Annotated in this window: 95 protein-coding genes, 1 tRNA gene and 1 pseudogene; 59 read left to right on the top strand and 38 right to left on the bottom strand. The window is 61.8% G+C overall.

The features are described from left to right. Positions 1-96: 96 nt before the first annotated feature. The 4 genes and pseudogenes from N6L27_RS07945 to N6L27_RS07930 all read left to right on the top strand — a co-directional run bounded on the left by N6L27_RS07945 (position 97) and on the right by N6L27_RS07930 (position 2,020). A pseudogene (locus N6L27_RS07945) lies at positions 97-713 on the top strand (tyrosine-type recombinase/integrase). Between the two features lie 428 nt (positions 714-1,141). Next, on the top strand, positions 1,142-1,348 hold the full coding sequence (locus N6L27_RS07940) for a cold-shock protein (RefSeq protein ID WP_129371830.1): 207 nt from the start codon (positions 1,142-1,144) through the stop codon (positions 1,346-1,348). Between the two features lie 142 nt (positions 1,349-1,490). Next, positions 1,491-1,721 (top strand): DUF982 domain-containing protein, encoded by a 231-nt coding sequence (locus N6L27_RS07935; protein WP_271906697.1) that lies wholly within the window; start codon positions 1,491-1,493, stop codon positions 1,719-1,721. A 122-nt stretch (positions 1,722-1,843) separates the two neighbouring features. Beyond that, positions 1,844-2,020, top strand: a complete 177-nt coding sequence (locus tag N6L27_RS07930; protein WP_222482530.1) for a hypothetical protein — start codon at positions 1,844-1,846, stop codon at positions 2,018-2,020. A 458-nt stretch (positions 2,021-2,478) separates the two neighbouring features. On the opposite strand, the gene N6L27_RS07925 is transcribed toward N6L27_RS07930, so the two are convergent. The 7 genes from N6L27_RS07925 to N6L27_RS07895 form a co-directional block, all read right to left on the bottom strand. Beyond that, complete coding sequence (locus N6L27_RS07925; protein ID WP_271906696.1) at positions 2,479-3,282, bottom strand: hypothetical protein; 804 nt, start codon at positions 3,280-3,282, stop codon at positions 2,479-2,481. 154 nt (positions 3,283-3,436) lie between these two features. Beyond that, positions 3,437-4,558 carry an alanine/ornithine racemase family PLP-dependent enzyme gene (locus N6L27_RS07920; protein WP_271906695.1) on the bottom strand — a complete coding sequence of 374 codons (1,122 nt, stop codon included), beginning with the start codon at positions 4,556-4,558 and terminating at the stop codon, positions 3,437-3,439. Further along, a complete protein-coding gene (locus N6L27_RS07915) occupies positions 4,555-5,535 on the bottom strand; it encodes a DUF1611 domain-containing protein (RefSeq protein WP_271906694.1) in 981 nt (326 codons plus the stop codon). The genes N6L27_RS07920 and N6L27_RS07915 overlap by 4 nt, the downstream gene beginning before the upstream one ends. 311 nt (positions 5,536-5,846) lie before the next feature. Beyond that, positions 5,847-6,653 (bottom strand): hypothetical protein, encoded by an 807-nt coding sequence (locus tag N6L27_RS07910; RefSeq protein ID WP_271906693.1) that lies wholly within the window; start codon positions 6,651-6,653, stop codon positions 5,847-5,849. A 37-nt stretch (positions 6,654-6,690) separates the two neighbouring features. Then, positions 6,691-7,044 (bottom strand): hypothetical protein, encoded by a 354-nt coding sequence (locus N6L27_RS07905; RefSeq protein WP_271906692.1) that lies wholly within the window; start codon positions 7,042-7,044, stop codon positions 6,691-6,693. A 33-nt stretch (positions 7,045-7,077) separates the two neighbouring features. After that, complete coding sequence (locus tag N6L27_RS07900) at positions 7,078-7,356, bottom strand: hypothetical protein (protein ID WP_271906691.1); 279 nt, start codon at positions 7,354-7,356, stop codon at positions 7,078-7,080. A 766-nt stretch (positions 7,357-8,122) separates the two neighbouring features. Then, complete coding sequence (locus N6L27_RS07895; RefSeq protein WP_271906690.1) at positions 8,123-8,857, bottom strand: Crp/Fnr family transcriptional regulator; 735 nt, start codon at positions 8,855-8,857, stop codon at positions 8,123-8,125. A 153-nt stretch (positions 8,858-9,010) separates the two neighbouring features. Between N6L27_RS07895 and N6L27_RS07890 the strand changes: the two genes are divergently transcribed. After that, positions 9,011-9,247: a hypothetical protein gene (locus tag N6L27_RS07890; protein WP_271906689.1), complete on the top strand. Its 237-nt coding sequence runs from the start codon at positions 9,011-9,013 to the stop codon at positions 9,245-9,247. Positions 9,248-9,785: 538 nt separating this feature from the next. On the opposite strand, the gene N6L27_RS07885 is transcribed toward N6L27_RS07890, so the two are convergent. From N6L27_RS07885 to qhpG, 10 genes are all read right to left on the bottom strand, one after another. Beyond that, complete coding sequence (locus N6L27_RS07885) at positions 9,786-10,148, bottom strand: hypothetical protein (RefSeq protein WP_271906688.1); 363 nt, start codon at positions 10,146-10,148, stop codon at positions 9,786-9,788. Positions 10,149-10,298: 150 nt separating this feature from the next. Further along, complete coding sequence (locus tag N6L27_RS07880) at positions 10,299-11,702, bottom strand: aldehyde dehydrogenase family protein (RefSeq protein ID WP_271906687.1); 1,404 nt, start codon at positions 11,700-11,702, stop codon at positions 10,299-10,301. Positions 11,703-11,717: 15 nt separating this feature from the next. Then, positions 11,718-12,710, bottom strand: coding sequence for a helix-turn-helix domain-containing protein (locus tag N6L27_RS07875; RefSeq protein ID WP_271906686.1), 993 nt, complete (start codon positions 12,708-12,710; stop codon positions 11,718-11,720). Next, on the bottom strand, positions 12,707-13,363 hold the full coding sequence (locus tag N6L27_RS07870; RefSeq protein WP_271906685.1) for a hypothetical protein: 657 nt from the start codon (positions 13,361-13,363) through the stop codon (positions 12,707-12,709). The genes N6L27_RS07875 and N6L27_RS07870 overlap by 4 nt, the downstream gene beginning before the upstream one ends. After that, the gene (locus N6L27_RS07865) at positions 13,360-15,099 is read right to left on the bottom strand and encodes an ABC transporter ATP-binding protein (protein ID WP_271906684.1); all 1,740 of its coding nucleotides are present in this window, start codon (positions 15,097-15,099) and stop codon (positions 13,360-13,362) included. The genes N6L27_RS07870 and N6L27_RS07865 overlap by 4 nt, the downstream gene beginning before the upstream one ends. After that, positions 15,096-16,175 carry a quinohemoprotein amine dehydrogenase subunit beta gene (gene peaD, locus N6L27_RS07860; RefSeq protein WP_271906683.1) on the bottom strand — a complete coding sequence of 360 codons (1,080 nt, stop codon included), beginning with the start codon at positions 16,173-16,175 and terminating at the stop codon, positions 15,096-15,098. The genes N6L27_RS07865 and peaD overlap by 4 nt, the downstream gene beginning before the upstream one ends. A gap of 13 nt (positions 16,176-16,188) precedes the next feature. Then, positions 16,189-16,512 (bottom strand): quinohemoprotein amine dehydrogenase subunit gamma, encoded by a 324-nt coding sequence (gene qhpC / locus N6L27_RS07855; protein ID WP_271906682.1) that lies wholly within the window; start codon positions 16,510-16,512, stop codon positions 16,189-16,191. Further along, the gene (peaB, locus tag N6L27_RS07850) at positions 16,509-17,933 is read right to left on the bottom strand and encodes a quinohemoprotein amine dehydrogenase maturation protein (RefSeq protein WP_271906681.1); all 1,425 of its coding nucleotides are present in this window, start codon (positions 17,931-17,933) and stop codon (positions 16,509-16,511) included. The genes qhpC and peaB overlap by 4 nt, the downstream gene beginning before the upstream one ends. 16 nt (positions 17,934-17,949) lie before the next feature. Beyond that, entirely contained in the window at positions 17,950-19,473 is a 1,524-nt protein-coding gene (gene peaA, locus N6L27_RS07845; RefSeq protein ID WP_271906680.1) for a quinohemoprotein amine dehydrogenase subunit alpha, read from the bottom strand. Next, complete coding sequence (gene qhpG / locus N6L27_RS07840; protein ID WP_271906679.1) at positions 19,449-20,807, bottom strand: flavin-dependent monooxygenase QhpG; 1,359 nt, start codon at positions 20,805-20,807, stop codon at positions 19,449-19,451. The genes peaA and qhpG overlap by 25 nt, the downstream gene beginning before the upstream one ends. A 31-nt stretch (positions 20,808-20,838) precedes the next feature. Here qhpG and qhpR point away from each other — a divergent pair, with 31 nt between their 5' ends. Next, positions 20,839-21,978, top strand: a complete 1,140-nt coding sequence (gene qhpR, locus N6L27_RS07835; RefSeq protein ID WP_271906678.1) for an AraC-like transcriptional regulator QhpR — start codon at positions 20,839-20,841, stop codon at positions 21,976-21,978. Positions 21,979-22,243: 265 nt separating this feature from the next. Here qhpR and N6L27_RS07830 read toward each other — a convergent pair whose 3' ends face one another. After that, positions 22,244-22,993 (bottom strand): hypothetical protein, encoded by a 750-nt coding sequence (locus N6L27_RS07830; RefSeq protein ID WP_271906677.1) that lies wholly within the window; start codon positions 22,991-22,993, stop codon positions 22,244-22,246. An 85-nt stretch (positions 22,994-23,078) separates the two neighbouring features. Between N6L27_RS07830 and N6L27_RS07825 the strand changes: the two genes are divergently transcribed. Together N6L27_RS07825 and N6L27_RS07820 are read left to right on the top strand one after the other, a co-directional pair. After that, positions 23,079-23,621 carry a MarR family winged helix-turn-helix transcriptional regulator gene (locus N6L27_RS07825; RefSeq protein ID WP_271906676.1) on the top strand — a complete coding sequence of 181 codons (543 nt, stop codon included), beginning with the start codon at positions 23,079-23,081 and terminating at the stop codon, positions 23,619-23,621. Further along, positions 23,622-24,314, top strand: coding sequence for an MOSC domain-containing protein (locus N6L27_RS07820; protein WP_271906675.1), 693 nt, complete (start codon positions 23,622-23,624; stop codon positions 24,312-24,314). It abuts the gene before it with no gap. Positions 24,315-24,477: 163 nt separating this feature from the next. Here the strand turns inward: N6L27_RS07820 and N6L27_RS07815 are convergent, their stop codons facing one another. After that, positions 24,478-26,886 carry a YbcC family protein gene (locus N6L27_RS07815; RefSeq protein WP_271906674.1) on the bottom strand — a complete coding sequence of 803 codons (2,409 nt, stop codon included), beginning with the start codon at positions 26,884-26,886 and terminating at the stop codon, positions 24,478-24,480. Positions 26,887-26,900: 14 nt separating this feature from the next. Continuing rightward, positions 26,901-28,451, bottom strand: a complete 1,551-nt coding sequence (locus N6L27_RS07810; RefSeq protein WP_271906673.1) for a proton-conducting transporter transmembrane domain-containing protein — start codon at positions 28,449-28,451, stop codon at positions 26,901-26,903. 111 nt (positions 28,452-28,562) lie between these two features. Here N6L27_RS07810 and N6L27_RS07805 point away from each other — a divergent pair, with 111 nt between their 5' ends. The 6 genes from N6L27_RS07805 to rplP all read left to right on the top strand — a co-directional run bounded on the left by N6L27_RS07805 (position 28,563) and on the right by rplP (position 32,410). After that, complete coding sequence (locus N6L27_RS07805; RefSeq protein ID WP_271906672.1) at positions 28,563-29,453, top strand: LysR family transcriptional regulator; 891 nt, start codon at positions 28,563-28,565, stop codon at positions 29,451-29,453. Between the two features lie 312 nt (positions 29,454-29,765). Beyond that, positions 29,766-30,608, top strand: coding sequence for a 50S ribosomal protein L2 (gene rplB, locus N6L27_RS07800; RefSeq protein ID WP_271906671.1), 843 nt, complete (start codon positions 29,766-29,768; stop codon positions 30,606-30,608). A 3-nt stretch (positions 30,609-30,611) separates the two neighbouring features. Beyond that, positions 30,612-30,890 (top strand): 30S ribosomal protein S19, encoded by a 279-nt coding sequence (gene rpsS / locus N6L27_RS07795; protein ID WP_008554066.1) that lies wholly within the window; start codon positions 30,612-30,614, stop codon positions 30,888-30,890. Between the two features lie 3 nt (positions 30,891-30,893). Then, on the top strand, positions 30,894-31,274 hold the full coding sequence (gene rplV, locus N6L27_RS07790) for a 50S ribosomal protein L22 (protein ID WP_008557868.1): 381 nt from the start codon (positions 30,894-30,896) through the stop codon (positions 31,272-31,274). Then, on the top strand, positions 31,274-31,984 hold the full coding sequence (rpsC, locus tag N6L27_RS07785) for a 30S ribosomal protein S3 (RefSeq protein WP_019297987.1): 711 nt from the start codon (positions 31,274-31,276) through the stop codon (positions 31,982-31,984). Before rplV ends, rpsC begins: the two co-directional genes overlap by 1 nt. Before the next feature lie 12 nt (positions 31,985-31,996). Further along, positions 31,997-32,410, top strand: coding sequence for a 50S ribosomal protein L16 (rplP, locus tag N6L27_RS07780; protein WP_019297988.1), 414 nt, complete (start codon positions 31,997-31,999; stop codon positions 32,408-32,410). Positions 32,411-32,489: 79 nt separating this feature from the next. On the opposite strand, the gene N6L27_RS07775 is transcribed toward rplP, so the two are convergent. Then, the gene (locus N6L27_RS07775) at positions 32,490-33,290 is read right to left on the bottom strand and encodes a DUF2145 domain-containing protein (protein WP_271906670.1); all 801 of its coding nucleotides are present in this window, start codon (positions 33,288-33,290) and stop codon (positions 32,490-32,492) included. Then, the gene (locus N6L27_RS07770; RefSeq protein ID WP_271906669.1) at positions 33,287-33,586 is read right to left on the bottom strand and encodes a hypothetical protein; all 300 of its coding nucleotides are present in this window, start codon (positions 33,584-33,586) and stop codon (positions 33,287-33,289) included. Before N6L27_RS07770 ends, N6L27_RS07775 begins: the two co-directional genes overlap by 4 nt. Positions 33,587-33,986: 400 nt before the next feature. On the opposite strand from N6L27_RS07770, the gene N6L27_RS07765 reads away from it, so the two are divergent. The 17 genes from N6L27_RS07765 (at position 33,987) to N6L27_RS07685 (ending at position 42,699) form a co-directional block, all read left to right on the top strand. Continuing rightward, positions 33,987-34,607 (top strand): 2OG-Fe(II) oxygenase family protein, encoded by a 621-nt coding sequence (locus N6L27_RS07765; protein ID WP_271906667.1) that lies wholly within the window; start codon positions 33,987-33,989, stop codon positions 34,605-34,607. 42 nt (positions 34,608-34,649) lie between these two features. Further along, positions 34,650-35,012: a hypothetical protein gene (locus tag N6L27_RS07760; RefSeq protein ID WP_271906665.1), complete on the top strand. Its 363-nt coding sequence runs from the start codon at positions 34,650-34,652 to the stop codon at positions 35,010-35,012. A gap of 50 nt (positions 35,013-35,062) precedes the next feature. Beyond that, positions 35,063-36,106 carry a succinylglutamate desuccinylase/aspartoacylase family protein gene (locus N6L27_RS07755; RefSeq protein ID WP_271906664.1) on the top strand — a complete coding sequence of 348 codons (1,044 nt, stop codon included), beginning with the start codon at positions 35,063-35,065 and terminating at the stop codon, positions 36,104-36,106. A gap of 212 nt (positions 36,107-36,318) precedes the next feature. Then, on the top strand, positions 36,319-36,519 hold the full coding sequence (gene rpmC, locus N6L27_RS07750; protein WP_019297994.1) for a 50S ribosomal protein L29: 201 nt from the start codon (positions 36,319-36,321) through the stop codon (positions 36,517-36,519). A gap of 11 nt (positions 36,520-36,530) precedes the next feature. Then, complete coding sequence (gene rpsQ, locus N6L27_RS07745) at positions 36,531-36,761, top strand: 30S ribosomal protein S17 (RefSeq protein ID WP_005621877.1); 231 nt, start codon at positions 36,531-36,533, stop codon at positions 36,759-36,761. A gap of 99 nt (positions 36,762-36,860) precedes the next feature. Then, on the top strand, positions 36,861-37,229 hold the full coding sequence (gene rplN / locus N6L27_RS07740; protein ID WP_005621870.1) for a 50S ribosomal protein L14: 369 nt from the start codon (positions 36,861-36,863) through the stop codon (positions 37,227-37,229). 2 nt (positions 37,230-37,231) lie between these two features. Next, positions 37,232-37,537, top strand: a complete 306-nt coding sequence (gene rplX, locus N6L27_RS07735) for a 50S ribosomal protein L24 (RefSeq protein ID WP_019297995.1) — start codon at positions 37,232-37,234, stop codon at positions 37,535-37,537. Further along, positions 37,537-38,100 (top strand): 50S ribosomal protein L5, encoded by a 564-nt coding sequence (gene rplE, locus N6L27_RS07730; RefSeq protein ID WP_039152141.1) that lies wholly within the window; start codon positions 37,537-37,539, stop codon positions 38,098-38,100. Before rplX ends, rplE begins: the two co-directional genes overlap by 1 nt. Before the next feature lie 20 nt (positions 38,101-38,120). After that, positions 38,121-38,426 carry a 30S ribosomal protein S14 gene (gene rpsN / locus N6L27_RS07725; protein ID WP_019297997.1) on the top strand — a complete coding sequence of 102 codons (306 nt, stop codon included), beginning with the start codon at positions 38,121-38,123 and terminating at the stop codon, positions 38,424-38,426. A gap of 13 nt (positions 38,427-38,439) precedes the next feature. After that, positions 38,440-38,832 (top strand): 30S ribosomal protein S8, encoded by a 393-nt coding sequence (gene rpsH / locus N6L27_RS07720; protein ID WP_019297998.1) that lies wholly within the window; start codon positions 38,440-38,442, stop codon positions 38,830-38,832. Between the two features lie 12 nt (positions 38,833-38,844). Continuing rightward, complete coding sequence (gene rplF / locus N6L27_RS07715) at positions 38,845-39,378, top strand: 50S ribosomal protein L6 (RefSeq protein WP_039191295.1); 534 nt, start codon at positions 38,845-38,847, stop codon at positions 39,376-39,378. Positions 39,379-39,389: 11 nt separating this feature from the next. After that, complete coding sequence (gene rplR / locus N6L27_RS07710) at positions 39,390-39,749, top strand: 50S ribosomal protein L18 (protein ID WP_039183852.1); 360 nt, start codon at positions 39,390-39,392, stop codon at positions 39,747-39,749. Between the two features lie 132 nt (positions 39,750-39,881). Further along, positions 39,882-40,451: a 30S ribosomal protein S5 gene (rpsE, locus tag N6L27_RS07705; RefSeq protein ID WP_039174353.1), complete on the top strand. Its 570-nt coding sequence runs from the start codon at positions 39,882-39,884 to the stop codon at positions 40,449-40,451. 13 nt (positions 40,452-40,464) lie between these two features. Continuing rightward, on the top strand, positions 40,465-40,653 hold the full coding sequence (gene rpmD / locus N6L27_RS07700) for a 50S ribosomal protein L30 (RefSeq protein ID WP_019298002.1): 189 nt from the start codon (positions 40,465-40,467) through the stop codon (positions 40,651-40,653). Between the two features lie 164 nt (positions 40,654-40,817). Further along, positions 40,818-41,738, top strand: coding sequence for a hypothetical protein (locus N6L27_RS07695; RefSeq protein WP_271906663.1), 921 nt, complete (start codon positions 40,818-40,820; stop codon positions 41,736-41,738). Between the two features lie 265 nt (positions 41,739-42,003). Beyond that, a complete protein-coding gene (locus N6L27_RS07690) occupies positions 42,004-42,216 on the top strand; it encodes a DUF1127 domain-containing protein (RefSeq protein ID WP_019298005.1) in 213 nt (70 codons plus the stop codon). A gap of 267 nt (positions 42,217-42,483) precedes the next feature. After that, positions 42,484-42,699: a DUF1127 domain-containing protein gene (locus N6L27_RS07685; protein WP_039183849.1), complete on the top strand. Its 216-nt coding sequence runs from the start codon at positions 42,484-42,486 to the stop codon at positions 42,697-42,699. A 583-nt stretch (positions 42,700-43,282) separates the two neighbouring features. On the opposite strand, the gene N6L27_RS07680 is transcribed toward N6L27_RS07685, so the two are convergent. Then, on the bottom strand, positions 43,283-43,723 hold the full coding sequence (locus N6L27_RS07680; RefSeq protein ID WP_271906662.1) for a hypothetical protein: 441 nt from the start codon (positions 43,721-43,723) through the stop codon (positions 43,283-43,285). Between the two features lie 201 nt (positions 43,724-43,924). Between N6L27_RS07680 and rplO the strand changes: the two genes are divergently transcribed. The 3 genes from rplO (at position 43,925) to N6L27_RS07665 (ending at position 46,515) form a co-directional block, all read left to right on the top strand. Further along, positions 43,925-44,395, top strand: a complete 471-nt coding sequence (rplO, locus tag N6L27_RS07675) for a 50S ribosomal protein L15 (RefSeq protein WP_019298008.1) — start codon at positions 43,925-43,927, stop codon at positions 44,393-44,395. A 111-nt stretch (positions 44,396-44,506) separates the two neighbouring features. Then, the gene (gene secY, locus N6L27_RS07670; RefSeq protein WP_019298009.1) at positions 44,507-45,871 is read left to right on the top strand and encodes a preprotein translocase subunit SecY; all 1,365 of its coding nucleotides are present in this window, start codon (positions 44,507-44,509) and stop codon (positions 45,869-45,871) included. Then, on the top strand, positions 45,868-46,515 hold the full coding sequence (locus N6L27_RS07665) for an adenylate kinase (protein ID WP_271906659.1): 648 nt from the start codon (positions 45,868-45,870) through the stop codon (positions 46,513-46,515). The genes secY and N6L27_RS07665 overlap by 4 nt, the downstream gene beginning before the upstream one ends. 36 nt (positions 46,516-46,551) lie before the next feature. On the opposite strand, the gene N6L27_RS07660 is transcribed toward N6L27_RS07665, so the two are convergent. After that, the gene (locus N6L27_RS07660) at positions 46,552-46,962 is read right to left on the bottom strand and encodes a BLUF domain-containing protein (protein ID WP_271906657.1); all 411 of its coding nucleotides are present in this window, start codon (positions 46,960-46,962) and stop codon (positions 46,552-46,554) included. 298 nt (positions 46,963-47,260) lie between these two features. On the opposite strand from N6L27_RS07660, the gene rpsM reads away from it, so the two are divergent. The 16 genes from rpsM (at position 47,261) to N6L27_RS07580 (ending at position 64,281) form a co-directional block, all read left to right on the top strand. Beyond that, positions 47,261-47,629 carry a 30S ribosomal protein S13 gene (gene rpsM / locus N6L27_RS07655; protein ID WP_019298012.1) on the top strand — a complete coding sequence of 123 codons (369 nt, stop codon included), beginning with the start codon at positions 47,261-47,263 and terminating at the stop codon, positions 47,627-47,629. A 14-nt stretch (positions 47,630-47,643) separates the two neighbouring features. After that, the gene (gene rpsK / locus N6L27_RS07650; RefSeq protein ID WP_271906653.1) at positions 47,644-48,033 is read left to right on the top strand and encodes a 30S ribosomal protein S11; all 390 of its coding nucleotides are present in this window, start codon (positions 47,644-47,646) and stop codon (positions 48,031-48,033) included. A gap of 113 nt (positions 48,034-48,146) precedes the next feature. Beyond that, complete coding sequence (locus N6L27_RS07645) at positions 48,147-49,163, top strand: DNA-directed RNA polymerase subunit alpha (RefSeq protein WP_260017158.1); 1,017 nt, start codon at positions 48,147-48,149, stop codon at positions 49,161-49,163. Positions 49,164-49,298: 135 nt separating this feature from the next. Further along, the gene (rplQ, locus tag N6L27_RS07640; RefSeq protein ID WP_019298015.1) at positions 49,299-49,727 is read left to right on the top strand and encodes a 50S ribosomal protein L17; all 429 of its coding nucleotides are present in this window, start codon (positions 49,299-49,301) and stop codon (positions 49,725-49,727) included. A 170-nt stretch (positions 49,728-49,897) separates the two neighbouring features. Then, complete coding sequence (locus N6L27_RS07635; RefSeq protein WP_271906650.1) at positions 49,898-52,318, top strand: CHASE3 domain-containing protein; 2,421 nt, start codon at positions 49,898-49,900, stop codon at positions 52,316-52,318. A 302-nt stretch (positions 52,319-52,620) separates the two neighbouring features. Continuing rightward, the gene (locus N6L27_RS07630) at positions 52,621-53,700 is read left to right on the top strand and encodes a 3-deoxy-7-phosphoheptulonate synthase (RefSeq protein WP_271906648.1); all 1,080 of its coding nucleotides are present in this window, start codon (positions 52,621-52,623) and stop codon (positions 53,698-53,700) included. Positions 53,701-53,896: 196 nt separating this feature from the next. Beyond that, the gene (locus N6L27_RS07625; protein ID WP_271906647.1) at positions 53,897-55,303 is read left to right on the top strand and encodes a trypsin-like peptidase domain-containing protein; all 1,407 of its coding nucleotides are present in this window, start codon (positions 53,897-53,899) and stop codon (positions 55,301-55,303) included. Continuing rightward, positions 55,303-56,625 carry a replication-associated recombination protein A gene (locus N6L27_RS07620; RefSeq protein WP_271906645.1) on the top strand — a complete coding sequence of 441 codons (1,323 nt, stop codon included), beginning with the start codon at positions 55,303-55,305 and terminating at the stop codon, positions 56,623-56,625. The genes N6L27_RS07625 and N6L27_RS07620 overlap by 1 nt, the downstream gene beginning before the upstream one ends. 145 nt (positions 56,626-56,770) lie before the next feature. Continuing rightward, a complete protein-coding gene (gene crcB / locus N6L27_RS07615; protein ID WP_271906644.1) occupies positions 56,771-57,151 on the top strand; it encodes a fluoride efflux transporter CrcB in 381 nt (126 codons plus the stop codon). Next, positions 57,148-58,194, top strand: coding sequence for an RluA family pseudouridine synthase (locus tag N6L27_RS07610; RefSeq protein ID WP_271906642.1), 1,047 nt, complete (start codon positions 57,148-57,150; stop codon positions 58,192-58,194). The genes crcB and N6L27_RS07610 overlap by 4 nt, the downstream gene beginning before the upstream one ends. Beyond that, on the top strand, positions 58,191-58,859 hold the full coding sequence (locus N6L27_RS07605; protein ID WP_271906641.1) for an HAD family hydrolase: 669 nt from the start codon (positions 58,191-58,193) through the stop codon (positions 58,857-58,859). The genes N6L27_RS07610 and N6L27_RS07605 overlap by 4 nt, the downstream gene beginning before the upstream one ends. A gap of 3 nt (positions 58,860-58,862) precedes the next feature. Next, on the top strand, positions 58,863-59,567 hold the full coding sequence (locus tag N6L27_RS07600) for an ATP12 family chaperone protein (protein WP_271906639.1): 705 nt from the start codon (positions 58,863-58,865) through the stop codon (positions 59,565-59,567). A 231-nt stretch (positions 59,568-59,798) separates the two neighbouring features. Next, entirely contained in the window at positions 59,799-60,815 is a 1,017-nt protein-coding gene (locus tag N6L27_RS07595) for an amino acid ABC transporter substrate-binding protein (protein WP_039183987.1), read from the top strand. 127 nt (positions 60,816-60,942) lie between these two features. Beyond that, entirely contained in the window at positions 60,943-62,175 is a 1,233-nt protein-coding gene (locus tag N6L27_RS07590) for an amino acid ABC transporter permease (RefSeq protein WP_271906636.1), read from the top strand. 3 nt (positions 62,176-62,178) lie between these two features. Beyond that, positions 62,179-63,477 (top strand): amino acid ABC transporter permease, encoded by a 1,299-nt coding sequence (locus N6L27_RS07585; RefSeq protein WP_271906635.1) that lies wholly within the window; start codon positions 62,179-62,181, stop codon positions 63,475-63,477. Positions 63,478-63,489: 12 nt separating this feature from the next. Then, complete coding sequence (locus N6L27_RS07580) at positions 63,490-64,281, top strand: amino acid ABC transporter ATP-binding protein (RefSeq protein WP_039173494.1); 792 nt, start codon at positions 63,490-63,492, stop codon at positions 64,279-64,281. A gap of 67 nt (positions 64,282-64,348) precedes the next feature. On the opposite strand, the gene N6L27_RS07575 is transcribed toward N6L27_RS07580, so the two are convergent. From N6L27_RS07575 to N6L27_RS07565, 3 genes are all read right to left on the bottom strand, one after another. Next, positions 64,349-64,801, bottom strand: coding sequence for a DUF411 domain-containing protein (locus N6L27_RS07575; protein WP_271906632.1), 453 nt, complete (start codon positions 64,799-64,801; stop codon positions 64,349-64,351). Positions 64,802-64,902: 101 nt separating this feature from the next. After that, positions 64,903-65,400: a SixA phosphatase family protein gene (locus N6L27_RS07570; RefSeq protein ID WP_271906630.1), complete on the bottom strand. Its 498-nt coding sequence runs from the start codon at positions 65,398-65,400 to the stop codon at positions 64,903-64,905. Continuing rightward, on the bottom strand, positions 65,397-66,098 hold the full coding sequence (locus tag N6L27_RS07565) for a ferredoxin (RefSeq protein ID WP_271906629.1): 702 nt from the start codon (positions 66,096-66,098) through the stop codon (positions 65,397-65,399). The genes N6L27_RS07570 and N6L27_RS07565 overlap by 4 nt, the downstream gene beginning before the upstream one ends. Positions 66,099-66,334: 236 nt before the next feature. Between N6L27_RS07565 and N6L27_RS07560 the strand changes: the two genes are divergently transcribed. Continuing rightward, on the top strand, positions 66,335-66,667 hold the full coding sequence (locus N6L27_RS07560) for a GYD domain-containing protein (RefSeq protein ID WP_271906628.1): 333 nt from the start codon (positions 66,335-66,337) through the stop codon (positions 66,665-66,667). A gap of 105 nt (positions 66,668-66,772) precedes the next feature. Here N6L27_RS07560 and argB read toward each other — a convergent pair whose 3' ends face one another. After that, positions 66,773-67,633: an acetylglutamate kinase gene (gene argB, locus N6L27_RS07555; protein WP_271906626.1), complete on the bottom strand. Its 861-nt coding sequence runs from the start codon at positions 67,631-67,633 to the stop codon at positions 66,773-66,775. A gap of 134 nt (positions 67,634-67,767) precedes the next feature. On the opposite strand from argB, the gene N6L27_RS07550 reads away from it, so the two are divergent. Further along, positions 67,768-68,496: an SDR family NAD(P)-dependent oxidoreductase gene (locus N6L27_RS07550; RefSeq protein WP_039183817.1), complete on the top strand. Its 729-nt coding sequence runs from the start codon at positions 67,768-67,770 to the stop codon at positions 68,494-68,496. A gap of 138 nt (positions 68,497-68,634) precedes the next feature. On the opposite strand, the gene N6L27_RS07545 is transcribed toward N6L27_RS07550, so the two are convergent. The 10 genes from N6L27_RS07545 to rpmH all read right to left on the bottom strand — a co-directional run bounded on the left by N6L27_RS07545 (position 68,635) and on the right by rpmH (position 77,237). After that, complete coding sequence (locus N6L27_RS07545; protein ID WP_271906623.1) at positions 68,635-70,032, bottom strand: PepSY-associated TM helix domain-containing protein; 1,398 nt, start codon at positions 70,030-70,032, stop codon at positions 68,635-68,637. A gap of 70 nt (positions 70,033-70,102) precedes the next feature. Beyond that, positions 70,103-70,468 carry a DUF2946 family protein gene (locus N6L27_RS07540; RefSeq protein WP_271906621.1) on the bottom strand — a complete coding sequence of 122 codons (366 nt, stop codon included), beginning with the start codon at positions 70,466-70,468 and terminating at the stop codon, positions 70,103-70,105. Positions 70,469-70,473: 5 nt separating this feature from the next. Beyond that, a complete protein-coding gene (gene yihA / locus N6L27_RS07535) occupies positions 70,474-71,121 on the bottom strand; it encodes a ribosome biogenesis GTP-binding protein YihA/YsxC (RefSeq protein ID WP_271906619.1) in 648 nt (215 codons plus the stop codon). Beyond that, positions 71,121-71,873, bottom strand: coding sequence for an MOSC domain-containing protein (locus tag N6L27_RS07530; protein WP_271906616.1), 753 nt, complete (start codon positions 71,871-71,873; stop codon positions 71,121-71,123). Before N6L27_RS07530 ends, yihA begins: the two co-directional genes overlap by 1 nt. Continuing rightward, positions 71,870-73,678 carry a membrane protein insertase YidC gene (gene yidC, locus N6L27_RS07525; RefSeq protein WP_271906614.1) on the bottom strand — a complete coding sequence of 603 codons (1,809 nt, stop codon included), beginning with the start codon at positions 73,676-73,678 and terminating at the stop codon, positions 71,870-71,872. Before yidC ends, N6L27_RS07530 begins: the two co-directional genes overlap by 4 nt. A gap of 133 nt (positions 73,679-73,811) precedes the next feature. After that, the gene (locus tag N6L27_RS07520; RefSeq protein ID WP_271906613.1) at positions 73,812-75,356 is read right to left on the bottom strand and encodes a putative bifunctional diguanylate cyclase/phosphodiesterase; all 1,545 of its coding nucleotides are present in this window, start codon (positions 75,354-75,356) and stop codon (positions 73,812-73,814) included. Positions 75,357-75,422: 66 nt separating this feature from the next. Beyond that, on the bottom strand, positions 75,423-76,310 hold the full coding sequence (gene ttcA, locus N6L27_RS07515; RefSeq protein ID WP_271906612.1) for a tRNA 2-thiocytidine(32) synthetase TtcA: 888 nt from the start codon (positions 76,308-76,310) through the stop codon (positions 75,423-75,425). 56 nt (positions 76,311-76,366) lie between these two features. After that, a complete protein-coding gene (yidD, locus tag N6L27_RS07510; protein ID WP_271906610.1) occupies positions 76,367-76,597 on the bottom strand; it encodes a membrane protein insertion efficiency factor YidD in 231 nt (76 codons plus the stop codon). A 56-nt stretch (positions 76,598-76,653) separates the two neighbouring features. Continuing rightward, positions 76,654-77,079 carry a ribonuclease P protein component gene (gene rnpA, locus N6L27_RS07505; protein WP_271906609.1) on the bottom strand — a complete coding sequence of 142 codons (426 nt, stop codon included), beginning with the start codon at positions 77,077-77,079 and terminating at the stop codon, positions 76,654-76,656. Between the two features lie 23 nt (positions 77,080-77,102). Continuing rightward, the gene (gene rpmH / locus N6L27_RS07500) at positions 77,103-77,237 is read right to left on the bottom strand and encodes a 50S ribosomal protein L34 (RefSeq protein WP_008554144.1); all 135 of its coding nucleotides are present in this window, start codon (positions 77,235-77,237) and stop codon (positions 77,103-77,105) included. Positions 77,238-77,611: 374 nt separating this feature from the next. Between rpmH and N6L27_RS07495 the strand changes: the two genes are divergently transcribed. From N6L27_RS07495 to N6L27_RS07465, 7 genes are all read left to right on the top strand, one after another. Beyond that, positions 77,612-78,373, top strand: coding sequence for a TVP38/TMEM64 family protein (locus N6L27_RS07495; protein WP_271906706.1), 762 nt, complete (start codon positions 77,612-77,614; stop codon positions 78,371-78,373). Between the two features lie 2 nt (positions 78,374-78,375). Further along, positions 78,376-79,794, top strand: a complete 1,419-nt coding sequence (locus N6L27_RS07490; RefSeq protein WP_271906608.1) for a dihydrolipoyl dehydrogenase family protein — start codon at positions 78,376-78,378, stop codon at positions 79,792-79,794. 15 nt (positions 79,795-79,809) lie between these two features. Continuing rightward, positions 79,810-81,195 (top strand): sensor histidine kinase, encoded by a 1,386-nt coding sequence (locus N6L27_RS07485; protein ID WP_271906607.1) that lies wholly within the window; start codon positions 79,810-79,812, stop codon positions 81,193-81,195. Between the two features lie 98 nt (positions 81,196-81,293). Then, a tRNA-Arg gene (locus tag N6L27_RS07480) sits at positions 81,294-81,370 on the top strand. A 440-nt stretch (positions 81,371-81,810) separates the two neighbouring features. Further along, positions 81,811-82,617: a DUF2927 domain-containing protein gene (locus tag N6L27_RS07475; protein WP_271906605.1), complete on the top strand. Its 807-nt coding sequence runs from the start codon at positions 81,811-81,813 to the stop codon at positions 82,615-82,617. A gap of 34 nt (positions 82,618-82,651) precedes the next feature. After that, positions 82,652-84,274, top strand: a complete 1,623-nt coding sequence (locus N6L27_RS07470) for a hypothetical protein (RefSeq protein WP_271906604.1) — start codon at positions 82,652-82,654, stop codon at positions 84,272-84,274. 167 nt (positions 84,275-84,441) lie between these two features. Beyond that, on the top strand, positions 84,442-84,832 hold a 391-nt coding region (locus N6L27_RS07465), incomplete at its 3' end, for a calcium-binding protein (RefSeq protein WP_271906603.1).

The following is an 84,832-nucleotide window of genomic DNA, read 5'->3' as shown; positions in this document are numbered from 1 at the left end:
CTTGGCCTTGAACTCAGGCGAATGGTTCTTCCGTTTCGACATCTCTGATCTCCTCTGCGTCGAAGATCAACAGACAGCAAATTGTAGCTTACGTCAGTGTCCGATTTTCGGGGAGTAGCTCACTGGAACAAGGGCCGGATTATCGGACAGAAACGACCATTGCTGCCAAAACAGGTCTGGGCGATCCGCGCGCGGCTCGAACTCGCAGGCAACCTGCGCGATCTTGCGCTGTTCAACGTGGCAATTGATAGCAAGCTTCGCGGATGCGATCTGGTAAAACTGGCCGTCGCCGACCTGGTGAGGGATGATCGCGTTCGCGAACGCGTATCTGTAATTCAGAGCAAAACCAAGCGGCCCGTTCAGTTTGAACTCTCTGAAAACACGCGGGATACCATTGCCGCATGGATCAAGTCACCGGAGATGCTCGGCTGCCGTTTCATGTTTCCCAGCAGGTTTCATGACCGCCTGCATATCTCAACGCGCCAATATGGCCGGCTTGTGAGGGATTGGGTGGCCGCGATTGGGCTGGAACCCAGTGGATACGGCACTCATTCGCTGCGTAGGACCAAAGCAGCGGAGATTTACCGGAAAACCGGAAACCTCAGAGCGGTTCGACTTCTGCTCGGACACACAAAAGTTGACAGCACTGTCAGATACCTTGGCGTCGAACTTGAAGATGCGGCTCAAGCATCGCTGCGCAAATCGACATTTGAACCACGTTGGCGGGCGGCCCGTGCCGTTCACCAATCCGGACGGGAACTGCGTTCACGGCGAAGTTGTGGTTCGGATCGAACCTGAAGCGGCCGTCGCCAATCATACTGGTTACTGTATGAGCACAAGGCGGGTCACAGCCATTAACGGACCTGGTGCAAAAAAACCAGCAATCTCGAAAATAGCCCGCCAGAACAATCTGCAGCGAGAGACATACTCGGCAGATCCAGCCGGCGCGCCAAGCAAGTTTGCAATGCTTTCACGTGATCTCAAAGCTAGCCTCTTGTAATCACGGATCGCATGCCCCATCTCGGTTGGGCAAAGCTTCTTCCTACGACCTTCTGTTTCCTAACGGCCCCAGTTGTTCCTATGTCGACACTGGGCCGGGCTATCGCGTTTTGCGGATGGCATTTTTTAAGGAGACGACACGATGGCCAATGGCACCGTGAAATGGTTCAACTCTCAAAAAGGTTTTGGTTTTATCGCTCCTGAGCAAGGATCGCGGGACATCTTTGTCCACATTTCTGCTCTGGAACGCGCTGGCATCCAGCAGCTTGACGATGGCCAAGCCGTGACTTTCGACATCGAAAGCGGCCGCGACGGGCGCGAGTCCGCAAGCAATCTTGCACTTGCGTAAGCCTCTGCAAGGTTGAAACCTTCAGCGGGAGCATTCTTGCAATGCTCCCGCTTGCCGCATTTGCTGTGACCAACATTCAGATGCGGTTTTCCCAAAACATACAGAAAGAACAATCTTGATAGAAATCTCCTGGGGAACCCCCATGATCATTTTTCTGCCCTCCGAGGAGCGGACACGAAAAATCTCGACAATCGAACAAGCCCATTTCTGGCTGCAGAGAGCTTGGCCTGTTTCTGATCACAATAGAGATGTTGCGCTTGAGAAAATCAATGCAGCGATGGACTGTCTCGCGCCTGTAGGCGCCGCCCGCGCAGCATTCCTCTCGGCAGTCGGCTCTGCTGGGTTTCACGCGGATTTCCCGGCCGCTGCGTAGAACACTGCAACGAACTGGCGCTGCTCTGTCCTTCTGCCCCATAGCGCACCTGACAGAAGGCCCAAACTGAACTTTCACGCAAAAATAGCCCTGCCCACAATCAGCCTCGTAGGAGTTGGATGATGACCAAGTTTAATATTGAGGAATTGAAACTAGCTGGCCTGTCCCGCAAGGAAACAGCGATGGAAAAGACCGCACGGGCTGCGCGTGAAATCCTGGAAGACGAAAACGAAATACGGCGCAGCAAAATCGAGCGCCTCCGGCGCTCCCGGCTTCAGTACAAGCGCAGTGGCCAGTGAAGTGTAGGCCGCCTGGCGCCTGAACCATACAAACTGCAGTTCATTTGGGCTGGCGTTCAGAGGCAATCACTCTGGACCTGTCGCGTTTGCGTGCGCAAGAGAACCGGCACGCCCTCATGAACTTAGCTCATTTCTTTTCTATTCTGTTGCGTCAGATCCAGCTCAACCCTGCTGACGTTCGCAAGCCCGCAGGCTGCCAAGGAGTAAAAGCAAGTAGGAGCTTGGCGACATGCCAATCCAGCATAATGAAAATTGTGGTACCCGGAGGGATTCAACGGCGGCCAGGCGAGCCGGATCTTACCGAAACAGCGGTACGCCAAGCATTTGAAGACTTGCAGCGCCGGCAGATCCGTTCGCCGAACCATTCACTCCAGAATACAGAATTGCACCGCAAGCAACGGCGCTCTCGCGGCACGTCTCTGCGTGCAGGTGTCACAAAGGTACCTTGTTCGTTTCTTTCAGTCATCACGTGAGTCCTTACCGCCTGGTATGTCCGGCGCAGGGCTGACAACTTTGCTGGCGCGATTGTCTGCCGATGGTGCCAACCCTTCGTTCTCAGCAGCTTGTATAGCAAATGCGCCTGAAGGGCCTGCCTGTTCAACACTCTGGGTAGCCTGCTCGCGATCCTGGTCCGAAACGCACTCGCCAAGGTACAAACGGCGGATTTGGGTTTCAGACACTCCGTCAGCCTGCATGACCAAGCGCACCATCGGGTCGGCGAGCATTTCTTCAAGGAAAAACTGCGACAAGTCCTTACCCGACAACTTGTCCTTGGCTTGGGCGCTCTCGAGGTCCGCCAATGAAACTGTCAGGCTGCGAGCCAGCCCTGGATGTGACGCGCGCGGGTGCAGGTGTATCAAAACAGAAGCTTTCCAGGCCTGAGGTGTCAGGTGGCCAGGAGGTGCGGACAGTTCGGTTTCAATGCCATATTCCCCAGCTGGGAGTGTCTCATCAAATCCAGGCAAGCTGAAAGGGCGGGAGAATATTGCGACGGCCTTGGTTGTCAGCTGATCCATTTTCTGGTTCTCCTTTGCTGCGGTGCTGTTCTTGCCGCTCTGGCAAAGCGGATTTGCCACGAAGACGGTATCAACGGCCTTTGAGAGTAGTCGGGGCTGGTCTTGAACATGCAAGGCAAGCGGATCTGAACCCCGCTCTGTCTTTCTCGCATTCGCACCAGCCGAACTGTTCGGAACGGCCGCGTCACCGGTGCCCAGACCAAAGCCGGAGCTCAAGCCATTGAAAGAGATGCTGCGGTCGATCAATTGCGAGCCACAGTTTTCAGCCTCTCTGTGAGGCGAAGAAAGCACCTGCAGTCACATCTGATATAGGTATTCCCGGCTCAATTTGCTACGGGACGCTCCAGGCTTGAGGCCGCTGAACGAGGTTTGGAGCTGCAGCACCAAGAGACCGCCGGTATCACAAGAGTGCCGGATGCCGTCCATTTCGTCTGGCTGCACCACTGTCTGCAGCAGATCTGCCGTCGCAAAGAACTTTTTCAACATCGGGCGCTGCCATGGTGTGCAAAAGGGCGCTGTAGTTCAAGCGCAGAGTTATCTCGCTCCCGATGCGCAGCGGGCAATTCGTGGTTTCCACGACGAGGTGATCGCTGGTCGCTCCGATGTAGGAAACCGCAGCTGGAAAGATCAGCCCGGCCGGATCTGTGTCTTGCAGCCCGATGGCCAGTATCGACCGGGTCTTCCAATGATTGCCTGGCACCAGGCTTAGCGCTGACAATGCAGGATCGGACAGCTTCAACGGTGCCAGCTTTGACTTTGCCTTGGTCTCGATCACCTCTGCCTGCAGGACGAAAGCATCCGTATGAAGCCCGCTTATCGGATTTCCGGAAACCGGATCGGTGCCGAGCAGGATAGCCTCCCCCAGGCGCAGATTGTTCACCCTTCCTGCCGGTCCCGTATCTAGCGCCCACCGCAGATTTGCGGAACTGCCTCCGGAAACCACATCAACGAAAGGACCGCATTCCGCCTCCGTAGCGTCTGCGAGTGATGAGAGTGCCGCCATATCCTCAGCGGTGGGTGCAGGGCCGGCCAGGCAGGCAAAGTTCGCACCAATACCTCTGAGCAGCACACCCGGCGTTCTGGTGACCTGAAGCGCGATGTCGGTCAGATCCTCAGGCATTATGCCTTCTCGAAAATCCCCCATTTCAACCATCAGGATGATCTCGTGATTGGCGCCTTGGCGCAGGGCAGCGGCGGCGAGGCTGGCAATGATCCCGGTTTCGGTGTTGCAGCTGGCTTCGCAGGACGAAACAATTTGCTCCACCTGGCTCAGCATGGGGGTTCGGATCATCAGGACCGGACATGTTATCCCTGCCTGGCGCAATCGCTCGACATTTGCTATCCGCGCTTCAGCCAGCCCTATTACACCGCCCGCAAGCATCGCTTTTGCAATGTCCGGGTGACCGCACACAGCTTTGGTTACACCCGTTACCGTGATCCCGCGTGGCTTCAGGCGGTCGATAAGAACGCGCGTATTCTGGCGGATTTTGCTCAGATCAATTTCCAAGCGCGGGGCAGTCATAACGCGGCCTTCCCCGGCACCGGCCGCAATTGTGGATAGGCAGACAGAACAAGTTCAGCCAGATGAGCGGGAGGGCAGCTTAGGGCATCGCTGACCGGCAGGTCCAGCTTCCGAGCTTGGTCCCTGATAGCGGCATTGATCCCCGCATCAGTCAGCCCTTCATGGTTGAGGGTTACGCCGATTACCTTTGTGTCCGAAAACGCTTCGATCAAGGCAATCTCGTCACTGGGGTCCGGCATTGCCATCTCCGGAAAGTCGCAGCGGTGCGCCCGTGCTGGCGCATGCTGAAGGATTACCGCGTCAGGCTGGCTGCCGCGCAGAATGAAGGCAGATGTGCAGAACGCCGGATGGCTGAGTGCGCCCTGGCCTTCAATCAGAATGACATCCGGCCGTTCGTTCTCGAACGCTGCAATCACAGCCCCTTCCAGCTCCCCGCAGCAGAATTGGGGCGGCATCGCGTCCATTGCGACTCCATATCTGGCGCCCTGCATCAAACCTGTTTGGCCGGTGCCAACCAGTACCGTCTTGATGCCCTGCGCATTCAGCGCCCTGGCGAGCAGGGTTGCCGTGGTTCGTTTTCCAATTGCGCAGTCAGTTCCCAAAATGGCGATGCGGATCGCCTTTACACGCGCAATACTGCCGTCGAACAGACGCATGTCCTTGCTGAGCCGGGGCTTGCGGATATCCCGGACAGTAACGTTCCAGGATTTTGCAGCAGCAATGATCTCCGGGTCTTCACTTAGGTATTCATGCAAGCCGGCTACGATGTTCATTCCCCGCGAAATCGCCTCCAGAACAACCGTTCGGTCCTCGCAAGAGAGTTTCCCGTTAGACGGTGCCATCCCGTAAATCAGTGTATCAGGGACTGTGCTTTGGTGGGCAACGGCTGCTTCAAGGCTGCCGAAAATCGGAATCCGGTTGATTTCCCCATCAAGGACTTGCCCGCTGTCACACCCGTGGTGCCGGCTGTCGATCACTGAGAGTATCCGGTAGGCCTTTGAGTGCCGCACCAGCCCGTTTGCAGTTTTTCCATCATTTTTGGCGAAGTTTCCTTCGCAGTACACTATTGCACTGGGGACAGGGAGAAAGGGCAGTTCGCCTGAGCTCCCCGGTTCCTCAGAGTGGAATGGTGAGTGCAAACGCCCATTGCTTGCATTTCGCCGTGCTGAGAGACCGGCTTTGGCTGCGAAGTCCATGATTTGTCCTTTGGATTGAAACAAGCGCTTGGCATTCACGTGCCCGCCGCAAGTTAAGACGCCGCCAAGCAGGGCAGCAGAAGGTGCAAGGCCTAGTTATTCAGAACGCAGCGGCCTCTCGTCCGCTGAAAATTCCTGTCGCACTCCCATCGGTTGCCAGACCTGTCGAGATGAGCGTTTTCGGGCAGATCTATGAGAATGCAGCGGTCGCCAGACACTGCGTAACCGCGTTCGCACTTCCACCCTGTTCTGTACGGTGCATCGTCAAAGTAGGCATTTTCAGGAACGAACACGGCTTTGCATGCTCCATCCTGTTCAAAGAACCCGCGCTCACATGTCCAAGACCGCCCATAGTTTGAGCCGTTCAGGTAGGCGTGTTCCGGCACATCGATGGCAAGGCATTTCTCTCCTTTGGCTTCATACCCTCGATTGCAACGCCAAGCTGGCCCGCTAGTGTCGTTCGTCAGATAGGAGTTTTCCGGCAGGGCAATTTTCTGGCAAATGTCGTCGATCTTCCGGTATCCGCGCAAGCAATTCCACCGCTTGCCCGAAGGGTCGAGATAACCGCCTTCTGGTACAAAGACCTTACCACAGGATGTGCCTTCGACCTCAACATACCCATGCAGGCACTCCCATCCCGTACCGTAAGGCTTGTTCGTCGGGTACGCGTTTTGCGGCACTACAATTGCAACACATGTATTGCCGGCGGGACGGTAGGACAGATTGCATTCCCACCCGTCACCGTAGCTTTTGGCATGGGCGTTTTCAGGTATCGAAGATATGCTTGGCTGCGGAAAAGCAGGTGCTGCGAACATCAGAATAAATCCGAACACAGCTGCAAAATGTCTGACCAGAGTTTTCAGGAAAGCCCAAGAGAAGTTTTTTTTGTCCGGCAGCATTGTGCTGGATAGAGAAGACACCGGTAGTTCCGCAAAATCACGAGGCATCAAGATCCAGCCCGGCAAGGCATGCCTGTGCAAGATCACGGTTTGGTTGATCTGAGCCAGGAACCGTTGCCCAGCCTGTTGCCATCACGGCATCCCGGCGCTTGTATGTGGTTGCTTCCTGGATTGTCACCAGTTTGGCGGCCCGGTCAGAATCTGTTCGGGCCAAGTTGATGCAAACCGGCACCAAAGCCGCGATCAGTTCGTCTTGGGACCTCGAACTGGCCATCGCATCTGCTTGGCCGCTTGTCACCCAGCCGCCCCAAGAGAACCCTGCGATGGTAATTGAGACTGCGCCAATCAGGGCTCCGTAAACTCCTGGCCTGAGCCATTCGGGATAAGTCATCTCTGGTCCTCCTGCGGAGAAAGCGCCGCGTCGCTATGGTTGCTGTTTTCTGTCAAATCCGCTGGCCCGGCTTTGCGCGGCTTCTAGGTCGTTCTGGGTGATCATGCGCAACTCGGTCCGGCCGGCTTGGCCGCCTCTGCCGTGGATCAGCAGATAGATTGCTGCGGTCCGGTAGGCCACGAAGCTGAGCCCCTGAGGAAGCTCCTCTTCCACGATGACTTCATACGCTCCGGCCGGAAGCTCGCCTGGATAACCCGCCAAAGAAAACGGGTGGGCATACGTCACCATCAGTCTGGACGACCGCGTGTTCATCCTGGATTTCCTTGATTGCCCGTGTGGCAGTTTCTTGCCTCTTCCGCAGCGGGACTTTCCGGGACCTTCAGGATGTAGGCCCGGCATCGCTGACTATGTCAAAAACTCTAGGACGGGCGGGGAGAGTACGCACTAATCGATGTTAGCTATCTCGGGTTTTCCTGATCTGCATGCACTAAACGTGAAAACAGTCGCCCGTGAGACCTGTGCCACCCAGCTGCCGGTTTGCGTCAGGCTGCTGCAGTTTCAATGCGCAGGCAGGCATGTTCAAATGGTCCGCTTCTTTTGCAGACGGGTGCGACGGGTCTTTGCAAAGAATCCGAACCGGAAGACTGCTAGCTAACCTGTGTCAGTACGTGCAGATCCAATCCCGGATAGGAGTACTAAACTGGCGCCACATTTTGCCGGTGTTTGATTGTTTTCGAGTGTCAAAGAAGCGCGGGGTATGTGCTGGTCCAAATCGGTTCTGCACATAGTTCGCGCTTCTTATTTCTCGAAAACCTCTGAAAGGACACAGATATGACCCCCGAAACAAGAAGACTCTCCGTCACATTGGATTCCATAAGGGCGGCCTGCGAACGAGCCCCAGCCGGACCAAAGAAAGAAGCGGCTTGGAAGCATTACAGGCTTGCGGAGAAGGCGCACAGCGATGAAAATCATACCGAAATGTACAGAGAGATCGAGGCTGCAAAACAAGTCCTCGCGTAGCCAGCCAGTTTGGAACCCATTACCTGGCTGCCCGGTTTCTTTCCGAAGGACGTGCGCTTCATTTCAGAAGCGGTCCAACCTGATCCAGATACGCCGGATCGAAATCCGCCAGTTCCATGAGCCGGTCAATATCTCCGAACTTCACGTAGCCCTCCCGGAAGGTGACCAGTTCCCGTTCCCGAAGTTGACGCAGAACACGATTTACATGGACAGCGGTCAATCCCAGAGCGTCGGCAAGATGGTACTGGGTCAAAGGGCAGGCATAGCCCTCCTTGCTTCCCAGTCCAACGAACGCCAGCCTCGCACCCAGTTCGAGCAGAAAATGTGCCATTCGCGCATCTGCATCGCGGCGACCTAGCCCGACAAGATGCTCGACAACCATCGCTTCATCCCGGGACGCTGCCCAAAGTATGGCTGCCGCCAGCCTTGGGGTGTCGGCCAATGCTCCCAGCAGGTCGCTTGCAATAACCTCAGCTGCTTCGATCTCCACAACAGGCTCGATGCTATGGTCTGAAGTGCGCAGCAAAACGCTGCGCAATCCCAGGAAATCACCCGGTATTTGAAAGTCGACAATCTGACGTGACCCCTCCGGCTGGATTTTGTAAGAGCAGGCCCAGCCTGAAGCCAGAATATAGGCAGCTTGCCCGGGCTGACCCTGATGCACGAGGTCACAACCTGCCGCAAAGGTCTTCCGCCGCTGATGCAGCTGCGTCAGCACGGCCAGCTCATCTCCTGAAAGAACGGCAAATGCCGATAACTTCCTTGCAAGCGGACTGTGTTCGATGGAGTTCATTACCCCTCCTGAGCTGGCGCGGTGGCATTGAACACCGCCGGTCCACGGGACTGCTTTGGATCAGTTCAGCCTGCTTCGTTTCCTGCAAAGGTACTGAAGATAACCTCTCTGTCAGTTTATCATGGAACGCAATGCACGAAAGGAAGGCCTAAAATGTCCGAGCGGACCGAATGTGCAGGAATGGCCGCGTTATCGATCTGCGAGGCATTGCTGCTGGCTATGAAAGATCTTCAGGTGCTGCCTGAACATGAAGTCATTGGCGTTCTTCGTGATGCGGCAGCATTTCATGAGAATGCGGATGGAACGGGAACTGATACCGAAAGGCACCACGCTGCTGCCGCTCTGATCCATCAGATCATTGCCAACGGAAACCCTGTTCGGCAGCCTTGATGGAAGCTGACGAGGCCAAATCCAAACTGGGTTCCTTCATCATCAGGAAGACAGCTCACAAAACGCTTGAGCATCAGAAGCCTAGCGGAGCCAAACACCCTATCCGCGTGAAGAAAGCCTAGTCCCGCTCCCTGCTTCTCGGTCGTGGTTGCAACGAACGGGCGGTTCGAATTCCGCGCCTCAGAGTAGCATTGAATGACCGGTCTGGCGACATCGGCTGCATCGCAGCGATGAGCGTGCCGCATCTGCAATAGAATGCTGCGTCAGCAAACACCCGGAAGGGCAACGGCGGCTCTGTCCGGCTGTGTGTGAATTCACTAGGTCCAACATCTCGCAATCGCAGCGAACGGCAAGAACGGCGGGCTGCAACGCAGCACAAGACCTCGGCTGATTGCGTCAATCCGCCGAGTTTGCAAAGGGCGCTTCCTGCGCATAGATGCCGCTCGGATAGTCCAAAAAAGCGCCTACAGCGATCGTCCGCTTTGAATGGCGGACGTTTGTGCCTTCGTAGAACTGGGTGGGCTTACCCCCTCGCGAGCTATCCGGCCTGGATGAAACAGTGTCCAAATCCTGCTCCCGCAACCACCGCCTCTTGCGAGGTATGCGCAGACACACAGCCCCCTCGCGGGGCTGTTTCAGTTTTAGCGCTAAGTTCCTGATGCACTTGTTGAAGTTTGGAAAGCTCCGCTGCAACGCGAGTGCTTTCCGACGAAGTTGCGACCGACAGATTAACCGCCAAGTCGCCGATGAGATCGATGGTCAGTTCTTCGCCCGCAATATTGGGTGTCAGAACTACCTTGTCGATCATGGCCCGGAGATGCTGTGAGGCTTCTGCCCGCCGCTCCGGGGTGTTGAGCGGCGCCATCAGGCCGGAAACCTCCTGCTTGTAGCGGGCGCTCATATTGGGGTGCCCAAAGGCCTTCTTCTCCGCGATCGCTCTGGCTGCAACGATCTTGAACTGGCTCTGAAACTCAATGAGCCCAGACCCTAGTCTCCGCTGGTAGAACGGCCGGGCGCCATTGGAGGGCCTGGCCGGACTTTGTGTGAAAGGTTAGCCGCGTGCGACGTTAATCACTTGCATTTGGGTATATTCCGCCAGCCCTTCGATTGACTGTTCGACACCGAGACCAGAACCCTTGAAACCAGCCATTGGGATATGCGGTCCGATATTCAGCTGCTGGTTCACCCAAATGGTGCCGGATTCAATACGCCCGGCGATCTCGGTGGCCTTGGCCGTATCGCCCGAATGCACGGAGCCGCCCAGCCCGTAGTCGGAGGCATTGGCGCGGGCGATCACATCATCGATGCTGTCAAAGCGGATCACCGGCAGAACCGGGCCGAACTGCTCTTCATCCACGATCTTCTGCCCATCGGTCACGTCGCGCACGATCGTGGGCGGCACGAAATAACCGGGCCCGTCTTTGGCGCTGCCGCCGGCAATGATCTGGCCGCAAGCCCGGGCATCTTCCAGGAAGACCTTAATCTTCTCAAATTGCGCCTTGTTCTGGACCGGGCCGATAGTGGTGCCCTGCTTCATGCCGTCGTCGACCACCGCTTGCCCGGCAAGCGCGGCCAGTTCAGCGCAGAATGCGTCGTAGATATCGCTGTGAACATAGGCGCGTTTCACTGCCAGGCAGACCTGGCCCGCATTCAGGAATGCACCGCCAAAAATCTTTTCTGCAGCCATTTTCACGTCTACATCGGGCAGCACGATCGCCGGATCGTTGCCGCCCATCTCCAGCGTCACCCGCTTCATGGTGTCCGCCGCGCTCGCCATGATCCGCTTGCCGGTCTCGGACGAGCCGGTAAAGCCGATCTTGGCCACATCCGGATGCGCCGTCAGCTTGGGGCCGAGGTCATTGGCGTCGGTGATGATGTTCACTAGGCCAGCTGGGAAAATCCGGGCGCAGATTTCGCCCAGCTTCAGCGCAGAAACCGGAGTCGTGGGTGCGGGCTTCAGTACAATGGCATTGCCGGCCATAATCGCCGGGCCGATCTTCCAGCAGCAGAGCAACAGGGGGAAGTTCCAAGCGATAATTCCCGCCACCACGCCCAGAGGCTTGTGCCGGGTTTCGATCCGGAACTCGGCGTCGTCCTGAATCACCCGGTCGGGCAGCTCCAGCGTGGCAGTATGAGCAAGATAGCCTTGCGACCAGGCAACTTCTCCTTGCGCCTCGGGCAGTGGCTTACCCTGCTCCATCGTGATCAGCCGTGCCAGTTCATCCGCTTCTTCGCCGATGGCGGCGGCCAGCGCCTCGACCTTGGCGCGCCGCTCCGCCATAGGAACTGCGGCCCATGTTTCCTGCGCAGTCCTGGCAGCGTCCACGGCTTCATTCATTTGCGCTTCGGAGGCATGCGGCACACGGGCAAATACTTCCTCCGTTGCCGGGTTGATCACGTCGATCATGCGCTCCGCCGAAACCTGTTCGCCGTTGATCAGCATGCGGTATTCCATTGCCGTTCTCCCTGTTTATCCGTCAGCCGGGTTTGATTGAAAAAGACAACCACGGCCCGGCGGCGGGGTCTTGGGCACCGGTGCCAAAGAGTTTGCGTCCTGCGCCAAAAATCCGCCGAGAGTGCAGGTGCTGAGGAAACCGCGCGGTGAGCAGCCGAACTTCCGGCGGAAAGTGCGGTTGAAGTGGGAGATATCGCCAAACCCAGCGCCATAGGCGATTTGAGCAATCGGCATCCGGGCACCGTGCCGCGCCGCATGGCGCAGTTTACCTGCCACCGCATCCAGCCGGGTGCGGGTCAGGCACTCGGTAAAGGTGGTGCCGTTTTCCTGAAACTCCCGCTGCAGTTGGCGCCGCGACAGCCCGGTGCGCGCGGCCAGCGTGTCCACGGTTAGCCCCGTGTCACCGCTCAGCAGCTCCAGTGTCTCGCGCACCAGCCGGAACCGGTGCTTGCGGCTGCCGAGGCTTCCTGCCCCTTGTCGTGCCCCATTGGCAAAGGCTAGCGGCACCAGATCAAAGATATAGCCTGCGGTGTCCTCTGCCCCGCCGGCATCCAGCAGCCCGCACAGGCTGGCATGCAGCAGATGCGCCGGGGTGATCTTGCGGCCCGCCGCGGGCATCTCCCGGCGGCTTTCCAGCACCAGCGCCCGCGGCAGATGCGCAGACAGGAACACCGCAGGGCGGCCGCTGACGCTCAGTTCAGCCGCGCGGGTGGAATCGAGCAGCAGAAACTCTCCCGGCTGCAGCAGCACCTCGTGGCCAGCGTGGAGGATGCCGGTTTCACCTTCCATCTGGCGCAGCAGAAAGAAATGCTCCTGGTCGTCGCGCAGAATGCCCTTTCGGGTACGCTCGATGCGGGCCGGCGGACAATGAACCTCGGCGACATCCACGCAGCCCCGCTGCCGCAGGTTGAAGGTTCCGGTCCAATCCCGCACAGCCCGGTCCGGGGCCGCGTAATAGTGGCCGCAACTGGCACGCAGTGTGCTGTTCCAGTGGTCAAAACAGGTCATGCAGCCTGCGGGCCTCCCGCCCCGATGCGTTCGCGGCCTCTGAAGGGGGGGTCTTGCAGCATCGCTTCAACGCCGCCGTTCATGCTGGCCCGGGCGAGCAGTCCGGTGAAATGCGCGGCCGCCAGACTGGCGCCCCGGACTGGCGAAGAAGGGCTGCCTGGGCAGGCGCCGTACCGGGCGGAAGGCAAGTTCAGCAGCGACCATTGGCCGGCCCCGCAGCGGGCATCGCCTTGCACCGAAAACACGCCCTCTAATCCCGCCGGATAGACCGGCGCGCCGCGGGCCGGAGCGGAGGCTGCCAGCATCTTGCCCGCAGCCAGAACCGCCGCCACGGCCTCAGCCAGCAGCGGGCTGGCCTCACCAAGGCCAAAAGAGCAGTGAACGATCTCCGCTTCCGATTCCGCAGCCCGGTGCAGCGCCTCTGTCACGGTAGAAAGTGATGTGGCAAGACGGCCGGAAAAGATGCTGAACCCGGAAATTTGCGCGTCCGGCGCATTTGCGCGGATGGCAACAGCCATGTGGCGTGCGTGCAGCGCTGCCGGGCTTTCGGCTGCTCTGGGATGCATCGCGCAGATATCCACGCGGCCTGCCAGGCCGGGGGCGTTTTCAGCCAGCGGCCCGTCAATGAGGGCTATCAGCGGCGAACGGGTCATTCCAAGACCTCCGTCAGGTCGATCACCATGTCAAAATCCCCGTCCGCCGCGGCTCCGCCGTGGGCGGTCAGGATGCGCGTGGCGCGGGGGAATTCCGTGTCGATATGGGCCAGGATCCGGGCGGCGGTGGCAGGATCCACCTCCGACAGCGCCTCATCCAGAATGAGGATGTCAAACGGTGTCAGCAGCGCCCGCAGCAGACACAGCCGCTGGCGTTCGCCGCCCGACAGTGTCAGCCCGCTTTCACCCAGCATCGTGTCGAGGCCCTCGGCCCTGCGGAATCTGCCCGCCAGGCCAAACATATCGAGCATTTGCCAGACCTTAGCTTCATTCTCAGGCTTGGACCAAAAGGCGCGGCTTTGAAACAGGTTGCTGCGAAGACTGGCCCGCAGGGTAAAGGGCCGCTGCCCGGCATAAGCCACCCGGTCCGGCAAGCGGGATCCGCTCAGCAGCTGCAAGTCCGCACCACCCAGGGTCGCACGCCCGGCCAAGGGCTGTGCCCGCCCGCAGAGCACAGCCAGCAGCGACGTCTTGCCTGCGCCGCTGGCGCCTTTTAGGGCCACCCGGGCGCCTTCGGGAATGCGCAGGGTGAGCGGGCCAAGAGGGGCTGCCGCACCGCGGGCCACAGTCATGTTGTCCAGCTCCAGGCCATAGCAGGATGGAGAGAAGGGTCTGGAAAGGGCAGGTGGCTGCCGCATCACCGCGTCCAGCCGCGCGGCGGCCACCTTGACCCGCGCCTGCGCGTGCCACAGGCCCAGGAGCGACTGCATCGGCCCGGTCATGAACCCCATGTAGGCGATGAAGGCAATGAGCGAGCCCAGCGGCCACTCGCCGCGGATCACCATCAGACCGCCAGCGAGGAAGATCGCGGACCGTGTCAGTGCCGACAACAGCACCGGCACCGCGCGGGTGAATTCGCCCCACAGGTTCTGTGCAATCAGTCTCTGGCTCAGCCCGGCATGATCCCGCAGGCTGCGCCGCTGCGCCCATGCGCCACCCCGGGCGGCTTGCAGGGCGGGCAGGCCGAACAGGGTCTCTGACAGGCCCGCGCTGTACCGCCCCTGCATCTCGCGCACCGAAGCCGCGTGGCGTTCAGTCCGGGGCCGGGCCCAGATCAGGAACAGCAGCTCCGCCGGGGCCAGCATCGCCGTCAACAGCCCCAGCCGCCAGTCCAGCACCATCAGCATTGCCGAACCGCCAATCAGCCGGATCAGTGCCGAGGAGCCGCCCAGCACCGCGTTAAAGGCAAATTTCTGCACCTCCGCAGCATCGCCATCAATCCGTGTCAGCAGCTCACCGGCGCGCTGGCTGGCGAACCAGTCTGCAGGCTTGGCGGCGAGCCGGGACAGCAGCCGCTGCCGCATCCGCGCCAGCATCCGGACAGAGGCGCGCATATGCAGGATATTGCTCAGCGCGCCGGTACTGGTTGCCAGCAGGCCGATCCCGAACAGTGCCGCGGACCAGATCACCAGCTGCGCCGTATCGCCCGCCATCAGTCCGCGGTCGATCACCAGCTTGCTGGTATAGGGCGGCAACAGGCCAATCGCGGCCGCAGCAAAACTGATCAGCAGAAGCACTGCCAGCCGTCGCCGGTGCGGTCGCAACAGCGGCAGCAGCCAAGCCGCGGTGGCGGGTGTGAAAAGCGCCGCGCCCGCACCTGAAGGCAGACGCGGCCAGGTCCGGGCGGCAGCACCGCCGCCCGGCTGGGGGGAGAGTTTGGCAGCAGGCCCGGTCATCCCTGCGGCACGACATGCAGGGTGGAGACGGACATATCCCCGCCCGAGGGCATCCGGATTTCGCCCGCCCGCTCCAGCGTCTCGCTGTCATAGATGCCGATGTCGTCATTCGTGCCCGCGACATAGATCTCTTTCCCATCGCTGGAGACATTGATGACGTAGTAGGTGTGCGGCAGGTCGACCCGCTTCACCAGCTCCTTTGTCTCAAGGTTGTGCTTGGACAGCTGAGTATAGACGCCATAGAGGTGCTTGGGGTCCACCGCACTGCGCACGGCGGAGAACATCAGCACCTCGAAGGAGGCAAAATCGGCGATCTCCGTCTCCCCGGTGGTCAGATCGACCGACTGGTAGCCCCAGACAAAATCCGCCAGCTCCTGCTGGGTTTCGTCCGTAAAGACCGCCGCAGTATACATCAGCAGCATCTCGTCGTTCTGGCTGCCGGTCGGCCAGAACGCCAGCACATCCGGCGGGCTGTAGGCGGGGCGGTCCCAGCTGGCATTGGCAATCGCCACCTCGGTTTCTCCGTTGGAGGGATCGACCCGGTAGATCTCATGCCCGGCGACATAAACCTGGCCATTGCGGTCGCTCGCCATCAGGGTGGACCGCCGCGGCGCGTCAAAGGTGGCGGACGGCTTGGCCTCCAGCCCGGCGCCGGCGTCATAGACGGCAAACTCCGGCTGCATCACCTCATAGCGGTCGGTCTTCTTGCGCACCGGATTGCGCACCGTGTAGATCTGGCTGCCATCCTTGGACACCGCCAGGGAGGCCAGCGAGCGGCGGGTCACATCGCCCTCGGACTGGGCGGCATGAAAAACCTTTTCACAGGTCTCGATATCGACACCGACCACGTCCTGCCAATGGTTCACCAGCACATAGGCGATGCGGTTGTCCGGCGACATGGCGATCACGCCGGGTGTTACATTCGCCCCAAGATCGCAGTCGGCTTTGACCGAGCGGTCGTCCGCATCAAAGACATAGAGGTTGGAGGGCCGGGCCACCGTTACCAGAAGGTCGCCAGCGGCCAGCGGCAGGGCTGATGCGCAAAACGCGGCAGCAGCAAAAAGCGCGGATTTCATGATGCGGGTCTCCTCAGGTTTCGGCATCGGTGGGATAGGTGGCGCCAAGCGCGCGCCAGTCCTTGGCGGCATTGGGCGCGCCTTCGTCCCAGTTCGGGTGGTTGACCATGATGTCGGGTACCTGCGCAGGCCACCAGCAGGGGTCGGAGCAGCCGTAAAGGTCCGCCTCCATCGGCTGGCACAGCGCGGCCAGGCCGCCAAAGGGATCGACCTCCCAGCCCGGGTCGAATGTGGTGGCACAGCCTGCGGTCACGGTCTGCATCGCGCGGACCTCTTCCATCTGGCCTTCGGCCGCGGCCTGCTGAACGCGTTCGGCTTTTTGATTGAGCGGTTTCATTTTCCAAACGCCCTCCTCGGCGCAACATGGTGGTGAAAATACTGCGGTGCCTGGGCGATCAGCCGGGCATAGGCGCCGACGCCAAAGTCGATCCAGTCGCGCATCAGGTCGCAGTAGTGATAGGTCGGCATCATCGGGTCGCTGAAATGGGCATAGCTCTCGTGGTAGCATCCGCCCGCGCACAGATTGCGTATCCGGCAGGTAGCACAGCCCTTCTCGGTGCGGTCAGACCGCGCCTTGATGAAGCCCGACAGCTCCTTGCGCTTGATGCCCTCATCGATGGTGCCGAACTGGTCCATTTCCGATCCGGTGAACCGGTGGCACAGGTTCAGCGCGCCATCGTGATTGACCGCCAGCATCCCCACACCGGCCCCGCAGGGCAGCGCCTTGGACCGCCCTTCGTAAAGGTCGTTCATCATCTGATGCATGTTGGAAAAGCCGATGTTGCGGCCCTCCAGCGCCGCCTCGACATAGAGCCTGCCAAGGGATTTCATCCCCTCGAACACTTCCAGCAGCTCGGCACCGTTCAGGTTGAAGGCATCCATCTCCCCCGAGGTGACCGGCGAGAATCCAACCTCGGCAAAGCCGATATCGTTGATCAGATGATCCCAGATCTCCACGATATTGGTGATGCCTGCAGTCAGGGTGACGCGGGCGCCCACAGGTTTCGATTTGTACCGCGACAGCAGCAGTCGCGCTTTGGCAGCCACGGCGTCATAGGTGCCCTTGCCGCCCACCGTCTTGCGGTTCAGGTCGTGCTGGGCCTTCGGCCCGTCGATGGAGACCGTAAGGCCAAAGCGATGCTCGTCCAGCCAGTCGATCAGCGGCTCGGTCAGCAAGGTCGCATTGGTCGTCAGGCTGAAACTCACCGTCTTGCCAAGTGCTGCAAAATGCGGCTCGGCCCAGTCCACCACCTGCCGGATCAGGGGCAGGTTCGACAGCGGCTCGCCACCGAAAAACACGATGTTATAGCTGTCCCGGTCCGGGTTCTCCGCCAGTAGCATCTCTGCTGACTTCCGCGCTGTGTCAAAGGCCATCTTCTGACCCTTCGACGGCACCGCCAGATCCTCCTTGTAGCAATAAGAACAAGCCAGGTTGCAGCCGGTGTTGACGTTCAGAACGATGGTGGTCAGCGGGAAGGTCTCGATCTCGATCGGCGGCCGTTCCGGCTGCAGCGGGCGGCCGTCATTGACGATATCCAGCCGCACCAGCCCGTCGAGCCGCGCCGCCGCATCCTCAGCAGCAAACCGCGCCTCGAACTCGTCAATCGAGAACGCCTGCTCCTGCGCGGCATAATCAAGGATATCCCGGTCCACCCCGTCCATCTCGAAGATCGAGGTGGTGGGGACGTGGAACAGAACCTCCCGTCCTTCGACTTCTACGCGGTGCGCATTGGCCGGCTGATAGTGAAAATCTTTCATGATCTCTCCCCCTGTCTCAGCGGATCGGCGGGTCGATGAAGCGCTGCACGGTGACGATCAGCATCGCCTCCGCCTGCTGGCCCATCGCCTCTGCCTGCACGGTCAGTTCACCCGCATTATTGGCGCTAAAGGGGCGGTCCGGGTTGGGTCCGGCAACCGCGGGCGCAAAGATGCCACTGGCCTGCATTTCGCCTGCAAATTCAGTGTCTTTCATGTGCGCTGCGTGCTCATGCGCGTTGGCAACGGTCCATTGCGCCTCAACCCGTCCGATGCGCACGTCATCCTCGGTCCCCGCTTTTCCATCGGGTCCGTTCCACATGCCAACCGCGTTGAAATAGGCAGGCACCGCTGCCGGGCCATCCTCGCTGCCGCCGCCAACGCGGGCGATGGTGAACTCCGGCTCCACCCGCAGGCTGTCGACAGAGGTGTAATGGGCGATCTGCCCCTCAACCCCGCCCGCGCTGAAGGTGACAACGCCATTTCCTTCAGAGGCCAGCGACAGCGCCGCGCCATAGGTATTCGCAGCCGCCTCGCCGGCAGAGGCGTCCAGCCCGTCCAGCCCGGTGCCAACCACCTGCACCTGCGCCTCCCCAGCCGGCACGGCAGAGGGAACAGTGCCCAGGATGACGCTGCCAGTCCCGTCCCGCACACCGCTCAGCGGCGCGCCCAAGGCGTCGTTGCTGCGGTCGAACTGGCGGCCCTGCAGGCTGTTGCCATCCTCCGACAGCGCCAGCACCTGGCGGTAGGGGGTTCCGCCAATGTCCAGATTGGCGCGCCATTCATACCCCGTGTACAGGTTCATCTGCCCCGACACCGGATGCGCATTGCCGTCCGCCGTCATGAACGTGCCGCTGACCTGATAGGGCGAGGCATCACCGGTCACCGTCAGCTTACCGTAGGCCTCGCCGATGCCGGGCAGATCGGTCATCACCACCCAATCGCCCGCCACCGGCTGCTTGTCCGCCGCCTGCCAGTCCGTCCAGGCCGCGGTCTCCAGCGGGTTCTGTTCGGCCAGATAGCCGGCGATCTCGGTCCGGGCGATCTTGTACCACTCCCGGTCGCGGCCAAGCGCCTGGTATTCGATGGTGGGGAAATGGCCGACATGGAAGTCCATGTGCAGCTCCCACTCCTCCGCGGTGCGGTTCTGCAGCAGCCCCCGCGCGCCGGTGTGGCAGCGCGCGCACATCGAGGCGAAGGGCTCGTCAAAGCTTTCCTGCGCGTTCGGGTCCTTCTCCAGCGCATAGCGGAACGGCGCGGCCTCAGCAGGCGCCAGCCCTTGAGTGTCCGCCAGATGCTGCACGATGGCGCGGCGGTCCCCGGCGCTGATCTCCAGCCCGTGCGACTGCTGCATCCGGACGATGGTCATCATCCAGCCCTCGGGGCTTTTGCGCTGGCCGCTGATCCGGCTCAGCCCGTTTTTCTCTGCCGTGTGGCAGGCAGAGCAGATGTTCTGCAGCAGCTCTTCGCTGGCCATTGCCGGCATTGCGCCCGCCGCTGATATCAGAAGTGCAGCCGTCAGGCCGTGGGGTCGTAGTTGCATGGTTCAGTCTCCCTGTTTGCAGTGTCCCAGGGGATCTGCGCCCCCTCGGTAAAGCCTTGCGATAAAAGCCATTGATGGATCGCCTGCGCCGCCTGCGGCGGGGCCTCGGGCAGAACCGCGCTGTGAAAGCGCTCCGCGTCCGGCAGCGGCTGCCCGTTCAGGCGGCGCAGCAGCGGCACGATCTCCTGCCCGGCAGCAAAAGCCGCGCCGCCGGGGGCATCGCGGGTGATCAGCACCTCGCGCCGGGCCAGAAAACCGTCCTGCACCACCACCTGCATCGCGGTGTGAGGGCGGATGTCCGTTTCATGCGCCGGGGCCTCATCCGGCCAGGCCGCGCGCTGCTGCCAGAACGGCGTCTGAAACCCCGCCTCGCGGTAAAAATCCCGGCCCACTCGGGCCTGCCGCCAAAACGTCTCCGCCACCCGGTTGCGGTAAAAGTCGCGAGCCAAGTCCGCCTCCCCCGCGAAAAGCGCCCGCGCAACCGGCACCGCCATCAGCGCCGAGGAGACCGCCCAGAACATCCCGTGCCCCGACAGGGGATCCAGCGCCACCGCCGCATCACCCAGCCGCGGGCAGCGCGGATCCAGATCCGGCGCCGCGAGGCGCGGCGAAATCGCATGAACAACGGAGCGGCGGGGCAGCGGGGTCTCTCCCGCCACAGCGCTCCACAGCGCCGCCACGGCGGCTTTGCCACTTGACTGCCCCAGCGAGGACGCAGCGCCCACCGCCTGCAGCCACAGCCGGTCCCGGTCCACAGGCACCGACCAGACCCAGCCGCCGGGCCGTGCCGCAATCCGCGGTGTGGTCATATCTCCCGCCTGCGGCGGCACGAATCCGGCAACGGAGATCGTGTCCGGCCCGGCCAGCTCAGCGCGGTTCAATTCAGTGGATTGGCGCGGCGCCCGGCGGCCGCGGGCCTCAAACAGCAGCCGGGCGGTCAGGCATGTGCCATCGGCCAGGCGGATTTCACCTGCATCGGGCCGCACGCTGGACACCGACGCAAAAACAACCCTGACGCCCGCACCCTGCGCCGCCTTCAGCAGCCCGGCATCAAACTCGCTCCGATCGGCCAGATGCTCGCTGTTCTGCCCGCCCTGGAACGCGCCCCAGCTGACATGACGCTGGGCCGCCGGGCCGATCCCGGCCAGCGGCAGGTGGTGCCGCGCTAGGATCGCCGCGACGCGGGCGGACATGCCCTCATACCGGGCGGCGCGCGGCGGCAGGGTGGCCAGCACCACGCGGAACCCGGCCCGCGCCAGCAGAACCGCCGCCACCGACCCGGCCGGGCCGCCGCCTGCGATCGCTATATCAAAGGTGCCTATTTGAGGTGCCATTTATCCAAGGTGCCCCGGCGGGCCGCCTCTTGTGGCGGACACTTCCGGACAACAACCCGACATTTCCGGACAGAATCGGCCGCTTGGGCCCCGGTTGCGGCTATTTTTCTGGAATTGGCGAATTTTGCCGTATTCTAGCGCAATCCAGAGGAAATGCGCGATGCCACACACTTACCAGCCCCGGATTTCTGCCTCCACCTTGAACGATCCGTTGCGGGCCGTTGAGTTCATGAACGGTGACTCTGCAGCCATTTCCCGCAACGCCGGGATACATCCGCAAGACCTGGACGGTGAAATAGGTCTGAAGAAATTCGTGGACTTCTGTGAACACGCCTCTCATCAGCTTCAACTCCCCGATTTCGGCTGGCGGGTCGGTTCGGTTTTTGACCTGCAAAACCTTGGCGCACTTGGTGAATATATCATGCAGGCGCCGACGCTGGGGGCAGCTCTGGCACTGTTCCGCAATGCCTTTCCGATGGTGCAAAGCGACTCGGAGCTCAGCCTTTCGGTGGATGGGGGCAAGGCACGGCTGACCTACCGGATCCTCGACAACAGCATCTGGCCGCGGCAGCAGGATGCAGAGTTGACGCTGTCTGTTTTCCACAGTCTGATTCGCTCTGCAAGCGGCCCGGACTGGCGGCCTGAACTGCTGTCGCTAGAGCACGAATCAAGTGCGCTGCTCAGTCACAATGCCGCCGGGCCGCTCTGCCCGGTACAGTGTGCGGCGCCCTCGAACACGCTGGTGTTTTCCTCCGGCCTGCTTGACCTGCCGCTGGCTGCCAGCGAAAATCCAGCCTTTAAAGCCGCTTCGCAGTCGATTGTCCGCTCCGCCCGTCAAAGCGAACGGGAGGCGCCGGTGACGGTGCGGGTGCGCCGAGAGCTGCTGATGCGGATCGGCCGTGAAAGTTTTGAACAGACCGCCATCGCCGCCGCCCTGGGCATGTCGCGCCGTACTCTGCGGCGCCGGCTGGAGGATGAAGGGCAGAAGTTTTCCCGTCTGCTGGCGGGCTGCCGCATGGAGATAGCCAAGCGCATGCTGCTGGCTCCGGGCGCGCAGCTTCACGACATTTCCGAAAGGTTGGGTTATTCTGAGGTTTCTGCATTTGAGCGCGCCTTCCGGCAGCGGGAGGGCGCGACTCCCAGCCAGTTCAGAAAGCAAACTTCTGCCTGAAGAACCCGGGCTAGTGCCGCGCGCAAAATGCTGGTTGCAAAGAAGAAACGGCGCGCAGAAGCGTTTGGAAACACCGCGGCACTACAAGCCGCTGAGAGGACTGATTTGACCGGACCGGTTTGACTTTTGGAGGATGACTGGCCTCTTTTTCACTGGATGGTGGATCCCGGGGCAGGTGGGCGGCTCCCGAAAAATGGGCTTTCGTATTTCTTCATTTTCTCAACCAGGGGCCGCCACATTGATTGCTGCGGCTGCCCCTTAGAGATTACTGAAGCTTGCCGGGCAGGCTCAGATCACCTGAGGCAACATCGAAAACATCGGTGACACACAGCAGGGGGGCGTGGATGTTGGCATTCACCCGCAATGCAGAGGTGACCCCGTCATAGGCAACGCCATCCAGCTGCACATCGCTGGCAAATCCGGCGTTCACCTTGATTTCCGGCCCGTCAAACAGCGGTGTAAATCCTGGGCTGTCCAAGAAGACCGGGAAACCCGGCCATGTCGCGGGCAGCTTGGGCGAAGCGCCTTCGGGGATGTCGCGCACGGCTAATGCGCCTGGGCCGCAGGCCTCTGCCGGAGTCAGAACAACCCAATGGCTGTGCCATTCGACACCGTCATTTGCGGGATCGCCATCGCCGTTTTCGTCAAAAAGCGGGGTATCGTCGAAATCCGGGTGGCTGGTTGCAGCCAGCGCAAGAATTCCGGTGCCGCCCTCGAACCCCACTGCAGATGGGTCCAGAGAGGTCGGCCACACATAAGACCAGACATCTGCACCGCCAACTGTCCCACCCGAATCCGGGACTGAGGCGCCTGCGGTGCCGGCAGTGGTCATGTGGAAGGTCACGGTATTGCCATCGCGATGCGCATGGGAGGCCAGAATGTCAAAATCCGCCGCCTTGCCAGGATCTGCAGGCGAAATGACGGCCCCCTCTTGATGCAGGGCGTGGTCCCCGCCTGCGAAGGCCGTTGAGGCCCTGAGAACAACGGCGGCAAGTACTGATGGGGAAAGCTTCATGATCGTCTCCTTTCATTTGATAGCGACTCGCTACTAAAAGATGAGATGGATTGCAACTTTAATTTCGACTCGCTATTGTCTGGTCATGAAAAACGATCACGGTATCCGCATCCTCATCAACCGCCTTGCCAGGATAGACACGGCAGGCGGCTGGATTGGGGATTTGAATCCGACCCAAAAGGCGGCGCTCGAGTATCTGTCTGCAGCCAATCAGTTTTCCCGGTCGCCGTCGCATGTTGCGGAGTATCTCGGAACCACGCGCGGAACGATGTCCCAGACGCTGAAGGCGCTGGTGCGCAAGGGGTATGTCACCGAGCGGCGGCAAGAAACGGATCAGCGGTCAATATGCTACGCGCTCACAGAAGCAGGTGTGGCCGCCCTGAAGGAGCCGAACCCCATTGCTAAGGCGATAGGCGCGTTGCCGCCGGACGTCAGGGAAGATCTGGAAAGCGGCCTCATGCAAAGTTTGAGGCTGGCTTTGGCTGCCAATGGCGGCCGGGCGTTTGGACGCTGCCGGACCTGTACCTATCACGATTCCAGTTTTCCGAATGGCTTTTGCACTTTGCTTGGGCTGGCCTTGGAAGCCGGGGAAAAAGACAAGATTTGTATTGAGCATAAAGAGGCCTGAATGACACATCCTGACTTGTCGGTGGAAATCGGCGGCATTTTCTTCGGAAGTGTCCAGAACCGTTGGGCGGGCAAAGCAGCTTCAGCCATTCAGAAAGACCGGGTGCCCGGCCGCCAGTCCCTTACTCTGACCGGATTTTCAGGCGATGCCCAGGCGGACTTGACCGTGCACGGCGGCGAGGAAAAAGCGGTCCATCACTATGCCTTTGATCACTATGCCGCCTGGCAAAGCGAAGGGCATATGACTCCCGGCACGGCGGCTGCGGCTTTTGGTGAAAACATCACCACAATTGGCCTGACAGAAGAAAACCTCTGTATAGGCGATATCCTCAGGCTGGGGTCTGCCACCGTTCAGATCAGCCAGGGCCGCCAGCCGTGCTGGAAACTTGGCTTTCATACGGGCAACGAAAAGATGCCTTACCTGTTTCAGAAAACGGGCCGTACGGGGTGGTACTACCGTGTTCTGGAAGAAGGCGGCGTAGCGGCAGGCGACAGGATAACCCTGATAGAGAGGCGCCACCCGGACTGGAGCGTCTTGCGCGTGACACAAGCCCGCTTGACCCGGAGGATATCCTTGGAAGATGCCGGAGTGCTGGCGGAAATGGAAGCACTGGCTCCAGGCTGGCGGCAGGCGTTCGGGCGAATGGCCGGAGGCGAAAAAACCGAGGACACGAGCAAAAGGCTGGGAGCCTAGCTTTTGCACGAACCGGTCATCGGCCAACCATCCGCGCAGTGCCGGACCTGAACTGTGGAAGGATACAAAGCCCCGGTGCTGATGCAATCCGGAGGCGGCACCGGCTCTGAAATCTTCAGATCAGTGCCGCCCGATTGCTCATTCTCAAGCCGGCAAAGGCAGGTTACTCCGCGGCGATCGCGCGGAGGGCTTCTGCGCGTTCGTTAAAGCGTTCCCATTCGAGGCCAGGGCGGTAGCGCCAGGCGAGCTTGCCTTCGCCGTCCATTGCGATCAGGTGCAGCCAGCCGTTGTCAAACAGCTCGCGCACCCTGGGGTGGCGTTTCAGGATTTTCGACATCGCTTCGCGCGGCGCTTCGATGACTACGGTCAGGCGCAGCGGGTCGTGCTGCAGACCGGTGCCGTCGTGGACGGATTGCCACGGCAGCCCCGGACGCGGCGCGCCGGTGTTGCCCTCAAGAACGCCGATCCCGCCGACCACGTTGTGAAGCAGCTTGTTGCCGCCGCCGAACACGGACGGCGCCACGGTGGAGCCGTAGTACTGGAGGCTGATCCAGCTGGCGACCACCACGGGCGCCGTCACGATCAGCTCAAGCACACCGAACCCTTCGTCCCGCTGCCAGTCGTAGTCGTGCAGGAAGGCCTGGCCGGACAGGTCTGTGGCGCCGGTCCGGTGGCGCGGCGCCGCGACAAAGGCGCGGCAGCCTGCCAGACCCCATTCAGGGCGTGTCTCAGCCCAATCCCGGGCCCGGCGGGTAATTGCAGCGGCGCGGTCCGCGCGCGGCAGGCGCATTGCGCGCTCGGCACGTGCCAGGCTGCCGGCTGCGGCGAGCCATGTCCTCAGCTGCTTCAGGTTTTGCTTCGGCTTCCCATCCGGCAGGTCCTGTTCAAACAGGATCAGATCGTCAGTTGTTGTATGATGAAGCGCCGGCACGAAGACGGTATCGGAGGGGATGCTGATCCCCTTGTCCCGCAGGCCGGCCTGCACGCTCGGGTCGTTCAAAAGGCTGGCCAGCAGGCGGGCATTCACATCTCCGGCGTAACCGCCGCAGGCACCGCAATGCAGCGTGCTTTCATGCGGATTGTTGGTTACTCGGGCGCCGTGGCCTGCCAGCAGCACGATCCGTGCGAAATTCTCCGTCAGCGACATGGCTGTCAGTACCGATCGGGCCATGCCCACGCGGCTCTCCAGATCGATTTCCGGGTCCATCACGGGGGCGGGATCTGCGGCCGGCTGGCCATTCAGCCCCAGTGCATCCCGGAGCAGTTTGCCCACATAGATCGGGCCAGCGGCCTCCACAAAGGCAAAGGAGGAGACAGCGGCGAGCTTGAACCGGCCCCAGGCGCGTTTGGCCCGTGCCGAGTAACGGCGGTTGAGGTTGGCTTGCCCGGTTTCGCCTGCCTGAGAGGCCATGCCGGGCTGGAGCAGCACCGGGTTGCGCCTTTCGGTCACATCCGAACCTGCGGCCTTATGGGCGCTGGCCAGGCCGAAGAAACCTGCAAAACCGATGGTCTGGATGCTGCTGCTTTGCGCCTCCAGTGCGCGGCGGAACACTTCCGAGCGCACGTCGATACAGAAGGCTGCCTGCACATCCGGGCGCCCTTCGGTTTGCTGCGGTTTGCCCTGCAGCAGCTTGGCCTCCAGGGCGCGTTGTCCGGCCCGTTCTGCGGCCTCCTGCAGAACAGCGTCGATGACCAGGTCCGCAGACGGGGTGACCGGGGCCTGATGGGCCGCAACAGCCTCTGCCCAGCGAGCCTGGATTTGGTCTTTGTAAAGCTCGAACAGGGCTTCATCAAAGACCATCCGGATGGCCAGAAGCTCTGTCACCGTGCTGTCCTGCTTGCCCTCCAGTTCCGCTTGCCACAGGAGATAGCGGCTGTACTGTGCCCAGCCGCCCAGCGTCATCAGCCAGCGGTGGAATGCAGTTGCGGCGGCGCTAGAGTTCACGCCAAGGGTTTCCGACGCCCGGCCGATGGCCCGCCAATGCGACCGGTTGGTGTCCGCAGCAAAGGCGCAGAAACCCGTCAGGCCGTGGATCTCCGGTGTCAGGTCACGCGCGGCAAAGTCCCGCCAGGCACTGAAAGCACCGCCGGTGCCGTCCTGCTGCCACAGGGCCTGCCCCTGATCGAAATGACTGGCGGCCCATACGCTGACGCGGTCTTCGATCAGTCCGGGCCAGTCGATGCCCGAAACCTCTGCGGCCAGTTCGGCCACTGTTGGAAGGGCTTTGGGTTCAGCAGTCTCACTGGCCAGGGCGGCCTTGATGTCTTGCAGTCTCGGCGCATTGAAGCGGCCTTCGACCGCAGCCAGAGCGACCTGCAGGTCGGCTTCAGTGATGCTGCCTGCCTCCAGCTTCTGCGCCCAATAGGCGCGCGGCGGTGTAATCCGGGCACCTCCCGCGCGCTCAAGACGCGCAGCAGTGACGGCCAGGGGTTCGCTCGTCTGGCCAAGGAACGGGTTCACCGCAACATTGGCAGAGAGCGGGAAGAGCGGCGGGATCGCCTTGGCAGCAGTGTTGGCTTCGGCAACAAGTTCCAGCAGGGCGGCGGGGTAGGACTCGAGTTTCGCAAACATGAGCGGGTTTCCTTTCAGGCAGCAGCGCGCTTGGACCATCCGTCCAGCAGCTTGTCGAAGATCGCATTGGCGTAGAGACCGTTGGTCAGGTGGACGCGCAGTCCCGCGGCCGCTGGGTGAGATGCCCAGAGCGGGAAGGTTGCCTGCGCCACGGCCACCAGGCCAAAGCTTGCGAGGGCAAGGAGGATGAGCGCCCATTCCAGCGGTCCGGGGGTTGGGGCCGGCGGCAGGCTGCCCGCGGTCAGATGCTGGGCGATGACCTGCAGGGCAAAGTAGCTGACCGAGGCAGCCAGGGCATAGGCTGCGGTCCGTTGCATCAGTGCCCGCGGCGCCGCGTCGGCAAAGCCCTGTGCCAGCAGGTAGGCGACACCGAAGATCAGGATCACACCCAGGGCAATGGCCTGGACCGACTTGCCGTCAAATCCCAGAACCGCACCAACGCCGCTGTAGATCACGATGGCAATGGCAAAGGCCTGCAGCACGTTGCGCGCGCTTGGCACTGCTACCGGACCGGGACGGCGGATCGCGGCGACGTTGCGCACTGCCTCGCCTGAGCTGAGGAAGGCATGCGCCTTATAGAGCGAGTGCGCCACGATGTGCAGCAGGGCAAGCGGGAACAGCGCCAGGCCGCATTGCATGATCATGAAGGCCATCTGCGCGATGGTCGACCAGGCCAGCGACGTTTTAACTGCGGGCTGGGTCAGCATCACCAGGCCGCCGAACAGCGCGGTGAACCCGCCGAGCATGACCAGCAGCGCCATCACGCCCGGAGCCAGCAGCATCACGTCGGCAAAGCGGATCAGCAGGAACCCGCCCGCGTTGATCACACCTGCGTGCAGCAGGGCGGAAACCGGTGTGGGCGCCTCCATCACCTCGGTCAGCCAGCCGTGCAGCGGGAACTGCGCCGAGGCCAGAACCGCCGCCGCGGCGATCAGCAGGGCGGCCGCGGCCGTCAGCCAGCCGGCTCCGGCCGTGGACAGGATCGTTTCGATATCCGTCGTCCCGGTTGCGGCGATCAGCAAAATAACGGCACCGGCCAAGGCGCCCTCGCTCAGCCGTGCAACCACGGCCTTCTTGCGGGCAGCCCGCCGGGCTGTCGCGCGTTCGGGATAAAACAGCAGCAGCTGGTTCAGCGCCAGACTGGTCACTGTCCAGGCCGCAATGAGCTGGATGAGATTGCCGGACATCACCAGCAGCAGAACAGAGGCCAGTGCCGTGCTGACCCAGCCCGTGAAGGCGCCCTGCCGGTCTTCGCCGTCCAGGTAGGTCTTGGAAAAGCGCAGGACGATCCAGCCGATGAAGCTGACCAGAACCAGCATCACCGCACTTACCGCGTCCAGCCGGACCGACAGCCCGGCCCCGAAAAGCCCGATCAATGCCGAGGTGCCGGAGCCATTCAAAATCAGAAGCGTGGCAGCTGCCGCCGCGATGGCAAAGGCGGCAAAGGCAGCGGCCTCGGCCAGTACCGGCACCCGCCCGGGACGTTTGCCGGGATGGCGGAACGCATAGAAGGCTGCAGCCAGCAGGACCAGCGGGCTGAGGAGGGGCAGAAGAAGATAGGTCATGATCGGAACCCTTCAGTTTTCTCAGTCAGAGACATTGGGAAATGCATAAGACACAGCTTTCCGTGATAAAAATTCATTGTTTGATCGATTTCGTTCTAGTATATAGAATGAATGCCATTGAACTATCATCATCTCCGGTACTTCTGGGCGGTTGCGCATGACGGCAATCTGACCCGCACCGCGCAACGGCTGAACCTGTCGCAGTCGGCGCTGTCAGTTCAGATCAAGCAATTGGAAGAGCGCTTGGGCCACGACCTGTTCGAACGCCGCGGGCGGCAGCTTCATCTGACTGAGGCCGGGCGTATCGCGCTGGGCCACGCGGATGCGATATTCTCGACCGGTCAAGAGCTTGTCGCTACGCTGTCGGGGGCGGTCCAAAGCCGGAAGGCCCTGCGTGTGGGCGCGCTCGCGACGCTGTCCCGTAACTTTCAGATCGGGTTTCTGAGGCCGATCCTGTCCCGCAGCGATGTTGAGGTTGTCCTGCGCTCAGGCAGTCCGGCGGAGTTGCTCGAGGGCCTGGGAACGCTGAACGTCGACCTTGTGCTGATGAACCAGCCGCCGCCGGATGACAGCCTGACCCCGTATGAGGCACACAAGATCGGCGAGCAGGATGTCAGCATTGTCGGCAGTCCTGCGCGGCTCGACCCGGACCGCCCGCTGCGGGAGCTTCTCCTTGAACAGCCCTTCATTCTGCCCACCGCCGGCAGCAGTGTGCGCACGGCTTTTGATGCCCTGGCCAGCCGGTTGTCGGTCCGTCCTCAGATCGCGGCGGAAGTGGATGACATGGCCATGATGCGGCTTCTCGCGCGGGAGGATATCGGGCTGGCCCTTGTTGCGCCCATTGTCGTGACGGATGAGTTGAACTCCGGCCGGCTCAGAGAGGCCAGCGAGCACCCCCGCATTCAGGAAACATTTTTTGCGGTCACGCTCCGCCGCCGGTTCCCGAACCCGTTGGTCCAGGATCTGCTCGAACGGCATGCCGCGTCGGCGTTTCTGTCTTGAGGCAGCAGAAACTGCCGGGGTGGCACTTGGCAGCCGGATGGTCCAAACAGGAGGGCAGCGGGGCGGTACCCGGCAGCCTGACGGCAATCTCTGAAAAGCCGGAAGTCTGTCATTGCCACCTCCCGGCGACTCTGCTAAACGCCATCCATCCTGCAGACCCCGGATTCGTTTCCGGGGTCGTTATGTTTGTCAGGATGCACGAACTCGGGGACCTTCGGGGCCCTATATCTCAGGCACCTACGGGGGCCTTCAACATAGCTGGGCCAAAGACAAGAACCTAAGGCCTGGCACGCTAAACGGAAGACAGAAAGCATGGCACTCAAGTCGTATAAGCCGACGACGCCGGGCCAGCGTGGGCTGGTTCTGATCGACCGTTCGGAGCTTTGGAAAGGGCGTCCGGTCAAATCTCTCACTGAGGGTCTGACCAAATCGGGCGGCCGGAACAACACCGGACGGATCACTGCACGCCGCCGTGGCGGCGGCGCAAAGCGCCTCTACCGGATCGTTGACTTCAAACGGAACAAATTTGATGTAGCGGCCACCGTTGAGCGGATCGAATACGACCCGAACCGGACCGCATTCATCGCGCTGATCAAATACGAAGACGGCGAGCAAGCCTACATCCTGGCGCCGCAGCGTCTGGCAGTTGGCGACCAGGTCATCGCATCCGCGAAGGCTGACATCAAGCCGGGCAACGCAATGCCGTTCTCGGGCATGCCGATCGGTACCATCGTTCACAACATCGAAATGAAGCCCGGCAAAGGCGGCCAGATTGCCCGCGCAGCCGGTACCTACGCTCAGTTCGTTGGCCGTGACGGCGGTTACGCTCAGATCCGCCTGTCCTCGGGCGAACTGCGCCTGGTCCGTCAGGAATGCATGGCAACCGTCGGTGCTGTGTCGAACCCGGACAACTCGAACCAGAACTTCGGTAAAGCCGGCCGTATGCGCCACAAGGGCAAGCGTCCTTCCGTGCGTGGTGTCGTCATGAACCCGATCGACCACCCCCACGGCGGTGGTGAAGGCCGGACCTCCGGTGGCCGCCACCCGGTGACCCCCTGGGGCAAACCGACCAAGGGCAAACGGACCCGCAACAAAAACAAGGCGTCGCAGAAGCTCATCGTCCGCTCGCGCCACGCCAAGAAGAAAGGCCGCTAATCCATGGCACGTTCCGTATGGAAGGGCCCCTTCGTTGATGCTTACGTCCTGAAAAAGGCAGAAGCAGCGCGTGAATCGGGCCGCAATGAAGTGATCAAGATCTGGTCGCGCCGTTCCACCATCCTGCCGCAGTTCGTCGGCCTGACCTTTGGTGTGTACAACGGCCAGAAGCATATCCCCGTCAACGTCTCGGAAGACATGATCGGTCAGAAGTTCGGTGAATACTCGCCGACCCGCACCTATTATGGCCACGCCGCAGACAAAAAAGCGAAGCGGAAGTAAGTCATGGGCAAGGAAAAGAACCCCCGCCGCGTGGCAGACAACGAAGCAATGGCAAAACTGCGCATGCTCCGTACCTCCCCGCAGAAACTGAACCTGGTGGCTCAGATGATCCGCGGCAAGAAAGTCGAGAAGGCCCTGACCGACCTGACTTTCTCCAACAAGCGGATCGCGCAGGACGTGAAGAAATGCCTTCAGTCCGCCATCGCGAATGCTGAAAACAACCACAACCTGGACGTCGATGAACTGATCGTCGCCGAGGCATGGGTTGGCAAGAACCTGACCATGAAGCGCGGCCGTCCGCGTGCCCGTGGCCGGTTCGGCAAAATCCTGAAGCCGTTCGCGGAGATCACCATCAAGGTGCGTCAAGTTGAGGAGCAAGCCTAATGGGTCAGAAAGTCAATCCGATCGGCATGCGCCTTCAGGTGAACCGCACCTGGGACAGCCGCTGGTACGCCGACACCAAAGACTACGGTGATCTGCTGCTCGAGGACCTGAAAATCCGCGAGTTCATCAAGGAAGAATGCAAGCAGGCTGGCATTGCGCGCGTCATCATCGAGCGCCCGCACAAGAAATGCCGCGTGACCATTCACACCGCCCGTCCGGGCGTCATCATCGGCAAGAAAGGCGCGGACATCGAAGTCCTGCGCAAGAAAATCGCCAAGATGACCGATTCCGAGCTGCACCTCAACATCGTTGAAGTGCGCAAGCCGGAACTGGACGCTCAGCTGGTCGGCGAGTCCATCGCTCAGCAGCTGGAGCGCCGTGTGTCCTTCCGCCGTGCCATGAAACGGGCCGTGCAGAACGCCATGCGCATGGGCGCCCTGGGTATCCGGGTGAACGTCGCTGGCCGTCTGGGCGGTGCGGAAATCGCGCGTACCGAATGGTACCGTGAGGGCCGCGTGCCGCTGCACACCCTGCGTGCCGACATCGATTACGCACACTCCGAAGCGATGACCCCCTACGGGATCATCGGGATCAAGGTCTGGATCTTCAAAGGCGAGATCATGGAGCACGATCCTTCGGCGCGTGACCGTAAAGCACAAGAAATCCAGGACGGCCCTGCACCCCGTGGTGCTGGTGGCGGCCGTCGCTAAGGAGGATTTGAGATGCTTCAGCCAAAGCGCACTAAATTCCGCAAGATGCACAAGGGCCGGATCCACGGCCTGGCAAAAGGCGGCTCCGACCTGAACTTCGGCACCTATGGCCTGAAGGCAACCCAGCCTGAGCGTGTGACTGCACGCCAGATCGAAGCTGCCCGCCGTGCCATGACCCGCCACATGAAGCGTCAGGGCCGTGTCTGGATCCGTATCTTCCCGGACACTCCGGTGACCTCGAAGCCGACCGAAGTCCGTATGGGTAAAGGTAAAGGCTCCGTGGACTACTGGGCAGCCAAGGTTAAGCCTGGCCGCGTGATGTTCGAGATCGACGGCGTCAGCGATGAAATCGCACGCGAGGCTCTGCGCCTGGCCGCGATGAAGCTGCCGGTCAAGACCCGCGTCGTGGTCCGCGAAGACTGGTAAACTCTGCCGGTCATGGAGAATTAAAAGCCCCCCGCTGAGCAATCAGCGGGGGGCTTTCTTGTTTTTTGGCTGGGGCAGTTTATAGCCGCACCGCCCTGTCAGGCGTGAGCTGGTAGATCTCTGAGGCGAGGTTTTTGGCCCGCAGGTAGCGTGCCAGCGAGCCAAAGGTCACGGTCGCGACGCCCTTGCCATGGTCGGATGTTGTCAGCGAAGCCGAGGCGGCGGGGGCCAGAAACCGTTTCAGCCCGTTGATGCGGATCGGCTGGGGGTGAAACTCGGCGGCGATCCGGGCCTTGATCCCGGATTTGTCCGTCGTGCCATAAATACTGGCAATCAGCAGGTCCAGGGTCAGTTCGTTGCAGTTCTGGAACTGCGTTGTGTTGGGGTTGGACAGCACCGAATAGCTGGGGTTGTGCAGTGCGGGATAGACCGGGCTGGCGATGGCCTTCAGCAGTTTGCGCTGCAAGTGCGGGGCGGGGATGATGATGCCCGTATCCAGCGTGTGGGCGCTTCTGAAGAAATCTGCAGGCGCCTCTTGCACCAGGGAGCTGCGGGTCAGGTCATCCTGGTCTTGATAGAGATTGTACACCCGGTACCCTTTGGCGCTGCTGCCGTCCGGGGTTTTGATCGTTGAATAAACCCACAAGGCGGTATGCGTATAGTTGACCCCCTCCGGCAGCGTGTGCGGTGGCCGCCCGGTCCGTGCTACAATTGCGATACCGGCGCCGCGGGCCGCCAGATCCAGTTGCACCTGATTTGAAAAGGCGGCGGTATCAGAAATGGGCAAATGCGTCTTGCCGGTTTCGCTGCTGCCAGCTGCAGCAGGGGCGGCATGGAGGGCGGCCGCAGCAGCCATTGCGATGAATATCCTGCGTATCATCGGTTGCCTCCTTGTGCCGGCTGCGGGATTTGCCCCGGGGCAGGGTGGCTATGGGCATGGCTATGCGGATGGGGGGAGGCCAGCGCGTTTGCGGACACCACGAGCCCGGCGCCCACGGCCAGAACAGGAATGGCAACAATTGCCACAGCGGTGGCAGCCGCAGCTTCACTGCTGGCGGCGGCGCTGTATCCGGAATGCTGAAGGCTTTGTGCCGAATGCTGGGTGCTGGGGCCTGCTGCGGCCTGGGATGCTGCGCAAACCGCAACGGCTGCCAGCAGGCTCTTGGAAATGGGCATGATTTGAACTCCGTCCATGAACGATGTTCACAACATTGCGCCACCTCTGCGGCGCCGTCAAGTATTTTCTGAACGTCGTTCACGAATTCACGGACTGCCCGTCGGCCCAAACTGGCTGGACGGTGCCGGATTGGGAAAGCAGTGCAGTTTCCTCTGCTGGAGAGCGAACCGGTTTCAGGGCGTCCGGCCGCAAGGTATCGTCTTCGAAAAGGGTCATTGCGCAATGCCTTCACTTCTGCGGTTCCTGCGGGATCTTGCACATCGGGCGTGAAATTGCGGCGAGCCACGACAGGGGATTTGCCTGAGGCCTGCCGCTCTGCAGGCTGCGCGGCAGCAGAAAGAGCGGGCGATTCTCCTGGCGGCACTCGCGCTCGCAGGCGGGCTGCGCTAAGACGCTGGCATGGCCCAGATTGAATCGCTCTTCGTGACCCGCCTCTACCGCGCGCAACTGTCTGAATACGGACCAAAGGTTGACGCGCAGGAACTGGAAAACTCCTGCCTTGTCATCGCCGGCGATGATGATGCGGGCCAGGACTGGTGCGAGGAGAACGGCTATCCCGGCTATACCTCCTATGCTTCGCTGACCGATCTGCCTTGGCGCTTCCCGATCTTTGCCGACCTGGTGAAATCGCTGGACCAGCACGTCGCGGCGTTCGCAAAGGATCTGGAGTTCGATTTGGACGGGCGCGCGCTGAAGCTGGAAGATCTCTGGATCAACATCCTGCCCGAGGGCGGCACCCATTCCAGCCACCTGCACCCCCATTCGGTGATCTCCGGCACCACCTATGTGTCGATGCCCGACGGCGCCAGCGCGCTCAAGCTGGAGGACCCGCGCTCCGCCCGGATGATGGCGGCGCCCACCCGTACCAAGGAAGCCCGGCGCGAACTGCAGCCCTTCATCTACATGAAACCGGATGTGGGCGATGTGCTCTTGTGGGAAAGCTGGCTGCGCCACGAGGTGCCGATGAATATGGCCGAGGACGAGCGGATTTCAGTGAGCTTCAACTACAAGTGGGACTGATTTGCCTTCCCCTGCGGTTCAACCGCAAACCGGGCATTGCCAATGTATGACCATGCGCCGCTCGTGCTCCGAGACGGCGAGCAGGTTGTTCATGCTGTCCACGCGCGCATCGCGCCCACGCTGACCGAAATTCTGGTCATTGTTCTTTGCGCGCCGGTTGCTCTGGTGATCTGGCTGTTCGTTCACCGGGCCTTTCGCTCAGCCACTTATGTGATCACCACGCAGCGTGTTCTGGTTGTGGAAAAGCAGGGCATGAGCAGTGAAGTTGCCATCAAAGACATCCGGCGTCTCAGGACCGTCCGCGGCGCCATGATGATTCATACGGCAGAAACCCGCCTCTGGCTCCCCCGCCTTCCCGACGGCTGGCAGTTCGAAACAATTCTCAACAGGGTGCGGCAATTGTAAAAGCCTTCGAACCCGCATAGCGTCCCGGAACGGCACTGCGGGAGGTATAGATGGCGCGGCGTTCCCCTTTTGAAATCGGCGGCTTCCACATTCCGCCCGGCACCCGCCGCACGGTGGATATGCCGGTCAGCGTTCTGTCGGACCACACGCCGGTCACCATGTCCGCCCATGTGATCCACGGCGCGAAGGAGGGGCCAGCGCTGTTTGTCTCCGCCGCCATCCATGGCGATGAAGTGATCGGGGTGGAAATCGCCCGCCGCCTGCTGCGCAGCCGCCAGTTCTCGCGCCTGAAGGGCACGCTGATCGTGGTGCCGATCGTCAATACCTTCGGCTTCCTGAACCACTCCCGCTACCTGCCGGACCGGCGCGACCTGAACCGGTGCTTTCCGGGCAGCGAGGGCGGATCCCTGGCCAGCCGCCTGGCGCATCTGTTCATGACAGAGGTGGTGGCGCGCTGTGATCTGGGCATCGACCTGCATTCCGCCGCCATCCACCGCACCAACATGCCGCAGATCCGGGTGTCGCCCAAGTCCAAGGAGACGCTGGAATACGCCGATGCCTTCGGCGCCCCGGTGGTGATCCGCTCCTCTCTCCGTGATGGCTCGCTGCGCAAGGAGGCGCAGAAGGCGGGCGTCGATATCCTGCTCTACGAGGCGGGGGAGGGGCTGCGGTTCGACGAGCAGTCCGCCCGCGTCGGCGTGGCGGGCATCCTGCGGGTGATGCACGCGCTGGGGATGATCCCCGAGGATGGCGTGCCGCTGGCCGAGGCGGTGCCGGTCCGGGCCAGCGACAGCAGCTGGGAGCGTGCGCCTGCCGGCGGCCTGTTGCGCGCCTACAAAACCACCGGTGAAATGGTCGAGGAGGGCGACGTGCTGGGCATTGTCGCCGACCCCTTCGGCGAGGAAGAGGTAGAGCTGACCGCCAGCCAGCCGGGCCTGATCATCGGCCGCGCCAACATGCCCATCGTCAACGAAGGCGACGCGCTGTTCCACATTGCCAAAGTCTCCGCGCCGGAGGAGGCAGAGGGCCGCATCGAAAGCCTGAACGCCCAGCTGGACGGGGCGGCGATGTTCGATGAGGATGAGATCATCTGACCGCCTTTGGCGGGCAGCCCTGGGGCGTTCCAATCTTTCCCTTGCCCCTCACCCCCGTCTCCTCTATAGGGACCCATCGCTTGAACCCAATCCGTCTTGGATCCGGGTCAGGTGATTCTTTTTTGCTGCCCCTTCCGGGCAGTTGACATAACCCACCAGGTAAAAAGGTGACCCTCGGGGCCTTCTGGTGCTTTGGACAAGGAACAAAGGCGATGAACGCCAATGATCTGCGCGAGAAGACCGTGGATGAACTCCGCGATATGCTCGCATCCCTGAAAAAAGAGAGCTTCAACCTGCGCTTTCAGCAGGCAACCGGTCAGTTGGAATCGACCTCCGGCATCAAAGCGGCCCGCCGCAACGCTGCCCGCGTCAAGACCATCCTGAACGAAAAAGCTGCAGCAGCAGCCGAATAAGGAGCGACACAATGCCCAAACGTATCCTGCAAGGCGTTGTGACCAGCGACGCAAACGCCCAGACCGTCACCGTCTCGGTTGAACGCCGCTTCACGCACCCGGTTCTGAAGAAAACCATCCGTAAGTCCAAGAAATACCGGGCTCACGATGAAAAGAACGCTTTCAAGGTCGGCGATTCCGTACGCATCATCGAATGCGCGCCGAAATCGAAAACGAAACGCTGGGAAGTTCTGGAAGCCTAAGAGTCTCATCCGAGACTCCTGGCGGCTAGACTTAACAGTCAGTCGAAACCCTGGGGGATAACAGCACGCATCGCTGCCCCATAGGTCGGGAGAAACCACATGATCCAGATGCAAACAAATCTGGATGTTGCTGACAACTCCGGCGCCCGCCGAGTTCAGTGCATCAAGGTTCTGGGTGGCTCCAAGCGTAAATACGCTTCCGTTGGCGACATCATCGTCGTCTCGGTTAAAGAAGCCATCCCGCGCGGCCGCGTGAAAAAAGGCGACGTCCGTAAGGCCGTTGTCGTGCGCACCGCCAAAGAAGTCCGCCGCGAAGACGGCACCGCGATCCGTTTTGACCGGAATGCAGCTGTCATCCTGAACAACAACAACGAGCCGGTCGGTACCCGTATCTTTGGGCCGGTTGTTCGTGAACTGCGCGCGAAGAACTTCATGAAGATCATCTCGCTGGCTCCGGAGGTGCTGTAATCATGGCTGCGAAACTCCGTAAAGGCGACAAGGTCGTCGTGCTGGCAGGCCGCGATAAGGGCAAGGAAGGCACCATTGCTTCCGTTGACCCGAAGGCCGGCAAAGCCGTCGTCGAAGGCGTGAACATGGCCATCCGCCACACCCGCCAGACTCAAAACAGCCAGGGCGGCCGTCTGCCCAAGGCACTGCCGATCGACCTGTCGAACCTGGCACTGCTGGACAGCAACGGCAAAGCAACCCGCGTCGGCTTCCGCGAGGAAGACGGCAAGAAGGTGCGCTTCGCCAAGACCACCGGGGAGACTGTCTGATGCTTGACGCTGCAACCTACACCCCGCGCCTGAAAACTCTCTACAAGGACACCATCCGTGGCGCCCTGAAAGAAGAGTTCGGCTACAAGAACGACATGATGCTCCCCAAGCTGGAGAAAATCGTTCTGAACATCGGCTGCGGCCGTGCTGCTGTCAAAGACAGCAAGAAAGCCAAATCCGCCCAGGCCGACCTGACCGCGATTGCGGGCCAGAAGGCTCTGACCACCGTGGCAAAGAACTCCATCGCCGGCTTCCGCGTTCGCGAAGGCATGCCAATGGGCGCCAAGGTGACCCTGCGCGGTGACCGGATGTACGAATTTCTCGACCGTCTGATCACCATTGCGATGCCCCGTATCCGCGACTTCCGCGGTGTTTCGGGCACCTCCTTCGACGGCCGCGGCAACTATGCCATGGGCCTGAAAGAGCACATCGTGTTCCCGGAAATCGATTTCGACAAGATCGACGAGGCCTGGGGCATGGACATCGTGATCGCCACCACCGCGAAAACCGACGCGGAAGCAAAGGCGCTGTTGAAAGCTTTCAACATGCCCTTCAACAGCTAAGCGCGGGAAGGATAGAGACCATGGCTAAGAAAAGCATGATCGAACGCGAGAAGAAGCGCGAGCGCCTGGTGGCTAAATACGCCGCAAAGCGTGCCGAGCTGAAAGAAATCGCAAACGACGAATCTCGCCCGATGGAAGAGCGCTTCAAGGCGCGTCTGAAACTGGCGAAACTGCCGCGCAACTCGTCGGCAACCCGTCTTCACAACCGTTGCCAGCTCACCGGCCGTCCGCACGCTTACTACCGTAAGCTGAAGGTCAGCCGTATTGCGCTGCGCGAGCTGGGTTCTGCTGGTCAGATCCCCGGCCTGGTGAAATCGAGCTGGTAAGGGAGAGACTGATATGAACGATCCTATCGGCGATATGCTCACCCGTATCCGTAACTCTCAGATGCGCGGCAAATCCACCGTCATGACCCCGGCTTCCAAGCTGCGGGCATGGGTGCTGGACGTGCTGGCGGACGAGGGCTACATCCGCGGTTATGAGAAGATGACTGGTGAAAATGGCCACCCGGCCATCGAAATCAGCCTCAAGTACTTCGACGGCGAACCTGTCATTCGCGAGCTCAAGCGGGTCTCCAAGCCCGGCCGCCGCGTTTACATGGGCGTCAATGACATCCCGTCGGTCCGCCAGGGCCTGGGCGTGTCGATTGTCTCCACCCCCAAGGGTGTGATGTCGGACGCAAACGCACGCGCAGCCAACGTTGGCGGCGAAGTGCTTTGCACCGTCTTCTAAGGAGGCCTCGCAATGTCCCGTATTGGTAAGAAACCGGTCGAACTGCCCAGCGGCGTTTCCGCCTCTGTGTCCGGCCAGACCATCGAAGTGAAAGGCCCGAAAGGCGCCCGCACCTTCACCGCAACCGACGACGTCACCCTCTCCGTGAACGACAACGTTGTCACCATCGAGCCGCGCGGCAAGTCCAAGCGTGCCCGTCAGCAGTGGGGCATGTCCCGCACTCAGGTGGCCAACCTCGTGACCGGCGTGACCCAGGGCTTCAAAAAAGAGCTGGAGATCCAGGGTGTGGGTTACCGGGCTCAGATGCAGGGCAACACCCTGAAGCTGAACCTGGGCTACAGCCACGACGTCGACTTCGTTGCACCCGATGGCATCACCATCACCGCACCGAAGCAGACTGAAATCGTTGTGGAAGGTATCGACCAGCAGCAGGTGGGCGAAGTGGCGGCGAAAATCCGCGACTGGCGCCGTCCCGAGCCGTACAAAGGCAAGGGCATCCGCTACAAGGGCGAGTTCATCTTCCGCAAGGAAGGCAAGAAGAAGTAAGGACCAGCAAAATGGCAAACAGCAAACGTACCCTGTTTCTGAAGCGCCGGCTGCGCGTCCGGAACAAGCTTCGCAAAGTGAACGCAGGCCGTCCGCGTCTGTCCGTGCACCGTTCGAACAAGAACATCTCTGTTCAGCTGATCGACGACCTGCGCGGTGTGACCCTGGCAGCAGCGTCGACCCTGGAAAAAGATCTCGGTGTAGTCGGCAAGAACAACATCGAAGCAGCGGCCAAAGTTGGCGCAGCAATCGCAGAGCGCGCGAAAGCGGCTGGCGTGAGCGAAGCCTACTTCGACCGCGGCGGCTTCCTGTTCCACGGCAAGGTGAAGGCTCTGGCCGACGCTGCGCGTGAAGGCGGCCTGAAGATCTAAATCCCATGCGGGCAGCCTCTTGGGGCTGCCCCGATGATCCGGGAGACCGGCCTTTGGGCCGGTTCTCACCAAGGATCGGAAAAACAGGCGCCCCCTTTGTTACTGGACTGCGCCCTATGAAAGGAATGCCTGATGGCAGAACGTGAAAACCGCCGCGGCCCCCGCCGCGAGCGTGAAGAGGCACCGGAATTTGCAGATCGCCTGGTCGCGATCAACCGCGTGTCGAAAACCGTAAAAGGCGGTAAGCGCTTTGGCTTCGCAGCCCTGGTTGTCGTTGGCGACCAGAAAGGCCGCGTCGGCTTTGGCAAGGGCAAGGCGAAAGAAGTGCCCGAGGCGATCCGCAAGGCGACCGAGCAGGCGAAGCGCCAGATGATCCGCGTGCCGCTGAAAGAAGGCCGCACCCTGCACCACGACATGGCCGGCCGTCACGGCGCAGGCAAAGTTGTGATGCGGACCGCACCGGAAGGTACCGGTATCATTGCCGGTGGTCCGATGCGTGCCGTGTTCGAGATGCTGGGCATCAAGGACGTGGTCTCCAAGTCGATCGGTTCGCAGAACCCCTACAACATGATCCGCGCCACCCTGAACGGCCTGCAGAAAGAGCAGAGCCCGCGTTCGGTGGCTCAGCGCCGCGGCAAAAAGGTCGCCGACATCCTGCCCAAGCGGGACGACGCACCGGCAGCTGCCGAAGCTGAAGCGTAAGGAGTAGAGAGACATGGCAAAAACCATCGTCGTCAAGCAGATCGGCTCGCCGATCCGCCGCCCCGCCAAACAGCGCGCAACCCTGGTTGGCCTGGGCCTGAACAAGATGCACAAGACCCGTGAGCTGGAGGATACTCCTTCGGTCCGCGGCATGGTCAACTCGATCCCGCACCTGGTTCAGATCATCGAAGAGCGCGGCTAAGCCCCTTTTCGAGCACTGACTTTGGAAAACGCCTCCGGTTCGCCGGGGGCGTTTTTCGTTTCCGGGCCGGGAGGGGCGGCGGCGGGTGGCGCAGATGTGTTGTGTCTCGGTCGTTACGTGGTATGCGTGTGTGCAACCTTCCTGTCAGCAGCGGTGACCCAAATATGATCAACCCGGCCCGCGTTCCAATGCGAAAAGGCGCCAAAGCAGCTGTCTGGGCTTTTGCCGGGCTGTTCCTGCTGTGCACCGGAGTGTTCGGCCTGGTTGGACGCAGCGATTGGAACCCGCTGGTCTCGGCGGCGGAGTGGACATCGGAAAATGTCGCAACCTCCGCTGTAGCTGTTTATGTTTCGTTGCGCGCAATCAACGCTGCACTTTCAACGGCGCAGGAAATTGAAGTGGGTGCCTCGGTCGTCGGACAGGCGAGCCTGCAGCCCCTGAAGGTTCTGGAACCGGTTGATGACACGGTGGAGCGCGTGGCCGACGCGGTGTTTCTCGTTGCGGCAGGGGCGGCGCTGGTCACGGTCGGTATGGCGCCCGTGGCATCGCTCGGGCTTATCGCTCTCGGAGCCGGGTTGTTGGGCCGGGCTGCTGCCAGCCATATGTCCAGTTTCTCCGGACCAGTGATATCGCTTTGCAATAGAGGGATTGCCTTTGGATTCGCGGCTGGCCTTGCCATGCCCTTGGTTTTCGCCTTCGGTGTCTGGGCCGGTGAGCGCGCCACCGAAGCCCGGATGAGTGCTGCTATGGCTGAACTTGATGGCGTCGCGCAGAAAGCCAACATTCTCTTAGGGGCAGAGGATGACGTGACAGCGGAGGCATCTCAGGAAGCACAAGCGGATGAGGGGATGCTGGGGTGGCTCGGCGGCCGGATAGCGGGGGTCAGCGATGGTATCAGTGGAGTCTTTGAGCAGAGCGGACGGTATCTCGAAGCGGCGCAGGTGTTTGTAGCGGAGGCCGACTCAATTCTTCGCTCATCTCTGACATTGATCGGCGTCTTCGCGCTGCGAATGCTTGTCCTGCCGGTCTTTCTACTCTGGGGCGCGGTGTCATTGTTCAGGGGTTTTTTGCGTCCTGGCACCTGAGACTGGAACCGAGCTCGGGACAACTGGGGCAGCATTTTCTGAGCTTAGCGGAACCAGTGCAGCGTTCTGAAATTTCTATCGGATCTGACTGCGTTCGCCGGTCGTGAGAGAGATTGCTATAAAAGCCCTTGCAGCGCGTGCATAGCGGCTTGCCGGTTGCGTCAGTTGTTCGACTCATTCCCCGGTCCTATCTCGGTGTCACATCGAAAGACTGAACAAAGACCGCCGGGAATAGGCCCGGCATCAGACACGAAGGACCTGAACGATGGCACATGTTATCTCCGCTGCACACACCGGCCACAGCCTGACCGCCCGCATCCGCGCAACCGTCGAAGGCCTGGTGGATTCCTGGACCAAAGCCCGCGAATTCCAGCGCACCTACAACGAGCTGGACGCGCTGTCCGACCACGAGCTCTCGGACATCGGCGTCCGCCGCAGCGACATTGCCGACATCGCGCATCAGCACGTCTACGGCTAAGAATTCCCTTTTCCCGGGCGCTCCTCTCCTCCTCCTCTTCAAGCCCGGGCCAAAGCGCCTCTGCCCCTATCCGGGGCGGGGGCGGTTTCTATTGCGGGCTTTCAAGGTGCCTCACGCATTTGTGCTATGCACCCGCCGCATAGCCGCCAGACCGAAGCAGCCGTTGCGGGCCTGCCGGTCCATCCTTATCTCCCTGTCACTTCAGACGAACAGATCAAGCGACGCGCCGGAAGCACGTTCAGGCAGCGCAGCGAAGGAACAAGAACAATGGCTTATTCAACTCTCACCGCGCCGGTCTCTGCCGGCATCCCCGCCCGTTTTGCAGGCATCCTGTCCGGTCTTTACCGGAACTGGCAGCTGCGCCGCGAATACCGGCAGACTGTGCACGCCCTGCGCGCGCTCTCGGCCCGCGACCTGGCCGACATCGGCCTCAGCCGCTGCGCCATCCCCGGCGCCGCCCGCGAGCACGTCTACGGCAAGTGATCTCCCCGGCCGGCTGACGGATCCTCCTCCCTCTCCGAATGCCTGGCCCAAAGGCGCCCCTGCCATCCCGGCGGGGGCGTTTTTGTTTGTTGTCGGGGCACGCACAAAAAAACCGCCCGGCGGCAGGCCGGGCAGCGCCCGAACTGCCCCTGTCAAACCGAAGGTTTGACGCCGGCAAAACGGGGCGGGCGCTCCTCGCCCACCCCGGTTCGGGCACTGCCCTCCGTGATCTTCAAAACCGGGGTCGCCAGCCCGTTGCGCACTCACCGTACGCACCGCCTACGGGGTTTTAACCCCGCTCTGCCAACATCATCCCCGGTCATGATCACCCGCCGGGCCTGACACCCCCGGCACCTGGAACAGGGCTCCGGTCTGGCACCCGGAGCGCGCGATACGCGTATTCGCATGGGGGCAACCCCATCCCATCTCCACCCCGGCGGCGCCGCCACCCTTTAACGGACGGCCAGCAGCGGAACGGAAACAGAGACAGACGGCAGGACACGCAACCGGCAGGGCAGGGGCCTTGGCGAAGGTTTTGCGCGCATGCCAATTGCAGTGGCGTTCAAGCAGAGCGGTGGTACCGCTAGGCCACCCAGTGCATTGCTCTTCGCATCGTTTCTCCGAACTTCTTGTCCTGAAGCTCTGCCCAATTCTGAATCAGGATCTGCTCGGGCGTTATGTGGCGTTGGTAAGTTGCAGAGTAAGTGATTTTCCTATCCTGCCTGACCGGTGCATGCCTGTGGACACCAGCGTAGCTGAAGCGCAAATAAAGCAGCACGAACCCATATGCTTGCTCGATGCCAGCATCGCGCAGCTTGTCTCTGCAATTGCAGGCGTCCCTCGTAACTCTGTCAAAGTCAGACGCTGCCCTGCTTCTTTCTAGTCTGACAAAGCTGAGGAACAGGCGTTTGTCTTGAAGAATTTTTTGCCCTTCGACAGTCTTGGCTGCGCTATGCCGCTTCAGCTTCTCGCGTGTGAACTCATAGATCGAAAGATCGCCGTGCTCAGTTCCTGTAATATCCATGAATCTTTTTCTCATTGACAATGGGGTGATCAAACTGCGCGCTGAAGTGAACGTCAACACTGGCAGCCTCGCCCCCTTGATCCCATCCCCCAAGCCGTCTATAGGCACCCGGTGGCGTTCCGCGCCACAGAATCACCAATCAAGAAACGCCGTGTTTGGCCCATCACGCTTCGGGGGCCACATCCGGCAAGGAGAAGCGACATGAAACTTCACGAACTGCGCGACAATGCAGGCGCCGCCAAGAAACGCACCCGTGTGGCCCGTGGCCCGGGTTCCGGCAAAGGCAAAATGGGCGGCCGCGGCATCAAAGGCCAGAAATCCCGTTCGGGTGTCTCGATCAATGGCTACGAAGGCGGCCAGATGCCCTTGTACCAGCGTCTGCCCAAGCGCGGCTTCAACAAGCCGAACCGCAAGGCATACGCCGTTGTGAACCTGGGCCTGATCCAGAAATTCATCGACGCAGGCAAGCTGGACGCAGCCTCCATCACCGAGGATTCGCTGGTTGCTTCCGGCCTGGTCCGCCGCAAACTGGACGGCGTCCGCATCCTGGCCAAAGGCGAAATCACCGCCAAAGCAACCATCGCAGTCACCGGCGCATCCGCTGCTGCTGTTGACGCTGTTGCTAAAGCTGGCGGCACTCTGACTGTGGCAGCCCCCGCCGCCGCAGAGTAACGGCTTGTGAGCGGCGCCAATGCCGCTTACATAGTCTCCGAGTTTTCCTAGAACGCCGCCCGAGCCGGAAAACGGTTCCGGGCGGCGTTTCGCTAAAGAAGAGACCTTTTCATGGTATCAGCAGCAGAACAAATGGCGGCAAACACCAGCTGGGCTGCCCTTGGCAAAGCTACGGATCTGCGCAACCGCATCCTGTTCACCATCGGCCTTTTGATTGTCTACCGCCTGGGCACCTTCATTCCGGTTCCCGGCATCGACGCAGCCGCTCTGCGCCAGTTCATGGAGCAGGCAGGCCAGGGCATCGGCGGCATGGTGTCGATGTTCACCGGCGGCGCGCTTGGCCGCATGGGGATCTTTGCCCTCGGCATCATGCCTTATATCTCCGCCTCCATTATCGTTCAGCTTCTGACCTCGATGGTGCCCTCGCTTGAGCAGCTCAAGAAAGAGGGCGAGCAGGGCCGCAAGAAGATCAACCAGTACACCCGCTACGGCACCGTGGCGCTGGCGACCGCCCAGGCCTACGGCCTCGCCGTGTCGCTGGAGCAGGGCGATCTGGCCACCGATCCCGGCATGTATTTCCGCATGGCCTGCATGATCACTCTGGTCGGCGGCACCATGTTCCTGATGTGGCTGGGCGAGCAGATCACCCAGCGCGGCATCGGCAACGGCATCTCGCTGATCATCTTCGTCGGCATCATCGCCGAGGTTCCGGCAGCGATTGCCCAGTTCTTCGCCTCCGGCCGTTCCGGCGCGATCAGCCCCGCCGTGATCATCGGCGTGATCCTGATGGTCATCGCGGTGATCATGTTCGTGGTGTTCATGGAGCGCGCGCTGCGCAAGATCCACATCCAGTACCCGCGCCGCCAGGTCGGCATGAAGGTCTATGACGGCGGGTCCTCGCATCTGCCTGTCAAGGTGAACCCGGCGGGCGTGATCCCGGCGATCTTCGCCTCCTCGCTGCTGTTGCTGCCGACCACAATCTCGGCGTTCTCCTCAGGTGCGGCGACCGGTCCGGTGATGTCCTGGCTGCTGGCCAACTTCGGCCCCGGCCAGCCGCTGTACCTCTTGTTCTTCGTCGCGATGATCGTGTTCTTTGCCTATTTCTACACCTTCAACGTCTCCTTCAAACCGGAGGACGTGGCGAACAACCTGAAGAACCAGAACGGCTTTGTCCCCGGCGTCCGCCCCGGCAAGAAGACCGCTGAATACATCGAGTATGTGGTCAACCGCATCCTGGTTCTGGGCTCCGGCTACCTGGCCCTGGTCTGCCTCCTGCCGGAGGTCCTCCGCGGCCAATTCGCCATCCCTGTATATTTTGGCGGCACGTCCGTTCTGATTGTGGTATCCGTCACCATGGACACAATCCAGCAGGTGCAAAGCCACCTCCTCGCGCATCAGTATGAGGGCCTTATCGAGAAGAGCCAGCTGCGCGGGCGCAACAAGAAACGGACAAAACGGGGACCCTCTCGCCGATGACCAACATTATTCTCCTTGGCCCGCCTGGTGCGGGCAAAGGTACGCAAGCGCGTTACCTTGTGGAAAGCCGCCGCATGGTGCAGCTCAGCACCGGCGACATGCTGCGCGAGGCCCAGACCTCCGGCACCGAAATGGGCAAGAAGGTCGCCGCCATCATGGCCGAGGGCAAGCTGGTCACCGACCAGATCGTGATCGGCCTGATCCGCGAGAAGCTGCAGGACACTTCCCATGGCGGTTTCATCTTCGACGGCTTCCCGCGCACTCTGGCCCAGGCCGACGCGCTGGAGCGCCTGCTGCGCGAGATGCACCTGAAGCTTGATGCCGTGATCGAGATGCAGGTGGACGACGACGCGCTGGTCGCCCGCATCACCGGCCGCTCCACCTGCGGCGGCTGCGGCGAGGTCTACCACGACCAGACCAAGCCCTGGCCGGAAGACGGCAAATGCGCCAACTGCGGCAGCACTGACGTGCAGCGCCGGGCGGACGACAATGAGGACAGCCTCAAGACCCGCCTGATGGAATACTACAAGAAGACCTCGCCCCTGATTGGCTACTACTACGCCAAGGGCAACCTCCAGCGCCTGGACGGTCTCGCTTCGATTGAGGAAGTGCGCAAGAGCATGGCCTGGATCATGGGCGAATAAGCCGCCTTGCGGAAGCGGTTCCTGAACAGGGCGGCCTTAGGGCCGCCTTTCGTGTTTATGCGCCGCCAGGGCATAGGCCTGCACAAACTGCGCCTTCAGCGCTTCACCGCTGGCGGGCGACATCTCAGGGATATGTTCATTGATCCAGTTATCCTGGCCGGACATATTCAGGTACCCCATTGACCAGGTTTCAAACAAACGCCCGTCAGCGGACTCGTGCAGAACTTCGCAATAGTCATGGTGGCGGACGTCGGCCTTGATGCGGTCGCCAAGCCCCCTGATCTCGGCCTGCGGACCCTCGATCACCTGCAGATAGCTGCTCCCGCTGCGGATCAGAAAGCCGGTCACGTCCACGAGGAAATTGAGCGCCCTGGCTTCTTCAAGGATTTTGACGTCACAGTAGGGCGGGTGCGCTGCTTTGGACTTGTAAAGCAGTCTCGACAACATGGCCTGAAACCTCATGCACTCTGAAACAACACAATTCAGGATGCGGAACCGGCTGGTTTGTCGCTTCCGGCGCACCCCGGTGCCTTCTCCTGTGCAGAAGCATATTCCTTAGCGGTTGACGCCACCTTAAAATCCACATAGGCAACCCCATCCCTTCTGGGAATGATTCCCGGCGGATGGATTCGTCTGTCTGCCTTACCACCTCGAAATGCTGGACCCTCTGGCCACACTGCCACGGTCAAGTGTTGTGAAAAAAGGTTCCGGCGCTACGGAACCGCAACGAAAAGGAAAGTGACACGTGGCACGTATTGCCGGCGTTAACATCCCGACTGCAAAGCGGGTTCCCATCGCCCTCACCTACATCACCGGTATCGGCAACACCTCGGCGAAAGCCATCTGTGAGGCTGTTGGCATCGACGCAACCCGTCGTGTGAACGAACTGTCCGACGCTGAAGTTCTGGCCGTGCGCGAGCACATCGACGCCAACTACACCGTCGAAGGCGACCTGCGCCGTGAAGTGACCATGAACATCAAGCGCCTGATGGACCTGGGCTGCTACCGTGGCCTGCGCCACCGCCGCAACCTGCCGGTCCGCGGTCAGCGCACCCACACCAACGCCCGCACCCGTAAGGGCCCGGCGAAGCCGATCGCCGGCAAGAAGAAGTAAGGGGGGCTTGATCAATGGCACGCGATAAAACCCGTATTAAGCGTAAAGAGCGCAAGAACATCGCCACCGGCGTTGCTCACGTGAACTCTTCGTTCAACAACACCAAAATCCTGATCTCCGATGTGCAGGGCAACGCGATCTCCTGGTCGTCCGCCGGCACCATGGGCTTCAAAGGCTCCCGGAAATCCACTCCTTACGCCGCTCAGATGGCTGCTGAGGACGCGGGCAAGAAAGCCCAGGAACACGGTGTGAAGACCCTGGAAGTCGAAGTTCAGGGCCCCGGCTCTGGCCGTGAATCGGCTCTGCGCGCACTGGCCGCTGTCGGTTTCAACATCACTTCGATCCGTGATGTGACCCCGATCGCGCACAACGGCTGCCGCCCGCCGAAGCGCCGCCGCGTCTAATTCGAATTTTTTGCTGGGGCCCCGCTTGATTCGCAGGGCCCCAGTGCGTCATTTAAACCTCGGGCGTCCTTGGCCTTTTGGACATGGGGCAGGGACAGGAATGGAGGGAACGCATGATCCATAAGAACTGGGCAGAGCTGATCAAGCCGGCACAGCTGGAAGTGAAGCCGGGCAACGATCCTGCACGCCAGGCAACTGTCGTCGCAGAGCCGCTGGAACGCGGTTTCGGCCTGACCCTGGGCAACGCGCTGCGCCGCGTCCTGATGAGCTCGCTGCAAGGCGCGGCCATCACCAGCGTGCAGATCGACAACGTCCTGCACGAGTTTTCGTCCGTGGCCGGTGTCCGCGAAGACGTCACCGACATCATCCTGAACCTCAAGGGCGTGTCCCTGCGCATGGAAGTCGAAGGCCCCAAGCGCCTGTCGATCAATGCCAAGGGCCCGGCAGTTGTCACCGCTGGCGACATTGCCGAGACCGCAGGCATTGAGGTTCTGAACCGCGACCACGTGATCTGCCACCTGGATGACGGCGCCGACCTGTTCATGGAACTGACCGTGAACACCGGCAAGGGCTATGTCTCGGCAGACAAGAACAAGCCCGAAGACGCACCGATCGGCCTGATCCCGATCGACGCGATCTACTCGCCGGTCAAGAAGGTCTCCTATGACGTTCAGCCGACCCGTGAGGGCCAGGTTCTGGACTATGACAAGCTGACCATGAAGGTGGAAACCGACGGCTCCATCTCCCCTGATGATGCCGTGGCTTATGCTGCCCGCATCCTGCAGGACCAGCTGGGCATTTTCGTCAACTTCGACGAGCCGGAATCGGCCGGCCGTCAGGACGAGGACGACGGTCTGGAGTTCAACCCGCTTCTGCTCAAGAAAGTGGACGAACTGGAACTGTCTGTCCGTTCGGCAAACTGCCTGAAGAACGACAACATCGTCTATATCGGCGACCTGATCCAGAAGACCGAAGCCGAGATGCTGCGCACCCCGAACTTCGGCCGCAAGTCGCTGAACGAGATCAAAGAGGTTCTGTCGGGCATGGGCCTGCACCTTGGCATGGACGTCGAGGACTGGCCGCCGGACAACATCGAAGATCTGGCCAAGAAGTTCGAAGACAGCTTCTAAGTGTTTCGAGGAGGGCTCCGGCCCTCCTCTTCAATGCCCGGACTGCCGGGGACGAAACGGGCACCCGCCCCAAGGTGAGCGGCTGACACGCATCAGCCGCCTGACAAAGCAAAACGCAAGATAAGGAATTGAAAAATGCGTCACGCACGTGGTTACCGCCGCCTGAACCGTACTCATGAGCACCGCAAGGCCCTGTTCTCCAACATGGCCGGCTCGCTGATCGAGCACGAGCAGATCAAGACCACCCTGCCCAAAGCAAAAGAACTGCGCCCGATCATTGAAAAACTGATCACTCTGGCGAAACGCGGCGACCTGCACGCCCGCCGTCAGGCAGCTTCCAAGCTGAAAGAGGACAAGGACGTCGCGAAACTGTTCGAGGTTCTGGGCCCGCGCTACAAGGACCGTCAGGGCGGCTATGTCCGTGTTCTGAAGGCCGGCTTCCGTTACGGCGACATGGCTCCGATGGCCATCATCGAGTTCGTCGACCGCGACGTTTCCGCCAAAGGCGCTGCCGACAAGGCCCGCCTGGAAGCAGAAGAAGCAGCTGCTGAAGCAGACGAATAAGACGCGCTGAACCTGTCTGGGTTCACTGTCTGGCCCCCGCTCCGCCCGGAGCGGGGGTTTTTCTTACGCCACGGCAGCTCGCGGCGTTTCAGATTCACTTTCAACGTGAAAGGGAATCGTAATTTTCTTCTGCCTTAACGTTGTCATCCGAAATTTCCGGGACAGATGTGATGGCAAAGAACAAGACATCCGCGGCCAGGCGGTTCTCACTGGCAAACCTCAGTACCAAGGTGAAAATCGTTTCCGTCGCGGTGCTGCCGTTGCTTTTGGTGCTTGGGGTGGGGGTGCTTGCCGTCTTCAACCTGGGCCGGATGGACCAGTCGGCCAAGGCGGTGGATCACACCCAGGAAATCCTGACCGGTTCGCAGACCCTGGCAGAGGCGGCTTCGCAAATGGAGGCAGGCCTGCGCGGCTACCTTCTGGCGGGCCGGGAGGAGTACCTGGTCCCGTTCGAGGCGGGCAAAAGTCAGGTTGCTGAAACTCTCGCCAGCCTGCGCAACCTGGCAGCAGGCGATGCAGAGATGCTGGCCACCCTGGACGAGGCGGAGCAGACCCTGACCGGCTGGCAGGAAAACGTGGCCGCCGGCGCCATCGCGCTGCGCCAGGAAATCGGCGACGCCATGACCATGAACGACATGGCCGCCGAGGTGAAGAAATCCAAGGGCCGGGTCTACTTCGAGCAGTTCCGCACCGAGATGACCAATGTCATCGAGGAGGAGCAAGTCGAGCTGAACAACCGCCGCAACACCTTCATGTCGCTGGTCAATGCAGGCATTGCGGATCCGGACTATCTGAACACCTCGCTTCAGGCGGTGGAGCAGACCCACAAGGTGATCAGCCGCGCCAAGGACCTGCAGGCCGCCGCGGTGGACATGGAGACGGGCATGCGCGGCTTCCTTCTGGCAGGCGACCGGGAGTTTCTGGATCCCTACATGGAGGGCAACGGCCGCTTCAACGAAGTTATGGCCGACCTCCGGCTGGCGCTGGCAGACAACCTGATGCAGTCAAACCGCCTGAACAAGGTTGCGGGGATCATTGACGAATGGCGCAATGAAGTGGTGGTGCCGATGCTGCAGCTGCGCCGGGTGATCGGCAGTGCCGCCACCATGGATGACATGGCCGACCTGGTCGCAGAGGGCCGCGGCAAGGAGTATTTTGACAGCTTCCGCGCGACTATGGCTACCCTGCAGGCCGCCGGCAGCGCAGCTATGGCGGAACGCCGCGCCGCCAACGAGGAACTGGGCGCACAGACCCGCACCATGATCCCCGCGGCTATCGGCGGCGCCATCCTGATCGGCGGCATCCTGGCGCTTGTGATCGCCTCCGGCATTGCGTCGGGCATCCGCCGCATCGTGACGTCGATGCGCGGCCTGGCCGAGGGCAACAACGCGGTGGAGATCCATGGCCAGAACCGCGGCGATGAAGTCGGCGACATGGCCCGCGCGCTGGAGAAATTCCGCGACGAACTGGTGCGGATGCAGGAGGCGGAGGCGCAGAAGGCAGAGAGCAAGGACGCCGAACTGGCGGGCGTTGTGCGCGAGCTGAGCGAACGGCTGTCGCGGCTGGCCCACGGCGATCTGACCATCCGCATCGCTGAGCAATTCCCGGAGGAATACGAGCAGCTGCGCGCCGACTTCAACGGCTCGATCGACAATCTGAACGTCACCGTCCAGCAGGTGATCGAGGCCACCACGAGCATCCGCAGCGGTGCCGCGGAGATCAGCCAGGCTTCCGATGATCTGTCGCACCGCACCGAAAGCCAGGCGGCAACGCTGGAAGAAACCGCTGCTGCCATTGATGAGCTGACAGCCAGTGTGAAATCCGCGGCCGAAGGCGCCCGCAATGTGGAAAACACCGTGCGCGAGGCCCGCCAGGAAGCCGAAACCAGCGGCGAGGTGGTGCAGGAGGCGGTTGCCGCCATGGGCGGGATCGAGGACAGCTCGAAGAAGATCAGCCAGATCATCGGCGTGATCGACGACATTTCCTTCCAGACCAACCTTCTGGCGCTGAATGCCGGGGTGGAGGCCGCCCGTGCAGGCGAAGCGGGCCGCGGCTTTGCCGTGGTTGCCTCCGAGGTGCGGGCGCTGGCGCAACGCTCCTCAGACGCGGCGATGGAAATCAAGACACTGATCTCCGACAGCTCCCGTCAGGTGGACCAGGGCGTCGATCTGGTGGGCCGGGCAGGCCAGGCGCTGGAGTCCATCGTGGGCCGCGTCAGCCATATCTCGCAGCTGGTCTCTGAAATCGCCGAAGGCGCTGAGGAACAGTCCACCGGCCTGCATGAGATCAACACCGGCGTCACCCAGCTGGATCAGGTGACCCAGCAGAACGCCGCAATGGTGGAGGAAGCCACCGCGGCGGGCCACATGCTGAACAGCGACGCGATGAAGCTTGCAGACCTGGTGACGCGGTTCCAGGTGGACGGCAGCAGCGCCGCATTGGCAGCGCCGGCCGCGCCAGCGGCGCAGCCCTCGGCACATGGCGATGACGACTGGGCCGATGAGGATTGGGCGGCCGAGCCTGGCCCGGCGCCGGTTGCAGCCGCCGCCAGTGACGGCAATGCCGCCCGCGACATGTGGCAGGACTTCTGAGGTCTGCGCACAGGAAACTGCCAAGGGCTCTCCCGCAGCGGAGGGTCCTTGCGCTTTTTGGGGTGCGGGATTTTCAGGGGTGACAGCCCCGCGAATCTCCGCTAGCGTCCGGCCCATGACCCGTACCTATGCCGCATTCTGGTATTTCTTTTATCCGCGCCACATGGCGGACGGAGGGGTCAGCGCATTCCCGGGTTAGACAGACCGGAACGCACCAGGATACCACCAACCGCCCGCAGCCCGCAGGCGGTTTTTTTGTATCCGCCGCAGCGCCACGGGCCTCCCGCCAAGGAAGCTGAAACATGACACCGCAAACCGAAAACCTCCGCATCACCGGCATGCAGGAACTGATCTCGCCCGAGGACCTCGCCGCGCAGATGCCCTCGACGGCTGCCGCCACTGATACCGTTCTGGCCAGCCGCACCGCCATTCAGGACGTGCTGCACGGCCGCGACGGGCGCGTGGTGGCCGTGGTCGGCCCCTGTTCGATCCATGATCCCAAGGCGGCAATGGAATACGCCGAACGGCTGGCCCCGCTGCGCCAGAGGCTGGCAGGTGAGCTGGAGATCGTCATGCGGGTCTACTTCGAGAAGCCCCGCACCATCTCTGGCTGGAAGGGGCTGATCAACGATCCTGGCCTCGACAACTCCTTCCGCATCAACGAGGGCCTGGGGCTGGCGCGCCGCCTGTGCCTGGACATCAACGCGCTGGGCCTGCCGGTCGGGACAGAGTTCCTGGATACTGCGGTGCCGCAATACATCTCCGACCTGGTGGCTTGGGCCGCCATCGGCGCCCGCACCACGGAAAGCCAGATCCACCGCGAAATGGCCTCCGGCCTCAGCTGCCCGGTGGGCTTCAAAAACGGCACCCGCGGCAATGTGCAGATCGCGGTGGACGCGGTGCGCTCGGCCGCCCATCCGCATCATTTCATGGCACTGGCCAAGTCGGGCCGCGCGGCGATTGCGGCCACCAGCGGCAACCCGGACTGCCACCTGATCCTGCGCGGCGGCGGCGGCACAAACTATGACGCGGCCTCGGTCGATGCGGCCTGCAAACTGGCGGAAAAGGACGGCATCCGCGGCCATGTGATGATCGACGCCAGCCACGCCAACAGCGGCAAGGACCCGATGCGGCAGCCCGCGGTGCTGCGCGATGTGGCGGCACAGATTGCCGGCGGCGACAGCCGCATCACCGGCGTGATGGTGGAAAGCCATCTGGTGGCAGGCCGCCAGGACCTGGGCAAGGGGGCGCTGACCTACGGCCAGTCTGTCACCGACGGCTGCCTGGGATGGGAGGACACCGTGACAGAGCTGGAGCATCTGGCCGAAGCGGTTGCCAAACGCCGCACGGCGGCCCCGCAGGCGGAACTGGCAGAGGCCTGAGGCTTGCCAGGGGGCAGGCCTCTGAACTGCGCGGTCTGCTCCTTTATTCATCTGGCTGAAAATATCCCGGGGTGAATTGGCCGTCAGGCCAAGAGGGGCAGCGCCCCTCCGCCCCGCAAGGATGAGGCTTGCCTGCAGCCTTGCAATCCGGGTGCGCTCTCCGCATATCCTTCACGCAGCAACCAACGGAGCCCCCATGATCCGCCCAGCCCTGACCGCCTTTGCCCTGTGCCTTGCCCTGCCTGCGCTGGCCTTGCCCGCCGCCGCTGAAACCAGGGTGCCGCAGTCCCGGGCAGAGATCGCGCTGGGGTTTGCGCCGCTGGTCAAAGAAGCCTCTCCGGCGGTGGTCAACATCTATGCCAAGGTGGTGCGCCAGGTGCAGCAGCGCCGCCGCTCCCCGTTCATGAACGACCCGTTCTTCGACGATTTCTTCCGCGGTTTTGCCAAGCCGCAGCCGCGGGTGGAGAACTCTCTGGGGTCAGGAGTGATCCTGTCGGCGGATGGTATCGTGGTTTCCAACTACCACGTTGTCGGCAGCGCCACGGAAATCCGCGTGGTGACCAATGACCGGCGCGAGTACAATGCGCGGGTGATCCTGGGCGACAAGGCCAGCGACCTGGCAATCCTGCAGCTGGATGAGGCCGAAGACCTGCCGCATCTGGACCTGCGCGACAGCGATGAGGTCGAGGTGGGCGAGCTGGCGCTGGCGATCGGCAACCCGTTCGGGGTCGGCCAGACTGTCAGCAGCGGCATCATCTCCGGGCTTGCGCGCACCGGCATGGGGGCGGGCGATGGCTTTGGCTACTACATCCAGACCGACGCGCCGATCAACCCGGGCAATTCCGGCGGTGCGCTGATTGACGTCAACGGCGATCTCATCGGCATTAACACCCGCATCCTGTCGCGCTCCGGCGGCTCCAACGGCATCGGCTTTGCGATCCCCGCCAATCTGGTCAAACAATTCGTGGAACAGGCGCGGGACGGCGCCGAGGAGTTCCAGCGCCCCTGGGCGGGCATGGCCGGGCAGCCGGTGGATGCGGATCTGGCTGCCTCGCTGGGCATGGAGGTGCCGGAGGGCATGGTGGTCTCCGACCTGCACCGGGAAAGCCCCTTTGCCAAGGCAGGGTTCAAGGTGGGCGATGTGATCACCCATGTGGACGGCGAGGTGGTGAATTCGCCCTCCGAAATGGTGTTCCGCATGTCGGTCTCCGGCCTGGGCGGCACCGCGGACATTACCCGCCTGCGCGGGGACGAGCGCGAGGCGGTGGCGGTGCCGATGATCACCGCGCCGGACCAGCCGCCCGCCAACCCGGTGCAGCTGGATGAGCGGACTGCACTGCCCGGCCTGACCGTGGCGCAGATCAATCCGCAGGTGATTGCGCGGCTTGGCCTGCCGCTGTCGGCGGAGGGCGTGGTGGTCACCGATCCCGGCCCTTATGCGGGCCGCGGCGGGGTGCAGCCCGGCGATGCGCTCTTGGCGGTGAACGGCCAGCCCGTCAGCGGCACTGAGGACGTTTATGCCATCCTCGCAAACAGCGGCCGCTGGATTCAACTGGACCTGAACCGCCGCGGCCAGCGCGTCACCCTGCGGTTCCGCACCTGATGGCGGACCTGTTCGGCAGCCCGGAGCCTGGCAAGGACGAGGCGCAGCAGGCCAGCAGGAACCGGCCGCTGGCCGACCGCTTGCGGCCGCAGTCGCTGGCGGATGTGATCGGCCAGGAACAGGTGCTGGGTCCAGAGGCGCCTTTGGGCGTGATGCTGGCCTCAGGGTCTTTGTCGTCCCTGATCTTCTGGGGGCCGCCCGGCGTGGGCAAGACCACCATCGCACGGCTGCTTGCACGGGAGACTGACCTGCATTTTGTGCAGATCTCGGCGATCTTCACCGGTGTGCCGGATCTAAGGAAGGTGTTTGAGGCCGCCAAGATCCGCCGCCAGAACGGGCAGGGGACGCTGCTGTTCGTGGATGAGATCCACCGTTTCAACAAGGCCCAGCAGGACGGCTTCCTGCCGCATATGGAGGATGGCACCATCCTTCTGGTCGGGGCGACAACGGAGAATCCTTCGTTTGAGCTGAACGCCGCTGTGCTGTCCCGCTCGCAGGTGCTGGTGCTGGAGCGGCTGTCGCTGGCCGACCTCGAACGCCTGACCCAGCGCGCCGAGAAGGAGCTGGGCCGCGCCTTGCCGCTGCGCGGGGATGCCCGCGACGCGCTGCATGAGATGGCCGATGGCGACGGGCGGGCGCTTCTGAACCTTATTGAACAAGTTGCCGCCTGGAAGGTGGAGGCGCCCCTGGGGCGTGAGGCGCTGTCAAACCGGCTGATGCGCCGCGCGGCCAAGTTCGACAAATCCGGCGACGAGCATTACAACCTGATTTCCGCCCTGCACAAGTCGATCCGCGGCTCTGATCCGGATGCGGCGCTTTACTGGCTGGCGCGGATGCTGGAGGGCGGCGAGGACCCGCGGTTTCTGGCCCGGCGCCTCACGATGATGTCGACCGAGGATATCGGCATGGCCGACCCGCAGGCTAATACCGTCTGCCTCAACGCCTGGCAGACATATGAGCGTCTTGGCAGCCCGGAGGGCGAACTGGCGCTGGCCAACGCCGCCGTCTATCTGGCGCTGGCGCCGAAATCCAACGCGGTCTATGTGGGCATCAAGGCCGCCCGGCGGCTGGCCAAGCAGACCGGCAGCGCGCCGCCGCCCAAGCATATCCTGAACGCGCCGACCAAGCTGATGTCGGAGCAGGGCTATGGCGACGGCTATGCCTATGACCACGATGCCGAGGACGGGTTCTCCGGCCAGAACTACTTCCCCGACGGGGTGAAACGCCCGGTTCTGTATCAGCCGGTGGAGCGCGGGTTCGAGCGCGAGCTGAAGCGGCGCACGGATTATTTCGCGAACCTCAGGGCAAAGCGGAACAAGTGAAGCGGCTTTGCCGGCAAAGCCGCTGCCTCCGGCGGGAGTATTTGGAGCAAGATGAAAGAGCCGGGAGCCATTTGCTGGCAGCCCTGCGCGCCGTGCAACACGGGCAAAACTTGACATCCCTGCCTGTGCCGGCGACAGGACGGGGATGATTTCTTCGGTTTCCATGGTGGCCCTTGGCGGCGCAATCGGGGCGGTGTGCCGTTATCTGGCCGGGCTGGGCATCATCCGGGTGCTGGGGCATCACGATTTCCCGGTGGCGATCCTGACGGTGAACATCCTCGGCTCGTTTCTGATGGGGATGTTCGTGGTGGCGGCGGCGCTGCGGGACCTGACCTGGCTCAGCCCGCTGGTGATGACCGGGCTGCTGGGCGGGTTCACGACCTTCTCGGCGTTCTCGCTGGAGACCGCCAACCTGATCGAGCGCGGCGCCTTCGGGCAGGCGGCGCTCTATGTAGCTTTGTCCGTGGGCCTGTCGGTCGGCGGTTTGTTTCTGGGCCTGATGGCCGCAAGAGGAGTGTTCGCATGAGCGGCGTTCAGATGATTACCGTCAGCGAAGACGATGGCGGCCAGCGCATTGACCGCTGGCTGCGGCGGCTGTTTCCGCATGTGAACCAGGGCCGCATCGAGAAGATGTGCCGCAAGGGCGAGCTGCGGCTGGACGGCGCCCGCGTGAAGGCCAATACCCGTGTCGAGGCGGGGCAGGTGGTGCGGGTGCCGCCGCTGGCGGACAGCGACCTGAAACCTGCCGCGCCGCGCGAGATGCGGGTTTCCGATGCCGACGCCAAGATGATCCGCGACTGCGTCATTTACCGCGACGATGACGTGATCGTGTTGAACAAGCCTGCAGGCCTGGCGGTGCAGGGCGGCTCTGGCACCACCAAACATGTGGATGGTCTGGCAGAGGCGCTGAAGTTCGGGCTGGAAGACAAACCCAAGCTGGTGCACCGGATCGACAAGGACACTTCCGGCGTGCTGGTGCTGGCAAGGAACCGCAAGGCAGCCCAGGGGCTGACCGCTGCCTTCCGCCACAAGAACACCCGCAAGATCTACTGGGCCTTGGTGGCCGGCGTGCCAACGCCGTACCTGGGCGAGATCAAGAACGGGCTGGTCAAGGCGCCGGGGCATGGCAAGTCCGGCGAAGGCGAGAAGATGATCAACGTGCATCCGCACGACATCGACGACACGCTCGGCGCCAAGCGCGCGCATACGCTTTACGCCACGCTCTACCGGGTGGCCAGCCGCGCCGCATGGGTGGCGATGGAGCCGATCACCGGGCGCACCCACCAGCTGCGGGCGCATATGTCCGGCATGGGCCATCCGATTGCGGGCGACGGCAAATACGGCGGCTCGGGTCAGGAGAACCTGGGCGACGGCTGGGGGGCCTCGATCGGCGGGGTGATCTCCAAGAAACTGCATCTGCATGCCCGCCGGATGGTGTTTGAGCACCCGGTGACGCACAAGCCGGTCTCGGTGGTGGCGCCGCTGCCGGAGCATATGAAGGAAAGCTGGGAGACCTTCGGCTGGACCGAGGATCTGGCAGCGGACGACCCGTTCGAGGATCTGAAGTGAGCGCGGACCTGCGGCTGATCCTGTTTGACGTGGATGGCACCCTGGTGGACAGCCAGGGCGCGATCACTGGCGCGATGGATGAGGCTTTTCAAGGGGTTGGCCTGGAAACACCGCCGCGCGAAATGATCCTGTCCATTGTCGGCCTGTCGCTGCCGCTGGCGATGCAGGAACTGGCGCCGGAGCAGGACGCCGCCACGCTGGAGGCGCTGGTGGAGGGCTACAAGTCCTCTTACATGCTGGCGCGCGAGGCGGCGGGCGCGGCGCATTCGCCGCTTTATCCCGGCACGCAGGAGATGCTTGCGGAGCTGAACGAGGTGCCGGAATACCTGCTGGGGGTCGCCACCGGCAAATCCCAGCGCGGCGTGGATGCGCTGATCGCGGCGCATGGGCTGAATTGCTTTGTGACGCGGCAGGTGGCCGATCACCACCCGTCCAAGCCGCATCCGTCGATGGTGCTGACGGCGATGGCGGAGACCGGTGTGGAGCGGGCAAGCACCGTGATGATCGGCGACACGCGGTTTGACATTGAAATGGGGCGCGCAGCGGGGGTCACCACCATCGCCGTGCCCTGGGGCTATCACCCGGCAGAGACATTGGGCGCCGACTACCTGATCCGCGATTTCGCGGAGCTGCGCCCGTTGCTGGCAGAGATCTGGAAGGGCTAGGATATGAGCGGCTGGGCACAAAAGCGGTTCTGGAAAGAGGTCACCGTGGCAGAAACCGCAGAAGGTTTCGCAGTGGAGCTGGACGGCCGCCGGGTCAAGACCCCGGCCAAGGCGGCGCTGGCGGTGCCGACACGGGAAATGGCAGAGGCGATTGCAGCGGAATGGGACGCCCAAACCGAATCAGTTGACCCGAAAACCATGCCCTGCACCCGCTCTGCCAATGCCGCCATCGACAAGGTGACACATCAGCACACCGAAGTTGCGGCAATGCTGTCTGAGTACGGCGACAGCGATTTGTTGTGCTACCGGGCGGACTCTCCGGTTGAGCTGGCGTCCCGGCAGGCCGCCGAATGGGACCCGGTTCTGGACTGGGCGGAAGCGGAACTAGGGGTGCGCCTGCAGCCCCGGACCGGGGTTCTGCACCAGCCGCAGGAGGCCGCAGCCCTGGCGGTTCTGGCAGAAAAAACCCGCGCCATGACGCCTTTCCAGCTGGCCGCATTTCACGACCTGGTAGGCATTTCAGGCTCTTTGATCCTTGGGTTTGCAGCCGCTTCCGGCTGGCGCAGTGCCGATGAAATCTGGCAGCTGTCGCGTCTGGATGAACGCTGGCAGGAAGAGCAGTGGGGCGAGGACGAGGAAGCCCAGGCCGCAGCCGAGGTGAAACGGCAGGAATTCCTGCACGCCAAGCGATTCTACGATTTCTCCTGACCGGATAAGAAATTACTTATCCACAGCCGGACCTGAAATAAAATTCCGCGCGGACCCCGTTCGTGCGGAATTCGTACATCGAAATTCCTGATACCGCACTTGACGTTTGCTGATGAATGCGCCCAAACTCAGCCACGAATTAGGGGCAAACCCTTCTTCAGTCTCATATCCGGCGGGGGATCGCCGGAAAATAAGAACCGCCGAATGGCGGGCTATCAGGAAGAGGTAAATATGAAAAAATCCGTTATTTTGGGCGCAATGACCTTTGCCGGTCTTGCGGCTGGCGCAGCATCTGCTGGCACGCTGGACGATGTGAAGGCCCGCGGCAAGCTGAACTGCGGCGTCACCACCGGCCTGGTCGGCTTTGCGGCCCCGAATGCAAACGGTGAATGGGAAGGCTTTGACGTTGCCGTCTGCCGTGCTGTGGCTGCAGCCGTGCTGGGCGACTCCAACGCTGTCGAATTCGTGCCGACCACCGGCAAGACCCGCTTTACCGCGCTGGCGTCTGGCGAAATCGACATGCTGGCCCGCAACACCACCTGGACCTTCAGCCGCGACGTTGACCTGAAGTTCGAATTCGTGGGCGTCAACTACTATGACGGCCAGGGCTTCATGGTCCCGAAAGAGCTGGGCGTGTCCTCGGCCAAGGAACTGGACGGCGCCACCGTCTGCATCCAGACCGGCACCACCACCGAGCTGAACCTGGCGGACTTCTTCCGCTCCAACAACATCAGCTACGAGCCGGTTCCGATCGAAACCAACGCCGAAGCGCAGCAGCAGTACCTGGCAGGCGCCTGTGACGTCTACACCACTGACGCTTCCGGCCTGGCCGCAACCCGCGCCACCTTCGACGATCCGGCCGGCCACGTGATCCTGCCGGAAATCATCTCCAAGGAGCCGTTGGGCCCGCTGGTCCGCCATGGCGACCACGAGTGGGGCGACGTTGTGCGCTGGAGCCTGATGGCGCTGATCGCGGCAGAAGAGCTGGGCATCACCTCGGCCAACCTGGGCGAAATGGCAGCTGGCACCGAGAACCCGGAAATCAACCGCCTGCTGGGCAGCGAAGGCACCCTGGGCGAAATGCTGGGCCTGTCGGCTGACTGGGCCAAGAACGCAATCGCGTCGCAGGGCAACTACGGCGAGATCTTTGCCAAGAACATCGGCGAAGACACTCCGGTCGGCTTGGCCCGCGGCCTGAACGCTCAGTGGACCGAAGGCGGCCTGCTGTACGCTCCGCCGTTCCGCTAAACACACCACCGGGAGGGGCGCAGGATTTTCCTGCGCCCTTTTCCTATCATGAAAAAAGCTCTGGCAAGCTGCGGAGCGGGGACAACCCCGCCAGGATCAGAACGCCAGAGTCAGGGGATCACAATATATGTCAACGTTGACTGACCCGCCGAACGAAGGCTTTCGGCTGTCTATGCTCATCAACGATACCCGCTACCGTTCACTGACCTTCCAGGTGATCGCGGCTATCGTCCTTGCCCTGTGCATTTGGTATCTTGGAAACAACCTGATCCAGAACCTCCGCGCTGCCGGGCTCAACATTTCCTACACATTCCTGGGCGACCCGTCCGGCTATGACATCAACCAGCGCCTGGTTGAATACGACAGCCAGTCGAGCCACGCCAAGGCGGCTCTGGTCGGGCTGCTGAACACGCTGCTGGTGGCCTTCCTGGCCTGTATCACTGCGACTGTGTTCGGCGTGATCGCAGGTGTTCTGCGGCTGTCCAACAACTGGCTCGTCTCCAAGCTGATGGCGGTCTACGTTGAGATCTTCCGCAACATTCCGGTACTGATCTGGATCATCATCATCTTCACCATCATGACAGCCGTGCTGCCGGGACCGCGGGAATTCCGCGGCGACAACGCAACGTCCAGCATGCTGTTTGACGCCTTTGCCTTCACCAACCGCGGCATCTATATCCCGATGCCCTGGTTCGAAAACGGCATCTTTGCCAGCACAGCAATGAACTGGCTTCTGGTGCTGGCCGGGTTTGCAGGCTCCTGGATTGCGGCGCATCAGATCAACGTCTGGGCCAACAACAAGCAGGAATCCACCGGCGTACGGCCCAAGACCACGGCACTGATCCTCGCCGCGTGGCTGGTGCCGTTTCTGGCGCTGATGCTGATCATGGGGCTGACCTGGGAATATCCTGAGCTGAAGGGCTTCAACTTCAGCGGCGGCATCAAGGTCGGCGGCCCGCTGATCGCGCTGTGGTTCGCGCTGTCGATCTACACCGGCGCCTTCATCGCGGAAAACGTCCGCGCGGGTATCCAGGCTGTGTCCAAGGGCCAGACCGAGGCCGCATCGGCCCTGGGGCTGCGTCCGCGCCGGGTGATGAACCTGGTGGTTCTGCCGCAGGCGCTGCGGGTGATCATCCCGCCGCTCATCTCGAACTTCCTCAACATCACCAAGAACTCCTCGCTGGCGATTGCCGTGGGCTATGCGGATATCACCGCAACTCTGGGCGGGATCACCCTGAACCAGACCGGCCGCGCCATTGAATGTGTTCTGCTTCTGATGCTGTTCTACCTGACCGCTTCGCTGACCATCTCGATGGTGATGAACGTCTACAACGCATCTGTTAAGTTGAAGGAGCGCTGAGACATGAGCGATACGCACGCACACTCCATCGCCTTTGTCCGCGATACCGAAATCCCGCCGTCGCCGCCGCCAGCCGGGGAAACCGGCGCGGTCAAATGGCTGCGGGAAAACCTGTTCTCCAATGCAGTGAACTCTGCCCTGACCATTGCATCGCTGCTGGTCATCTACATTCTGCTCAGCAAGACCCTGCCGTGGCTGCTGAACGGCGTGTGGACCACCAGCTCGCTGGCGGAATGCCGCGAGGTTCTGCAGGGCAAGACCGGCGCCTGCTTCTCGGTGCTGACCGAACGCTGGAACCAGCTTCTGTATGGTTTCAAATACCCGTCGGACCAGTACTGGCGCCCGAACCTGGCCCTGGTGCTCTTGCTGTTTGCCATTGCGCCGGTTCTGTTCTTTGACTTGCCGCGCAAGCTGTTGGCCTTTACCGCGGTCTACCCGTTTCTGGCCTTCTGGCTGATCTGGGGCGGCACCATCCTGGCGCCCATCGTGGCACTGGTCGGCTTTGCTGCAGGCGCATTCGTGTTCCAGACCTACGGCAAGAGCAGTTTTGCGGTCGGCTTCTTCGGGGCGATTGCCGCAGCCTTTGCTGTGTGGATCATCGGCGGAATGCTGATCCCGGACGGGGCGTCCGACAACGCCATGCTGCAGGCCGTGCCGTCGCGCGACCTGGGCGGCTTCATGCTGAACCTGATGCTGGGCGTGACCTGTGTGTCGCTGTCGCTGCCGTTGGGCATCGCGCTGGCGCTGGGCCGTCAGTCGGACATGCCGCTGATCAAGTGGATGTGCGTCGTCTTCATCGAGTTCGTGCGCGGCGTGCCGCTGATCACCCTGCTGTTCGTGGCATCGGTGATGCTGGCCTACTTCTTCCCGCCGGAAAGCACCGTCGACCTGTTCCTGCGCGTGGTGATCATGATCACCATGTTCTCGGCAGCCTATATCGCCGAGGTGATCCGCGGCGGCCTGGCAGCCCTGCCGAAGGGACAGTATGAAGCGGCTGACAGCCTTGGCCTGGATTACCCCCAGGCGATGCGGCTGATCATCCTGCCGCAGGCGCTGAAGATCTCCATCCCGGGCATCGTGAACGTGGCCGTCGGCCTGTTCAAGGACACCACCCTGGTTTCGGTCATCTCGATGTTCGACCTGGTGGGCATGATCCGCGGCCCGATCCTCGCCTCCACCGAGTGGAACGGGGTCTATTGGGAGCTTCTGGGCTTTGCTGCGCTTCTGTTCTTCGTCGTCTGCTACGGCATTTCACAATACTCACAGTGGCTCGAGCGCCGTCTCGCCACCGACCACCGTTAAGGAGTTCAACATATGTCTGAACTTATGTCCGACCGCGCAATCGACCGCTCCAAAATGCAGGTGAGCGACGAGGTTGCCATTGAAATCACCAACATGAACAAGTGGTACGGGTCCTTCCACGTGCTGCGCGACATCAATCTGACCGTCAACCAGGGCGAGCGGATCGTGATCGCGGGCCCGTCGGGCTCCGGCAAATCCACCCTGATCCGCTGCCTGAACGCGCTGGAAGAGCACCAGCAGGGCAAGATCGTGGTGGATGGCACCGAGTTGTCCAACGACCTCAAGAACATCGACAAGATCCGGTCCGAGGTCGGGATGGTGTTCCAGCACTTCAACCTGTTCCCGCATCTGACCATTCTGGAGAACTGCACCCTGGCGCCGATCTGGGTCCGCAAGACACCCAAGAAGGAAGCCGAAGAGCGGGCGATGCACTTCCTGGAGAAGGTGAAGATCCCGGAGCAGGCCCACAAATACCCGGGCATGCTGTCGGGCGGCCAGCAGCAGCGTGTGGCCATCGCGCGCTCGCTTTGCATGATGCCGCGCATCATGCTGTTCGACGAACCCACGTCGGCGCTGGACCCGGAGATGATCAAGGAAGTCTTGGACACCATGATCGAACTGGCCGAGGAAGGCATGACCATGCTGTGTGTGACCCACGAGATGGGCTTTGCCCGTCAGGTGGCGAACCGGGTGATCTTCATGGATGCGGGCCAGATCGTCGAACAGAACGAGCCGGAAGAGTTCTTCAACAACCCGAAGAGCGACCGCACCAAACTGTTCCTCAGCCAGATCCTGGGCCACTGAGGCAACTGCACCACCAAACAGAAAGGCCGGGCACTGCGCCCGGCCTTTTTTGTTGCGGAACCTGTGTTCAGGAATGGCTTGCGAATACCTCAGTCGTGCCGTCCGCCAGGATCAACAGGGTGTCAAACGCCTCGCGCTCGTCCCCCATCTCCATGCCCGGTGAGCCGATCGGCATGCCCGGCACGCTCAGCCCCAGCGCCTTGGGCTGTTCCGCCAGCAGCCGCCGGATGTCTTCGGCAGGCACATGGCCCTCGATCACATAAGGCCCGGCCATTGCGGTATGGCAGGAGGACAGATCGCCGCTGACGCCCAGCCGCTCCTTCATGGCCCACAGATCCGCGTCCGCCACATTGCGCACCTCGGTCTGGAATCCGGCGGCGGCCAGATGATCGGCCCAAGCGGAGCAGCAGCCGCAGCTGGGCGATTTCATGATGCGGATGGTCTCTGCCGCTGCCACGAAACCGGGCAGGGCGGCAAAGGGGAGGGCGGCTGCGGCCAGCAGCATAAAACGGCGGTGCATGACGGTCTCCAGTCCGGCAAATGTCTGGCAGGCAATCTAAGCAGGCGCGCGCGCCTTTGCCAGTGGCCTCCTGCGCGGGATGCGCCAGCGTGCCGCAGGGCTCACTCGCCCAGCAGCTCCCGCGGCACCGCAAAGTCGATTACCTTGCCGCTGCTCCAGCTCAGTTCGCGCCAGCTGCCGATATCGAACTCAGCCACCAGCGTCGCGCCGGTGGGATAGTCGTCGAACCGCGCATGGTCGGGCGGACTGGAGACGATAGTATGGGCAAAGGCGGCAATGCCGGGGTTGTGGCCGATCACCATGACCCGCTTCTGCTCGGCCTCGCTCAGCACCTTGAAGATCATATCGGAATTGGCGTGGTACAGCCGCTCTGTGAACGTGGCAGGAACCCCCAGGTCCATCAGCTCGCAGGTCTCGCGGGTGCGTTGCGACGAGGAGGAGATCACCTGATCCGGCAGGTAGCCGCATTCGCGCATCCAGGCGGAAATGGCCGGGGCTGAGCGGCGGCCGCGCTTGTTCAGAGGGCGGGCATGGTCGCTGGGGACATTGGTGTCCCAGGCGGATTTGGCGTGGCGGGTCAGGATCAGGGTGCAGGTCATTGCGGGTGAAAATGCCTCATGTGATGTGCGGTTTGGCCGGGGTCGCGGCGGGCAGTGCGGCTGAGCGGGCAGGCCAGCCGGGCAAGGCAGCCGCCGGACATGCATCCGGCGCCTGCGCTGGTGTCGAGATACGCGTGGCAGGCCGCCAGATCGTAGGGGCCTCCGTCGGCCAGGGCGCTGACAGGGCAGGCGGCAAGGCAGGGACGGGAGGGGCAGCTGTCGCAGGGGGACTGTGCCAAAGGTGCAGGGGGAATGTCAAATTCCTGTTCGAAATGAATGGCCCCCCGCATGGATATCATCATGCCGGCGCTATCATGCACCAGCATCTGTGACGGGGATGTGAAAAACCGCCCGGTCCCCAGCGCCCAGTTGATGAAGGGCGTGTGGGGCGGCCCGCCAAAGGGGAAATAGGCGGTGCCGCCCAATGTATCCGCCAGCGCGCCGATCACCCGTGCGGACCAGCGGTCGACCGGGTCCGGGGCGCCGTCGAGGCATTCCGGGCTGGATTGGAACAGTGGCCAGAAGGCGCTGCCTGTGCCCAGAAGCAGCAGGGTGCCGCCCTCCAGCGATTGGACCGGCCGGCGGGCCGGGTGCAGCGCGCCCTGAAGCGCCATACCGGCGCCGGCGGCGGCCGTCTCAGCGGCAGCGTAAGAAGCAGCGCTGCTTTGGCGGGCAGCGGGATTTCCGTTATGGCTCATTTCAGGCGTCCCCGTCAGGCGGCTTGGGGCGAGCCTAGCAGCGGTGCTGGCGCCAGCAGAGGCCAAAAACGTCCCGCTCTGGCCTGCCGGCGTCTTCCTGCCAGCTCTCAGCCCCCATGCCTTCCTCATATGCCGGAAACGTGATCCGTGGTATGATCCCGCCGGGGCATGCAGGCCGGATTATCCGGCATCGTGCCTGAAAACGGCCTGCATCTTCCGCCCCAGGGAGTGACAGAATGCCAAGATTTATCGTGACCGGGAACTATACGTCTTCTGCGATGAAGGCGATGATCGAAAACCCCAGTGACCGCGAGGCCGCTGCCCGTGCTCTTGTCGAGGCCGCGGGCGGAAAGCTGGAGACGTTTTATCTGACCACCGGGGACCATGATTTTGCGATCAAGGTCACGATTGACGACATCAGCGGCCTGCTGGCAGGCCTCCTGGCAACCGGTGCCAGCGGTGCGGTCAGCAACCTCAGGACCGTGCGCGCCTTCACCTCGGATGAGTTTACCGAGATCCAGAAGAAGGCGGGGTCCATTGCGGGTGCGTACAAGGCGCCGGGGAGCTGATCCCGGGATCCCCTGTTCATCTGGCTGAAAATATCCCGGGGTGAATTGGCCCGGCAGGGCCAAGAGGGGCAGCGCCCCTCCTGAGTTTCGCGTGGCGCGCGGCGGTCAGGCGCGGATCATCGAACCTGCGCCGTGGTCGGTGTAAAGTTCCAGCAGAACCGCGTTCTGCACCCGCCCGTCGACAATGATGCAGGCGCGCACGCCGCCGCGGACCGCATCCAGCGCGGTTTCGGTCTTGGGGATCATGCCGCCGGCAATGACGCCGCTGGCGGTCATCTCCTCGACGTCCGCAGCCTTCAGCTCGGTCACCACTTCACCGCCGGCGTTCTTGACGCCCGCAACATCGGTCAGCAGCAGCAGCCGGTCGGCCTGCAGCGCCTTGGCGATGGCGCCGGCCGCAGTGTCGCCGTTGATGTTGTAAGTCTCGCCGTTCCTGCCCGACCCGATGGGGGCAATGACCGGGATCATGTTCTTCTCGAACAGCCCGTGCAGCACCTTGGGGTCCATTTCCGCCGGTGCGCCGACAAAGCCCAGGTCCGGGTCGGCCTGGTCGCAGGTGATCAGGTTCGCGTCCTTGCCCGACAGGCCGACGGCGCGGCCGCCCTGGCTGTTGATTGCCTGCACGATGCGCTTGTTGACGACACCGGACAGCACCATCTCCACCACTTCCATGGTGGCGGCATCGGTCACCCGCTTGCCGTTCACGAATTCGGACTTGATCTGCAGCTTTTCCAGCATCGCGTTGATCATCGGTCCGCCGCCGTGCACGATGACCGGGTTCACGCCCACCTGGCGCATCAGCACGATGTCGCGGGCAAAGGTCTCCATCGCCTCGTCGCTGCCCATGGCGTGGCCTCCGAGCTTGATGACGACAATCGCCCCTGCAAAGCGCTGGAAATACGGCAGCGCGCTGGAGAGGGTTTCGGCGGTGGCAATCCAATCGCGGTTCATGTCTTGTTTCTTCATTGCTGCATCATCCCTTGGTCTGAATGTGTTACGGGGTTCCGGCGCTGCTGCCAAGGGGAGGCTTTGGCGCACCCCGTTGCAGATGGCGGCGCGGATGCTAGGCTCAGCCCAGATTCTCTCATCAGGAGGGCGCCATGCGCCAGAAGACACTACTGCTGACAGGCGCCAGCCGCGGCATCGGCCATGCAACCGTGCGCCGGTTTAACGCCGAGGGCTGGCGGGTCATCACCTGCTCGCGCCAGCCGTTCCCGCAGGAATGCCCCTGGGGCGGCGGCCAGGAGAACCATGTGCAGCTGGACCTGTCGGACCCGTCGGACACGATCAACGGGGTGGGCCGGATCCAGGAGCTGCTGGACGGGCAGCTGGATGCCTTGGTCAACAATGCGGGCATTTCGCCCAAAGGGCCGGAGGGCGAGCGGCTCAGCACGCTCAACACCGACCTGATGGACTGGGGCAAGGTGTTTCACGTGAACTTCTTCGCCTCGGTGGTGCTGGCCCGCGGCCTGAAGGATGAGCTGGCCGCGGCCAAGGGATCGGTGGTCAACGTGACCTCGATCGCGGGCAGCCGGGTGCATCCCTTTGCAGGCGCGGCCTATGCCACCTCCAAGGCGGCGCTGGCGGCGCTGACGCGGGAAATGGCGCATGATTTCGGTCCGATGGGTGTGCGGGTCAATGCGATTGCGCCGGGCGAGGTGGAAACCTCGATCCTGTCGCCCGGTACCGAGAAGATCGTCGAGAAGCTGCCGATGCAGCGGCTGGGCCAGCCGGAGGAGGTGGCCTCAGCCATCTATTTCCTGTGCTCGGAGGGCAGTTCCTACATCTCCGGCGCCGAGATCGAGGTGAACGGCGCCCAGCACGTTTAGTTGCAGATCTTCGGCCCGGCCGTGAGGCCGGGCAGCGCCCGTCCCGCCCCCCGTCATGCCGAAGGCGTGCTTCCAGCACGACGGGGCGGGCGCTTCGCTTCCCACCCCGGCGGGGCGGGCGCTGCCCTCAGCTCATTGTCAGCTCACCGCGCGTTTCAGCATGGGCAGATTGCCGAGCAGCAGCACGTCGAACGCCAGAACAGCCAAGAGCGCGAGGCCGGTGAGCGGAAAGGCCAGCGAGACCAGCACGGCGATCAGCGCGGCACCTTTCCAGAACGGCATCTCTGCCGGTTCCGGCGGTGCGGCCAGGCGGGCGGCACCGGCGGGGCGGCGTTTTATCCACATCACCAGGCCGGAGACGCAGACAAAGATCACCGCTAGGCAGAAGACCACGTTCAGGATGAAGCTCCAGGTGCCCATCAGACCCATGTGGAAGGGGATGCTGACGGCCATCGCCTTGCCGGCCCAGGAGTAGTCCGCGTATTTCACATCGGCGAGGATCCTGCCCGTGTACTGGTCGACATGCACGGTGCGGTCGATGAAGGGGCTGTCGCCGTCGCCGCTCATGCTGTCGCGGTTTATGGTCCAGACGCCTGTTTCACCGCCGGGGTAGGCGAGGCGGAAGCGGCCCTCCATCCCCAGGTCACGTCCCAGCGCGATCAGGCTGGCGGCATCCACGGTCGCGCCCTCGGCCACGCCGGTAATGCCCGCGTCAGAGCCGGAGGCGGGCATCGGGGTCTGTTCCAGTGCCCAGGGCACATCGTTAATGGATCCGTGGTTCATGCTGGCGTGGATATCATCGGACAGGGGCACATTGTCCCATTTTGCTGCTGGGAACGTGGACCACGCCTGCATCATCTGTCCGCCCCAGATTCCAGTCCAAGAGAGGCCCGAAATCAGGAAGATCACCAGCAGCGCCGACATCCAGAAACCAGTGACGGCGTGCAGGTTCTTCCACAACGCCCGGCCGCGGGCGCGGAGGTTGGGGACAAAAGCGCTGACGGCATTCCCGCGCGGCCACCACAGGTACAGCCCGGTCAGCACCAGCACGATGCCAAGGCCCGCGGCAATCTCGATCAGCCGGTCGCCGGTGTCGCCGATCAGCAGAGTGGAGTGGATGTTGTCGGCAAAGTCGTACCAGCCTGCGCGGCGGTCCCAGACCTGGATTACTTCACCGGTGTATTGATCCAGCGCGACGAGGCGCTGGCCGTCATCTGTTTTCACCCGGAACACGGCGGCCAGATCGGGGGCCTTGGGGCCGATCCATTCGGCGATGGTGCCGGGCTGGGCGGCCAGAACAGCGGCCTCCTGTGCGGGGATGCTTAGTTCAGCGGTGCCTTGGGTGACGGTGATCTTCTCGCCGTCGCGGCCATCTGCTTGGGTGATGAACATCATCATCAGGCCAGTGACGGCCAGCATGATCAAAAAGGGGATCACAAAGAGGCCGGCATAGAAATGCCAGCGCCAGACGGCGGCGTAGAATTTTTGGGACAGCGGACGCGATGGGTCCGCGGATTGCGGTTGGCTGGTTGCCATGGTGTCTCTCCATACCGGAACGGGGCCGGGCGCGCGGGGCGCCGGCGGAAATGTCAGTTTGTTCAGAAAATCAGGAGAGTGCGGGCGGGCCGCGGGCGTCATAGCGCCAGTGGAAGCCGGCGGTGCGATGGGTGAAGGCCTCGCGCGACCAGCGGTCGCTGAGAGGCGGTTCCAGGTTCAGGCTGATCAGGCTGCCCGGCAGCAGCGCCACGGCGCCAAGGGCTGCAAACGGACAGCTGCGGTCCTCCATCTGTTCGGCAGGTGCGTGGGGTTCGCCGCTGTCCAGATCGACCCAGGTTTCCACCGGCCCGTGGCCGGTACAGATCACCAGCAGCACCTTGCCGTCCTGCGCCGAGGCAGGCATCCAGCCGGAGGGGATCAGCCCGGCCACGGCCAGGGCGATCACAACCAGCAGGGAGGGCAGGCGGCTGAGCACGTCAGTTACAGCCCGGCGATGATGGAGCGGAGGGTGGCGATCCCGTCACCCTTCTCGGATGAGGTCAGCACAATCTCCGGATAGGCCGCCGGGTGTTTGGCCAGCGCGCCCTTCACCTGCTCCAGCACCTTGGCGCGGTCCTTTTCCTTAACCTTGTCGGCCTTGGTCATCACGCACTGGAAGGTGACGGCGGAGCTGTCCAGGAGCTTCATGATCTCGTCGTCCACCGCCTTCACGCCGTGGCGGCTGTCGATCAGCACAAAGGCGCGGCGCAGGTTCTGGCGGCCGGACAGGTAGCGTTTCAGCAGTTTCTGCCATTGCTCTACCACCTTGAGCGGCGCGTTGGCATAGCCATAGCCGGGCAGGTCGACCAGATAGAGCGCAGGCCCCTGGGTGAAGAAGTTGATCTCCTGGGTGCGGCCCGGGGTGTTGGAGGCGCGCGCGATGCCCTTGGTGCCCGTCAGCGCGTTGATCAGACTCGACTTGCCGACGTTGGAGCGGCCGGCAAAGCAGACCTCCACCCGGTCGGCGTCCGGCAGGCCGTTCATTGCCACCACGCCCTTGAGGAACTCGGTCTCGCCTGCAAACAGCTTGCGGCCCTTCTCGGCGGAGATCTCATCCGGCGCTTCGGCCAGGGAAAATTGCATCTGCATCACAGCACCTTTACCGCGTCGCCCAGGCGGATTTCGCCGCCGCGCACCACCTCGGCGTAGACCGAGAAATCCTGGTGGCCCCAATTGTCCTTGAGGGTCTTGAGCGTATCGGCGTCGCGTTCGCCGGTTTCGGGATTGGCAGTGGTCGCCAGGCAGCGCACCACCCGCTCGCGCACCGCAAAGACGGTTTCGCCGATCTGCACCTCGCGGCCGAGCCAGTCGTTTTCGGCCCAAGGATCACCCAGGTCGAACCAGATGTTGCTGCGCCAGCGCAGGGGCGAGAGGGTGTGGCCGATCGCCTGCTCCACCGCGCGGTGGGAAGACAAGTTGGCCAGCGACACCGATGGGAATGGTGTGTCGGTCATGCCGCGGCCCGGCACCCTGACAATACGGGAAGACCCGGCGCGGTTTTCGGGCAGCAGCGGCTTTTCCCACTCCAGGAAGCGCTGCAGATCGTCCGGATTTTCCGGGTCGAATGTCAGATCAGGCCGGGCAGGGTGGGTCAGCGTCAGCTGGCCGCTGGCATCGTCCAGCCGGGCGTTGATGGCCATCAGCCCCGGCGCCTTGGAGCCGCGGGTGAAATTGGCGCAGGGCACCCATTCGGAACCGTCCGCCTTGGAGGCCTCATGCGCAACCGCCCAAACACGGTCGCCGGGCATGGTCTGCCCGGCGATCATGGTGACGCTTTCCAGTGCCTCCCGCCCATGGGATTTGAGCGGGTGGCGCCAGATGTCTGTGACCTTTGCGGTCATTCCTTCTCAGCCTTCGGCTTCTTCTTGAAGCTCGACTTGATGTTGCCGAACACGTCCGGCTTGTAGCCATGGCTGCGCATGATCAGGTACTGCTGGCTGAAGGTGATCGTGTTGTTGGCGATCCAGTAAACCACCAGGCCGGAGGCGAAGCCGCCCAGCATGAACATGAACACCCAGGGCATCCAGGCAAAGATCATCTGCTGGGTCGGGTCGGTGGGCGCCGGGTTCAGCTTTTGCTGCAGCCACATCGAGATGCCGAGCAGGATCGGCAGGATACCGATGAAGACCAGGGCCAAGATGCTCTCAGGTGCCGGGGAGGCAAAGGGCAGCAGGCCAAAGAGGTTCATGATCGAGGTTGGATCCGGCGCGCTGAGGTCCTGGAAGGGGCCGAAGAAGGGCGCGTGGCGCAGTTCCAGGGTGACAAAAATCACCTTGTAGAGCGAGAAGAAGATCGGGATCTGGATCAGGATCGGCAGACAGCCCGCGGCGGGGTTCACCTTCTCCTTTTTATACAGTTCCATCATCTCCTTCTGCATCTTCTGGCGGTCGTCGCCGGCGCGCTCCTTGAGCTTCTCCATCTCCGGCTGAAGCTCTTTCATCTTCGCCATGGAGGCATAGGATTTATAGGCCAGCGGGAACACCAGGATCTTGATCACCACCGTGAGGCCGATGATCGCCCAGCCCATGTTGCCGATCAGGACGTTCAGATTGTGCAGCAGCCAGAACATCGGCTTGGTCAGGAAGAAGAACCAGCCCCAGTCGATCACGTCCAGGAAGCCCTCGATGCCCGCCTTCTCGTAGCCGCGGATGGCGTCCCATTCCTTGGCGCCGGCAAACAGCTGGGTGGTCACTTCGGTGGACTGGCCCTCTGCCACGGTGACGGTCGGCAGCACGATGTCGGTCTGGTAGATATCGCGGCGTTCATCGAACTTGGCGATGGAGCGGAAGCCCTGGCCCGGTGCGGGCACCAGGGTGGACATCCAGTAGTGGTCGGTGAAGCCGATCCAGCCGTTCGCCTCGACCTGCTTGACGCTGGACTTGGAGCCGTCGCGCGGGTCCGGATCGAAATCGGCCATGTCGTCATAGTCGGTCTCGGCCAGCTCGCCGTCGGTCATGCCGACCAGGCCTTCGTGCAGGATGAAGAAATTCTTCAGCCCCTCGGGCTGGCCGTGGCGGGCCAGGGTGCCGTAGGGCGCCAGCGACACGGTGCCGCCGGAGGCGTTGGCAACCGACTGGGTGACGGAGAACATGTAATCCTCATCCACCGCGATGGTGCGCGAGAAGGTCAGGCCATTGCCGTTGTCCCAGGTGAGCGTGACCGGGCTGCCGGGGGACAGGGTGGCGCCCTCAGGGGCGGACCAGATGGTGTTGGCGCCTGGCACGTCGTTCAAGGTCAGACCTGCGCCCGGTGCCCAGCCGTAGAGCGCGTAATAGGCGCCGGCCTCGCCCACGGGCTTCAGCAGTTTGACGATCGGGGAGCCCTCATCCAGGGTCTCGCGGTAGTCCTTCAGCGACAGGTCGTCGATCCGGCCGCCCTGCAGCGAGATGCTGCCGGTGACGCGGGGGGTGTCGATGGCGACGCGCGGCGCATCCGGGGCGGCGGCCTCTTCGGCGGCGGTGTCTGCCACCGCATCGGCACCTGCGGCGCTGGGCGCGGCAGCGGTATCGCCGGCAGGCGCGGTTTCAGTGACCGCGGTTTGCGGTGCCTGCTCCGGTTCCGGCGGCGGGAAGAAGGTATACCACCCCAGGATCACCAGAAAGCTGAGTACGGTTGCGAGAATAAGATTTTTGTTCTGATCGTCCATTGGGGACTGCCACCTCGTGTAGGGAAGGACACGAGGGGTTCAACAGAGGTGGGCCGCAAAGGTCAAGCAGAATCGCGGTGCAGCGGGGCGTCAAGGGGGGGCGGTGCGGCAGAAATTCAAAGGAATTGCGCGTTCAGGGCGTCTGGCGGCCAATTGCCGGCGCATCCTGCAGCTTGGCTTCATGCGCGGTGATCCAGTCCAGGGTCTGGTCAAAGGGCATCGGGCGGCCGATGCCGAAACCCTGCACGTGGCCGCAGCCGAGCTGCGCCAGCAGCGCGTGCTCTCCTGCGGTTTCAACCCCCTCGGCAAGGGTCTCCAGCTCCAGCCGCTCGGCCATGGTCAGGATGGCAGAGATCAGTTTCTGCTGCTCCGGGTCCTGATCCGCCTTCATCACGAAGGTGCGGTCGATCTTGATGCGGGAGATGTTGAAGCGGCGCACCGCGGAGATCGAGGCATGGCCGGTGCCGAAGTCATCCAGGTCAATCGGGCAGCCCAGCTCGCTGAGAGCGAGGATGTTGCGTGTGACCACATCGTCAGGCTGATCGGTCATCACCGTTTCCAGGATTTCCACGCAAAGGCGGTCAGCCGGCAGGCCGAAGCGCTCCAGCTCCCATTTGATGCGGCCCGCCAGGCCCGGGTTGCGCAACTCCTGAGTGGCAAAGTTGACGCCGACGCAAGGCACCGTCACCCCGGCATCATCCCAGGCCTTGATGGCAACCAGCGCGTTGTAGAGCATCACTTGGCTCAGCCGGTCCATCAGTCCGGCCTCCTCCAGCGCGGGCAGGAAAGTCGAGGGCGGGATCAGGCCCTGCACCGGATGCTGCCAGCGGGCCAGCGCCTCAAATCCCGAAACCCGCCCGGTGTCGGTGCAGATCTGCGGCTGGAACCAGGCCTGGATCTGGCCGCTTTCCAGCGCTGCAGCAGCTTCCTCGCGCAGGGTGGAGCGGCTGCCGGTGCAGCCCGGCATGTCGGTGGAATAGGCCCGGATGCCGCCAGGCCCGTTGCCCTGCGCCTCAGAGAGGGCGGCAGCGGCAGCGCTGATCCACTCGGAGCTCGTGGCGCCGGGGGCGCGGCTGTGCTGGCAGAAACCCATCGAAGAGGTCATGTAGATGGTGGTTCCGTCCAGCGCCAGGGGTTCCTCGGTGGCGGATTGCATGCGGCCGGCCAGCTGAATGCACAATTCCAGGTCCAGCTGCAGGGTTGGTGCCAGGCAGACCGCAAAGCGGCTGTCACTTATCCGGGCGACGATGTCGTCCTGACGCAGCGCTGATACGATTTGCGCACCGCAATGCTGCATGAACCGGTCGCCGGCCTCCTGACCGTGACGGCCCGTCAGTTCCCGGTGGTCGTCCAGCTCCAGAATGAAAATGGCAGAACGCAGTCCGCCCTCGCTGCATTCGGCGTGGATCCGGGCGGCCTCCTGCTCAAACCCGTTGCGCAGCATCATGCCGGTGACCGGGTCGCGCGGCTGAGAGCCGCCGCCCAGTTTGCTGAAGCCGCCGCCGGCGGCAATCAGGACCGGCAGCCCCAGCGCAACGGCCAGCAGTGCCGTTTCGCCGCCGATCCAAAAGGTGGCCAGGGTCAGAGCAGGCAAAAAGGCCAGCATCGCCGGCCCGGTAAGTGCGGGGGCGAGGATATGCCGGAGGCGTGCCAGGAAGCCTGAACCCGTATGTGTCATTCCCAGACCTTTCGTCTGCAGCCGTTCGTTCGGCCCTGAGACTAAGATGCTGATATAACCCGGGAGTTAACGCAGCTGGGGAATTTCCGGATTTTCGCCTGCGGAATCGGCAATCTTCAGCTCAAGACCCGCGAAATCGAACAGTTTCGGGTCCAGAAGATGCGACGGGCGCGCATTCATCAGCGCGCGGAACATCACCTGACGGCGGCCTGGTGAATTTGATTCCCACTGGTCGAGGATCTGTTTCACCTGCTGGCGCTGCAGCCCGTCCTGGCTGCCGCAAAGATCGCAGGGAATGATCGGGTAGTTCATGGCGCGGGCAAACTTTTCGCAGTCTGCCTCTGCCACATGGGCCAGCGGGCGGAACACAAACAGGTCGCCTTCCTCATTGACCAGCTTGGGCGGCATGGTCGCCAGCCGGCCGCCGTGAAACAGGTTCATGAAGAAAGTTTCCAGGATGTCGTCGCGGTGGTGACCCAGCACCACAGCCGAGCAGCCCTCCTCGCGCGCGATGCGGTAGAGGTTGCCGCGGCGCAGACGCGAGCACAGCGCACAGTAGGTACGCCCCTGCGGCACCTTGTCGACGACGATGGAATAGGTGTCCTGATATTCGATCCGGTGCGGCACGCCCATCTTCTCGAGGAACTCCGGCAGCACTGTCGCCGGAAAACCGGGCTGGCCCTGATCCAGGTTGCACGCGAGCAGGTCCACCGGCAGCAGGCCGCGCCACTTCAGCTCATAAAGAACCGCCAGCAGGGTATAGCTGTCCTTGCCGCCCGACAGGCAGACCAGCCACTTGGGCGTGCTGCCGTCTTCGCGTCGCTCCACCATGCCGTATTGCTCGATCGCCTCGCGCGCGTAGCGCACGATGCGTTTCCTGAGCTTCTTGAACTCGGTGGTCGAGGGGGCGCCGGCAAACAGCGGGTGGATTTCGTCCAGATCATCATCAAGCATGGCCGCGCCCTAGCCGAGGCGGGGCGTTTTGCCAAGGAAAAAAGGCGTGGAGGGGGTCAGTCCTTGCGCTCTGGCACCGGGTCATAGCCGTCGCCGCCGAACGGGTGGCAGCGTCCGATCCGGCGTGCGGTCAGCCAGGCGCCTTTGATGGCCCCGTGTTTCTCCAGCGCTTCCAAGGCATAGGCCGAACAGGTGGGCTGGTAGCGGCAGTTGAAGCCGACCCAAGGGCTGAACAGCAGCCGGTAGGCGCGCACGGGCAGGGCAAAGAGATGGGCCAGCGGGGTCATGGCGGATAGATAGGGGCAGGGCGGCCCGGTGGCAATGCGGCCACAGGCCGGAGCGGTTACTGGCCGTGGATCTTCTTCAGCGCATAGATCAGGTCGCGCTTCAGTTCTTCGAACGGGCGCTGGGCGGTCTCAATGGCGCGGCCGATCAGCACGTAATCCCAGCCGGGGCGGCCGTGGTAGGGCAGAATCATCCGCGCGGCCTCGCGCAGGCGGCGCTTAGCGCGGTTGCGGGCGACCGCGTTGCCGACTTTCTTGGAGCAGGTGAAGCCCATGCGGATGCCGCCGTCATCGCGGCGGTTGCGGCCCTGCACCATCATCGCCTTAGTGCCCTGCTTGCGCGCAGGCGGGCGGGCGCAGGCGAGGAAATCACGGCGTTTGGCCATGACCTCGATCTTTTGGGTGTCAGGCGGACAAACGGACACCGCCGGAGGCGTGTCCCCGCGGGCAGCGTTGCCGTCCTTGGGGGCCTCCGGCGGTGTCATGTCCGTCAGAACGTGAACTGAGCTTATGCGCTCAGTTCTTTACGGCCGCGGGCGCGGCGTGCGTTCAGGATCTTGCGGCCTGCCTTGGTGGCCATGCGCGCACGGAAGCCGTGGCGGCGTTTGCGAACCAGGTTCGAAGGCTGATAGGTGCGTTTCATCGCTCCGGTCTCCACATTTTGTCATCGGGTGCGCGGAATCGCCCGCCCGGGGTCTATCTCGAAGCCCGGTCTTTAGGAGGGAATGGCGGGTAAGTCAAACCCTGTAGGGTGAGAAATCACCTTTTGGGGTGAGAAATCGCCTCTGAGGGTGACGGCAAGGCCGCCGGGTGTGCAACATTTCTGCCGAAAACTGCCCCGGAGCGGCCTGCCCGGACAGGGCGGCTGTAACACGGGGGCGGTGATTCTGCCATAAAGCTCACGGAATCGGGGGTTGTGATCAAGCGCCTGTGAGGCAGGGGGAACCAGCCTCGCGGAAAAACCATTTAAGACGTAGCAACAGCAAGAGCGCAATTGGAACGGACCAGATGAGCGGCATGACAGAGACACCGGAAACGAATCCCCAGCCCAAGGAACAGAACGGTGCCAAGCCGGGACTGGCGCGGCATCTGCCGCTGATTGCGGTGGTGGCGGTGGCGCTGATCGGCGCGGTGGTGCTGAAGGATTACCTGACCTTTGACACGCTGCGTGACAACCGCGAGGCGCTGATGGCGTTCCGGGATCAGAACTATCCTGGGCTGGTGGCGCTGTTCATGGGGATTTACATCGTGATCGTGGTGTTCTCGCTGCCCGGGGCGGCGGTGGCCTCTGTCACCGGCGGCTTTTTGTTCGGGCTGGCGGCGGGCACTGTCTTCAATGTGGTCTCTGCCACCATCGGCGCTGCGGGCATCTTCCTGGCTGCGCGCATGGGGCTGGGGGCTTGGCTCACGGCCAAGATGGAGGCGGCAGAGGGCCGGGTGCAGATGCTGAAACAGGCACTGCGGGAAAATGAGGTTGAGGTGCTGCTGCTGCTGCGGCTGGTGCCGGCGGTGCCGTTCTTTGTCGCCAATCTGCTGCCCGCGCTGGTCGGGGTGAGTTTCCGCAACTTCCTGTGGACCACTGCGGCGGGGATCATTCCCGGCGCCATCGTCTTTACCTGGATCGGCGTGGGCGTCGGCTCTGTCTTTGACCGCGGCGAGGACCCGGACCTGAGCCTGCTGTGGGAGCCGCATGTGATCGGACCTATCCTGGGGCTGTGTGTGCTGGCAGCGATGCCGATCATCGTGAAATCCATCCGCGGCAAGAAGAAGGGGCGCTGAACATGACCCGTATCACCTGCGATCTTCTGGTCATCGGGGCCGGTTCCGGCGGTCTTTCGGTGGCGGCGGGCGCCAGTCAGATGGGGGCTGACGTGGTGCTGCTGGAAGGCCACAAGATGGGCGGCGATTGCCTGAACTACGGCTGTGTGCCCTCAAAGGCGCTGCTGGCAAGCGCCAAGGCAGCCTATCGTCAGACGCATTCCAGTGAATTCGGCGTGGCGGATCAGGTGCCGCAGGCGGACTACGCGGCGGCCAAGGATCATGTGCATCAGGTCATCGAAACCATCGCCCCGGTGGACAGTCAGGAGCGGTTCGAGGGTTTCGGCGTGCGGGTGATCCGGGAGTTCGGGCATTTCACCTCGGAAACCGAAGTCGCCGCAGGCGCGTACCGCATCACCGCGCGGCGGGTGGTGATTGCCACCGGCTCGGCGCCGCTGGTGCCGCCGGTCCCGGGACTGGACAAGGTGCCCTATGAAACCAACGAAACGCTGTTAGATCTGCGTGAGAAGCCGGAGCACTTGCTGATCATCGGCGGCGGTCCGATTGGCATGGAAATGGCGCAGGCGCATATCCGTCTGGGCTGCAAGGTGACAGTGATCGAAGGCCAGCGGGCGCTGGGCAAGGACGACCCGGAGGCCGCAGCGCTGGTGCTGGATGCCCTGCGCGCAGAAGGCGTGGAGATCGCCGAAGGCGCCATGGTCTCCCGCATTGGCGGTCAGGCGGGTGCCATCGAGGTCGAAACCAGGGACGGCAGCATCTTCAAGGGAAGCCACCTGCTGATGGCGGTGGGGCGCAAGGCCAATATGGAGCGGCTGAACCTTGCGGCTGCCGGGATTGAGACGCAAGGCAACGGCATCAAGGTGGATGAAAGCCTGCTGACCACGAATAAGAGAGTATATGCCATTGGCGATGTGGCGGGGGGGATGCAGTTCACCCATGTAGCAGGCTACCATGCCAGCGTCATCATCCGTTCTGCTCTGTTCGGCCTGCCGTCGAAGGCGAAGACCAGCCACATCCCCTGGGCCACCTATACCGATCCGGAGCTGGCGCAGGTCGGGCTGACAGAGATGCAGGCGCGCGACCGTTACGGGGTAAAGCTGGAGGTGGCGCGGTTCGGCTACAGCCACAACGACCGCGCCATTGCAGAACGCAAGACAAGGGGCTTCATCAAGGTGATGGTGGCCAAGGGGCGCCCGGTGGGGGTCACCATTGCGGGCCATCAGGCGGGAGAGCACATCGCCTTGTGGTCGATGGCCATCGCCAATGGCCTGAAGATGAGCCAAGTGGCGGCAATGGTTGCACCTTATCCCAGCATGAGCGAGATTAACAAACGGGCTGCCGGAGCCTATTTCTCCCCGCGGCTGTTTGAGAGTAGATTTGTTAAACGCGCAGTGCGCTTTGTTCAGCGCTGGATTTCATGAACTGAAGGCCGCTTCATGCTCAACACGCTCTCGGGCAGATTCCTGATCCTGACCACGGTCTTCGTGATGCTGGCCGAGGTGCTGATCTTTGTGCCGTCGATTGCACGGTTCCGCGAGGACTACCTGGCCGACCGGCTGGAGCGGGCGCAGATCGCCTCGCTGGCGCTTCTGGCTGATGACATGCTGGAGACCGAGCTGGAAGCGGAGCTGCTGGAGAACGCGGGCGTCTACAACGTGGTGCTGCGCCGCGACGAGATCCGCCAGCTGATGCTGGCCTCGCCGATCCCGCAGGAAATCACCGCCACCTATGATTTGCGTATGGCCGGCGCCCTGACCCTGATCCGCGACGCAATGATGCGGCTGATCCGCCCGGAGAATGAGATCATCCGGGTGATTGGCGCGCCGGTGCGCGAGGCGGGCCTCCTGATCGAAGTGACCATGGAAACCGCCCCCTTGCGCGCGGCGATGATCGACTACGGGGTGCGGATCCTGATCCTGTCCGCCGTGATCTCCGTCTTTACCGCGGTGCTGCTGTTCGGGGCGGTGCGGATCGTGCTGGTCAAGCCGATCAAGGGCGTGGTCGGCTATATGCAGCGCTATGCGGCGGCACCGGAGGATGCGCGCGGCATCATCCATCCCAGCTCCAGCGTGGTGGAGCTGCGCGAGGCGGAAGAGGCGCTGATGCAGCTGCAGACCGAGCTGACACAGGCGCTGAAACAGCGCGAGCGGCTGGCCCAGCTGGGGGGCGCGGTGGCCAAGGTGAGCCACGACCTGCGCAACATCCTGACCTCGGCACAGCTGTTCACTGACCGCATCGAGATGAGCGAGGATCCCCTGGTGCGCCGCCTGGCGCCGAAGCTGGTGAACTCGATCACCCGGGCGGTGTCGCTGTGCGAAGGCACATTGGCCTTTGGCAAGGCGGAAGAGCCATCGCCCACCTTCGGCGTGGTCTGCCTGCATGAGATCACTGCCGACATCGCCGAAAGCGAATTGCTGGCCGCAGACAGCGGCAACGTCGGGATCATCAACGCGGTGCCCAAGCCCATGATGCTGCGTGCTGACCCGGAGCAGCTGTTCCGCATCGTGATGAACCTGGTGCGCAATGCCCGCCAGGCGATTGCCGCCACCGGCAATCCGGGACAGGTCACGGTGGAGGCCCGCGAGGAGGCGGACGCCTGGTACGTCACAGTATCGGACACCGGACCGGGCCTGCCCAAGAGGGCGCAGGACAACTTGTTCACCCCGTTCCAGGGCGGCGCCCGCAAGGGGGGCACGGGGCTGGGGCTGGCGATTGCAGGCGAACTGGCCCGCGGCCACGGCGGCAGCGTCAGGCTGAACAAGACCGGTGCCGAGGGCACCGTGTTCGAGATCTGCCTGCCTAAGGGCGACGGCACGCTGTGAGACCTTCGCAAGGGACAGCCTGAAAATGGCGGCGGCCCGAACTATTTTTGTTTTTGGGGTTGCGCCCGCGCGAAGCTATGAGTAAACCCCGCCGCAGTGGACCGATAGCTCAGCTGGATAGAGTACTTGACTACGAATCAAGGGGTCGGGGGTTCGAATCCTCCTCGGTCCGCCACTTCCCAAATGTCGAATGCCAAGCAAAACTGACCTTCTTGTCAGTTTTCTGACCCAATCCCAGAAAAACGGACGTTCATGCGGCATGCAGCTAAGGTGCCCAGAGAGCCCACAGCGGACCTTGATCGCTTGCCAAGCCTTCGCTTCTGCAGCACGACGCAATCGGCGCCTGAACGGTCGTTCACTGCCCTGCCACGGCAAATCCGCTCACGGGACTATGCTGCTGTCGCCTTAAGGTCCGCTCTGGGTTTCTGACCAAGGTCTTGGTATGATCGGTTGCTCTGGGGTTGACCCCACCGGACGGTCACAAAGGTTCAGCTACTTAAGACTTTACTTCTTTGCAGCCAGTGATATCGGAACCATAAAGGGATCACCGGAGCACGCAAGCATCCATAAATTGCAAAAAGCAAGAAGCAACCACCTAGAACTTATGAACGATTAATGGACCTCACAAGCATTAAAAGCGACATTGACATGCGTTCCGGATCGACTTTTTGGGTAACTGTTTTTTGTGCCTTTCTTCATGGCACACAAGCCTTGACGGGTGAATCATTGGGCGTGGAGGGTTGCGCTGTCGCTAGCAGCGAAAAGTTTCGCAATGACCTCTTTTATATGGCGAGAGGCTCAGAAAGGTGCGCCCACCTAAGAAGAGAAGAAAAATGCGGACCCTCAACCGAAAAATGGAATCAACCCTTAAGGATATCTTTAATTGAGGGCGGCCATTTAAATCCCCATAATGAAACTTTTGAAAAATCAGCTAAATATTTTGGTGATATTTTTCACGAAGCGTCAGGGCTTTCAGTTACCGTCGGGAGTGATTTAGGTAACTTACTAATCTTTGTTGCAGATTTAAATACACTCACCCTCGTGAAGAGGATGGGAATTCTCGAGGTGTCAAGATATTTGGAGAAATTTTCAGAGAGCGGCATCCCATGTTCGGGGAGGGCTTACAAAGCTGATGGTGAAGTTTTGCATGTCAATATTGCTATCAATTCACATCTTTCGCCCTCCGAAACAGAATCATGTATCTATGAAGAGCTATACAACTCATCCGGATTGTTTAGTGACCCTGAGGGCAGTGAATCTCTTTTTGACAGCTACCCCCTTCTATACGGGGAGGGCGGATCTGTCAAATTTCCACCGGAATTGATTTTAATGATGAAGATATACTACAGTATAGATTCCTCTCACTTTGAAACGACTTCTTCCCTTAAGGCGGCAATTAGAGATTTATGCCCAGCTAACTGATAAATAAGGCATATCAAAATAAAGGAGAGTGGCAGTGTCAGATTGTCCCCATAACGATGAAGCACCACAGGATGATGATCCTTTCACAGAAGCGTCGGAAGAAGTAAGGGATGCCTTGGCTGATAAGTGGGAAGACGTAGCTGAAGGTGTTCCTGATGGTCCGTTAAGAGATTTAACTGAAGCACTCAGAGACGTCGCGCAAACTGCAAACAAAGTTGATGACTTTGCTGCTGTTGCTGACGCAGTTATAGATGAAGTTTATGGTCCGACTACCATCACTCCTTCAGAAACGCCGTCTACGCACGGAGTTCCAAACGAAGCTTGGGTGGCGGCAGGTTTGCCGCATTGGGTAGGTCAATCTCATAATACAAGCAGCAATGCATGGGCGAGATATACCAACTCCAAAATACTCCTGTCGGAATGGGCGCGAGGCCTATTTGGCGGCTCGGATGGCCAAGAAGGAGGGAGTGGGCCTGGGAGAGACCCGGACAGCGCAGGAGAAGGTTCCTCAGAAAACACTCTGCCAGAGGACGGGGCTTTCCCGTGCCCGCCGATTTCGCCACTTGTTATCGATCTTGACGGTGATGGTATTGAGTTGCTCTCCCTTGAGCATTCCGATGTACATTTCGATTTAGACAACAACGGTTTTGCAGAGAAAACAGGGTGGGTTTCACCAGATGATGCGTTGTTAGCTCTTGACTTGAATAATAATGGAGTGATTGACAACCAGGCGGAACTCTTTGGAAACGATGTTGGACATGAAAATGGGTTCTCCAAACTGTCTGAACTGGATAGTAATGGTGATGGCATTATTGACGCGTCCGACGACCAGTTCAGCGATCTTCTTCTTTGGCAGGATTTAAATTCGAGTGGAACGAGCGAAGAAAATGAGTTGCAAGGCCTTTCTCAGGCGGGCCTAATTCGTATTGATTTGAATGCAGCTACTGTATCAGAAACCAATGAGGGCAATCTAATTTCGGACCGTTCTTCAGTCACCTGGAGTGACGGAAGTTCGTCTTCTATCGAAGATGTTTGGTTTCAAAATGATCCAAAAATTGGCGACTTTATTCTTCCCGAAAATTTCGAATTCAGCACTGAAGCTCTCTTCATGCCTCGCCTTTTCGGGTACGGAAACCTTCCCTCTACGCTTGTTTCTTTCTCAACGTCAAACGAACTATTGGCGTCTGGCATTGAGCTAATTTCTCAACTTGAGGCCGGAAACGTAGCGTCCTTTCGAGAAAACTTTGTAGAATTCCTCTTTCAATGGGCTGATGTAGATAGCATCGATCCAACTTCTAGAGGGTCCTATGTAGATGCACGAAAACTTGCATTTCTAGAGGTGATTTACGGGAGAGATTTTGTTCAGGATGGCGACGCTGACCCACGTCAAAATGCAGGCGATGATTTGGATCTACAATTTGATACGATCGCAAATGATTTCGCTGCTCGCTTTATGGCTGAAAGTCCGTCCTCTAGCCTCGCACTCGGCAGGATTGAATCCCCTACAGACCACCCATTATTTTCTCTCAGTTATTTCGCAAGCTTAAGAAATCCTGAATTTGACACCTTGCACGAGACGGGCCGATTTGAGTTCGTTATGCACGAACTCTGGGATGAAGTTTCAGCTGGAGTCTTGGAGGCATCAAATTCGGCCTAATTATTCAGTTAATTCGCCCGGACTTGGAGAGAACCCAAGATAGCTTCGAATTTGATTTAAGAAACGCAGCCGAGAGCTATTCAAATCCGAGCTTCGCATTGGCTTTCGTGTTTCAAATAGAGACATCCAGTTCTGACGTGCTCATCGGTACTAGTGGAGCAGATCATTTGGTTAGTGTCGACAACGCAGTCTTTTGGGCAAGTGCAGGAGACGATACCCTGAGCGGTGGCGGCGGCGCGGACACCTATCTCTACAGCCTCGGCGATGGCAATGATGTCATCGCAGACCGCAGCGGCCAGAACGTCAACGACCGCCTCGTCTTCACCGATGTCAACGCGGAGGACGTCACTTTCTCGCAGAACGCGGGCAAGGATCTGGTTATCACCCTGAGCAACGGCGACACCGTCACCGTCACAGACCACTTCGACAACACGCTCGAAGACATGGAGCTGATCGAATTCGCGGACGGAACCGTGCTGGATCTTGCAGGTATTTCTGCCAAGTCCATCAGCGATCAGAATGGTGCAGGGGATGATCTGGTGCTTGGCGGCATCGGAA

The sequence above is a fragment of the Leisingera sp. SS27 genome (genome assembly GCF_028368855.1).
Classification (GTDB): Bacteria; Pseudomonadota; Alphaproteobacteria; order Rhodobacterales; family Rhodobacteraceae; genus Leisingera.
This window is presented reverse-complemented; position numbering and strand designations above follow the sequence as displayed.

Bases quoted from the DNA above. Each gene is read 5' to 3' on its own strand.
- N6L27_RS07940 (WP_129371830.1), top strand. From the start codon at position 1,142: ATGGCCAATGGCACCGTGAAATGGTTCAACTCTCAAAAAGGTTTTGGT.
- N6L27_RS07935 (WP_271906697.1), top strand. From the start codon at position 1,491: ATGATCATTTTTCTGCCCTCCGAGGAGCGGACACGAAAAATCTCGACA.
- N6L27_RS07930 (WP_222482530.1), top strand. From the start codon at position 1,844: ATGACCAAGTTTAATATTGAGGAATTGAAACTAGCTGGCCTGTCCCGC.
- N6L27_RS07920 (WP_271906695.1), bottom strand. From the start codon at position 4,558: ATGACTGCCCCGCGCTTGGAAATTGATCTGAGCAAAATCCGCCAGAAT.
- N6L27_RS07910 (WP_271906693.1), bottom strand. From the start codon at position 6,653: ATGCTGCCGGACAAAAAAAACTTCTCTTGGGCTTTCCTGAAAACTCTG.
- N6L27_RS07905 (WP_271906692.1), bottom strand. From the start codon at position 7,044: ATGACTTATCCCGAATGGCTCAGGCCAGGAGTTTACGGAGCCCTGATT.
- N6L27_RS07900 (WP_271906691.1), bottom strand. From the start codon at position 7,356: ATGAACACGCGGTCGTCCAGACTGATGGTGACGTATGCCCACCCGTTT.
- N6L27_RS07895 (WP_271906690.1), bottom strand. From the start codon at position 8,857: ATGAACTCCATCGAACACAGTCCGCTTGCAAGGAAGTTATCGGCATTT.
- N6L27_RS07890 (WP_271906689.1), top strand. From the start codon at position 9,011: ATGTCCGAGCGGACCGAATGTGCAGGAATGGCCGCGTTATCGATCTGC.
- N6L27_RS07885 (WP_271906688.1), bottom strand. From the start codon at position 10,148: ATGAGCGCCCGCTACAAGCAGGAGGTTTCCGGCCTGATGGCGCCGCTC.
- N6L27_RS07880 (WP_271906687.1), bottom strand. From the start codon at position 11,702: ATGGAATACCGCATGCTGATCAACGGCGAACAGGTTTCGGCGGAGCGC.
- N6L27_RS07875 (WP_271906686.1), bottom strand. From the start codon at position 12,710: ATGACCTGTTTTGACCACTGGAACAGCACACTGCGTGCCAGTTGCGGC.
- N6L27_RS07870 (WP_271906685.1), bottom strand. From the start codon at position 13,363: ATGACCCGTTCGCCGCTGATAGCCCTCATTGACGGGCCGCTGGCTGAA.
- N6L27_RS07865 (WP_271906684.1), bottom strand. From the start codon at position 15,099: ATGACCGGGCCTGCTGCCAAACTCTCCCCCCAGCCGGGCGGCGGTGCT.
- peaD (WP_271906683.1), bottom strand. From the start codon at position 16,175: ATGAAATCCGCGCTTTTTGCTGCTGCCGCGTTTTGCGCATCAGCCCTG.
- qhpC (WP_271906682.1), bottom strand. From the start codon at position 16,512: ATGAAACCGCTCAATCAAAAAGCCGAACGCGTTCAGCAGGCCGCGGCC.
- peaB (WP_271906681.1), bottom strand. From the start codon at position 17,933: ATGAAAGATTTTCACTATCAGCCGGCCAATGCGCACCGCGTAGAAGTC.
- peaA (WP_271906680.1), bottom strand. From the start codon at position 19,473: ATGCAACTACGACCCCACGGCCTGACGGCTGCACTTCTGATATCAGCG.
- qhpG (WP_271906679.1), bottom strand. From the start codon at position 20,807: ATGGCACCTCAAATAGGCACCTTTGATATAGCGATCGCAGGCGGCGGC.
- N6L27_RS07830 (WP_271906677.1), bottom strand. From the start codon at position 22,993: ATGAAGCTTTCCCCATCAGTACTTGCCGCCGTTGTTCTCAGGGCCTCA.
- N6L27_RS07825 (WP_271906676.1), top strand. From the start codon at position 23,079: ATGAAAAACGATCACGGTATCCGCATCCTCATCAACCGCCTTGCCAGG.
- N6L27_RS07820 (WP_271906675.1), top strand. From the start codon at position 23,622: ATGACACATCCTGACTTGTCGGTGGAAATCGGCGGCATTTTCTTCGGA.
- N6L27_RS07815 (WP_271906674.1), bottom strand. From the start codon at position 26,886: ATGTTTGCGAAACTCGAGTCCTACCCCGCCGCCCTGCTGGAACTTGTT.
- N6L27_RS07810 (WP_271906673.1), bottom strand. From the start codon at position 28,451: ATGACCTATCTTCTTCTGCCCCTCCTCAGCCCGCTGGTCCTGCTGGCT.
- N6L27_RS07805 (WP_271906672.1), top strand. From the start codon at position 28,563: ATGCCATTGAACTATCATCATCTCCGGTACTTCTGGGCGGTTGCGCAT.
- rplB (WP_271906671.1), top strand. From the start codon at position 29,766: ATGGCACTCAAGTCGTATAAGCCGACGACGCCGGGCCAGCGTGGGCTG.
- rpsS (WP_008554066.1), top strand. From the start codon at position 30,612: ATGGCACGTTCCGTATGGAAGGGCCCCTTCGTTGATGCTTACGTCCTG.
- rplV (WP_008557868.1), top strand. From the start codon at position 30,894: ATGGGCAAGGAAAAGAACCCCCGCCGCGTGGCAGACAACGAAGCAATG.
- rpsC (WP_019297987.1), top strand. From the start codon at position 31,274: ATGGGTCAGAAAGTCAATCCGATCGGCATGCGCCTTCAGGTGAACCGC.
- rplP (WP_019297988.1), top strand. From the start codon at position 31,997: ATGCTTCAGCCAAAGCGCACTAAATTCCGCAAGATGCACAAGGGCCGG.
- N6L27_RS07775 (WP_271906670.1), bottom strand. From the start codon at position 33,290: ATGATACGCAGGATATTCATCGCAATGGCTGCTGCGGCCGCCCTCCAT.
- N6L27_RS07770 (WP_271906669.1), bottom strand. From the start codon at position 33,586: ATGCCCATTTCCAAGAGCCTGCTGGCAGCCGTTGCGGTTTGCGCAGCA.
- N6L27_RS07765 (WP_271906667.1), top strand. From the start codon at position 33,987: ATGGCCCAGATTGAATCGCTCTTCGTGACCCGCCTCTACCGCGCGCAA.
- N6L27_RS07760 (WP_271906665.1), top strand. From the start codon at position 34,650: ATGTATGACCATGCGCCGCTCGTGCTCCGAGACGGCGAGCAGGTTGTT.
- N6L27_RS07755 (WP_271906664.1), top strand. From the start codon at position 35,063: ATGGCGCGGCGTTCCCCTTTTGAAATCGGCGGCTTCCACATTCCGCCC.
- rpmC (WP_019297994.1), top strand. From the start codon at position 36,319: ATGAACGCCAATGATCTGCGCGAGAAGACCGTGGATGAACTCCGCGAT.
- rpsQ (WP_005621877.1), top strand. From the start codon at position 36,531: ATGCCCAAACGTATCCTGCAAGGCGTTGTGACCAGCGACGCAAACGCC.
- rplN (WP_005621870.1), top strand. From the start codon at position 36,861: ATGATCCAGATGCAAACAAATCTGGATGTTGCTGACAACTCCGGCGCC.
- rplX (WP_019297995.1), top strand. From the start codon at position 37,232: ATGGCTGCGAAACTCCGTAAAGGCGACAAGGTCGTCGTGCTGGCAGGC.
- rplE (WP_039152141.1), top strand. From the start codon at position 37,537: ATGCTTGACGCTGCAACCTACACCCCGCGCCTGAAAACTCTCTACAAG.
- rpsN (WP_019297997.1), top strand. From the start codon at position 38,121: ATGGCTAAGAAAAGCATGATCGAACGCGAGAAGAAGCGCGAGCGCCTG.
- rpsH (WP_019297998.1), top strand. From the start codon at position 38,440: ATGAACGATCCTATCGGCGATATGCTCACCCGTATCCGTAACTCTCAG.
- rplF (WP_039191295.1), top strand. From the start codon at position 38,845: ATGTCCCGTATTGGTAAGAAACCGGTCGAACTGCCCAGCGGCGTTTCC.
- rplR (WP_039183852.1), top strand. From the start codon at position 39,390: ATGGCAAACAGCAAACGTACCCTGTTTCTGAAGCGCCGGCTGCGCGTC.
- rpsE (WP_039174353.1), top strand. From the start codon at position 39,882: ATGGCAGAACGTGAAAACCGCCGCGGCCCCCGCCGCGAGCGTGAAGAG.
- rpmD (WP_019298002.1), top strand. From the start codon at position 40,465: ATGGCAAAAACCATCGTCGTCAAGCAGATCGGCTCGCCGATCCGCCGC.
- N6L27_RS07695 (WP_271906663.1), top strand. From the start codon at position 40,818: ATGATCAACCCGGCCCGCGTTCCAATGCGAAAAGGCGCCAAAGCAGCT.
- N6L27_RS07690 (WP_019298005.1), top strand. From the start codon at position 42,004: ATGGCACATGTTATCTCCGCTGCACACACCGGCCACAGCCTGACCGCC.
- N6L27_RS07685 (WP_039183849.1), top strand. From the start codon at position 42,484: ATGGCTTATTCAACTCTCACCGCGCCGGTCTCTGCCGGCATCCCCGCC.
- N6L27_RS07680 (WP_271906662.1), bottom strand. From the start codon at position 43,723: ATGGATATTACAGGAACTGAGCACGGCGATCTTTCGATCTATGAGTTC.
- rplO (WP_019298008.1), top strand. From the start codon at position 43,925: ATGAAACTTCACGAACTGCGCGACAATGCAGGCGCCGCCAAGAAACGC.
- secY (WP_019298009.1), top strand. From the start codon at position 44,507: ATGGTATCAGCAGCAGAACAAATGGCGGCAAACACCAGCTGGGCTGCC.
- N6L27_RS07665 (WP_271906659.1), top strand. From the start codon at position 45,868: ATGACCAACATTATTCTCCTTGGCCCGCCTGGTGCGGGCAAAGGTACG.
- N6L27_RS07660 (WP_271906657.1), bottom strand. From the start codon at position 46,962: ATGTTGTCGAGACTGCTTTACAAGTCCAAAGCAGCGCACCCGCCCTAC.
- rpsK (WP_271906653.1), top strand. From the start codon at position 47,644: ATGGCACGCGATAAAACCCGTATTAAGCGTAAAGAGCGCAAGAACATC.
- N6L27_RS07645 (WP_260017158.1), top strand. From the start codon at position 48,147: ATGATCCATAAGAACTGGGCAGAGCTGATCAAGCCGGCACAGCTGGAA.
- rplQ (WP_019298015.1), top strand. From the start codon at position 49,299: ATGCGTCACGCACGTGGTTACCGCCGCCTGAACCGTACTCATGAGCAC.
- N6L27_RS07635 (WP_271906650.1), top strand. From the start codon at position 49,898: ATGGCAAAGAACAAGACATCCGCGGCCAGGCGGTTCTCACTGGCAAAC.
- N6L27_RS07630 (WP_271906648.1), top strand. From the start codon at position 52,621: ATGACACCGCAAACCGAAAACCTCCGCATCACCGGCATGCAGGAACTG.
- N6L27_RS07625 (WP_271906647.1), top strand. From the start codon at position 53,897: ATGATCCGCCCAGCCCTGACCGCCTTTGCCCTGTGCCTTGCCCTGCCT.
- N6L27_RS07620 (WP_271906645.1), top strand. From the start codon at position 55,303: ATGGCGGACCTGTTCGGCAGCCCGGAGCCTGGCAAGGACGAGGCGCAG.
- crcB (WP_271906644.1), top strand. From the start codon at position 56,771: ATGATTTCTTCGGTTTCCATGGTGGCCCTTGGCGGCGCAATCGGGGCG.
- N6L27_RS07610 (WP_271906642.1), top strand. From the start codon at position 57,148: ATGAGCGGCGTTCAGATGATTACCGTCAGCGAAGACGATGGCGGCCAG.
- N6L27_RS07600 (WP_271906639.1), top strand. From the start codon at position 58,863: ATGAGCGGCTGGGCACAAAAGCGGTTCTGGAAAGAGGTCACCGTGGCA.
- N6L27_RS07595 (WP_039183987.1), top strand. From the start codon at position 59,799: ATGAAAAAATCCGTTATTTTGGGCGCAATGACCTTTGCCGGTCTTGCG.
- N6L27_RS07590 (WP_271906636.1), top strand. From the start codon at position 60,943: ATGTCAACGTTGACTGACCCGCCGAACGAAGGCTTTCGGCTGTCTATG.
- N6L27_RS07585 (WP_271906635.1), top strand. From the start codon at position 62,179: ATGAGCGATACGCACGCACACTCCATCGCCTTTGTCCGCGATACCGAA.
- N6L27_RS07580 (WP_039173494.1), top strand. From the start codon at position 63,490: ATGTCTGAACTTATGTCCGACCGCGCAATCGACCGCTCCAAAATGCAG.
- N6L27_RS07575 (WP_271906632.1), bottom strand. From the start codon at position 64,801: ATGCACCGCCGTTTTATGCTGCTGGCCGCAGCCGCCCTCCCCTTTGCC.
- N6L27_RS07570 (WP_271906630.1), bottom strand. From the start codon at position 65,400: ATGACCTGCACCCTGATCCTGACCCGCCACGCCAAATCCGCCTGGGAC.
- N6L27_RS07565 (WP_271906629.1), bottom strand. From the start codon at position 66,098: ATGAGCCATAACGGAAATCCCGCTGCCCGCCAAAGCAGCGCTGCTTCT.
- N6L27_RS07560 (WP_271906628.1), top strand. From the start codon at position 66,335: ATGCCAAGATTTATCGTGACCGGGAACTATACGTCTTCTGCGATGAAG.
- argB (WP_271906626.1), bottom strand. From the start codon at position 67,633: ATGAAGAAACAAGACATGAACCGCGATTGGATTGCCACCGCCGAAACC.
- N6L27_RS07550 (WP_039183817.1), top strand. From the start codon at position 67,768: ATGCGCCAGAAGACACTACTGCTGACAGGCGCCAGCCGCGGCATCGGC.
- N6L27_RS07545 (WP_271906623.1), bottom strand. From the start codon at position 70,032: ATGGCAACCAGCCAACCGCAATCCGCGGACCCATCGCGTCCGCTGTCC.
- yihA (WP_271906619.1), bottom strand. From the start codon at position 71,121: ATGCAGATGCAATTTTCCCTGGCCGAAGCGCCGGATGAGATCTCCGCC.
- N6L27_RS07530 (WP_271906616.1), bottom strand. From the start codon at position 71,873: ATGACCGCAAAGGTCACAGACATCTGGCGCCACCCGCTCAAATCCCAT.
- yidC (WP_271906614.1), bottom strand. From the start codon at position 73,678: ATGGACGATCAGAACAAAAATCTTATTCTCGCAACCGTACTCAGCTTT.
- N6L27_RS07520 (WP_271906613.1), bottom strand. From the start codon at position 75,356: ATGACACATACGGGTTCAGGCTTCCTGGCACGCCTCCGGCATATCCTC.
- ttcA (WP_271906612.1), bottom strand. From the start codon at position 76,310: ATGCTTGATGATGATCTGGACGAAATCCACCCGCTGTTTGCCGGCGCC.
- yidD (WP_271906610.1), bottom strand. From the start codon at position 76,597: ATGACCCCGCTGGCCCATCTCTTTGCCCTGCCCGTGCGCGCCTACCGG.
- rnpA (WP_271906609.1), bottom strand. From the start codon at position 77,079: ATGACACCGCCGGAGGCCCCCAAGGACGGCAACGCTGCCCGCGGGGAC.
- rpmH (WP_008554144.1), bottom strand. From the start codon at position 77,237: ATGAAACGCACCTATCAGCCTTCGAACCTGGTTCGCAAACGCCGCCAC.
- N6L27_RS07495 (WP_271906706.1), top strand. From the start codon at position 77,612: ATGACAGAGACACCGGAAACGAATCCCCAGCCCAAGGAACAGAACGGT.
- N6L27_RS07490 (WP_271906608.1), top strand. From the start codon at position 78,376: ATGACCCGTATCACCTGCGATCTTCTGGTCATCGGGGCCGGTTCCGGC.
- N6L27_RS07485 (WP_271906607.1), top strand. From the start codon at position 79,810: ATGCTCAACACGCTCTCGGGCAGATTCCTGATCCTGACCACGGTCTTC.
- N6L27_RS07475 (WP_271906605.1), top strand. From the start codon at position 81,811: ATGGACCTCACAAGCATTAAAAGCGACATTGACATGCGTTCCGGATCG.